Consider the following 115,343-nt stretch of genomic DNA (forward strand, 5'->3'; position numbering starts at 1 on the left):
TTTAAAGGGAAAGGTACAAACTTTTTGAAATTCAAAACATGGTATAAGCAAAGGGCAAGCCATCTGAACTCCAAAAGGCAAATTAAAATTCTTCATCCTTTTTCACTAAAGGCACTTCATATAATTGTCCATCCTTTTCTACTAAAGCCACTTCATGATAATTACCTCTTTCTTTAACATCATCCCAATCCATCAAATAATCACACGGTTCACACCAAAACTCTCTAATTGGAGGTGGCTGCCATGACATTCTCCGACCACAATCAGGACAATTCACAATAATACTCATCGTCTTTTCCCCACTTGGGCTAGATGTACCAACCTAAAATACTCCGTCACGATTCCATTGACATTCTTGTCGATACTATCAATGGAATCATTTTTATTTACACTTGTAGAATCACGTTCAATACTTTTTGTTAAACCGAGTGATTCGTTTATTTCATCAGGATTCACATTTTCGAATGTATCAATAATTTCATTCCCCTTTACAGTATAAGTATACTGGATTTTTTGCCTTATCTTACAGGACATTCTTGTTATCCGATTTTATTTAGAAGAGGGCGATAAACACCCTCTTCTAAATTCAACTAAATTCCTGAAGTTAATGTAAAGGTGAATACAGATCGATAAGTACCAGCCATCAAACCTGTTTCCTCTCCTGGTACATACTTACTTCCAGTTCCTGACGATTCAATATTTACTTTATCCGGTATACTAAGGGTGAAGTCTAGAGGTATTTCATAATATCCCATGCCTTCAAATTCCTTGGCTGATGCCAAAACTTCGGATTGAGTTCCTGTAAATATTTTCTTTCCAACATTGGACAGCTGGGCTTCAGGTCCTGACAACGTATTACTGCCTTTAACATCTACAGATAGTGAGCTAGCTGGAATACTCACTACTAAATCCATTGTATTTAATGAGTTATCTGTTATTGGATCGGAGACAAAATCCTTTACATCGAGACTGTACTGCCATCCCTTCGCATTACCTCTGTAATCCTCGATAAGTGCCCTACTCACAGAATTAATCTGTTGGTAAGGTCTCGTGCTATCGATGATAATGGTTGAAAGATCTGCTCCTTCAAATCGAGAGTTTAATCCCCCACCATGAACCGTGAAGTCTACATCTTCGGTAGTAATGGTTTCCAGTGGTCCCCCAGGATTCGGTGTTGGATCAGGATTCGGGTCAGTCCCTTCACCGGGAACTACGATGGTAAATGGGCCTCCAGAGTAAACCACATTACCTGAATTCACTTCTCGTATTTCCACATAAATTTGATACGTACCAGGGGCATAAGCTACCGGACCTGCATACTCAGTCCACATTTCATCTTGGCCGTCTTTGTAATATACCTCAAGATCCGGAGAAGAGATACCTGGATCAACGGTAAGTTGTCCATCTTCTACCATAACTTTAGGGTCTACCTTTGTAGTAACAAAACTTACGATCTCACTTTCTATTCCATCAGTAGCCACCACTTTTGCTCTTACAGTGTGTACGTCATTAGATACTGTAATAACGCCTGTGGTTTTATTCCACTCACCACCCCCTACAGAATAGTAAGCGTCTCCTTCCGTTGGATCAAACTGAACCTCAAGATCTAATCCATACTGAGTGTTTAATCCTTTCTGTACGACTACCGGTTTGTTAACTATTACAGGTTCACTTGGGCTTTCTGCTGTGAGATTAAACGATTTACTAATCAATACTTCATCTCTTGAATTCAACATTCTTACTTCAACCGTATGATCTCCCGGTTGCAGTAACAGGTTGTTATCTACATTGAATTCTTGCCAATCTCCACCATCTACCTTCACCTGTACTTTGGTACTTCCTGTAGCCGAAGCACGTACTTTGAATTCATCCTTCGAGAGTTTTTCCACCGTAGGATGACCTTCTGTGATTACGATTGGATTACTCGTGATTGTGAGCTCTCCAACTTCGCTGATATTGCCGTTACTGTCTGCAGATCTTGCTTCGATGGTTACATTACCAGAGTCAGTAATGACGATCTCACCATTGTAATCCAGCCATCCCCCACCATTGATTTGATATTGTTTTGTTGCAATATCTCCTGTAGTACCAAAATTGATTGACACTACGGACTGATCAAACTTGTCTTGCGAAGCAATCGATAGTATAGGTTTATCAGGAGCAGTTTCTGGTACAACATAATCGGCTGGGTAAACCACCGGAGCATTACTCACCACTTGCCAGTTACCCCATTGGTCAAAAAAGCCTAAGATACCATCTTCGTCTATAGCATACACATGAGTCTGCATGGATATTTCAGGTCTCAAACTAAAGAGCGAAAGATACTTTTTTGGTAGGACGGTTATAACACCGTCACCTTCCCACTTGAGAACTGTGTTGTCATCCTTCAAGGCGAACATACGTGGAATTGTCAGCATTCCATTTGTTCCATTTCCTTGTATTGCAAAGTCTTTAATATTTTCAATTTCATTGCCAGGACCAGTTAGACGAACAGGAGAAGTAATGTTCCGATCCTTTGTACCAAACATTCCATCACTGTTAGTGCCCCAACCGTACAAATAACCGTTAGGCTTCGCGAATATTACGGTACCAGCGCGAGTTCCCCACACCTTTGATACTCCTGTAGCTATTTGTGTTCTTGTTGAAGAGAAACTGGCTTCTGAAGCATTCCAACTATTGATAGGAGTACCCCAGTATTCAAGGTTACCATTATCAAGATTAAGGTACCCGGTTGAGATGTTCTTACTAGTTGAGTTAGTCTTCTCCCCCGCAGACGCCATCTTTCTAAGGTTCTCTACTTTCACATCTGCTGGGAAAGGATACAGTGTGTTACTGTATTTTGATTCGCCCACACCATATAAGCTTTCTCTAGAATCATATGCCAAGAAATTAGTCAGTGAGAAAGACTGACCTTTCACTGTAAACACACGTCTAGATGCTTCAAGACTGGTTGTTGTACCAGGGTTGTTATAATCATGAATATAATTGAAGCCTTCTACAGCTTTCATCTCAAACTCAGAAGCGTCAGTGAAAGCAGGGAAGCGATCGGTTATGTCTACGGGTTTTGCATTGGTACGAGAGTTTTGATTAAATCCTGCACCTACAAGATAGACTTTATTATTCGTAACGAGCAAAACACTATCTACTGCTAAGCTATAGATCTTCTGCACTCCTTGTAAAGGGTCGCCAGTAACTGGATCAACAACTTCTGTAGGCACAGTTTTGTCTACTTTACTACCAATACCCAACTGCCCCTCTGTTCCTCTACCCCAGGCCATAACTGTCGTGTCTTCCATCACAGCAAAGTAGCTCAAAAATTTACTCCATTTTCCAGCCTGGTTAATAACCTCGAAATCCTTCACTCCATCCAGCATTTTAACTGCTGGGGTTCCTTGGTAGAGTTCTCCGGATTGTGTAATATAAACACTATTACCTCCGGTATAACTTCTCACTTTCTTCATGCCACTATCAAACCCAGTAACTTCATACGGTGAATTCATATTTAGGTGAAGACTTTTACCATCATCTAGCTTAAATTCATAACCCACAGTAGGCCTGCTAGAGTAATCTGAAACGTAGGGCTCTACACTAAGAATCTTTGAGTATTCCGCAGCCTGAGCTTTAGGTTCCAGTTCTGCAAACGAGTAGGTACCAACCAATAGTGCAACCACCAACGTTCCGATAAGACTCCTCTTCCATCCAATCCGGATCTTATTCTTTTTCTGATTAATTTCCAAGTCACTCACCACCCCTTAAATACCTGAAGTCGCTGTATATGTAAATACAGACTTATATGTTCCAGCGATAACCCCGATTTCTGCACCTTCACTATTTGTCATAGTCTTTGGCAAGCTCAGAATGTAATTCACCTCAAAATCATACGCTCCTTGACCTTTACCTACATCTGCGGAAACGATGGTGCTAGGAACTGAGGAGAGTACTTTGTTCTGTGCAAGCTCTCCACCTTGCGTAAAATCAATCGGTACACCGGAAATGGTATTTTTCAGAGTGGTAGTAAATTGTACGATACTAGCAGGAAGCTTAAATTCCTGGCCGTCCATAGTAGTTACAAAATCTGTAGCTGCGACACTATATGCCCAGCCAGCCCCATTGCCTCTATCATCAATTGCTCTAAGGAACGAATCCGCTTGTGATTTTAGATTATCCCTTGATGAGAGAGTAATGTCGTTAAAGCTTAGACGGGTTTGGGCGAACTGCAGACTTCCGCCTGTGACTGCAATCTCTTTCTCAATTTCTTGTGCAGAAGCTGCTAGAGGGAAAGCTATTACCATTACTAGCATACTTGCCAAGACTTTCTTCATCTCCTGTTCACTCCTTCAGATGTATTAGTTCTAATAGATCCTAAACTTACACCTTGCTCACCTCCTTTCAGGTCAGTTTTTTCTAGTGAGTCCCCTTAAACTGATGTGAGGCAAGCTTAGATTTAAGAGACTTCTCATCTCTTTCTTTCTTTTTCTTCTTAAGCAGGAGGAAAAGCAAGAGGAAGAAACCAATAATAAATACAAGAATTAAGATCCCTATTACAATTACTAAGGCCAGATTATTTTTTACCCAATCCCAGATATCTGTTTTTTGTAATATTCCTGCATAGTTCAATGCGTCTTGAGACTTCTGTGCTTCCGCTTCGGTTATCGTAAAGTTAAATGTTCTACTTACTTTGTCATCGCTATAATTAGCTTCAAAAATTGCGGAGTATTCTCCAGGAAGCAAAACTTTATCTTGTACCGTATAGACCATATCTGCTGTCGTACCCGCATAGATAGACTTTTCTGACGGTTGATTATTAAAACTTTCACTAAAAATACCATTACCCTTAGAGTCTCTTACTTGGAGGACACCGTGAGGCCTTTCTAAAATAGTACCTTTGTTAGTAAGCTTTACAGTAAATTGAGAAAAACCGTTAGCTATGTACTCATGTTTGAAATTGTCGATGCTCATTTCGTGCTTAGACTGTTCAACTTGATTTTCAAGAACGATCTGTACTCCTATTCTTTGAGCCTTCTCAATCAACATGACAGCATGAGTCGAATTCACCTCAGGTGTTCTCCTTTCAGAATTATCTAAAGACTCCTCTGCGGCCACTACTCCTACATGCTGTCCAGGGACGATATTCTTTGGAACATTCACTTTGAAACTTAACTTCTTCTTCTCTTTCGCTTTTAGAGATACTTTAAAGGGTTCTGCAGGTTGTATCCACGAACCAACTGATGCTAATTCCTCATCTTTACCTGAGAACAATTTGCCGCCATTAACACCTGGTTTAGCATCTGCTGGATAAACCCAGACTTCTAACGGTTCTTCTTTTAAGTTCTGTAGATAGAAATCATAGGTCTTTGATTCTCCTCCACTTACAGTATCTCTGTAAAAACCCGTAGATTGTTCTATCTCTTTAACTGGAGACAAAAGGAACTTAACATCCTCTTGTGCTTCGACATGAGTATTTCCTATAACCATAAAGAAAAAAAAGCATAAGATTCCTAACATCCAGCTAGATTTTTTCACTTCGTCATCTCCTCTACTCTTCTGCTACCTTTTGATGGAGTAAGCCCCTAACTACCTGTATTTAACAGCGTCTCATCTTCTTTTGTAGTTAGCATGTTGAGCCAATTTGTTACTTTATCTAATTGTTCAATATTAATAGTGTTTCTAGGTTGATAATCGCGAATGAAACTATCCAGTTCCTCAGTGGTTAGCACAGCTGTATTTGAATTTCTTTTTAAACTTACCTCTAATTCAACTTGGGGATGAGTAAATACAACGATCCCTTGTACCCACATTGGCAAACCGATGCTTTCAAGGTTCTTGGCAAGCACAAAAGTATGTATTCTGGTCATTGCCATAGGATTTCTAAGCGTCTTGGGTTCCGTGGTGTTATTTCCTGTCTGCTTGTACTGACACCAAACCTTATCTTCCTCAGATCCCACAATGCGGCCTGAACGATTCTTTCTGACGATGATAAAAACACCTTGATCTTGGACACGAATTTCCTCGATCTTCACTTTAATATCCTCATGAAACAGCTCAATATTTTTGTATATCTGGTTAGGGCTATCATGACTAAGAGTATTTACTGGTTTTTTTCCTGTGGATTTTATTTCATGTCGAAATTTATTCTCCCTTAAAGTTTTGAATAGCAAGAAACATACAATTGCTAGGGACAATACAATTAAAATGGTTGTTATTAAATTTTGTAACTCCAATTAATCCACCTACATATTTTGTATTTAGTTAAATATGACTTTCGTTGAAAGTATTAAGAGTAATATGAGATTCATGATAATAAGTAACGGGATACCTAACTTAAAAAGAAGGTGCTTTGTTTTATGTCTAAAAAGGTACATCCCCATCCATACGCCTGTTGCCCCACCCAAGGCCGCGATTGCGAATAATCGCTTTTCTGGAACTCTCCGTGCTCTTATAATTGCCTGACTCTTGTCGTACCACATGATGAACAAGCCAGCAGTGTTAATAAGTGCAAAATAGCCGAATATTAGCATGCTTTTTCCCCTTAAAAATTTTAAAGAAATCTAATTAATCTAAATTACAAGACAAATAATATTACTCTCGATCAAAGCTGATACTTCACCCCTTTTAATTGTATGTATGTTAGTTAATATACTAATATACATATATACTAGTATCAATTATTTTCTTCTGAAAAGTACTATTTAATTCTTAGGATTTATGGAAAGTTGACTCCAGGGAATTTTTACTGTAGAAACAGATTGATTATACTCGGTTTCCTGTTCTACTAGTTCGATGAGAGATCGGAGGATGGCAGCATCAAAAAGAAAAGATTCTTCCTCCATTATTTTAATTGCACTAACAGCACTTAATGGAGATTGGTATGGCCTGCCTCCAATGATCGTGGAAAATGTATCGCTTATAGCAGCTATCCGTCCACTTAAGGGGATCTGTTTACCCTTTAATCCTTTTAAGTATCCACTTCCATCAAAGCGTTCATGGTGGTACTCAACTATATTATTAATCACTGATGGGAGTTCAAAGCTTTCTATTAGCTTAATTCCCTTTTGTACGTGTTCAGATAAACATGCCTTATCCTTGGTCGAAAGGACTCCGTTTCCTTTTAAAATATCGTCCCCCATGGCGATCTTCCCTAAATCATGAATTAAAGAACCGGCATAGTATAGCATTGATTGTTTAGGGTCATGGATCTGAGCGAGTTTATATGAATAATGAGCCATCAAGACAGAATGGTTAGCGGTTTGTTCATCTCTCAATTTTATACAGTAGAAAAGTGCATCAATGATCATCAAGTAGCTCTTTAAAGCCTGTTCATTCATCTTAGGCGATGGGTTCACTACGTTAACCATTAACTTACACCTACTTTTGGATTAATTTCACTGACATCTCTTGATGCCAAGGCTTCATGATCTCCGTATTCGACTACTCTGTTTTTCCCTGTCTTTTTTGCAACATACATAGCGTCATCAGCTCGTTTGATTAATTCGTCTGCAGATAGACCTTCAACAAATGTACTAAACCCTATACTTACAGTGATTGAGTAGATCCCCTCTTTCGTATCAAACGATGCCTCATTTTCCACCCTAGAACGGATGGTTTCTGTTAGCTCGGAAATATTCAGATTCGACTCTATAATTAAAGCGACGAATTCTTCTCCCCCGTATCTTCCTCCAACACCTACTCCTTCTAATTCCTCAATAAGGATTGATGAAACTTTCTTTAAAACAACATCACCTTTTTTATGTCCGAACGTATCATTTAACAGTTTGAAATTATCAATATCTAGAAAAATTAAATGTGCATCAACTTTTTTGTCTACGCTTCTAGTGACAAATGTCGTGAACTGTTTACGATTGTATAGTCCGGTTAAGGGATCCTGTATAGATGATTCATATGTATCACGAATTAATTGAATCAAGTAATCGACGATATACGAAATGATTACTGTGTAAGAAGAAATATATAGAAGAATGATAATTATCTCTAAAGGTGGACTATTTCCTATAAACAAACCAAGGATTACGACTATCTTAGAGAGTATAAATAAGATAATTGAAGACTTTGCTTTGTTATGCATAGCTGCAGCTAGGTAATACCATGCAGCTGTCGCTAACACAATTGATAACATAGGCTGAATCGCAGGAAACGGAATCAGTAGACCAGTTAGTCCAATTGACCCACATCCTAGATAAACCACCGACCGCTCCCATCGCAGTACCGTGTTAGATAACTGGTAAAAGCTAAACAAGGTACAAATGAATAGTACGTCACCTAAGATTTGTGCTCTCAATGTCTGGTCATCAAATGCACCAAAAAGGGATAAAATATGATACACACTAGTTACAACTACAATAATGGTCAATTGAATATTGGTACTTGAGTTCTTACGTTTAGGCATTCTTCTAGTTAGATTCCACATTATATACAAAAGCGGAAGCATTATAACTGATTGTGAGAGTGACACTTAATCCCTCCTAAATGAAAGAGTTTTAGGGAAGGGGGCTACCCTTCCCTGTATAACCATTTTTGAAATGTTAGAATGGAACCTGCGGACTAAAGTCATCTCGACTTGATAAATCGGCATGATAGAATACAACGTCTCCATCCTGTAAAGTAAATCTGTTACCAAAGGAGTCAAACTTAATTCGCTGAGATCCTTCTAATTGCCATTGATTCATTAACGGCGCATTGATGTATTGCAAATGTGGTTTGTTTAGATCACCGTTACGAATGGTTTCGATATCAAAGTTCACGATGATATAGCCATTCTTAAAGAAAATTGGAGAATTATCATCGAGCCCTCCGTGTGTACGTCCATACTCAGCAATATCTGTCCCAACTTCTACCACATAAGGCTCTGCAGGTAAACTGTATTCCCCATACCAATTCTGAACAGCTGCATTCGCACGTTGGACATTCACAGAAGCTGGCAAGTTTGTTTTAGGACCTATAAAGGTACGTAGTTGCTCTGGAAGCAGCAGGAGATTATAGCCACCAACTGGAGTTTTTTGCTTGGTATCTTTACTTATAAACTGTTCCGTGTACTCCTGCTTCGTCATCGATCCGAGTTGCCCCGTTGTATAGTAATTATCGAACTTAAAACTGGCCGTATCGATCATTTCTTCTGTAGGCACATTCCGAAGTCGATCATTCATAATGACATAGCGCTGTACCTTATCTTCTTCTGATCCAATCTTCACAAAATTACTCTCATTGGTTTTGTAATAAAGATCTACTGGAAAGCGATACTGACCATCTTTTGATACAAAGTGGAACGTCGGAGTAATTCGTATTCCATCTTCTTTGCCGAACATATTTCCTTTAGTTTTAAAGTCGAATTTGAAGTGATAACCGGTTTTCACAGCTACATTTTTATAACCCTCTGCAGGATGACTACCAGGAAGAATTGGCAAAGTATATTGCTCGGAGTTTCCACGAGGAGCACCATCTATGCCGTTCATTCCAACCCAATATGATAAACCTGTAGGTAGTGTACTACCTATTTGCGTACGGAAAACGGACTCCCAATTGTAATCAGCTATATCAGTTACTTGAAAATCGTACAGCCGGCCAATCACTTCGATGGAAACTTCATCGACAGCTACGTGGTTCACTAAGTCAAGATTTGCATCATACTGATATGGTAACTCTGGAGGAGCGTTCTCAGCTATGTTCCTGAAATACACCTGATAATCACCTTCATCAACCCATACTGGAAGGAAGAACTCTGTATCAAGCTGATTTACAGGAATATCAATCCAGGTATTCTTTGGATAAAATTGTGTTCGGCTACTGTTATAAACATCGAATGGAAACTGGACTTGTTTGGTTCTGAAATACTTTGCGTAATCACGATTACCGTAACCTGGATAATTCGTATGTTGTCCATTCGTCGGTATCCGAACTGTAAATGGTCGATCCAATATGAATGCAGCACGATTATAGTTCGGGTTCGTCTTCTGATTATGTTCGCGGTCATCCGTTACCGAGGAGTAGTTCACAACGGGCGTATGAACGGTTACGGTATTTATCCCGTATATCGGGAAATTCTTATTACTACCACCGTTAATATTACCTTCCATGAGACCATAGTAAATTGTCCCAGAACTTGTTGTATTTGCTCGGTTAGTCTTACTACTACTGATAATGTTCCCAGGCTTATACAACACGTTTTCATTAATTTGAGGCGGCTCAGGAATTGTACTCGGCGTTGGTCCGCTTTCATCAACACGGCTGCCACTCATGATAGTAGCTCCGTTAAATACAAGCGAGTCATTCGTCACTTCTACCTTCTTAACACCTTCTTCAGCAACGCTCTGCAAGTTTTCACTTGGTGGTGATGGTGGACTCGAATAAGAGCTTCCACCGAAAGATCCTGGCGGTGCAATAATTGGATTTGGCGGTGATGGCGGATAGAAGGCGCCCGTTTGATCCACTGTAAATTCTGGTGGCTTATACCCCTGTGGGGTGATGCTTATCTGATCACCTGGTAATGCGTAATTTTTGAGCTGCCCTTCATCAATTTTGTATACTTCTAAGTTATCAATCACCCAATATGAATAAGGCCGTTCAACTGTATACTGTTGCACTACCGTTTCAGGAGTCTGTTGAGGATCCGGAATTGTTGTTGGTTCTCCATTCGGTCCAGGTGGACCTGGTTGACCAGGATCCCAGTGCAATGTCCAAGTCTTTTCTACATTAACTGTAAAAGTACATACCCCAGACATCTGGACGAAAGAATGTTGAGCAAGGTAGTTTCGAGCCAGGATATTTCCATATAAGCTCTCTGATGTTGGAATACCTTGTAACACGTCAAATTGTTCACTGCCTCGTTGATCAGCCAAGATTTTAGCTGTTACGACTGGATCCATGTATCGTCCATCAATAGTAGTTCCAGGAGTTGGTGCTGTACAACTAGCTTCAGGAATTTCCGGATCAGGCGGCGGTGGATTCCCCTCTTTCTTATAGTAAAAGTTCACATAGTAAATAGGGAAGGTAGCATCATACTTAAAGCCACTCGGATCTCCGGGCGTAATTTCTCCACCGCTTGGAGGTGCAACCGTACTTTTTTTATGGCCAACGTATGTATATTCCTCGGTGCCTGGTGTGTGGGTGAATCTATAGTCTACGTTTTTCTCAAGCTTCTCTTCCCGATCCTGAAATCCATCTATGTTATTTAGTCTTTGCCCCGTCGTCGTCCAGTGTTGGACGATGGCTTTTCCTTCTTCTGGTTCAAGTTCAATCGTGAACAGTGTAGGAAAGAAATAACGCCAACCTTCTACATTCTCTCCGAAAACTTGGCCGTTTTCAGTTTCTTCTTCAAGCCTCCTATCGACCTGCTTTACAGCTTCCAAAGTCCCATTCAACACGAAAACTTCCTTCCTGCCCGACATTTGTTCCTTTGCCTACAACAGGCGTGTTTCTATAATTATTGTAATTCCTTGTTGAAGTGGCATCTTGATAGTATTGTTTGCGATTTACAGCCAATTCTCCCGTTCTCGAAGTTTCAAATGTCTCATCTGCAAGCTCCCAGTTAAAATCAAAAGGTTTAATTCTAATGTCTTTAATCTTACGGCTCGAACCAAACGTAAATTCATATGTTCCACCATCTACAACTGCGACTGTATCTCCTGGTTTATGGCCGCCGCCAGTCCATTGCCCCGAATTGTTTTTCCAAACCTCGTAATATACCATCCCTACGAAGTAGTATAGATTCGGATTGTCCTCGTCCTGAAGAAGGCGATTTGAGCTAATTGGAAAAACTGCTGCCTCGGCCTTCCCTGGATGAAGTGTAAACACGACGAGAATAGAAGATAGAATAAGTACCGCACTGAGTAAGGAGCTCATCATCTTTTTCATTCGGCTCGTTGTGCTCCTTACTTGAATGGATTAACAATGACAACTGCATAATTCTCTAAGTCGCCATCTTCCAGCAAAATATAATCCGCCTGATTAATTTTGAAGTTTCTCCAACCCTCATAGCTTTCAATGTATTTTCCAGTTTGGAACTTATCTGACCGACTTACCACAGGATAATGATTCATGGCCGTTTTATCACCGTTATTAATAAAAGCCGCATCTAAAACTTGACGACCTTTCGCATAATCGTTCTTAACAAGGAATGAAACTGGATTTCCTCTTTGACTGCTTCTAATCTGAACCAAATCATCTCCTGTTACTTGGTTCTTAACAATATTTAAACTGTAGACTACTTGACTATTTCCCAACTGAATTGGAAGGTCACTTTCCTTAATGATCTTTACTCCTGAATATGCTTTATCATTCAAGTTTGTAAATGCACTCTTTGTTTTCGTATACGCCTTGAACTCGCTCAATTTCGTAAGCTTGAATTCCTTATCGTCTGTGCTTCGGAAATCTTTCTCCCCGATCCAGACCCAGCGGCTGATTTTGTCCCATTCTACTTTTTGACCGAGTCCTTCACTTACGAGACGAATCGGAACAAACGTCCGGTTCTGCTTCAGGATGATTTTTGTACCATAGTCCTTTTTCTTTCCGTTGACTAAAGCTGTCGTTCGGCCAACTGTCATCTTCACCGTGTGATCCTTACTTGTAATACCTACAGTTTGAACCTTTCCTGTTTTGGAATAGCTAACTTTAGCTCCGAGTGATTCCGAAACGAAACGGATCGGCACCATCACGCTGCCTTGAGCATCTTGAAATGGTTTTGCATCTGGAAAACTCATTTTGTTGGTGTTAAGAAGAACTTCTACTTGTTGAGAACTAGCTAAAGCGGACCCGGAAGTGAATCCTAACATTCCAAACGCTAGCACACCCGTCATGATAGTTAAAACTGTCTTTTTCATATCTTTTACTCCTTATCTAAATTATTTAATTTCTTGTCCTTAATGAGCCTATAAAGGGTATGAGGAAACAATTGTTAGCGATGAGCTATCAATGGAGACAAAGATATAATAAATTTCAAATGCTCACTTCCCTTCAAGAAATGTCTTCATTATTATTGTATTAAATATTGTGTTATAACACAACACAATACAGACTTTTTATTATTATTTATTGTTTTGATTTGTACACACCTTCGGGAAATATCCTTTCATTGCAGCTTCTTTTTCACTCGAAAACGCTTGTTCTATTCGATATCGAAAGCTACAAGATTCTCTGTAGTAATATTTCAATCCGGTTGAAGGATCCACTGCTGCATAAATTACCGGCGCTTTAACCAACCTCCCTCCTCCAAACGCATAATTGTTGTAAAATTGATCACCTATTGGAATCCCCTGGATAAAGGCCATAATTCCGATATCATCCACGGTATTGACCCAATCCTCTTGGGATATTGTAGGAAGTGTAAAAGTGTAGCTGATACCACTACGGGTCATAACTTCATTGTGTTTATTGATGAAATAAGCTAGGTCTTTTTGAACATTGCTGACAATCCAACTTTTTCTTGCTTCTTCAAACTGAACCGTACTGTTCAGGATCTGAATATCTGTTTTGTTTTGTAATTCCCATTGGTACCCCTCTATCCATTTTCGGTCAGAAGCGTCAAATGCATAAACGTAACTATCCAGAGTAAAATTCAAACTGTTGCCCTGTGAATCTGTGTAAGCATATGGTTTTTTAGGACGCCACATATGTTTCATTTCAGTTGTTCCATCAGCATTTTTGTACTCGCTAAGGGTATACAACCAGTACCCATCATAATCTAGCACGACTACAGCTGGTATGTAGGAAGCAAGGGTACTTTGTCCAACTGGATCATTCTGTACTTCAAAATTCAAATATAGTGTTTTAAAAAAAGTATCGATTGCCTGTTCTTTGTTTGCTTTAAAGTATTTTGAAGACTGATAACCAGCTTCGTATTCTTGCATTTCATTGATGTTTAGCATAAATCCAGCATCTTGCGCTGCTGTCTTAAGAGCTGCATCATATTTGTCTTCTAGCTGCGCTACGAGCATAAGGTCATTTGTACGCAGATCCAAAACATAGTAGAAAGGGAAAAAGAAAAGGACAAAGACGATGGCCAGGTTAGTAATCCTCATTGAGTACCATCCCTCCATAATTCATATAGATCTTTGGCACATCCCCGCTGTTACCTACCAATATAAAATCTTGCATTATAGTTGACATCGTTCGATTTTTATTTTTGACAGAAACGGTAATAAAATCATTTAGTGCGAGCTTATATTTTCTTGAATCGTTGTCTGCAGGAATATTAGTTTCTGGAAAAAGAACCTTCATGATTTCTTCGGTATAATGACCTTCATAATATGTATCAAAAGAGTTTTGGAATGTTGCTGGATTTGCTGGGTCTGAATAGACAGGATTATACTTTTTGTGCATGTGCTCTAACGTTACGTCGTACACATTCCCTGTCTCCCCAAGTTTCTTATTAAACTGCAGATACATCTCAGGTGAGATATATCCTTTCGTTCTTACTGCGTCTACAAATTCGGTAACTGTCTGATGGACTACAGTTTGAATCTGGTTATCATGACGTACCGTGGACTGATACAATGGATACAACATCATTAATATCAGAGCAATAAATCCAGCTACAAGTTTAGAAAATATGTCCATCAATTCATCCCCTAGTTAAAAATGATCTTTGTTAATTCGCCTTTAGTATTTCTCTCATACACAACGCTATATGATTTATTGGGATCGATGTGAGAAACATCGGTATTATCAATAGTCAAATTTTTAGTAAAAAGTATGTCTTCAACTTCAATGTCTGCGTTGATTTCTTGAATTCGAAAGATACTGTAAATGACTTGTGCTCCAGAATATAATTCCTCGCCAACCTCTTGAATTGTACTGAATACGCGATGATCTTCATTGGCTCGGACCTGAGGCAAATTGTTTGTACTTTGTTCTTGCGAAACTAGTCCCCAGAGTGCAAAAGATGCTGCAGATATAAAGATTAATATTGCAGTTGCTAAAGAAATGGAAGTTTCGGTATTCTCATTCATGAACAAGATCTCCCTTAATTTTATGGGAGGGATTCCCTTCAAGAGCCTAGGAATCCCATGTAATATCTTTTAATCATCCTTGAGTAAAAATGATTCCGCGTACGACATTGTTCTTATCGTAAACAACTTTAGAGTAGAACTTTCCGGATGGGTTGATATAGTTGCTGCTTGTTTGATCTTGTGCAGTGGTAATACTAATATTTTTTGTATCTCCTACGATTTCACCAGCAGCATTAAATGCATTTCCGTAAGTCATACTTCCACCTTTACCTGTAACTACTGTTAATCCAAATTGATCTTGGTTCATATACTGACGCACAGCATTCAATACTTGGCTACCAGTCATGGACGAATTATCGTAGTTGTTGTACTCCGATTGTGATAATGTTTGTTGAATTCCTGTCATTTTTTCTTGGCCAGTTTTCGCTCCTGCTTGGAAGACACCGAAAAGTAAAACTACCAATGTAATTAGTGCGATTGTCAGCATTATACCTCCGGATAATCGCAATCCGGTATTTGTTGATTCTTCCATTTTCTCTCTTCCCTTCGGCTAAATATTCATTATTTGTTGCATCGTCTGATCCATTTGTCCAATGGATACATAAATCATAGGAAACAATAGGTATAAAAAGATCAGCAGATATGCAGGTGCCCAACCACAAATTCTTCCCCACACAACTTTTTTACTAATGAGTCGATTCATGCGATCAATCTTTTGTTCCCTATGAAACTCTTGCTCCATTTCCAAATCATCAAAAGCCTCAATAAGTGGTATCTTTTCAAGTGCCAGCTGCAGTCGATTAACGATTCTCACAAATGAGATAAACGGTGCATCATCTTTAAGTTCTTCAAGTGCCCTTTCTGGACCACTGTCAAAGTTAGCGATGCACTTCCGTAGTGTGGGCTTAAATATTATGCTATATCTCTCCATCCATTCGAGGATTGACTGCACATTCATTCGTTCAAATTGACTAAGAATAGAAATCACCACATGGAATTGATCTACTTCATTTTGAATTTCCATGATTCTCATCTTTCTCTGGAATTGAGTCAACCATAGTGGAATGAAGAATCCGATACAGGCACCACCGATAGCAATGAGCAGCTCCCACCACCTAAAGTACTGATTGTTGAGAACTTCTATTTTCTCAATGATCCTGGTCACGGTATTATTTAAAGCAGCGCTTTCTGATGGAGCATCTGGCATTAATATTACCCTTTCTAAAACTGCTTCCCTGGTAAGAGTATCAGCCCCTTTCAAGTCACGAATTAGTGCATTATCAAAGTCTGTAAGTTCTTTTCCTCTTAATTTTTCTTCATCCGTCATGTAGCCCATCAAGTGTGATGCCTCTGTTGTTAGATTGGTATAAATTTGATGACTTGTATTCCAATGAAGAAAAAAGGAAAGCACGATGACCCCGATAAAGCAGGTCAAACTCACAACTATTCGTTGTATATAGAACCACTCAATCGTAAGTGGTGAGTTTGATTCTTTTAATAAAAGCGTTACTTCATAATGTTTTCTTGTTCTTTTAGAAGGTACAACACGGTCAATAATCCAACTTACACCAGGCCATTCATATACATGCTTCTCCCAATTTCGTCTAGATGTGGTCGTCATGTATCTTGATTCCTCAATCTCACTAATCTTGCGGACAAGCAAATAGAAAATAATGCACGCTGAATAAATGATTATCCGCAAAATATAGCCAATATTTCCGGAGTAAAATTGATTCATAATCGGGAAGTAAGTTGTTGCCCAGGTTTCAATCGGAAAAGTGAGGAGAATCGGTAATAATGCGAACAAAGACAAGTTACTAAGCTTATAACTTAGACGTCTTCTTCTTAGGACATCATCCCTGATCTCTCGAACCAGCTTGCTTAGAGCATTAAGAAACATAGATCCCTTAGAAACCAAACGGTCACCGTACTCCATTACTAAAAATGAGACACCAGCGAACATTTTTAAGTACCTATTAGGAACTACTGTATAGAAAGCTTCAAGGTCTTTCTTAGGATCTTTTGCAGTGAGTATCTCATGAATACGCTCCGCCTGAAGTTTCATATCATGAGGGGAACGTTGTGCCCCTTGGTAAATCGCTTCATCAACCAATTTCAATTCTTGATAGTCATGACGAACTTCTTCAAGATAATTTACTAACTGTACAAGGAGCCGATCTTCAACACGCTTGACAAAAACATTAATGAGTAAAGTATTAAGAACGATAACACCCATGATTGAAAAGAGGACCATTACAAGGTTTTTACTGAAGATAGCCATAAGCGCAATTACAAGAAAGGAAATGGCAAGAACCTTCAGTGTAATCCGCATTGTCTCTCTTCTCAGTGTAAGCTCGTCATAAGGATTAATGGTTGCGAGACGAAACCGAACCTGTCTGATGAGTTTACCTAGAACAGGTAATTTCGATAACTCAACGTAAGACTTCTGATAGAACACGAGAAGTCTCTTATTGCTCTCCTTCTTAGACCCAAATGTCGATGTCTTATTTTTTCGAACTGAGACATAGTGGTAAACGCTTGATAAGACTAAAGCTATCAAACAAATAATCAACAATATTTGGATGTTAATCATAACTTACATGCCCCCAATGTTTGTTTAGGAAGGCTTTGAAATCACTTGCATCCTTAGGAGGCATAATCGCAAGCATTTGCTGTACTTTTTCCTTGGATAGAGGCTCACCAGCTACATATTTACCGTCCAGGTACTCTACAATGTTACGATCTTTCCATACGCGTCCTGTTTTCCGCAGGAGTTCCTCTTTTTTAATTGCTATAAGTGCATCCATCTTGGACTCGAGAGTATCTCCGGACTTGATCTCTAGAAGTTCTGAGTCATCATGCTCTTGATAAATACATTCAGTTATACGTTCAATATAACGGTGACCAGTGTTGCTTCTTTCAACATGGACATCCAACTCAATGACTTTAGCCACCTGCTCTTCAGCAGTTTTTTGATCCGTAGCTGCTTGAGTGTTAATTAATGAATTTCGCAATGACCACATAAGGTCTCTAAAAGTTTTGGCATGGTGAGTAAAAACCGTAAATAAACTTGCGACTTGTCCCATCTTAATCATCCATGCAGCCACCTCATCAGTAGCGACTTCTCCTAATAGATTGACGGTTCCATCTGTTTTCTTCTGCAAATCAAGGCCTTGTTGACCAGTTATATAGTCCGTTTCACGAAATGCGATTGTATTCCGCTGTGGATACAGTTTCCGCAGGTTAAGTTCAAAAGCCATTTCTTGAATGCGTAAGTTATATACTGCTGGGATATACTTGACTGCTGCCATCATAAGAGACGTTTTACCAGAACCTTGTGGTCCAGTAATAGCAGTAATGCGAGCACCTTTCATTAGAAACTTCATCAACTCTCTAGGGAGCTCTGCATTTTCTGCTGTTTCATCTGATATCAGATTTTCTAAAGACATGTTTGGAAGGTCAAATTTTCGAACCCAGAATGCCCAGCTTTCTGAAAAAGGCGGTCGGACTACAACAACCCGCGAACCATCTTTCAACTCATTTACTTTGAAACCTGTCTGTTCTGTCATTTGACTCGGATTGTCATATTTATAGATGTTGTTGACGATTCTCTTTAGCTCCAACTCAGAATTAAAACTGAGAAAAGATAAATGAATTGATTTTCCTTTATAGAAAATCCATACACTTTCGTATCCGTGGTGTTTAATTTTTTTCATAGAGTTCATCAAATCCACTTCATCATCAAGCAGCTGCATTGAGCTAGGCACACCGGAAACCCCACCAGAAACGCCATCAACTCTCATGTTAAGGATGTCATCAATAACACCATATCCTTTGTACTGTGAGTACACTCTCTGAACCACAACACTCAATCTATCCTGGAAATCCAGTTTAGTGTTCGCAAGTTCTGTCTTAAAGACCTTATTGATTTCTTCACTTGTGATAATGTAAGATTCTGTCGTTCCGTCTTCAATTTCTGATTTTAATTCATCGAGTTGATACTGACTTATCAGCTGCTCCAGTCCCTTAAATCCGAACTTCTTTTTATATAAATGAAGAAGGATATCAAACTTATCTTGATCACTTAATTTTTTGGGATCATTAAATGGGATGATCCAGTTAATATTCTCTTCATTGATCCCATACTTCCGTTCAAGTAGATCGTATATGTATTGCTTGAGATATACTTTCTCTTGAATATCACCGGTATTCGCGTTTTTAAGGGCTTTTTCCAGTTCCACTACTATTGCTTTTCGTCGTTCATACTCTTCATCAGATAAACCTAAATCCAGTAAATTCGTATTGATAAAATCACTTATCGTCCTTTTTACAAAGCCGAGTATCTGATCGATTTCATATCGTTTCCTGTCCATTTCATCTTTTTTAGATACTTGCTGGACGGGTTTGCGTCGTAATTTTAAAGTCAAAAACAATATAAGACCGATCAAAATGAGGACGATAATCAGATAGTTTAAAGTCGTCCCCATTAAGACACTCCTTTCTCAATACTTTTAATCTTTGTGTTGACTCCTACTTCCGTAAGAATGAATTCCGCTGCTCTACGTACTTCCTGCATGAAGTAATAATTATCATGATTTCTTGTGATGTATCGATTTTTCATGAAGAATCCCTTTATATCTCCATCATTGTAGTGATCTCTGAAATTAGTATTGTAAGGAATTGAGAGAATTGGACCTTTGTAACGGTATTTATTGGCTATGTTTTTAATTTTGTATTTTGATTCAACGTCATACTGACCAACCATCAAAACGTGAGGCTTGTTATGCAGTTCCTCAGGCCAGTAGGTTTTACTTTCAAAGTACTTTTCTAAAACATTTATGTTCTGGTTAACACATACAACTATTAGATCCGAACTCTGAAGCATGGCTTTTCCTACTTCGCTATTCGTTCCACTATGAAGATCTAGCAGCATGGCATCATAATAAGTGCTTGCCTTCTCATATATAATTTTCAATACATCCGTCGATTCTTCAAATTGTGTTTGGTTAGGTTTTCCACTATTCTTCAAGAAATCAAGGCGATCCCTTTCAATGAATAACGAGTTGTTCCTGATGGAATCATTTTGTAACTTGCCTGAACGGACAGCTCGCTCTAAAGCATCAATACCAATTCCTGTGAAATCAAAAAATTCTGGATTAGATTGTTGCAAAGCCTTTCGGAAAGCCTGTTCTAAGGTGACGTCGGACCATTGAGGCTGCGAACAAAGAGTTCGGATCTGATATTCCATTCCAACCAGTGCTGCTATCGCAGCGGTATTACTTGTAACTCCTAAGCCATGCTGGTATCCCCAAAATACAATTTGCCCCATCCTTAACCTCTCCTTTCAGTTTGCTTCCATAGATTTAAAGTTTCTTTTGGGCTCTGCTCAAGAATTCGTGATACGATTGACCTGATCACATCTTTGTATGGTCCTGAAATCCCCTTAAGTTTTACCGTACTGGAGAATTGATTATTGGTTTTTCTTGTTAAGTCACGCTCGTCCGGATAGTAAGTCAAAGTATCCTCCCAATGGATAGGGTGTCTTTCTAAGAGATCATTAAGATAGGACTCGTTATGAGTACCATTGACCTCAAATAATACTTTAGTAAAAGGGTAGAGCTCAGAAATCATCTTTTCTTGGAAGTATGATTGAAGGAGCTTTGCATTACTCTGCATAACCGGATTCTCAAATGAAGAGACCAAGTAGTACATGTCGGCTAACGGCCAATTTCTCAGGGCCTCTTCATTTTCTGCATCTATTAGTACGATATCGTACTCACCTTTTTTTAGATGCACTTCCAAATCACTGTAGCTTTTTAATCCTTCAGCAACATCAAAGTGATCATACTCCTGAAGAGTAGTATTCATCTCCACTTTCGGATAGGCATGCATATATCTACTAGTTAATGTGCAGTCAGCTATCAAAACTCTCTTCACTTGTGATACTAGCTTGGCAATGTAAAACAACAGATCAGTTTTATCGTAATTTCCTACAAAGAGAATATGCTTCATAACTGCCTCCTACTCTGTTACCGTAGCATCAACTGGGACACTCACATTGTTATCTGTGAAAACAGCTTCTGAGTTTTGGGGAGTTTGCTGCTGATCGAGCAATGAATTCCCCGTAACTGTTGAGGTCTCAGCTACCTCTTCAGTTTCCTTCTTGGTTCCGTTCTTGCCGTTACTATAATCCTGTCTTTGCTTCTCAGTCATAGATTGCAAATCACTTTCAAGCTTCTGACGATATCTTCGTTCTAGCTCCGTTGTTGCAACATCTATAATATTGGGATCAGAATCGATCAAATCTAAGACCTTTTCATTAGCAGGGTACGTAATAGCAGCCTCATTTTGCATGTGTGGATCCACATAGGTTAATGCGTAAATTGTGGCATCATTGATATAAGCGTCCACAATGGCACTAGACATTGTTAAGATTTCTTGCTCGTCCATCTCATACCAAATGGTTCCATTGGCTAAGTCTTTAACTTTTTTCTTGGATAGTACTATGTAGTCTTGGCCTGTTGGAAACTTAACGCGGACATCGACAAATTCATCCTTCTCCAGTTTGCTTGGAAGCTCGATAAGGCGAAACTCTTGGTTTCTCAAATCATCAGGTGTTATTCCATCTTCATAAAGCATCGAGTCGGTGATAGGTGTATTCTTTTTCAAATTAATCTTTGTGTACTTTCCTACAATATCATTAGCATGCATAACGTTTTCTGGTACTGCTCTTTTCGGAACATTTATGGTTACAAGGTCCGATTCATGTAGAATATCACCAGCCTCGTAATCGTCTGCAGCTACCTGAACGGCTATTGTTTCTTCTTCTAACTGCATTTGTGCAAAGTCACGTTGCTCCTCAAGAATGTTTCTTTCAGTTTCGTTTTTACCCTCGATGTGTTTGAAATAGAAGTAGCCGATTGTAACACAAATCAGTAGTACAACAATTCCGCCGATGGAGCCGGCTAAAATCAATTGTTTTTGGCGAAATCTTATTTTTGACATGAATTTTCTCCCTTCATCTCATAACTGCCGTTCAAAATTAGTCCTGAAAGAATGTCTGCATCTTCTTTTTAAGTAGTGAGAGTCGTTGATGTTGGTGCAGCTTCAATATTTCCTCTAATGTTGAGTTAACTACCTTATCCTTCTGATATGGATCTGTTTGAAACGGCAAAGAATGTATTTTCCTCTTTGGTAATTTTTTTCTTATATCATCAACCGTCTGTTTTGAAGCCATAGGAACGCACAATTTCCACCTGCTTTGATCAAGGTCAATTTGTTCCTCAAAGAAGTTCATAATGTCTTTCTGTTTCCATTCACTTCCTGACCCAACGACGATGGATATATTTGCTCGTAAAAATTCTTCATAGCAATAACTTTCTTGATAGGCTCCCATATCAATAATGATGAAAGCGTAATTTCCTGAGTGATAATGATAAAGTTTAAGATCCTTGACGGACTTAGCATATCTAACTCCGTCAATTGTAAATGTTGGATTTTTGAGTATTGTTGGATTATCTATACCTTCATAGGCAGCTTCAATTTCTACAAAATCGTTTGAATCGTTTGCTTCTATTAAAAGAACAGGATAATTTTCACTCGCTAGATAGTTAGCTAGCATAATGGCAGTATGAGTACAACCGACACCACTTTTTACACCAGTTACTGCAATTACAGCTGTTCCAACAAACCTTTCTTTTTTACGCTTAACATTTTTTTGTAGTACAGGAGCAAAATCAAGTTCCTCTGTACGAATAACATCTAGATTTTTTTGCTTTTTTCCTTCGATAATCGCCTTTTTCTTCTCATCTATCTTTTCAAATAACTTGGCACTTGTTTCAGAGATTTGACGACTAAATTCTTTTGCAGATTCACTAAATCGGGAAACTGGTTGATTGTCTAAAGAAGCATTCTCAAGAGATCCATCTTCCTTCTCAGTTGTTTCATCAGAGATTATTTCAACTTCAGTAGTGAATGTCTCTTCCTGGTATTCTTCCTTGCCTTCATCAAGTTTCTCACCAAAGCAATTCTCCTGAGGGTTCTTTAGTACAGGAACTCGAACGCTATGTCCTAAGGCTTCAAGGATTCTTACTTCAACAATTCCGGGTTCAAGATCCATATAATTAAGGCAAGTAATACCTTCATCCATTAAGCTTGAAATCAATTCATCATCTTCTCGATGGTAAATCAGCATAATTGTTGAACCAGGACGCTCAATTCGTATCTTCGCTACGAGTCGCTTAAATGCATCGTCAGACCGTATAACATTCTCCATGAAGACAACAATATTTGATTCAATTGACTCCCACTGAGGAACAAAGAAATCTAAAGAATCAATTGTTCTGACTATTCTCCCAATATCACTAAGCTCATCAGCAAACCATTCTGCTTCATCCCTATCCGGGGTAGCTAAGAATATTCGATTCATTTACAACCCCCTGTATTCCTGTATATATATCAATTTATTAATATACAAACATGAAATGAAAGCTTGTTAGCTAAGATTATAGTATTGCTTCTCCTCATTCTGAAATATGAAAAAGCTTGTTTTGAGATTTTTCTGATGGTTGTACAGATCATTATCAGTTAGAAACCAAACATAATCTGAAATACCTTCTTGCATGATAAGCTTTTGTGCTAAAGTGGCCTTCTCTTCAGTAGAGAGAAGTAAGATGAGTATGCCACCACCTTCAGTACTTTTAAGAAAGTTTTTGTAGAACTGAGCTTGATATCTTAAGGTTTTCAACCATTTCTCGTCTTCGCGATGAACAACCAAGTAGAATGAAAGCATTTTCCCCTTTGGAGTTCGAAGTATATAACGAGCCATGGGTATTTGTTGTTCTTCTTCAATTTTTAAAATAGGATGAAATTCAAAGTGTGTCATTTTGAAATTCTCTCGAAGTTGAATATACAACTCGTTAGTCACTGAATATTTCATTCGATATAGCATGGTCATAGGCCGTGTAGCCCTCGGATCTCTATTACCTAACACTAAGCCGTATCGATATTTCAATACATCAGCACCGCTAGCACCTAACTCATAAAAACTCTGACGATTCTCACTCGGACTTGAATAAGTTTTCCATTGAATGCGCCGAATCATTCCATATTTCAACAGCTTACGAACTCTCTTTTTAACTGTTTCCTCTCTCTCTGCTTCAGGAAAGAAAATTCTTTGTAATTGAGATAGCGTAATCCAGCGGTGTACAAAAAGAAATCTTACAATTTCAATATCCCTGTCTGTGATCCAACCATTTTTTATTTTTTCTTCGATGTAATAAAACTCATGTCTTGTTAGCTGATCCATCCCTGTAACGTACGCATATGGATCATCCCAAATCGGTTTTGGTTGGAGTGTCGGTTCTTCCGCTGAATCTAACAACGGAGACACTTGAAATTCCATATTACACTCCCCTTAATAAATTTCATGAGGAAATTTGCAAATTCTTGATTTAATACGCCTTCTCTCCACATCAATGTTTCTTATTTTCACACTCACTCGTTTTCCAATAAGTGAACCATGAGAGGGAAGCTTTGGTGGAAACCAAGCAAGAGTCTCAACGCCAGGTGTCAGCTTAACGAAAATCCCAACATTTTCAACGACACGTGTTATTTCCCCGGGATAAAAATTGCCCACGCCAAAATTCTCTCGGACACGATTCCATGGGTCTTCTAACAACTCTTTACGGGATACTCGTACTTGCTGTTTCTCCCTATCAATTTTCTTGATTTTAACAGTAAGCGTAGTGCCGAGTGGTACAAGGTTCTTAGCTGAATGCGTCCAATCATATTCATAATCTTGAATGGCTAGCACACATGAAACCCCTTTTACTAAAACATACAAACGTTCCTCTTCCCATCCGGAAACTGTTCCTGTAACAACATGTCCTTCTTCAGCAGTCTCCCAAAATTCCTCCTGAAGTTCATCAATTGCTTGCACACGAGAAAGCAAGACAATTCCCTTTTCTTCATCAAAGACCTGAAATTGTTCAGGGTCTAGCCCCATTTTCTGTACATCCAAAACCATAAAATCAATTCGATGATCAATAAAACCTACAAGAGAACGGAATTTATGTTTATCAAATTGATCCTCATAAATTAACCCTTTAAGACCATTATTTAAATGAACAAGCACGCACTCCATTTTCTTGCCATGAGGTTCGTGTACCTCTACACCGCTCACTAAACCTTGGTGAATTTGTTTTCGACGTAAAGACGTCCTGTATTCCTGCATTGGATTTGATGAAAGTGATTGAAAACTCACGCTGATTCCTCCTTAACTTTTATGTAAAGTGCGTATTTACGATCTGTCACGAAACGAAAACCAACCAGATCCAAATCCCTACGTTTTCGATCAATTACTCTAATCGCTTTTCTTTTGAACATCTTATTAATAAATTCCTCTCCAAGCTCCGAGGACCATATTACTTTGTAATACCCTTTTGTTGGTAAATGTCCGGCTAAGTCAATGCTTATCTGAAGAGCTGAGTCACTAGCATTAATGTCATTATCTTTTTCGTTTAATTCTAAATCTTGTGTAGCTGTTAAAATCATTTTGTTTTTACTAGACCATTCAATGAGTAAACTTGGATTTATTCTCTTTATAGCTGTAACGAATGCGTATATAGGCACATACTCGTTCATGAGGAGACAGTTGTTATAAAAGTTCTCAAGCCTATCCACATTACAATCAGGATGGGTTAGCACAAACTCCAGTTCTTCAAGTAGATGTTTATCAATCAAACTATTGCTCCTCTCTAAATTTTCTCCTTTCCATGTATTATAATCAATTAGTTAGTTTATATATATATTAATATACAACTATATTTGAAAAAAATGAAGGGTTATTATTTAACCCTTTTAAGTTGACCTCTTTTTATTGTTTTTGGCAGCAGCTCTGTTGTATCCAACTGCCTTATTTCTAAGTAAGCATTACCAAACCGATCGGTAGTTCTCTCGATATAATATTCTTGATCCTCAAACAGTATATACGACTCATCATCGTAGTACTCTCCCTTTCGAATCTCATCTATAGCAAATTTAAGTATCTCCTTCGAATGTAGAATACTTGCTGATATCTTAATTTCAGGATGATTGTATACACTTTCAGTTCCAGTCGTCATCAATTTGTATGGTTGTTGAGTCAAAGGATTGTTCATAGTAACAATATTAACTTCATCATCATGAGATATTTTTATTTTTGCAAGATTATCTTGTGGAATCATTTCAAAACTTAACAACGAACCATTAAAATACCAAGCATGGTTTATGTCAAAATCGAGGGTGTAAATCTTATCCAAGATACCATGAAACAATTCCTCATAATTATTTATTGATTCTTCTATATATAGATCTGGGTAACCATAATGTTGGAGTCCGTATGTTCTAACATACTTGATGTTGCCATCTAAGTCAGTCGTCACAACTGGTTTTATTGAAGGATCAAAAAATTGATGCATATACATCGCATCCCTTCTCAAAAGTTTCCGATATAGATTATTATATTACTCTTTTTCAATTCAACAAAATTTTTTAACCTCCCCCTGTAATTTTTCCTGCAAGTTGGGTAAAATGTACTAGAAAGTAATTAATGAAAACATATTTTAATGCTTTTAAATATGAGTTTTTATGATATATATACGCTAATCGATATATGTTATTTACTTATATTGTGTGTTAATATATATGATAGTAACCTGAAAGGCTCGGTGAAATAATATGACCTTTTCTTTTGATTTATCGTCAGAGTTAAGAGATTACTTAGAAAAAATGATTACAAATCTGCCAAACGCTCCAAAACTCGTTATGCAATCCCTATCAAAAAAGGATTATAACAAGGAAGATTTATCCCTAGAAAGCAGAGTACGTCGTGGTGAACTTAATTACGCAGTTATTTGGATTGAAGCTCTCGGCTTTGTACAATATAATACGAGTGGTCGCCAAAAACTCTACAGTCTCACACCACTTGGTATCAAAGTTTATGAAGAATTTAATGAATTGTTCCATACTTTGAATGAAGAATAAAAAGAGTAGCATGACGGATTACTCCGTCGCGCTACTCTTTTTTTCCTTTCTGGAGATTTGTGCATCGTTCTTGATTTGCTGTGCTAACTTAAGTGCCTTATCATCTATACTTGCCGGTTTGAAGGTTACCCCACTAGGAGATACAACACTCTCATTTACCTTCAGCTTCGATTTATCATCATCAATACTTCGAGCCAATGGTTCTGGGTCATCCCAAATCGAATTTCGGATTATCTCTGGCTCAGTGTCTTCAGTATGGAGTTCAGCCTCAACTTTAGTGGAATGAAGTTCTTTACTAAGTTGTGCGTTCCTTTTTATTCTTTCCAGTTGATCAATACTATTATCTTTTCTTTTCCCTCCTACATCCCCCCTATTTGGAGATTCCGTATTTAATATCTCCTGGTCTTCAATAATCTCATCATCTTTTAAAACTTCTTTAAGGGGAGTGAACAGGATCTTCGGCAGCGGATAGATAAGCCCTATTACCGGATCCAGTCTAACATTATTATGTACTCCTCTGAATAGACATTCCGCGGGATCCCCAGTTTCAGGATTGTATCCTTTCAGACTAAGTATTTCTTTTGGCATCACAGTATACCTTTTTTCTTCTTTTATCTGAGTTTTGAAACCAGTAGCAGACATTTCATCAGTCCCACTACTTTGTCCAATTTTGTATTCTTCACCTATCATTTCTGAATAGTACTTAGCATCATTAGGATCCAAACCAGCCATTATGAATTTCTGAACAGCATTTTGTTTTACCATAGCTCCTAATCTTTTACTCACATCGTCTAATTGTTCATTCCCTTGATGAATCACATTAACAAACACTTCGAATTCTCTGGCCATTTCCATAAATGTTGAGAATTCTTCATCCGCAAACATTTCCACTTCATCGATAGTTAATTGATGTGGGCGTACATTCCCATCCATATTTCTCCGGAATGTGCTCGCCCTTGCAAGGTTCAAAAATAAACGACCAGCAGTGTACGTTAAAGTTTGTAATGTACCGTAAGCTCCATTAAAAAGAATAATTTCGCCATTCTTCATAGCTTCATCAATGCTAAATGTTGATTTACCACAAAACATCTTTTGAATATATTTGTTAGACGTCAATTCAGAAAGGTAATCATACAAGTTAGAGTAAGTTTGCATCGCATGCTCCTGCATTTTAGGTGAACCCGCCATATTTCGTGTATATTCAATCAGCAACGGTACCTGACTTTCTTTTCCAAGAAGTGTAATTTGGTGCAACACTTCAACTCTAAATTCATCATTAATTGGTTGAATCAACTTATCTAACTCATTGTAAGTGGCTTCGTTTCCGTAAACTAGTTTTAACGCTTTAACACCTACTCGAAAAAGCTGTGTAGATCGACTTTTAAAGTAAATTTGTGCATCTGGTCCAAGATAAGCATGAAACGCTGCTACATTCCTCTCGATCATTGGTTCAATATCTTCACTTTCAGGAACATAAAAAGGATTTAAACAATCAGAGTTCTCAACCAAAGGATCAAGTCTGTAATACTTCCTCCCAATTCGATCCAAAAAATTAGCCATTCGTTTTATCAAACTTCCCTTAGGATCAATAATCGTACTTCCAATGTAGTCATTCAACAAATCCTGAGTAATCAAGTTAGTTGCGAAAAGAGTTTTACCAGCTCCTGTTCCTGCAATGATTTGACCATGCTGTGCTCTATCTGATCGATTAAGCTTCATGAGCTGACTTTGTCTTTCTCTAGTTGGATTCGTGTAAAACAGTTCCAATTCACATAACTCAGAGTAGTATCTTAAATGGCTTAAACAACCTGGTGTATTTATATCTATATCCTCTAATTTAACTAGTCCATCTCTAATAAAAGTAGTATTCTCCTCCCCCTCTCCCTCTCCCTCGCTCTCACTAAAAGTCATTATTGTATTTTTTGACTTACTTTTGTTAGAAGTATTTATTCCCTCAGCTGCCACAGAGAGTTTATTAAAAATTGTAGAATTCGCCCGTATACGCAATGTGTAATATAAAGTCAAGATGATTGTAGATACGAATAAAAGAATTGTAATTACAAATCCAATTTTATTGTCTGTAAAATAAATTATCAGTTGGCCTACTGCTAGCACACTAAGTGCATTCAAAAAAGTCTGAATTACAGGCTTTGCATAATGATTTCTATGTAATGCAGGACATGAATATATCGAGTGTCCTAAAAAGCAGACTAAAATAATAGGAACTGCTCTAAATACAATCGGATCATCTATTCCGAGTATTACGTCTTGATATTTTGTGACCAACCATAGAAAAATGATAATTAATAAAACTAACAATAAAAAAGCTTGAGAATTCCAGATGGTATTCTTATTTACTGGATCAAGAGAAAATCTTCGAACAGCAATATACACATTCTTAAATATAAATGCTATCATATGACCGATGGCTGAAATTATTCCTCCGATAACCATTCCAATATATTTCAAAAAGCTGCACCTCTCATATTAGTATATTAGTTAATTAATATATTACAATAAAATCCTCTAAAATCTACTACCTATTGAATATTTCTTACTGAACGAAACGGCAATTGAACAGACTTAGATTACAAATATACATTTCTCCCATGCACATGGAGCCCCCTCCATCTAACTTAAACGTCTCCCACACTCATGTAGACCCCCTCCCACACCGAAAATACCCCCTCCAATTATGTAGGAGATCGTCTCCCAGTCCAAAATTATACTCTTACACTTTAACTTGCAACAGTATTTATGGTATATGTATACATCTCTCATAGTATTAGTATCTATCTATCTTATTTGATATATATATCTCTCTTAGTATGTATATATATCTCTCTCAATGAATTGGAGATATATACATGTGCCTTGTTTGCTCTTCCCGATTCAATGGGAGTCGTATATAATTCTATTAAGAGAACCGTATTACATCGGGTAGATACATCTCTCAATCATTTTGGAGAGGGTCTCCAATACGAAGGGAGGGTTATCATGAACGAAACTATGTTTGAAAAGGCCTATACAATTAAGGAATTTAGTGATGCTACAGGAGTTCCGCAAAATACTCTCCGTAACTGGGAGGAAAAATTGGGGGAAGCTTTTGTAGTCCCAAGGGATCCACACGAGAATCGTTACTATACTGAGAGGCATTTAGAATTAATCCGGCTAATTCAGAAATGGCGCGATTCCGAGTATGAGTTGAGCTTTACCCAGATAAAGCAGATGCTTCTCCATATGAATATGGCAGGGCCTAAAAATGAGATGTATTCAGCTCCAAGTGGGGAAGAAGGGGGCTCCAACTCACTTGTATCCCTCTCCCAACAGAATTCACAATCCTTACAGCTACAAGAGGTTCAACAACTTGTAGTTAATATGGAAGAGCGTATGCAGCAGTTTTTTGGTCACCTTGATCAAGTGCTGCAAACACACGCTGAAACTACCCACGCGTTCGTTAGGCAAGAAATTGAGACTCTAAAATCATCTCAATCTAGTAGAGACGAGAACTTAATTCAGAAAATAGAATCAAAATTCCATGACAAAATTCAAGAAGAACACAGAGAGTTTCTATCTAGCATCAATTCAATGAAAGATGAGTTTAGATCTCAGGTTGAGACAACTACAGAAACAAACAAAAGACACTTAGATGACCTTATGGCAAACACTAAGAGCGAGTTCCAACAACAGTTAGAGGACAATATGAAGAACTGGGCAGTTATCTCCCGAGAAGATTTAGAAAGAGAAGAGAATGCACGTAAGAAAAAGAAAAAAGGATTCTTCGGGTTATTCGGTGGGGGAGAGTAACAAAAAAAGCGCTGCTTTACGCGGCGCTTTTTTTGTTACTCTTTTCAGTAATAAGAAGGGAAGTACACTCAGATTAAATTAACGACGCGTAATGTTACGTAACGCATCGTTATTATTGGATAACAACCCACCCCTATAAAGGGGGGGAGGGGAGCCTACAGTAAAAAGTCATCATCATCAGATGATTTAGTCTTTTTGCTTGTATCTCCAAATAAATCAAACTCACTATTTACCGGTTCCTTTGATGCTGCCACTTCATTTTTTGTGATTGTTTTGAATGCAGACAAATCCAATGTTGTCTTGTTCTTTCTCTCATTCTTTTTAATTTCTAACTCTTGCTCTTCGCGGTCAATTTCCTCCAACATTTTAACGATTCTATCAGGTAATTGGGAGCATACTACACCAGTATAGAGAATTGCTTTATTGGTTTCATTTTCGCTGTGTTTTCCTCGACTAGTAGTTGTTCCCCAGATATTGTTTTCAATCAATCCGGAATGAGGTTTCTCAGCATTAGCAATAAAGCGGCCAAATCTTTCTTCCAGTGTTCTAAACTCTGAATCAGTTATAATCGGGTTCTTATGCTTAGGATGAATTACTGCAACAAATCCATTTACTGCATCCAGTTCGTAGTCATAGTCATTGGCAGTAGGAGATTCTCTGAAGCTCTTTTCAATGATAGAAGTGAGGCTATTTACTTCAAGAGAGTCATTCTCATGAATATAGCATTTTCCCGACGAATAGTAGCCAGGAGTACTCAGTACATCAAGTAATTCATCTTCGTCAAAAGTCTTGCTAGAAGGGAGTGAAGTCATAAAAGATATCTCTGTGAGCAATGAAGCGAGAGTACTGTTACCATAGTCAGTCCATTCTAGTTTAGTTTCTGTGTTACTAAAAATCCCTTCTGTCATCGTGTATAGCTTTTCATTATCAATGATTGTAACTGATCCACAAGCGTTTTTCTTAATCAATTCATCAATATGTGATAAACCCCATCGAGCGTTCTTTTTGATACCACGTTTTTCCCATGATCCTGGTACTGAGACGATTGCGCCAAATGACGGTTTTCCGTTGAATGGCTTTCTTACTCTGCTTAAGTTACTTAAGATGATAGGAGCAGCTGCATTACCTGTGCCTCCACCCATACCTGCGATAACAAAAACAAAGTCAGCATCTACAACATCGGGATTGCTTAAAAGAGAGAGGACCATTTCACGGTTATCTTTAATAGCAGCTTGGCCACGCTCTATATCCTTGACTGCTCCATTGTAACCCTCTAATTTGATAATATTCTGGACAACTTTGAGGTCCGAAAGGTCTGATTCAGAGGTGTTTAGAGCGTAAACTGTATGTCCTAACCGGGCTAGTTCGTCACCTTGACGTCCACCGAATTGTCCGCAAGCTATAAAACAAAACTTAAGTTTTTTCTGGTTACCATCAGTCCGACGCATAAAGCCCTCAAGTGTGATAAATCCAAGATTCATTTCCATTAGTTTTACCTCCTATTATTGTTTAAGCCTTACTATCACGTAAGTAAAGAGCTAATTGTTTTCCTCTTATTTCGTCTGGAATATACTTCTTCTGTCTCCGATCGAGTGGGGAGGGGTCTACATTAACAAAACCATTGGTCTCTAATAGAAGAAGAGCCTTCTCTACTAAATAACGATCCCCAATTTTACTAACCAGAAGTGTCCAGGTAACTCCTCCTTCAGAACGGTGATTCCAAATCTCAGCAAATACGCTGATCATTTCTTGTGGAATTCTACGAGCTATAAAGTCTAATACTTCTGGAGGGTATTCAACGTGACCATTCAATTCTCAATCACTCCCTTTCACATAAGATATTACGATTTGAAATAAACTAAAACACACGACGCCTTACGACGCACTAAATATGATTTAACAAAAATAATTAACGTTACTTAACGCAGCGTCATTTTATGTAATTTGACACTTTAGCCTTAGAATCCTGCATATTATCTACAATTTTAATAATTTAAAATCCAGAATTTCACGTTGCGTAACGTGTCGTTATTATTATTCCGCAGGATATTGTTTCCTGTCAAGTTCTTGGAGCCTTAATTTCATTTTTTTTAGTGCTTCTATGATTAGTTGGAACTAAATCCAGTTCAAAATTTTGGTCTTATTAAGTTCAAACGAAGCTTTTTGAGTAGAGTAATATATTTAGAAAGTTTGCAATTACGCTGTTGCTTCCCATTAATAAATTTGGTTACCGTTTATCTTTATAGGAATTTGTTCATCCATTGACTCCTTATTTGTCCATTCATTGATCTTTTTATCTATCTGCCTAATTGTTTTTTAATTTCATGATACAAAGCCAATGATTTTGTTATACTTCCTTGTATGGCGTGGGTTCTTAATCATAAAGAATTCCCGACTAATACCCTAAAAGAGGGTGTATCAACCTAAGCCCACTCATGGGTAGCAAAGGAGATGAATGAATTGGCTGACCAAGTGAAGTTTGAACGGATTGATCCAAGTGAAGAGGGAGGCAAAAAACGAAAGAAGGGAGTTAGCGACTACTCCATAGGCGAAGCGATAGATCTCCTAACAGAGAGGGAGTGGCGTCTATTGATAGACCTCTACAAGTGTAGATGTATCCCACAAACAGAAGTCGTAGACACGTACTTTATTGATTCACCAGAAATGCATTATGAGGAATATGTAACTGCAGGTAAGGTAGAAAAAAACAAACTGGAAGAAAAAAATAGGAACAGAGCAGTCTTGAAAGCACGCCGGACATTTAAGCGGTTAAAGGATCGCGGTCTAGTAGAAAGTACTTCCATCATTCCAGATGCTATTGATTTACCAAGCAAACGAAGGGGGAGAGTTACAGGAGAAACATGGTATTACCTATCTAACAGAGGACTGAGGATAGTTGAGAAACGATTAGAAATACCTGATGATTCTAAGTTGTCTAAAGTTGAAGTAGACATGGAACGAGCGAAAAAAGACCATTATTGGGAACTCGGAAAGATATATCTCGATTTAAGATATCAGTGGATGGCGAGATTTAATGATTTAAGACAATTCATTGATTGGGATTGGTATCCCTCTGAAATAGTGTGGGGAGACAATAGGGTAAAAGAGGTACGCCCCGATGCAATATTGCGAATTGGAGAACAGCTCTTTTGTATTGAGTTAGATCGATCTACTGAACCAATTCAGAGATCCCCTTTCTACACGGAACAGGTTTCCATACAAAAGAAGCTGGAACGGTATAGAGATGTTATAAAAGCTTCTACGAATCCAATAATTCGAAATTCAATCATTGCTTTTGTAATTCCAGATGCTGTTTATCGGACAAGGCTTCAAAATATAGGTAATGCTGCCGATAAAGTTTTTGGCAAAAAACATCGAGTGCTGATTGGTCGGAAAATAGAAGATATTCTTATTGCTTATTCCGATCTTGCAGGCACATCCCACTACAATTAGAGCGGGAGACCTTTACAATTTGTGCTGAAACCCACTCTAATTGTTGTATATTAATATATATACTTGTGTGTTATTATGTTAGTTAGTTAATTGATATATATGTATATATGAAATTGGGGGTGAGTATTTGAGCAAGAACAAAAAAGTTGTTTTGGTAAGTGTAGGAGCATTACTGCTTCTAATTGCTTCGGTTATTTTTTTTCGGAGCCCCACAAAAGAATTGCAGCCTGAGCCAAGCCCATCACTTGTACATACAGAAGAAAGCCAAGAATCTCATGGTATCTCTTCAGAGGAATACAGCGATTCTCACGACAGAGTGGCTAAGGTAATCGATGACGCAACAAACGCAATAGCGGAACGAGCTCCTGGTTGGTGGGACAAAATCGAATCATGGTGGGATTGGTTCCTCGGGTTTAAAACGCATCATGCCATTATTTTAGCTATAGTTGCATTGTTCATTATTGGTGTCGTCTTCAATCCGAAAAACCGTGATCAGTCTCGAAATCGATAGGGGGTGATAATCTTTGGGACTATTCAGAAAAAGCAAAATAATAGATACAGATGAACCAGTAGCAACTACGGATTCTGTAAAGAAGACAGCTGAGAGGTTGAAGTCTGACAAGGCAATAAAGGAACGAGCTCCAAAATCAAGGACTGGAATGAAATTACTTAGAACGTGCGTTTGGATATTCGTCGGTTTTATCCTCATCAAAGGGTGCATGTCATTTGTTCAAGGTACACGTGTGGTAAACCAGACCATCATTAATGGAGAAACCGCTCCTGTAATTGAAGAAAGAGTTAAAGGATTCGCCGCGGATTATGCTTCAGAATACTTCACCTGGAATATGAATAACTTCTCTGAGCGTTCAACACGATTGGCTGCTTTTGTGTCGGGCATTGATTCAGATGCAGGAATAAAATCTCTAGACGTTAAAGGATCAAGTCGTGTCCTGACAACAGAAGTATTTGATGCAAAACAACTAAACGAAAATCAAGTGGAAGTAACAGTGATGGTAAGAAGAGAAGTTGAAATTCCTACTGAACCATCAAGCACAACACCTACGAATAATATTGAGAGTACTGAAAGAGCAGTATCAATAAACAAAGTCTACATGGTTGTACCAGTGACTGTAGCAGAAGAGGGGTTGGTAATCCGGTCGTATCCTCGGTTTGTTACCGAATTACCAAAAGGGGAAGCAACAACTACCTCGATAGGCCCATCAGTCTCCGACACAAATACGCTTGCTTTAGCGAAAGAATTAACCGGCAGCTTCCTTAGTGCTTGGTACGAAGGAAATGCTAGTCAGTTGCGTTATTTCTACTCAATTGCGGATGATGCTCCAAAATCTCTGATCAAATCTTCATTCGTATTTGACCGAGTTGAAAGCCTCAATATGTACCGTATCGAAGATCAAAGTGAAACAATGAGAATTCAAGCGACAGTCATCTTAAAAAGCGACATTGGCGAGTCATTTACTAACGCATGGTCACTCGACGTAACTGAGAAAGATGGCCGATTATATGTTCTTAAATCCTCCCAGGAAACCGAAAAAAATGATTCTGCCGTAGAGGAACAATTGACTGAAGAGCCACAACCGAATGTAGAAGAAACAACTCAGGTGCTGCCTGAGCCCAATAATGCAAATTAATGAAAGGATGTTAACTAAATGAAGATGTTTAAAAAGGATTTAATGATCCGTACTACATTAATGTCAAGTGCTCTTATGCTGATAGCTACTCCTGCTTTTGCAAGTGGTCCAGGAGTAAAGTTAGGTGATTGGCTTGAAACTAATATTGGTGGAGTTGTACCAGGAATCCTGATTGCTATCGGTGTTTATCATCTAATCAAACGCGATTGGATGAAACTAATCAGTTTTGTTGCAATTGCACTTGTAGTAGCTATCCTGATGAACTGGTCTGATGTACAAAAGCTAGCTAAGTACTTCTTTGACCAAATCTTCGGAGGCATCTAAATGAGTGATAGACAATCAGAATCCCCACGAGTAACCGTATCTAATTACTCAAAGATATGGACCTGGGATTGGGTTATTTACGCTTTTGAAGGCAAGAAGTTACCGGTGCCTGCGAATGTTCGAGCTATCGGCACATTCTTCGCTTGTCTAGTATTTTGGTCGATTTTCGGTAAAATATTATTTTTCCTGCCAGATGCTTATATTTATGTAGTCCTCCCATTTGTCTCTGCCTGGTTAATCATGAAACAAAAACTTGATGGGAAAGCGCCACATAAATGGCTACTTTCAATGATATTTCACTGGATAAGACCAAAACATCTTCGAAGATATCGACCGATTCAACACAATAAGCGATATACCTACGGCAGCAAAGTGGTTTATCGTACTCACCGGGAGCGTGCTTAATACGCGCTCCTCTTTTTTAATAAGGAGGGTAGAACTATGGGTGTGGAAGTGACTAAGCGACCAAATAAAATAAACGTTGAGTTCCCTATTGCTTACTTTGAAGGAAACTTAATATTTAATCATAACAAGCAGGTGTGGGCCGTATATGAGCTAGATCCTTTCATATATGACCATCAGAGTGACCAACAAAAAATAGATCGTCTGATTGCCCAAACCTCTTTCCTAAGCATGTTAACGGACCAATTCCAAATCCTATGGTTACCTAAAGCCCATGACATTGCTAAGCACCATGAAAAGCTTAGACAACGAAATACTGGACCGCTTAAAAGTTGGGGGAACAGGTATATCTCCGGAATGGAAGATTATCTAGGCGAAGCATACAACACATCGGATGGATCCAATAATGCGGAATATCGTCCCTATGTTGTTGTATACATCCCCAAGAGTGATGATAAGGATCTGGTAGAACAAATAGAGAACGTATATACCGAAATGAAGAAAATGATTCTTCATCCTAAACGTTTTATTGAACATATTTCAGGTCTTAATGAACCAGAAATTTTCGAACATGAATACCAGGCTTATATGGTAAAGGAGCGGCAAATATACGATCGTATTTCCCGCAGAATCAAAGTAAAACGAGGAACTCCTGCAACAACAGAGTGGCTAATCAAGCGTAACTTCTGGTGGGGGATATCGGATCCAGTTCTCCGTTCGACGAAAGACAAACCATGGACTCCAAAGAAAAGAAAAGGAAACCGCGGCGGTCTTGATACATTCTTATATGACTCAAGACAAATTATCACTTTGACTGAGGCTGAAATTGATGGATCGCATCCTCGTAGATTGCAGATTAATCAGCCCCATGAAGGCCAGGACGATTACATCTACCATACGTATCTTACCGTTTCTGAACTTCCAGATAATATGGATATGCCGGGAAGTGAGTGGCTTTACAGTGCAGCTACATTGCCATTTCCAGTTCAAATGAGCATTAAAGTGGAAGTGATAGAAGCACCTGAAGCAATTAAGAAACTAGCAAAGAAAAAAACTGACATCGACAACCAGGTAAAGAACGTGCATGAAGCTGGTGCAACCGTACCTCTTGAACTTGCTGAAAAGCAAGAAAGGGCATTACTGCTCGAAGACGAGTATAAGAAAAGAAAGAACCAAACCTTCATTACACATATTACCTTTGGGCTGTACCATACGGATATTAATCTCTTAAAAAGTAATGCCAAGATATTGCAGGATCATTTCAGAGATTTCGGAAACATACATGTTGAATTACCTGCAGGTGATCAATGGTTACTCTTTAATGATTTTATCCCTGGATCCCCCCGCTATGTTTCAGACTATATTCAAAGAATCCCTCCTGAAACATTGGCTTCCGGAATGTTTGGGGCAACTCAACAGTTAGGAGATAACATTGGGGTCTATATAGGCACAACGGGGTCATTACAACAACCTGTATTTGTTGATCTTAGGCACGCTAGCCAAATCAATAGATCACCGTCTTTTACCATAAGCGGAACACTCGGAGGCGGTAAATCCGTCCTGCTAAACTTGTTAGGATATATTAACGCAGTATGCGGAGGAAAAACTCTAATATTCGACCCTAAGGGTGAACGTTCTCATTGGCCGGATATGCTGCCTGAGCTAAAAGGACAAATTCAAGTGGCTACCTTATCTGCTTCTCATGAGGATCAAGGGAAGCTGGATCCTTTTGTGATGCTACAAAATATTGAAGATGCTAAAGAAGCAGCGATGGACATTTTATCATACTTAGCATCTGTACAGAGTGATCGGGTAGAGTACAGTTACATATCTCAAGCGGTCACAAGAGTAGCTTCCGAACCGAAACCTTACTTAAAAAAATGTATTGATGTCCTGCGACAAATGGGTGAGACTAGACAACCGGCTGCTGTGGTAGCTGAAGTACTCGACAGTTTCAGTAACTTATCATTTGCCAAGTTACTTTTTGGTAACGGGGAACAAAAAACAATTGACTTAAACTATGCGATGAACATTTTACAGGTTCAGAATCTTAAAATGCCTCCTGTAGAAAAGCCTCCCGGGAACTACTCCTTGGTTGAGAAAATGTCTGTAGCCACGATGTATTCAATTGGTCGATTCATGGATACCTTCATTTATTTTGATCGCTCGGTCTTTACACTTGCCGAAATGGATGAGGCATGGGCGATCCTGCGAACTCAAATCGGGAAGGAAATGGCCGATCGTGTAATTCGTACGGGGCGCTCTCTAAATGGCGGACTTGGAATTGCGACTCAAAACCCTACAGATGTAGCTGGTGACCTTGCTGGTAACATTGGAATGAAGTTTGCGTTTAGGGACTCAGACACAGCCAAGATCAAAAGTACGCTTTCCTACTTTGGATTGGAGCACACTCAAGAAAATATTGATCTAATTAAGAATCTTGATAATGGGCAATGTCTCATGCAGGATATTTACGGCCGAAATGGTGTACTTACAGTAGATGTTGTATTTCAACGTCTCTTTGATTGTTTTGATACTAGACCACCTGAAGAGGATAGTTCAGAAACAAGAGAGGAAACAGAGTATACAATACTTGAGAAATTCCAAGAACACTATGAGCAGTATGCTGCTGCAGGTGATGTAGGAGGGGAGCTTGATGGAGAAGACCCCGACCATGATTAAGCGAGGAGTGAAAATAAGGAAGTCTCTTGTATTGCTAGGTGTAATAGTATCATTTCTCCTAGTCTTGATACTTCCTACAGTAGTAGAAGCATCCTCCATCGATGAAATGATTCCTTCTGACAACAACAAAGAAGGGATATATAACAAGTATGGAGCAACCAACTATTCATTTCAAACACTGATCCCAGAGCGATCATTCTGGCAAATAGGTCAGAAAGCTTCGGACGGTATAATCAGGGTTTATGATCATGTACTAAGTTTCTTTTTTCTTGTCCTAGTTCAAATCACTCGTTTATTCACCTTTTTATCTCATCAAGCATTTACATTTTCCTTTATGGATCAATTAATCGATGCTGCTGAGGATATTATTCAAAGTGTCGCAGGGGTGAATAACGGTCTCTTAGGTAACGGTCTATGGGGGAGTCTCTTGGGGATTTTTGCTTCCATTACCGTTCTTTATATCTTGTTTAATATGCTTCGAGGAAGATACATGGATGGATATCAATCCGCATTAGGCTTCGTAATGGCTCTTGTCATATGTCTCGGTTTTATTTCAAACGCAGGCACCATTATTAAGTCTTTTAATGGGATCGGCAACGAGGTGGGGGGGATGATGTACTCCATGCTCGCCAAAACAACTGGTCTTAATACTGATCCTAACAATGGTGTAGGAACGATCTCAGAACAAGTATGGAATGAGCTAGTAGTTCGACCCTACACCATGCTCCAGTTTGATGATCCAGACGTTCAAAAAAAAGACCCTCAACTTTTTAACGAAGTTCTTTCAACAGCACCATTTTCAGATGAACGAGAAGCAGTTTTACAGAAGGCACTAAGTAAGTACCCCGACATTGGGCGAGAAAGACCATATGAACAGATGCTAATACTTGTGTGTTACTATGCATTCTCCATTTTTACACTTGGGTTATTTATCTTCTGGGCTGTCCTTTCTATATTCTATCGTTTGAAACTGCTAATTCATGCAGCTGTTATGGCCGTAACGTTACTTGCAACGCTTCTTCCAGGTAAAGAAGCTGGGTTCAACTCTATGAAGCAACAATTCATCAAATTAATAGGTCTTTGTGTAATGACCGCCTTTGTCATGTTTTTCTTAAGTCTATCCCTAGTATTTGGACATCTATCCTTTGATGTTGTCTATTCAGCAGGAGCAGGCTGGTTTACCGCAATGATAGTAGAGGCAATTGTAGTTGTTGTTATATTCAAATATCGTAACGAGATTGGACAAGTTTTCAGCAAAGCAGCCGGTCATATTCCAATGCCGGAACGTGCCAAATCCACTGTTGTAGATACATTACAGCGTGGTGCAACGAGAACCTTGTATCACAGTACTGCTGGTAAAATCAGTAGCATGTTTAACCGAAAAGAGCATGAAGGAGTTCCTAGTACATTTACTCCGTCTTCTCTCAGTACTGCCGGCACCAACATTAACGATGCTACTACAGCAAGTATGGTCCTGCGTTACCAGCGAGAGAAACAAGCTGCCGAACAAATTTCTAATGAATCTGGAGCAGAGGCACAATATTCTCCTTTTGTTCAGAAAGTAAATGAGAATCTTCGGAATGGCAGTAAAAATCCTTTCCGTGGGTTGGACAAAGAATGGAAAGAAGAGAAGAACAGATTGTCGTCTGTCAAAACTGATGGTGGAGATATGCGTAACGCGATTCTTATGCAGGGCGTAAATGAGAACATGAATGATCAAGAGGTTGCATCAACATTGTATTCAAATGAGAATGCAATCCGAGAAGCAAGTTCCTTCATGGTGAATCGACCAAAACAGGCTATAAACCAACTCGACAGGGCCAAAACACTCAATCGGAATCGTAAACTCGAAACTGCAGTGGATGATTTTGTTATGGTCCAATTGTTCCAAAGGTACAAAACGGAATATAAGCAAGCTGTTGATACCTCCATCGAGACGGGTGAACCAATCAGACACTCTGACTTTGTAAAGAAAATGGATGGTCGATTTAAGGAAGCAGGGCTCAGCAACACCAACAAAGTAAACACTACGATGCTATCAAGAAAAAGTAGGATTGCCGTTGCTACTCATTTCCAATCGATGCCTGAGTATGGAGCACAGAAGGAGCGGCTACTAAAAGCTAATGACTCATTCCGAAGGGTAGCCGTACAAAATGGTGGAATATCTGAAGTACCTAAAATTCAGCTAAATCCTTTACAGAATCCTGCTACTATTATGAAAAATATGCCTCCTCTACCAACGGCTCAGTTCGGATCTAGAGGAAATAAGTATAGTGCAGGAAGCTTTAATACTACTAAATCTGTACCATCATCAATATTGTCGGCTCCTGCAGTACCTGCAGCTCTTGCAGCTCCTGTAACTTTACCATCCGTTCCTGATCCTAAGAAGACTATGAACAATGTTAAGGGTAAGAATATCGCAACTCAATTTAACGTTCCTATGTCTGTTACAGCAACTCCTGTGACCGATCCTAAACTAACCATTAACAATGTTAAATTTAGTAATCCGGATCTTAAGAACAAGATTGAAGCTTCACGTGCCAATCTCAAAAACAGCATCACTACGGATGACCTTCAAGACATGCGGCTTGAAATTGATACTAATGCAAAAACCGAAGTGGTCATGAATTTGAGGAATAAGGTAACTGGTGAAGTAACAGGTGGACTAGATGATATGAAAGCGTCCCTTGAAATCATGAAAAAGGCCCGCGGTCAGCTGCATCGCGCTGAAGTTTCTTCTGCCAATCGTAACATTGAGAAAACAGTGGCAAATAAAGCGCAAAGCGGTAGAAAACAAACCAGGGTCCTAAAACAGCTTGAGTAGTAAGGGGGCGTACTATTTTGCTAGACAAGAAAGCTATTATTGGTGAAGCATTGCAAGGTGGTTTGAATAAGGAAAACCTTAAGCAACGAATCAAAAATGAAGCGATAAAGCGACTGCTCAATAAAGTATCAACATCGTTATTGAAAAACCCTGTGTTTTGGATCGTAACTGCAGTGCTGGCTGGAATCTTCATGTTCTTCTTTCTGATCGCAGCGCTAGTTTCATCTACAACCGTCGTTGCTTCTTCTGCATTTGTATCTGAAAGGGTGTTACCTCCTCAAATTTACTATCGTGATCTGGATAAGATCATAACCAGTGAGTTTGGGGAGCGAACTGACCCTGTTTTTGGAACGAAAGCTTTCCATAAAGGAATTGATTTCGGTATACCCGTGGGCACTCCAATCATCAGCTCATTCGATGGCGTTGTAACAACCGTGAGTTATCCGTCTACAAACTCAACGGAAAGTAATTCAAATGCCGGTATATATGTCTCGGTTAAAAGTTCTGATCCTGAGCTTTCATCCACCACAAGATACCTTCATTTGAGTGAAGCATTCGTCGAGCCAGGTCAATTGGTTCGTCGAGGGGAAATCATTGGACTATCGGGGAACACTGGTAAGTCTACAGGTCCTCATCTTCATTATGAGTGGATTCCTGAAGGGGAAGAGCCAGTTGACCCTACTCCTTTCATAATGCTCATGTCTAAGGCAACGGATACTGCTAGTAAAGAAGCTTTTAAGTATTTCGATAAGGTGAAATTTTCTAAAGAAGATGGAGATTATGATTATTTTTCAAATAAGATGCTCTATTTAAGCGGAGTCTATATGGAATCTGCTGCACCTCCATTTAGCAATATGGGAACTGTAACGACACGAAATGTTCAGACTGGCGCGTCCAGCTCAACAACTGGGGAGGGAACTGAAACTTCAGAAGACGTACCTGAAGTTTCAGTTCCACCAAATCTAGGTTCACTAACTCATCCCTTCTTTATTGAGTATGCTGCCGCTGCCATGGAAGAAGAACGCAGAAGCGGGGTACCTGCAAGTGTCACTCTTGCACAAGCTGCGCTCGAATCAGGGTATGGTCAACGAAGCGTATGTAATAACGTTTTTGGTATCAAAGCATCCAAAGGGTGGAAAGGTCCTACTTGTTCATCTCCAACTAAAGAAGAATATGGTGGTAACATTGTCACGATCGTTGGTACGTTCCGTGCCTACTCTAGTGTAGAGCAATCATTTGCAGATCATTCAGCTTTTCTTTTAGAAAACCCTCGCTATCGTTTTGCTTTAGCCCAGGATAATCCCTATGCCTTCGCAAATGAATTACAACGGGCAGGATATGCTACAGATAGCCAATATGCAAATAAGCTTAAGAGTATTATGAGAAGTCAGAATCTCGTCTCCCTCGATGCCAACGGAGGAATTGATCCTGCAACTGGACAGCCTTTCAATGATGTACCATTCGGTAGTGGGGGAGGAAGTGTAGGAAGCGGTGGAAGCGGTGGAAGCAGCAGAGGGAGTGTAAATACTGATGGTACTGTAACTCTCGTATTCGGCATCCAGCAATTTTATGGTAACTATGCAAAGCAGGTATACCGATCAACGTCAACTGTTACAGACTCCAAAACCGGTAAAACACAAACTAGTCAAACGGTTACTAAATCCGATCTAATCGATCCGACTTTTAATAAACCAATCATTAATTCAGTTAATTATAATAACGTGGTGAACAATGGAGGTTACGGGGAGACTGAAGGACCTAATCTATTTGTTAAGGACCTTCCTGCAGCTATTGCAGTAACTCCTTCCAGTGGTACCGATGAGGAACTTTATATCTCTAACGTTCAGTACGTAAGGGGGACATACTAATGAATGTACAATTAGTTGAACAGTTACAGACCGAAACATACTTTATGCTTAATTTAGAAATCACTTTCACCGGCTTAAAAGAATGGTTTCATATGGCTGGAATGCAATGCGATGATGTATCCCTTTTTCAAAGTATCCTGATGCCAGAAAAGATATCACCGGAGAAGCAAGTTGAATTTGCACAGTTGATACTGTATCGACATGAGGATGTCTTCTTCCAGATGCATCGAGGATTATCTGCCGAAGAGCCGCTTCATCAGTTACTCATACAATTGCTGAACGTTAGAACTCTTCATGGTGAGGAGACTGCTATCCTTGATCTATGGGAAAAATTGAACCTTGATCGCAAAGAAACGGATCCAAAGTACCGTTCTATTTACGAGTTGTTTAGCAATTAGTATTCTATTTTCCTGCAAAAAGTTTATTTAACCGCTTGGGGAAGCATAACAATTAATACTGGGGTAATAGATGGGTCGATTGAAGGCCTTTCTATTGCCCCTTTTCCATAATTAGACTATAATCATTGTATTACTATTAAATGAATTATTTTTCTTTGCTGCTATATTTCAGCGAAGAGAGGAGCATGTTGTTCATATTCGACAACGATAAATAATTGCCTTGATGCAAAAGGATGGAGCAGGCCCTATTCAGGTGTGCTTTTATTTTTGCGTTCAGGGCTTATTTATTTTCATCTATCTCAGAGAAAAGGGGGTAATAAAGACGTGGATTACCGTAAGGAAAATTGGTCCTACGAGTTAGAGTGTTTCCGGAAAGCGGTGAATGGGGGCGTTGACGGCTTCATCATTGAAATTGCCGATCATTACTTAAATGATCGCCTTGACAATGAAGAGTACGAGGATCGTACATATACTCAAATCGATATCGCCGTAGCCATTTTTAACGGAAAAATAATTGAAGGATATTCAAGTGAAGATAATCGGATAAGGGAATCTCGCTCCATGGGACTAGTTACCCCTAGCCGTTTAGTTCTCGGCAAAGATCTTCAGGGAAATTGGTTCATTATTGTAGTTGGATTGCTCACAAGCAAGCATTTCAAGGTGGTTACTTGTTACCCTCCTGGAAAACGCCATCTTCCGTATATCGAGAATTTTTAATGAGCTGAAATTTTTTGGAGAAACGGAGTTCCGTGATACAATAAGGTTAGAAGGAGGCGTTGTGCATGACGACTCATTGTGACCGTTGCAAAGGGGAGTACGTAAATATGATAACCACCAAAACCCAAGTATTTGAAGGTGGCACTTTAATTGTTTCCGATGTTCCTGCAAGAAAATGCGAATGTGAGGTACTAACGCAAATTCCTGATGGAGTTATTATGGAAGGTTATAAGATGCTGCTCGAAAAGAATGGAATTGTTGGTGATGTGACGGTATCGTTGGCTAAGCTCAAAGAGCATTTCACGCCAATGGATTTTATTAGACCGCATATCAGTACTTAACCAGGAGTTATAAAAAGAGAAGTCCCAAGTAGAGTTTTACGTTAAAAAACGTGATTCTTGTTGGGGCTTTTTTTATTTTCTATGGACTATAAAAAACTATTGGAAGGACTGATCCTTTTGCCACATAAAAACACGGATAAGACGAAAGTTCTGCTACTCATGAGTTATATTATCGGTCTTTGTCTGATAATTGATCACTTAGTTTTCGGGTAACGATCCAAAAAAATGGGGGGAATAGATATGAATAATTGCGAGCGCAGGTTTGATGGAGGACTGTTAGTCGTGACAAACATTGGAGATGAGGATGTTCAATTCATGAAGAAGATTGAGCAATACACCCAACTCCTCAATCAACTTAAGGTATACGGCACCGTAGAAGTGACTTTGGCTGATCTGACACGAAGACTCAACGCAAAGTTAACTTCGATTGCGTAACGCAAAATAAGGATGGCCATAAAGAGAGCGACATGAGCGCTCTTTTTTTTGTGCCCTAAGGAGGCAATAAAAATGATAAAAAAGGTTTCGATTCAGCTTAACCGGAGCCTAATTTGTGGTGGGGTAGCGATCGTTGATAAGAATGGTAGCGACGCTTGCATCTTCTTTGATGTTGTGAAATCCAATCCCATGAAAGTGATTGTTGGCAATCGTGGGAAGGAAGTACCTGAAAACGAGGCAGATGTCTATGAGCACACACTTCTAGAGCTCTTTGCAAAGCATAATGTGCCCCTGCAGCTAGGTACTTACCTTGTTCAAACCCATGCGCTATAGAGAGGAGTAATATATATGCGAAAATTCAGTCGTAAACCCATCTGCCTGCTTATGAATCTTGGTGGCTTTGAAACACGTATCGATGAGCTCATAAATAAGGCATCCCGCATTGGAGAGATTGTTTATTCTCTCACAGGTGAAGGTATTGTTCCTTTTTCCACTCGAGGAATAGTTCCTGTGAATGTGATGACCTTATCTCCTGGTGAACTTCATGTATGGTCTTCACTGATCAATGAGCAGCTGCAAGAGCAGGGTATGAGTGTTGAGAACGTCGTCATCCTAGCTGCAGGACGTAAATATTGTGGAGTACTTCCATTAGGCACTATCGTCTATGAAGGCTTCAGGATAGGAGCGTGAGTTATGCAGCTGCTAAGTATTGCATTTAAGTGGCATGCTGAAGCACCTATCGATGCTGTTCTCCCCATTTTAAAGCTTGCAGGATTCACGCCAAGTAAGAAAAATATTTGGTACCGTTCCGTCGGTTTACACAAGCTTGAAATTGAGGCGCGTGTGCGAATGAATAATCCAGAGAGGTCTTATTTCTGGATTCGGTGGGTAAGCGCTAAGGGAGTCGTAGATAAGGGTCCATTGGAACGTCTGTTGAATGATTGGTTTTTTACACTCAACAGCCACGTCAACATAACGGTCAACTGGCTTCAGGTCAAAGTAGATACCAATGACTTTAAGCCTCCGTTATTTGGCTACAAGGAAAATGTCCCTACAATTTGGGTCAAGGCGGAAAAGCAGATCCGATTATCTTTCTATCCAATCCTAGGTCACTATCATTTTGAGGCTAGGAACAGCGATATTCGGCTACCCATTCCACATAATCGTTTTTCACTATGGATCGATGAGCTTAAGCATAATTTGCTTGGACATCAGCGTCCAGATGATCAAATCACTTTTGACCTGAACGTAGGATAAAGAGAAGCATTTTGGGAACGCTTAGCTGCGTTACCCGCCGGAGGCAATAAATAAAAACTCAATTAATGTGAGGAGGGAGCCCCTCTGCCGCAACAATGGTGAGGGCTCTTGTCCTCAGTTGCGGTAAGGGCAGATATATATATGAATAACAAAGTAAACCTTATGAGACTTCAACGGATTTATAACCGCAGGAAGCAGCTAAAAAAGTATACCGTCATTGGAAAACTTTTGTCACGCTAATAAGGGAGGAGTAATAGAAATGTCGTATTCGGTCTTAAACCAATCCGCTGTTAAAGAAGCCAGAAGCGTCTATTTTCATAGTTGTGACGTAAGTCGGCTCTCAGTTAAGGATTTACTGATAGTTATCCTTGAGCCGATCGTGAAAAGCCGATCCATCTCTGCTGTAGTAGATGATATCCTGCAGAATGGGCTGCCATATCTCGGAACCTTATCCGAGTTTGAATTATCGGTTCTTTTCGATCTGAACGAGAAACAGAGTTTCCAGTTGATGTCGATCTTTGAGTTGGCAAAGCGCATGAATACTTCTGTTGCTACTGAAGAGGTCATCATTCGATCTCCTGTAGACGCGAGATATGCCGTTCAAGATCTTAAATATTTGGATCGTGAACATTTCGTTACCCTTTATCTTAACACTAAGAACCGAGTGATTGGTCGTGAGACGGTATCTATCGGATCTTTGAATGCAACTTTAGTACATCCAAGAGAAGTATTTAAAGGGGCAATTCGAAAAGGTGCAGCGAGTGTTATTTTCGCTCATAACCATCCAAGTGGTAATCCTGAACCTAGCATAGAGGACATCAGCCTTACTGAAAGAATGGTGGAAGCCGGCGTAATCATAGGTATTGATGTACTGGACCATATAATCATTGGTGGAGATAAATATTACAGCATGAAGGAGAAAGGCAGACTTCCTATTCTTAAAGAAGCAAGTAATAAAGGAAGTATTGTTTGATGGAAGAGTCTTAAGAGATCCCGATTTAAGGCGGATTAGCTCATTGCTTACATAAAAAGGGCAGAGCGATGAAGCTCCTCCCTTTTTTCCATCATAAATAAATTAAATACACTAATTGGAGGATATAAAAAATGAGTATACTCGAAAATGCAAAAGTGATTGATACGTATTCCCGTGCCAATGCGTTAGCTGATGGATTTCTAGTTGATGTAAGCCATCTTGCTAAAGAGGTCGGTATAAAGTATCCAGTTCATATGAAACGAAATGTGTGGGATTCAATGATTGTTCCTGATCAAACCGCTATTATTAACGGCGAGAGCGAAAAAGGGAGACTTTGGGATTGCTTGTGGATGTTTCGCATAGCAATCTCGAGCCAAAGTGGATCGATCGTACATTTTAAATTCATAGCCACTTTTGATGGAGCTGATAGATATGTATCAGTTAAAGCAATTTGTGGTCCCGGGGATAACCTCGAACCGGTGATTACTATTCTTTTTCCTGATGAGGATTAAGTGATACCACACTAAAGAGGCATAACGATGAATTCGAGGCAGATAATTCATGTCATTGGTGAGACCCTGCCTCCCCTTTAATCTATAAGGTGATTTATCATCTGAAATATTAATCACTTGATATAGATAGATTTATAGTGGAACCTGGGGAAGAACTACCTTTGCTATGTAAAGACGAGGGGTACATTAAATTACGACCCCGTAACACTGGCAGATTCTAATAAAAATCAACCGATAAATGGTATACTACCTATGAAAGGATGGTTGTTGTGGATAATAGAGAGAATGAAAATCTTGATGATTTGATAGGAGATTCTAGATACATTCCCTTTTTACATCGTACGAGGGAATCTAACACGTCTCTGACTGTGAAATGGATAGTTAACTTCTTGGCAAGTGTAGTTCAAATGGTTAACATCCCTTTTTTCTTTTTCCTTCTTTTAATTGCAGTTGAACAAGTCGGCCAACAATTAAACTCTTCATTCACTATACCTTACAAGATTTTTTTTGCTCTTGGTCTTTTAATATTATTAGTTCTTGGTGAATATTTAGTACAGAGGACTCGAAAGAACATGGTTAGTCCCAGTGTTAACCTAATATGGTTTATGAACTTTAAGGGGCCTCTAAACAACCACTTTTATTCAGCAGAAAAGTCCCAAGAGTATAGTGCAAGTTTAGGTGACTTTGTGAAATATCAAGCTGACGAGTACATAAGCCAAGGGATTAAAGAGACAGAGCACAAGCTGATTCGTATGACTGAAGTCGTGCAGCAACTGAGCAATTTAGGATCCTTCCCTAATGAGACATTTGAATCCTTGAAACGTGTTATTGATATGATTGGGGACATGATGCTGAACCCAGCGAGCCCGAGAAATTCTTACTATGTTGTTTTAGACCGTATTCTAGCTGAAATAGCAAGTACGAAACCGATACAGCCTTATATCAAGCAGGGATCGATTATGTTGCTAGACGATACTAGGCACTTATCAATAGCTGGTGGTTTCCATCTGCATAATAATTCTATTCAAAACCGTAAGATCCCGTATGGTGAAAAGTTTGCTGGTAAGGTTGTAGCCGGTGGCGATGTAATTTGGGTGGATGATGTAAATAATATAGAAGCTCAAGCGCTTTACGGTTTTAAGAGTGATCAAAATCGACCATACACAGGAATTATGGGATACCCTATGCGAGAGACTGGTTTAGATAGCTATCAGCCAGTTGGTGTAATTGTGCTGCATCTTTCAGAGGATATAAGCAAACTCTTAGAAGAGGAGAGAAAAGTAGTTTCCAAAACGCTTGAAGTCTATTCCCAAGCAATAATAACTACTATAAAACTTAATAAGTATTATATACAGAGAATGATTCAATATGGTATAGTTGGTTTAGAAGAGATTACCACTAGTTTAGAAGGAGGCGACACGAATGATGACAATTAAATGGCCTGTTCAGGAGGAGAAAAAGAAAGATTCTGTAATTACTCGATATCCTGCAGATGCACGTGTCGAACCTAGTAGGGATATAAACAAACTTGTTAAAGAAATTCTCTCCGGTGATAAACCTAAGAGAAAACAAATTTGGAAATTTTAAAAAAATATCAGAACGGTTGTCGATTATCGGCAGCCGTTTTTTTGATAGATTAATAGTATAAAACCCTTCAGGCCGGACATGCTGATAGATAACGCATTTCGGCTGGAGGTATTGGATATGGGTAAATGGTTTAAAAAACAAAAAAGCGTTATTACAAAGATACCTGTTGGAGAAAGAGTTGGCCCGACTAAAGAGCTACAAGAGATCATGAAGAAGGCTGAGAAAATCTTAGGTAAAAAGATTAATGGAGATAAGAATAGGCGGTGATTGGAACATGCAAAATGGAAGAGTTATACCCTTCACTAAGGAGCCTAAAAGGGTGAGGTTCTTAACCCAGCAAGAGATCACGAGAGCAAATCAGACGAAGAGAGAAGATGTTTTGAGAAAGTTAGATGAGAAAGACAACAACGTAAAATATAATGAAAAAAAACACTAAAGGTGTACGGGAACGTACACTTTTTTTGTGTCTCCTTTTCGGCCTAAATGTGTAATAAGTCGACGATTTGAACTGTTAGTAACGAGAGGAATTTCCATTGGAACTTTAGTAACTTATTGGAATTCATCTAAAAAAGTATTAAAATAAATCTATTGTCCTAAGTGGCGAGATTAGAGATAACATTTTTTTAAAAAAACTACTTCATTTTACTCCATTTGAACTCCAGCTAATTTGAAAGTGCTACTTTTGTCCTTAAATAAAGAACGCTATATTCTCGAAATATGAATCCGGAAAGTGCTAAATTACCATTACCAACTGATGATGTTACCGAAAATAAAAAAACATAAACTAAGATAGTATTAAAATATCAAACTAGATATTACAAGCAGTCTACTCTACTAGGAGGTATTGTTTTGAAACTTATAAGTCTAGAGATAGAGAATTTTCGAAACTTTGGTGAAGTGAAAATAAGTTTAACAAATCAAAATGTTATTTTTGGGATGAATGATGTAGGAAAAACCAATTTCATGTTCGCATTAAGATTCTTGCTAGATAAAGAAATTAGAAAGAATGGCTTTATGATTTCCGATTACTATAAGAATAACATTGAGGAAATTATTAGGATTACATTAGGAGTAGACTTGTCAGATCGAGAAAATAATGATGATTCAAAACATATTATATCAAAAGTTGGCGGAGCTCGGTCTAGCGATGAATTAGATAAGTTTTATTTTCAAATTGAGGGTGTTTATGATAAGAGTGAAGAGATTGGAATACCGAAAATGTACTGGGGAAACAATCTAGAAAAACTCATAGAGATTGGTCATAATGGATATTTTAGTATCATCGACAATTTATTCAAAGTTGTATATGTCGATCCTGTCATTGATTTAGAAAAAACTTTTTCGAAAAATCGAACTAGATTGTTTAATCAAGCAAAACTGGATGATTCGGATATAGAAATTTCAAATCAAATTAAGGAATTAGCTAATTTACTGAACACCAAAATAAGTAGTATGAGCTTAATTCAATCTTTTCAAACGACTATTACTGAAGAATATAAAAAGTTGAAGAACGAGCATATAAACATTGAAATGAAGTCAGAATTATCTATAAGCGGGTATTTTAGCAATCTAATACCATATATTAAAAGAGACAATGATGATAATATTTATCCAACTTCAGGTGATGGTAGAAAAAAAATATTAGCATATTCTATATTAAATCACTTAATACAGTTACAAGAAGGAAATAAAATAATAATTTATTTAATTGAAGAACCAGAAAATAGCCTACATAGATCTATGCAAATAGCACTCTCTAAGCAATTATTCAATTCAAAAGTATATAATTATTTTTTCTTATCAACACATTCATCGGAATTACTGTATGAAATGGATAATGCCTCTTTGATAAGGGTGTATTCGCAAAGTGGTACTCTTTGTGAATCTTATATTTATCATGTTGACGAGGAATATAAAAACGTAAAAAAGGAACTAAATCGTTCTTTGGCAACAGCTTTATTTGCAGATAAAGTATTACTTGTAGAAGGACCCTCGGAGAAAGTGTTATTTGAAAAAATATTAGAGGAAGTACATCCTACTTATGAGTTAGATGGGGGATTTTTATTAGATGTTAGTGGAATTAAGTTTAAGCCATACGTAGAGGTATTGCGTGGATTAAATATTACCGTTTTTGTTAAAACGGATAATGATCTAAAGTCTAAAAGAAATCAACCCAAGATATTTGATTTAATAGGTATCCAGAGGTGCTTGAACCTTCTGGAGGCTACTGAAGAAGAGAAAGACCCCATAGAACCGATTGAAATTGATTACTACACAGAAAACGAGGATGGAAAAAAAGTTTTTAAACAAAAAGGAAAAGACCAACTGATTAAAACGAAGAAACTCGAACTTTTCAAACAATATAAATCTGAAATTCAGTTAATGAAAGATAACGGTATATACCTATCAAAAATTGATTTAGAACATGACCTGTATGAAGCCATCGGTGGGACAATGGAGACAGCATTAGGTTCTGATCCGATAAAATATCTACAGGATCATAAACTAATTAATATGATAGAACTAACAAATCATCTATCGAAAGATGATTGTATCAATATTATCAAACACCCCTTATTTGAAGCCTTAAGAAAGTTGGTGTCAGATGAGATCGAGATTGGTTGATCAGGAAGCTAGAGATAAAATACTAGAAGATGATAACAGTATTCTAGTATCGGCAAGCGCTGGTTCTGGTAAAACTACAATTATGGTACAGAAAATGGGCATAGAATTAAGTAAAATAACTGACCATAAAACAATTGCTGCTATTACTTTTACCGTTAAGGCAACAGAGGAAATAAAAAGGAAAGCTCAACAATCTATAAAGAAACCATTTGTAGTTATGACAAACGATTCATTTATCGAAAATGAAATAACAAGACCATTTCTTAAAGATGCATTTGGATCTGAATACTCAGAGGATTATTCTGTTGAATATGGAAACAGATATAAGTTTACTGTTGCTTCAGAAGGTCTTATGCAAATCAAACAGAGAAAGATTTTGGGAACTTTTTTTGACAACAAAAAAAATTTTAAATTTAAACTTGCCCTTGCAATAATAAGTAAATCTGTAGCTGCACAGGAATATATTAAATCAAAATATGCAACTATTTTTATAGACGAATATCAAGATTCAGATCAAGATATGCATCGGTTTTTCATGTACTTAAAAAACGAGCTGAAAATAAAAATCTTTATAGTCGGAGATGCGAAACAGGCCATCTATATGTGGCGTGGAGCAATGAGTAATATCTTTGAACTCCTTAGCAAAGAAAGATTTAGTTGTTATGAGCTCGTGACAAACTTCAGATGTCATAAAGACATTGAAAACTACGCTAATATCTTTCATAACCCACAATACTTTAACATACAAAAAGATACCGTTCATAATGTTATTCTGAAAAATTATCAATCTAGATATATTAATGAGTTCCCAGAGTCATTTACACAATTGATTGATGATGATTTTATTGATCTAAATAAAGAAATAGCCATAATCTCAAATATTAATAGAGACGCAAAAAAAATCGCAGAGTTGTTAAATGAAAAAGGGTTCGATTTCGTTTTTGTTCCTAAAACTCCAATTGATGAAGGATTACCTAATGGATTTCTATTGAAAGAGTTGGCTATGTTTACTAAAAACACTGCTTATACAATTTATGATTTCATGGAAAAAGTAGGGGGTGAAGAACGAAGCCAGAGAAGAGTAGAGATAAATAAAATCATTGGTGACTTAAAGAACAAAGATAATTTAATTAAAAGTAAAATAGGAGAAATAATAAACAACCTAGGTGTTTTTTTAGGACTTTCGATTGGTATTGATGAGGTAACAAAGTTTTATGAAAGTGTAAGCGACCCACAGTTTGACATGGCCTTTCAAATGAGGGATAAGAAACACAAAGTTATGACAGTATTTGGGTCAAAAGGGCTTGAATTTGATCAAGTAATTAGTTTCACTCGTTATTATGAAATCTATAACAATACAAATATGCAAAATCATTATGTCTGTGTAACAAGAGCAAAGGAGAAATTTGTAATGTTTGTAGATGATGTAAATTATCATAAACATGTATTAAGCTCAGCAACGAAACACGGACTGACCAATGCAGAGAAGTTGTTTAAATACATCGAATAACACTTTAGTGAAACCACTTCTAATTTTATGACTCAAAAAAGAAAAATCGTACAATGTGTTCCGATCAAGTCAAACCATAGAATTAACAGTCTGCATATATGTCCTGGATTATTTAATACAATGAATAGTTTTGATATTTAAGGAGTAGAGGTATCTTTACTCCACTTCTGCCTCTCGAACAAACAATATAGTAATGATCAGCATAGGAAAAGAGGATTGACGTATGGACTTAGGTATGTACGAAAAAGATTTAATAAATATACGTTTGATTCTAGAACAAACTGAACAGATTGATCACCAAACTATAATTGAGAAATATAGAAATTACTCCCGTAAAGGTGCAATTACATGTCCTTTTTGTGGAGAAAAATTAAAATTAAGGGCAGGAGAGATTAGAGATATACACTTCAGTCACCCAGTCGGCAAAACATGTATGAAAGCAAAAGCATACGATACATACCAAAGACAAACTTTTAGAGAAAATGAAAAACACTCCGTTATGAAGGAAATCATTTATACAGAACTTAAGGGACAAGAGCGATTTAAAAATGACCTTAAAGTTGAGTATGGTTACTTGGAAAAGGCAGAAGAAAAATGGAACATATATCCAGATATATATTTAAAGAAGGGAGATCGGGAGTTTGCGCTAAATATTATAACTAACATACAACAAATAGGAGATGAAAAAGTAGTAAATAATATTCACCGTAGAAATAGTTATTTTAAAAATAAAGGGTTAGAGATTATATGGTTTATTGAAGAAAGAGAACTAGCAGATGATTTTGTTAATCGGGTGCTTCATCTATGGGAAGCAGAATATAATCTAGCTATGAAAACACGAGAGGACCATATTTGGGATGAACATATTAGAGAACTTTCACTAAAATATCCCGAATATAAACTACCTGAAGTTTTCGGTTATAAATCTCAGAATGAAGCATTGCCGTTAGAGGTGCATAGTCTTTATTATATACGCTCCTTACAAGAGGGAATGGAGTTTACTGTACATCGCCTTATATTAGATAACAAAATAGCTCCTTTTCGAGCTTTTGCCTTAACAAAAAGCTACCCTTTGAAACTATCTTATGCCTTGAGCATCGACACAGAGATTTCTCTTAGTGATAAAGAACAAGAAAACTTAAATAGAAAGGAATTTGAAGAAGAGTTTATAGATAAAATCAATAATCAGATCACCAATGATAATTATGTCGGATATTCAGATTTATCAGAGTTTTCTTTCTCTTCTGTAAATTTTAATCCGTATGAACGTACAGTTATATCAGACGAAGCAACTCGTAAAATAATTCAAGAAGATGAATTAGAAAACAAAAGAGAATCACATAATCCGGATTACTACCTTAAACAAATTATAAATTTTACTATAACTGATGAAGAAGCAAGACATTTTTACGAAGGATTAGCAAGCCGACATGTAGATTTAGCTACTCATAATTTACGATTAGATAATATTTGTAATGCTATAGAGTCTTTTAGTTCTTTTTGTAATAATGAAGCGAGAGTGTGGTTGGATAAGATCCTACGTTTGTAGCCTCGAACTTTTTGTGAGGCTACATTTACATCACTGTATTTTTTGGGCTAGGATCCATGCAAAAAGACGGAAAAGTATCAATATGTAATCGTTTCTATTGCATCTTTACTTTCAGCTTTTCGTTACTATATAATTAGCATATTGTTTAGTAACATTCTTATTTTTCTTGCCGTCAATTTCGGCGAGAATAGGTCATGCAGCTTCTGCTGTTCTATAAACATTTGTACTTTTTAAGGAGACGCTAAAGTGTACGGGAGACGTACGCTTTTTTTGCGTCTCTTTTTTTGTGCAAAAAAGGAGGAATGAAGATTATGATCTGTGCTGCTCCCACAACTGATCAGTTCTACTGGGTGTTTCGCGAATAATGAGTTAGAGCGATACATCGTGCTATCAGATGAGGAATTGGGAAGCTCTCATTCACTGCGCTGGGAGATGATAAACGAAGGATTCCATGTATTATGGGACTCTTCCCGTAGTCGTAAACAAGCAATCCGGTATATGGAGCTTTACTATCCTATCCCGATTATAAAAAGTTTGAAGCCGTTCCTGTGCCAGTGACTTTTAGGGAAGCATGCGACTTTGTAAACAAGCATCATCCTGCCCCGCAGGGTATGAAGTTTGCACTCGGTCTCAGTAATGGAAGGGAATTAATTGGAGTCTTGATAGCCGGTCGGCCTGTGTCTCGCTTAAGAGATAACGGAAAGACAATTGAAGTTACCCGCTTATGCGTCCACAGTGCTTATAAAAATGCATGCAGTAAGTTATATGCATCGGCTGCACGTATAGCAAAAAAGATGGGCTATCAAATGCTCATTACCTATACGTTGGAGGAGGAAGATGGAGGCTCACTTCGAGGGGTAGGATTTCAATTTATTGGAGTGACTCCAGGAGGAAGCTGGCATAGCAAATCCCGCAGCCGGCAAGACCGACATCCAATGGGACCAAAAAGGGCTTGGAGCCTGAATCTATCGTCGAGCCAGGAGGAATAAAGAAACAAGGAGTGTTTGTTGTGAATCGTATTGCATTGATTACAGAGTCATCTACCCGGCAAGATAGTCCAATGCCTGCTTATCGATTCTACCAAGGATCCCGCAGCCGTTGGGTAAACAACATCATTCGTTACATGGAGGTACGTAATTTTTCGGAGGACAACATCTTCTTTCTTAGTGTATTTGGGCAGCGGATCATTGGGTACCAGGAGATTATTGACCCGTACCCTGTTCGAAAATGGCACCCACGAAAGGATGAATGTACTGCTTTTGCAGAAAAGGTATTGGCTTTTATTCAACAAATTCACCCGCTTCCCTTCGTAGAAATCCATACCGGTAAGACCATATCAGACCCCTTAAAACGTCTGTTTGACGAAAAGGGAATCGAATACCGAGTATACGGTGACGGAGTTCCTCTTGGAGCAAAGCCTACATGGTACGCGGAGTTAATTGAGAACGAGCTTACCCAAATCCGACTGAAAGAGATTGAAAGAGAAAAGATGGTCGTATCTTCGTTAATTCAATTCCAGTCGCCACAAGAGGCAAGCCATTTAATCGATCAATTCGAAAATAAGGCACACCTATACGGAGTTGAAGCCAACATAGAAGAGCTTAAAAAATTACTTGGCAGCTACCGCCAAAAGAAAAAGGACGCGAAAAAGGCATATGAAGCATTCAACAACGTAATGGAGAAAGAAGATATTGCAGGGGAATTTAATAAGTTCCTGCTGAATGTTCAATCCCTTGCTGAACTTCATGGACATGCTCATTTTGAAGAAATAAAGAGCAGATTCGGTCAGAGTGTAGCAAAGCTTAGGTTGTACTTGATCAAGCATAACTACGCTTTAATGGCCGAATACAGCATCTTTGCTGCACTGCAGCGTATGCAAATAGCGCTTCTTAAATGATGAGTAAATAAAAAAGACATAGGAACGAGAGTGATAGATGTGATCAAGTGTACTTCTGATATTTCTCTAACAGAGCTGAACTGCGAGTGTGAGGGGGCAAAAGACTGCCCAATATGTAACGAAAAAGGTTCTGTTACGGTTTTGGACTTTTCAGAAGCCTCTCTGTATTGGCATGAAATGCTCGAGAATTTCGTTTATCGCCTAGAAGCTGATTATCAGTATTCTAACTTTGTCACGGATATTTATCGCATCCAGGATAAGTTGTTTGTAACTTATTTAGGCGGGGAATTTAAAGAATCGCAATCTTTCTGGTTTGATATTCAATTTCTCAATACATTAGAGCTGAATCTGAATGATCCATTACAGCTTGAGACGGTTACTCTTGATGGAATTCATGATTGGTCCACTGAGGTTTACAACACCATTATGTCTGCCGATTACAAGGGAACACTTGCTGGATCTGGGATACTAGATTGTAACGAGAAAGAGGAGAAAAACACAGAGATATATATAGATTTAAGTACTCAAGTCATAATTTCAGTAAAGATGTTTCAGGATCTTATTCAGGAGGTCACTCCTTATATGGGTCCTACTGCAGTTGAACGAGCTGCTGCAGACTTTCAACTTTGGACGAATACTCCCTATTCTGAATATGTTAGGCGTTCTGAAGCAGGAGAAGATGCTCATGAAATTCTTGGAGAAGATTTTGCTGGTTCAACCTTGTATTTCGAGACAGCTGTTATTGAGCCGTCACCGAATACAGATGAAAAAGAGTACTTAGTAATTAAGGAGTAAAAGAAATGACAAATAAAAGTAGGCTACTCCATACTCTCTAAACTCAGGTGTGAATGAAGGAACGGATTTATTTCCGTTATGCGGTTCATTGTAACCCCCTTCTGCGAGCTCCCTATTGGGATAAGTAGCACTTACGTTTCTCTAATCGAGGATCCGTAAGAGGACAGATAGAGTCCTGCCTATTTCCGAATCGATAAAACCGATTTCGGATAATAGGAGAGATGGAAGATGGCACTGAAAAACAATGTTGTACAGACGGGTCTACGATACTTCGGAGGTAAGGCAAAACTTGCGCATTCAATTATTCCTTACCTACCTGACCATCATTGCTGGGTTGATTTATTCGGCGGGGCTGCCAATATGACGATTGCCCGTGAGCCCAGTAAAGTTGAGGTGTTTAATGATAAAGACGGAGATCTTATCAATTTTTATATGATGCTGCGGCAGCAAAAGGAGCAACTGATAGAAGACCTAGCCTCTTTGCCAACGAGCCGTTTTTTATATGAGACCTGGCTTCGTGAAGAAATGCCGGAGGACCCATATGAACGCGCTGTTCGATACTTCTATCTACTCAGACAAAGCATCATTCCTATGCCTAATCAACCGAGCGGCTGGCGTGCTGGAAGAGTAAAGAACTGCGCTTCAGATTACCAGTCATCGATACTCAAGTTGGACTCTTTTGAGAAACGCTTCCGCAATGTCATGATTGAATGCTTAGACTACCGAGAAATCATAAAACGTTATGATGGACCAGAGGTGTTCTTTTTTATTGATCCTCCTTATGTTGGCCGTGAGAATTGCTACAAAGGTGGTTTCCGGCAAGAGGATCATGTGGAACTAGCTGAGATGCTTAAGCATATAGAGGGGAAGTGCCTTGTTACCTATTATGGTGACCCGCTTGTGCTTGAGCTTTATAAAGATTGGAATTACGTGACCTTAGAAGCGAAGGTTGGTTCTGTTGTGAAAGCATCAGAAGGCCAAAAACGTAGGACAGAAACCGAGTATCTGTTTATGAACTATTCACCTACTATGTCAGGACAGATTTCATTCTTCTAATAAAGAGCAGCATTATAGCAGTATATTCTAAATGCTTTACACCCTCTGCACAGGGAAACATTAATCCTCCCTGTGCAGAAGGGAGGAGCAGGAGGAATAACATAGTGGTATTTGCAATCAAACCTGAAGTTAAGACGGAACATACGGTAGCTCATCTATTTGGCGGAGCAGGCGGCGGCTCTCTTGGTTTCGCTCAGGCACGAGCAGAATATATGGGATACGTCGGACGTTTTCGAACACTCTGCAGCATTGATGCTGACCCGGTTGTTTGTCAAAACTATGAGCTAATTACAGGTGGTAAGGCCGTATGTATGGATTTGTTTTCAAGAGAACAGTACATAGATTTTCACGGAGATGAACCGCCGAATCATTGGCATGAGGCCACGCCTGGTGATCTATGGGACGCATTTGGTTGGGAAGTACCTGATGTAATTTTTACATCTCCTCCATGCAAGGGTTTTTCGGGTCTGCTGCCTGAAAAATCAGCAAAAACAAAGAAGTACCAGGCTCTCAACATGCTAACAATCCTTGGTCTAGAAATAGCGCTTAAAGCTTGTCTCGAGTACGGTGGACATCTTCCAGCGCTCATCTTGCTTGAGAATGTGCCTCGCATTATGACCAGAGGAAAGCAGATTCTTGATCGAATCAAAAAGCTATTGCAGTCATTTGGCTATATTACCAGCGATAATACTCACGATTGTGGGGAGTTAGGTGGTCTGGCGGAACGGAGAAAGAGATATCTCTTAATCTCCAGACAAGAAAAGCGTGTGAAAAATTTTGTCTATCAGCCTCCACGCAGGCCATTAAAAACAATTGGAGATGTTATCAAAGATTTACCATTTCCAGGTGATACAGTCGCAGCAGGACCGCTTCACCGGCTTCCTAAACTTGAGTGGAAGACATGGATGCGTCTTGCGCTGATTCCTGCCGGCGGAGATTGGAGAGATTTAAATAAGCTCGATTGGTGGAACTATCGAGTTCAACACGAGCCTAGACGAGGGGCTTGGGCAGTTGAAGATTGGAACAGTGTTTCTAGAACAATCACAGGAGGAGCTGGGCCTGGCAGGAGCAATGGAGCTTCAGCCGTATCTGATCCTCGAATGGGTTTAAACGAAGGAAGTACGCATCGTTCCATTTACCGTATGTCTCAATGGGATGAGGCTTCCCAAACGGTGACAGGCGCTGTAGGGCCGAATAATGGAGCTATTTGCGTAAATGATCCTCGTCTTAAAGAACGGAAGGGGAGACACCCTGGGGTGTATCAAGTTGTTAGACATGATGAGCCTTCCCCATGTGTGACCGGAACCCGGTTCGGCAGCGGTGCCTTGGCTTTCTCTGACCCAAGGAATGCTGCACCTTCCAATGTTCTAAACGGTACAGAGGATGGAACATTTCCTGCAGATCAGGATCGAGGCGTGTACCTCATCATTGCTGAAGACGGTACTTGGCATCGTCCACTTACGACTTACGAATTAGCGATGTTGCAATCTTTCCCTGCTCATTTGCCTAATGGTATGCCTTTCCAGCTTGTTGGCTGCAGTGATGCAAAGGCTCGGGAGTATATAGGAAATGCGGTACCTCCGGAAGCAGCTAAAGCAATGGGGACAACCTTCCTTGTTGCTTTGATGGCGGCTTCTGTAGATGCCGGCTTTACGCTGAGCTATGAGGCTGTTTGGGTTCGTAATGAATCAGAACAGCAGTCAGAAGCAATCTTACATTAAAGAAATCTGTACTTGAGTTTATATAAATAGCAGGAGCTGCCAAAAAGGCAGCTTTTTTGCTCTATAAAGAAACTCTCCTATCAGATGCTTCAATAGAAAGTCAAAATATGAAGGTGTCTATCTTCCGAGATAGTTTCCTTTCAAGATATGTTAAGTATAATGTTTAATATACATAGATGATGGAGGCTTTTCATGAAATTTCTTATAAGACTAGGGATATGGGTTTTGTTTTATTCCTTTTGGAATAATAGACTTTTTTTATGGGCTCGAAAACATAAATGGTTTAAGGAGGATCATGGCACCTTCGATAAGTTGGCTGTTTTATTAACAATGTTTGGCGTTGGTTTTGCTGTTTATCAATACATCTTCTCAGTGAAACCGATCTTTGATAAAGAAAATGAATTAGCAACTGCAAAGGTAGAAATTAACGAGCTATCAAACGAAATTAAAGAAAAGAATTCTGAAGCACTCAGACTCCAAAATGATATAAAAAACAGCACGACGCTTTCTGAGGAATTAAAAAGTGACGTAACTAACCTTCAGAAGGAAAAAGAACAGTTATCTGCTCAAGTGGAACGGTCCAAACTAGAGATAAGTGAGTTACAGAGCAATATAGCAGATACCCGTGATAATGCATTAGAAGCTTACTTATATAAACATGTGAGCGAAATTATGAATGATTTATTGTTAGAGAATCTATATGACAAAAATACTTTATCAAAAAGTCATTCATTGCTTTATGTAGAAGAAGCACTCGATAAGGCTTCTATTGAAAATGTGGAGAAGGAGGCATTAAATATAATTAAAGAATATGCGGAAACCACTATGCCAGAGGATTCATACGAAACAACAGATATTTACGGAGCCCTAATTTACTATGCTGAAAAAAATACGAATATGCCTTAGTATCATACGGTCGAGTGTTTCTTGTACTCAGCACATGGGACTTTGGTCAAAGGAACAATTACGAGCCTTCATTAAAGAGAATAATGAGGTCACGGCCAAAATGACGCCAAACACCCGCAACAGCAAAAGCAAAAAGATAGTCGTCAGTGAGTATGGCGAGCAAGAGATTACCATGCCTAGGGATCGGATGAGCGAATTCGAGCCCATTGTCGTGCAGAACTGGGCCAGATGCTACTCCAACTGTCTGTCTTTTTTCCAGAACGGGTGGGCAATCATTTACGTTAAGTCGCCAAATCCCCCTCGGGGGATTTCCTTGTCATTCTTGACAGACCCATACTTTAAACTATCTGCATACCCAATAAAACATATTTAAAAAATAGAAAGAAGCAGCCAGTTACGACAGCTTCTTTCTATTTTTAGCTACTGCTTAATATTTTTTAACTGCTTTTGTAAATCAAAATCCTCTGGCTTAGGAAGGTAAGCCCACTTCTCTCCATTTTGAATCCATTCTTTTAGATAACCCTCGTAGGTATATCCTTGATCATCATCGTGAAAACCAAACTCAAATCCACAACATGGGCAAACGATAAATGTTTTATATCCATATTCATCGATAGGGGGTTCTTCCAATTCGTTGTATCCACATACAAGACAAATAAAAGTTTTCATATTAATCTCCTGATTTTATTATTGATTTCTCCAATACTTCATCCCAGCTTTAGGTTTGTAATATGTTCTTATGTGACCTTTTCTATCTAATACTCCGAATTCATTTGTTTTTGGATTGTAATAGAGTCGATCTCCATTTGCTCTTGATTTCTTTAATACGTTCCGGCCATTTTTTGCTTTGAAGAATTTGTTAGCTTTTGTTGAGTATGCCCCTAAACTAAGTTTTTTAGCACCAAATTCATTCAAGTGGTGTTTATGAGCATTAGCAAATTTCATATTTCTAAAATTATAGTTCTTAGATTTAGATTTAGAAACTCTTCGAGCTGTGTAAGTAGCCTGTTTCGCTAATTTTTTTGGAGCTTGTTTCTTTAAATAATACTTCACTCCAATTTTAACTAATATAAATGTTACTTGAATTATAGAAAAGGGATTATCGCCATCATGGTCAACCAAATTCACTGGATTATTATCACTATATGAATATTTATTCTGGTTAATTGGTGAAGCACTATCTCCAGAATGTGAATCCATAGTTAGGAACACAGCTAGATCTGGATCATAATATCTCGCTGATAACAGATATAAACCAGTTTCATCATCATAGCGATATCCTGCGTAACGATAAGGGTTAACATCAGCAAGTTCACCACTTTGGGATATTATATTTCCCCAAGCATCGTAATCATAAGAAGCAACTATGTTTCCTGAATTATCAGTTAAACTGACTACGTCCCCGTGACCATTTAAGTGATAGTAATATGTTTGTCCTTCAAATATAAATGCAACTGGTACGTCACTTTCATCCCATATATATTCAATTACTATATTCCCGGATTCATCAGTTTCGTAGATAACTTTATCATCTTGGTAGAAATAGTTGCGTTTTTTATTTTTCGTCTCAGTACTGATACGTTTTCCATTATTATCATATCTAGCACTAAATATAGTAACATTATCAGTGTCCTTAATTTCCGTTAACTGATCAAAAACGTTATAAACATATACGTTTTGATTATCTTTAACTAAGTTACCATTCCGATCATACTCAAAAGCGGTACCATTAAATGTACTAATTTGATTAACTTTATTAAAAGTTAACTCATTGGTGGTAACATCGGAACCCTTTGTTACTTTTTTAGTATCTCGATTACCCGTGAAATCATACGAATACTCAATTTTAGTACCATCAGTCAACGTTTCTGAAATCAACTGACTAAGGTTGTTATACTCGTATTCAACAGTTCCAGTGGAAGCAGTTACTGACTTAATCAGATTATTTTGGTCATAGGTATAATTGTATTCGTTGATGGCTGTTCCATCAGAACGATAATTTGCATAACCAGTTAAATTTTTAGCTTTATCATATTCAGTTTTTGTTGTTGCCCCATTACCTAGAGTAATATTTTTGAGGTCATCAGCGGTGTCATAACCATAGCTAATAATTTTAGTATTATTGAAATACAGATCTGTGAGTCTATCAAACTCATCGTAATTATAGTTAATTACGGAGTCAATAGCATTAACAGAGTACGTTAGAGACTTAACTTCCCCATTTTCAAAATATAGATATTTTTTTGAACTTCCTCTATCTATTTCTGAATCAATAGAACCACTATCCGTGTACTTAATAACTTTTTCGTCATCGTTAATGGTTTCCAAATTTCCATTCGGATCATATGTGTATGAGTAGAGAACATTGTCATTTTCTTTGGTGGCAACCAATTGATTCAATTCGTTATAAACATAGGTAAAAATCCTGCCATTCGGAGTCTTAGTTTCAATAAGATTACCATTAGAATCATATTTATTATTTGTAGTGTTGCCCAAGGCATCTGTAGACGATAAGATCTGCCCAGTTCCATTGTAAGTATTTACCTCAACACTACCATTTGGATATGTTGTTCTTAAAAGGTTACGATTATTATCGTAGTCATACGTAGTAACCTGTTTGTTTGCATCAGTAACTTTTACAAGTTCATTTTGTTGATTATATTCATAATAACTCGTATTTCCCTTACCATCAGTTTTGCTTAATTCATTCCCTTGTTTATCTGTTACCGATATTGTAATATTTCCATTCCCATCGGTTGTAGTTAATACTTCATTCCCAACTGCATTGTAAGAGTATGAATCCATAGATCCATCGGGTTTATCAACAGTTTTTAAGTTTCCATATTGATCATAGGTATGCTTTGTTACCTGACCTTTTGAATCAGTAATGGTATCAACTTTACCCTTATCATTATAAGCATAGGTTATAACATTCCCACTTGGATCTGTTTCTGTAGAAACAAAATTTAAAGAATTATACGTGTATTTTGTTGTTCGATTTTCTTCATCAGTCTTCTCAAGAACATTACCGTATGAATCATATTTTTGAATATATTTCTTGCCGGTAGAATCAATAAATATCTCTGGATTATAGTTTGTATCATATTCAACCTGTTCTTCTGTTCCGTCTGCATAAACAATTGATGTAGGGGTATAATTGCTATCCATGTGATACTCAGTTACATTACCTAGAGCATCCGCAACATAAGAGGTTCTTCCAGCAAATTGATAGCTTTTTCCCGGTCGTTCTAAACCATCTACACCAGAAACGTCTGTCGATGGCTCCTGAACTTTAGCAACATATTCATTCTCATAAGTAAAGTCTGTCCTGCGGTTATTAGGATCAATAACTGTAGTAAGGTAACCTTCTGGGCTGTAACCATATTTTGTTCGGTTATAAGTTCCGTCAGTAGAATACTGATCCACCGAAACAAGTCTTTTATTAATATCGTAATTGTAATCTGTTTTTTGTCCTTCTAACATCGCATAGTCAACTAAACCACTCGTTGTATAAGTGAATACTAGTTCTCTACCCGTAGCATCGACTATACCAGTTAACTTTCCATCTGTTGAATATTTGTATTCAAGTTTATTTCCATATAGATCCTGTTCATAGCTTATTCTTGCAGTCACTACACTAAGTTCGTTATCTATATTTACAGTATCAAAATGAGTAATATATCCATTTTTATCAGTAATGGTATATCCTGTTGTTCCTTTGTTTTGATCCGTTACTTTTGTTAACGTTAGGTATTTACCTGGTGGAGAAATATACTTCTTTGTAGATTGGTCATATTTGAAATAATGAGATGTTCCATCAGGTTCTGTATAAAGAACATTCCCTGTTTTATAAGCATCATAGATGCTTTCGTACCCGTTATAAACCCATCCATATCCAAAAGGTGTTAATTCTACTGATTTAGAATTATATGTTCTACCAAATACTAGAGCAGTATCCCCCCGTGAATCTAGATTATAATCTGTATACTGAATAACGTTATTACCAGTGCCCAAGTTGACGTTGCTAGTTCCTTCTCCCAAACTAATGCCATCAAAAGTCCAATAATCTTCCAATCCTAGACGACTTGCTGAAGTGTAGGTCACACTAAGAAGAGGAGTATTTTTTGTGTTAGCGGTATCATCACCGGAAATAAATTTTTTATAGGTATTTGTGGTTTCAGATGAACTTTTGAGTAAAAAACCTAAATTCGAATCGGGATTATTAATCCACTTTTCCATCATGTACGGTGTGAGAGACCACTTATAATTGAAATCCAAAGATGTAAGAGTATCTACATATGCAGTAGAAACTTGGGAGGCATTAAAATCTCCGCCTTGAGAATTCCACTGTGTCCCGGCATCAGAGTACATCCATGAAGCTGAATATTCTGTCCATGGTGTGCTTATTGAATGCAAGGTTACATTCATACCAGTGTCATTAGATACTGAAGCCAACCATAAATTTAAATCAGCTGTTAAAACATTTGCTCCTTGAGGAATTGAACTAGTATCAAATCTAATTAATGAACGAATAATATTATCTTGGGTAGCGTCTTTGTATAAACCTACCCCTAAGGTTGTTTCTGTTGGTGCTGTCTGTTTTGGGAATGCACTTCGAATGTTTGTATCAGAAAGTGCATATTGGGGCTGATATTTAACTATTGTAGGATCTAAAGTTACTGGATAGACCCTCTTGTCACTGAGCAACCATTCCTGATTGGGGATCAGGTCTATATACAACTGATTATTTTCAGATCTCAAATCGTACTTAATATCATATGATATAGCTTCTTCTGGTATAGTAGATATTTCTTCGTTCTCTTTGTATCCATTAGGTTTAAACGAATCATACATAATAGGTGCTTCAATATAATACTTTATATCACCTGACTCTTTATCTAATAAAAGGATTGAGCCATTCTCTCGTTGCTTGTATGTTAAATTACCTAAATCTAATGAGAAGGTATAGATAACCGGTGTTTCCAGGTTAGCAGGTTTATCTTTTAAAATTATCTCCTCTTTAATACGATCGTTACCCAAGGAATATTTTAGATCCGCATTCTCAAAAACTTCTGGATAGATTATAGTATTGTTGGAAACTTCCGCATCTATGGCAGTTTCTATTTCGGAGTAAGTAGTATTAGTAACCGATTCCTCCTTCATTGGAGTTAAATTTATCTCATAGTTATTTTCTGAAATTTCAAGTAGGTTGTCTTCGGAAGTGTGTTGTTTATCTAGCTTTACATGAAAAGAGTGGGCGTTATTGTAAATAGATGTATTATTCTCTTTAAGAACGTTATTAATTGGTTTCCATTTCTCTATGTTTTCATCAAAGTAATGGATCGGTGTTGGAGAGATATCCGTTGTTAATGTACCATTGCTGTTTATGTATGTTTTTGAATATTCACTTCGTTTTCCTATTAATTCCTGCCTTTCATTTTTGATATTTACGACATCAGATGTCTTGTTATCTTTAACTTCTGCTATCGCTTTTGGATTAATTGCTGTTGAGGTCAATAATGAACCTGCCATTACAAGAATAATGGACTTTTGAAATAACCTATTCATTTTTCATCTCCTAATTAAAATTATCTCTTCTTCAGAAATATACCAATGAAAGTTATAACTATCTGAGAAGAAATTGGTAAGCAAAAATCATTATTACAAAAACAAATTTCGATAGCAATGAACAAAAAATACCAAGTGGAAGCTTAACAAAAATCAACCGAATTACCACCGCTATTATCTTGCTATTCAAATAGTAATGCACCAATTGCATAGTGTAGGTCATCGTGAGAAACCCAGTAAATATATCCCAAATTATGAAGAGTCGTGTTTACAACACTTTTGTCCCACTTTATAATAATGTTATTAAGATTTTTGTATTTTTCTTTGCCGCTAATTTTCGGTAAAGACGGTGAACGCTTCTTTTAAGCTAATAAATATTGGATTGAAATAGGAAGGCTATAAAGCATACGCACTATACGTATGTCTTTGTACGCCTTCTTTTTTTATGTCCAAATAGGAGGAGATAGAGATGAGCAATTTGCAAACCGTCATTGAAGACGACGGAATGAAGATGCTTAGAGTATACAGAGCTGGGCAATTGATACTCTGTTTACCTGAAGTAAATCGAATTGCGACATTAGAAAATCAGATTAATACGGAAACTTTCGATACGATCGAGGAAGTAGTGGCGTTTATCGGAAGTAGAGAGCAGTGTTGTAGCAGATCTTACTCACTGCATCTGATCTTGAGAGCATATGAGTTCGTTAACGAACACTACATCAAGCTTTATTACTACATTCATTCTTCGGGATGTTAGCAGAGGGGGATATAAACATGGAAACTTATGAATTAGTCGAAAACACAACAAAGATTGGGATTCAAAATCGGCTGAAGGACTATAACTCTGTGATCTTAGATACCTGGGATTACCTTGAAGCTGTTGGTTTTTCATTTCATGGGGTCGTTCGAGACTGGACTGCAATTTTTGAGAAGGGTGTATACTTTGCAATCCATCATTTCGTTAAAGATCGACCCGATTTGGATTGTTTAGCACCGGATAGCGGCTTTTCATGGAAGGATTTATTTCAAGGCGATTCTGTCTCAGGAGCGCTTTTTTTGTTTCTGGAAAAATCAGGATTTAATTTATGGATGCCTGAACAGGCAGCTATAGACGCTTTGGTTGCTACTACAGTGACGGATGACTCTTACATGTTTGGCAGAAACAATTATCCTTCCATGAGTGATTGGAGCTACACGAGTCCAAAGCACAAATTCCAGGTCTACGGATTCCATCGATCCTGCGCTGTACTTATTGAAATTTACGCGCTCAATATTCCTCCTTATGGTGCGAGTAAAGACCAGCTACCGTTTCCAGAGGATCGCTGCCAGCCATCTTTCGATATATTTGATCTGGCAACCGGCGCTTCGCAAAAGCGTACACAGCGAGCGATCGCGGGGGAAACTTTGGATTTCCTTGAGAAAGTAGATGATGAACTATTAGCTGTAACAAGAGCCAAGATCAAGAAGATCTATGATGAGCACTCTATCATCGGATTATTAAATTCCGGTGGTGTTGATTCAAGGCTTACGCTGCAGCTGATGATAGAGCATGCAATAAAGAACCCCGATCCGTCTAAAGGAATCATGGTCATATCAGCTGATACGTTAGTGGAGAACCCAGGCGTTAAACAAATTATTCATGAGCTTCGAGATGCTTTAGGCAGGGCTTTTCCATGGATTGAGTATCACATCGTTGAACCACGAGAGGATAATACCCTGCTCGTATGCATCATCGGTAAGGGATACCAAGCCCCTTCCGTCTCCTTCAAATACTGTGTTCGTCGTCTTAAGATTGAGCCGGCGAGAGAGTTCCTTGAGGCAATGTTTTTGGCTGAAGGAGCTGAAGACACGGTGCTGGTGCTTGGTTCGAGAGACAATGAGAGTGTAATGAGAAAACGCAGCCTTTCGAAGCATTTTGGTGAAGACTTTTATGGGCATCATCCTGTAGGCAATATTCGTACAGCCTCACCTATTCGAGATTGGACGAAGCAGGAAGTCGTCACGTATTTAGCGTTCAACCGGGGACCATGGAAGAAGGGAGCTCGTAATACAGAGCTTCTAGCCTTTTATGGCAATGCAGCCGGCAGTGAGTGTCCTCTTGGTGCTGCCGTTGTTAATGACAATGAAGCCATGATGCAGTGCGGTAAGTCGGCAAGAATGGGCTGTTACCTGTGCACCATATCTCAAGACAAGAGTATGGGAAATCTGATCTCCACTCATCCGGAGTACGAAAAATATTACAAATTCCGTAGAATCCTTAAAGCGATCGGTCAGGATATTCGATATGGAGGTATCACTGGGGTTCAAAGGATAGGTAAGTCTAAAATCGGAAGTGGTATCGGAGATCTAACGATAGATTGTCGAACACATCTCCTGCAGACGATGGCCAGACTCGATATTGAGTGGCGCAAGAGTGAGATTATCACCGCGTACCAAATGGTATTAGAACGAGAAATGGTTGAGGGATTCCCAGTAACGGAGAGGTTCCGTGATGCAATATTTCAGTTGATCGCTGTATCTGGTTCTATGAAGAATTTCTTTGGTCACTCTGTATTCGATCCATACGGAACAGGAGTTGACCAAGTTACAGAGGAAGACAACGAAGCTATAAAGAGAATACTTGAAAAGAGAAGAAATATGATCTGATGGGTACATGTATGTGTCTATCGCTTGTTCAGCGTCCTGGCGGACGGTAATAAAAACACCTCCGCCTTGCGCGGAGGAGCATGGAGGTAAAAATATGTCCCAACAATCAGTTATGTCACTGTTTGATTACTTTATGTTTGAGCAGGATTATCAGGTGGTTGACCAACACGAGATTTTCTTTAATCCACCGGCAGCGGTAGTTGCGTCTAGTAGTTCCGGCAATAGCAAACAATTTGCTTACGACTGTGGTGAGGAATTACGGGGTGCACGAAAGCATCTTGCATCTGGCCTGGTAAAGTTCTCATCGGAGTGGCAGACAGCTATGGAAGTCGATCCTAGCCAGGCATATGATTTAGTCTGTAAAGATGGGTTAATCGGCTCACTGAATGCTGAGAATTTACAAGAAGAGGGTTATACTTCTGAGGCTGCTCTAGTTGTGAAACTAATCTGGGACCGTGTAAGTCAACGACCAGCCGATGATTCAGTTCAAAGAAGATATTTCATACAAGCTGTGAATGAACTGAGATCCTTATTTAGAGACGCGAAAACAGTGGATTCTGTTAAATCTGCAGTCTCAGAGCTGCGGATTAATGTTCGTAATGCCCATTACTCGCAATCCGAGTACCAGGTGAAAAAGAATCCGGAACTGTTGTCCTACTCGCATTGGCTGTCACTAGGAGATCGATTCAAATCTCTTTTTGTTACCAAGTCACGGGCAGTGGCAGGATACCGCTAGATATATAAGAGAGCTTTTGAATCAGAGGAAGGACAGGATTGGAATTGGGCAAAGAAACGAAGGAATCAAAGTAACCGACGACAGTCAAATAAAGCCTACTGGGAGCGTAAAGTACCTGATGAGGTAATCCGCTTATCAGAGAAAGCATCCGGAGTTACGAAGCCTGAGGACTTTATTACTCAATACGGTTTTCGTGGAATTCAGTTCGGTAATTGGGTGGATGATGCTGCAGGAAGATACCACGTACTTTGTTCTGGGAATGCTTGGGCAGATCTAGCTTCTATTTTGAAGCTTCCTCCAAAAGCGATCTCATTCTATGGTGCTCTTGGGCTTGCCTTTGGAGCAAGAGGGAGTGGTAAAGCAGCAGCACATTTTGAGGTTTCTACCAACGTAATGAATTTGACCAAGCATCGCGGAGGAGGATCCCAGTGCCATGAATGGGCTCATGCGCTTGATCAAAATCTGTATTCATACTCCCATCAATTCTCGAACGGTAAGCGTGCCTTATTGTCCGGTTCTGAGGCAGGACCTCATCTTCCTGCAGAGTTAAAAGAAGCCTTCGCTGATCTAATGAAGGTGATTAAAGAAGGTAATGGCAAGCGACTAGTGAAAGTTCCTGATCCGCTCCCGCTTCCCCAGAGTCGTTATTACGACAGAATTAAAGGGGCATTGGCGTTAAATAATTACGATATAAGTACTGCATTACAGTCCTTGATTGGCCGATATCGTATAAAGAATAATCAATGGATGGATATTGCCATTTTATATTGTAATCTGCTAAAGGAAGCAGGGAAGGAAGTACCAAAGAGCTTCTACATTCCCTCTGATGAAAGCCTATTTTATTCCGATGCTAAAAACATGGGGGCATACTGGCGTCGTGACCATGAGCTCTTTGCAAGAGCATTTGAATCATGGATTGAAGATGAATTGTCAGCGGCTGGTATGACTAACTCGTATTTAGTATATGGAACACAGTTTGGTAGTCCTTACCCGTATGGTGAGGAGAGGCAATTCATTAATGCTTCTTTCCGCAAATGGTGGGAAATCATGCTGCAGCTAGAACTCTTCACAAATGAACGTTTCTGGCAGAATGCGAATTGATAACTCACAAAATGGGGGGATCCGGAATGGCTAAAACCTTGAAAGAGTTACTGAGGGATATAGAGAGGAAACGCGAGTGTTTAAATAGAGCTGAGAAGCGACTAGGGATTAAGTCAAAATATGTTCTTAAAAAATCCCAGGAGCTTGATGCTTTACTGAATGAATATGCAGCTAGAACCATAGCTTGTATGGAGAAATAAATCACACTGGTATTTAATATGTAAACATGAATTTATTAGTAATATTCACTTAATAAAAACAGTTAAATCCTTGAATTCGAAGGTTTTAACTGTTTTTATTTGGAAAATTCTATTAATTGTAAACTCCATATTTTTCATATATTATTCTAATATATTACCTGAATTTTCATCTAAAGTTATTCCTTTCTTTGGTCAAATTTAACTTAGATGTGATTCAAAAAACACCGAGGAGCTGACACATGAAAAAGAATTTCAAAAGTATGATATCGCTTACAATTGCCAGCGCATTGTTAACGACCACAATCTTGAGTCCCGATGTCATCGCATTATCCAATGAAAACAAAAGTACTGATACTGGAGGGTCTTTAATCGCACCAGACGAACCAAAAAGAATTGAGGTTGCTACAGAGAGAGATGAATACTCGAAAACATACTTAAACAGTGATGGATCGTATACAACAGATATTTCACCGATTCCTATTCATTACTACGATGAGACCATAAAGAAATGGATGCCTATTAAGAATGAGCTTAAAAAAGAAGCGAACAAGATTGTTTCAGATGAACACCCATTAAGTGTTGACTTACAGAGCACTTTCTCCGCGACCAATCAACTACTACAGATCTCCGAAGATGAGTACGAAATCAACTTAAGCCCAGTCGAAGAAGAGTTATCTGCTACCGCCGAGGAAACACCTGCAGAGGTAGATCAAAATGAAGTGGTGTATCCGGAAATATTTGAAAACGCAGATCTAAAGTACACCCTTGGCAATGACCGTATTAAAGAAGAAATCATTTTGAAAGAGCGTCCAGCAAACTTAGATAATCCAGTAATCTACAGTTTCTCACTAGATCTCGGTAATCTGACCTATAAAGAGCAAGAGAACGGTTCCATTCTGCTGGTAGATAAAGAGTCAGGGGAAACTCAATATTATATTGAAGCTCCTATGATGTTTGATTCATTCCGGCCTGATGGATATAAAGAAGTATCGGGAGTAAACAGCATTCCAGAGGAAGCAATATCCTATGATATTCATTATGATGTCCGCTCCGAAAATAATCAGCTTTACTTGGATCTTGTTCCAAATCAAGAATGGTTGCTTGATCAGGAGCGTGAATATCCTGTAACTCTGGACCCAACAATCGTAAAGTTCCAGCCTCAATATGCTGTAACTGATACGAACATTAGAAGCGAGTTCCCTAAACAAACCGCTCCAACGGAAACTACCCTTGGTGTAGGTCTTTATAAAAGTTCAACTCAAAACAATGTCATTCGATCCTTGTTGAAATTTAATGTAAGTTCTATACCTCAGGGCGTGGATATCATAACCGCAGATTTAAACTTATGGTTAGCTGCTGTGTCCAATGATACTAATATGAATGTTTCATTACATGCCATAAATACTCCTTGGACGGAGTACTCTGCATCTTGGATGTATGCCGATGCAGGCAAGCTTTGGTCGACACAAGGAGGAGATTTTAACGCTTCTCAAGTTACTACCGTTCCTGTGGGGGCGTTAACACCGCTTGACGTCAATTACAAATGGTCGTTAACACCTTACATGGTTGAGAAATGGATCAATCAGCCTGACTCCAATATCGGTTTTCTATTAAAGAGTACGTCAGAAACAACGAATACGTATAAAAAATTCATATCTGGTGATGACACGGTTAACACAGAATATACTCCACTTTTAAGTGTTACCTATACTTCGGCTAGTCGACTGGGTTTAGAAGACTACTGGACCTTCGATAGCGTAGCTTTAAATTCCGGAGTAAATTATACAAATTTAGGGACAGGAAATAATATTCTTGAATACAACGACTTTTCTCTAACTGGAAGAGGAGATGTTAAGCTCGAATTTACAAGGACGTATAATTCCAAATCGAAAGAAGCATCTCCATTTGGATATGGATGGTCAAACAGCGGGTCAGAGACCCTGATTGATGCTCATAAAACAGGTAGGGTCTTTTATACAGAAGCCGATGGCACTACACATTATTTTGAGTACGATTCTAGCAAAGGAACATATAGTTCACCGCCTGGGAAGTATTTGAATCTTAGTCAACAAAGAAATGATCAAGGTGCTGTCACGGGATATGTTATAACAGATAAATATGGCTATCGAACCTACTTTGAGGCACTAGAGAGTGATTCGGAAGTAAGTATCATAAAAGCTCGAATCAGTTATGAAGAAGATTTAAATGATAACCGATTAACTTATAATTATGATGATCAAGGAAGATTAAGAAGTATTGTTGATCCTTCAGGAAGGATTTTGGAATTTACTTATAATGCTCAGGGTATGGTGGATTCTGCTATTGTCGAAGGAGAAATTACAAAATATTCATACGATTCAAACAAGCGTTTGGAGAACGTGGATTATTATGAAACTATCGATACATTTGAAAGAACCAATTTCCAGTACAATGACAAAGGACTAATTTGGAAAGTTACTGATCCAAATGGCGGAATTTCAGAATTCACCTATGTTGGTGAGGATGTAATTGAAACGGTTAAGGAACCTTACAAGGATTCAACAAGTGTAACAACCTATGCTATTGATACAAAAAATCACAAAGCAATTGTTACAGATTCTAAAGGGAATATAGAAAATTATTTTCTTAATGCAGAGTATGCAGTGAAATCAATAACTGATGCTAAAGGACAAACAACTTCTACTACGTATGATGAGAATCTTAATCCTCTTTTGAAAACGGATGCCAAAGGGAATGTACATGAACTGCAGTATGATGAGAAAGGCAATGTCCTAAAAGAAATTGATGGAGCAGGAAATGTAAAATCCTATACCTACAATAATCTTGGACGTGTTCTCACAGAGACCGATGAGAGAGGAAACAGAATAACTAACATCTATTACCCCAATGGAAGAGATTTAAAATCGGTAACTGATGCTAAGAATCAAGTTACTTCTTATAACTATGACGATTATGGAAATTTAATTGAATCTATACTACCTGATGGTACCAAAGAAACTTATGAATATGATGCAGCAAATAATTACATTGAAAAATCTATCGATCCAAAGGGAAATACGACAGTTGAAATAACAGATTCAGTAGGAAACATCATAAACAAAACTGATGGCGAAGGAAATGCCACACAATTTAAATACAATAAACTCAACCAATTGACGAAAGTAATAGAGCCTGACGGAAGCACCACTTCCTACGATTATGATGATCTAGGGAATATAAACAAAGCAACGTATCCCAATGGAGAAACAAGGGACTATAAATACAACAAATCTGGAAACTTAGAAAATACAACTGATTCACTTGGTAACCAATATCAATATGATTACGATACAAACGGAAACCTTACTAAAATAATTACACCAAACAGAGATACAATCGTTCACGAGTATAATGAATTGAATTTACTTGTTCATACAAGAGTGAATAACGAACTCCTCTTCTCCTACCATTATGATGTAAATCTTAATCTCGAGACTGTGAATGGAAATAAGGTCTACAACTATGATCAAAATAATGCAATCTCAAATATTAAGGATAGAGGTTCTGATATTCAAATTGGATATTACGAGAATGGCCTTCTTAAATCACTGGAGTATTCAAACGGAGCTGCTGAAACAAAAATTGAATACGGTTTAGACAATGTTGATCAGTTAACCGAGTTGAAAGTTAATGGACAAGTAATTGCTACTTATGAATATAACAAAGCTGGTTATGAGGTAGCGGGAACAAGAGGTAACAAGACTACAGCAAAAATCGATTATGATTTGTCAAAAAATGTTACTTTGCATCGTAATTTAAAGTCAGATGACTCCATCATCAGTGAGTACCAATACAGCTATGATAAAAACAACCGAATTGTAGGAATTAATTCTCCTAGAGGGGAGATTGTTTATACTTATGATAATAAGGACCAGCTTATTCAGGAAGAGCTTGCAGATGGGACATTTATCAAGTATGACTACGATAAAGTTGGTAATCGTACTTTAAAAGAAATTCATAAAGGAACAGAAATTGAAAGTATAGTATCTTTGTTTAACAGCGCAAACCAATTAAATACTGTGAATAATAAGAAATATAATTATGATAGTAATGGTAATCTTATTGAGAATGAAGAATATCAATATGTTTATAATAAGTTAGACCAACTTATTGAAGTAAAAAGTAAGGAAAGCAATACCACCATCTTTAAGGCTAGTTACAATGAAGATGGTAAACGAATTCGTACAGAGAACAGTCAAGGTGTCCGCAATTATTATTATAATGGTGACGATCTTGTTCAATACGAGACAGACGATCAAGGAAATGTCATTATTGAATATTTCTATGATTCAAATAAAAAGTTAGTTGGGTTTAATTTTGATGAGGCAAGATACTATTACCATTCAGATGGGCAAGGAAATATTGTAAATATTACGGATTCAAATGAGAACATTGTTGCTAGCTACGAATACGATGCTTGGGGGAATGTACTTAGTTCAGAAGGAGATTTAGCGAATATTAATCCTTACCGTTACAAAGAGTATCGATATGATTCAGAACTAAAATTATATTATTTAAATGCTAGATATTATGACGCAAATACAGCTACATTTCTTGCAAAAGATCCTATGCCAGGCTCAGCTTTTGAACCAACTACACAAAATGGATACAACTACGTAGGTAATAACCCGGTCAAATTTGTTGATCCTTCCGGAGAACTTAGGTGGATATTTAAATTAGGCCAGTGGATATATAAAGCAATTAAATCATCTGGCAAAAAAACTCCCAAAGCTGTTAAGGGGTGTAACTGTTTTGTAGCAGGTACCAAGGTTCTTACAGAAAACGGAGAGAAGAATATTGAAGACATTGAAGTCGGTGATAAGGTCCTCGCTAAAGACGAATACAATGCAGAAGGAGATTTGGCCTACAAGGAAGTAACAGGTCTATACCAAAACCAGCGTGACGATATCATTAAATTGCACGTTGGAAAACAAATCATAGAAACAACAGACAACCATCCATTTTGGGTTGAAGACAAAGGCTGGATTTTTGCAGATGAACTTCAAGTAGGAGACAAACTACAAAAAGCAGATGGAAGCAACCTTGTAATAGATAAAGTAGAATTTTTGAAACTTGGAAAACCAGTTACCGTATACAACTTTACGGTTGCTGATTACCATACGTATTATGTAACGGATCTTGGAATCTGGGTCCATAACACTAAATGTGGGCTTGATATTAAAAAATTGGATGATAAATATTTAAAAAAACAAAAAATTGATGCACATGACCTGAAGCGGGAATTTTTAGGTAGAAAAGCTAAGATAGCAGAATATGATCTCTATTCAAATAAGAAAACTGGTGAAATAATGATCTTTAGAAAAGGAGGAAAAGGAGAAGGTATACGAACAGGACACTATATCGACTAACTATTTATATATGGAGCTGAAGTGTTAAAATGAACGATATAACAACTGTTATGGCTGAGTTCGCAATTATAGGTGAAAATTTTACTAAGCAGAATATAACTAACCAACTGCAAATTGAACCAACAGAATTTTACTCCAAAGGTGACAAAATAAAAAACAGAGACCTTTATAGAAAAGAAACTGCATGGAGTCTAGCTACGGAATATGAGGAGTCCTTGGATATCAATTTACAATTAAATAAGCTAATATCTATTCTGAATGACAAAAAGGAAGAATTACTCAAGTTAAAAAGGACTTATAACTTGTTTTATAAATTTTTTATTGTTATTAAAATTGAAGAAAACGAGACTCCAGCAATATATCTAGATACGACCACAATTTCTTTCGCCAATGATTTAGGAATTGAATTTGACTTTGACCTTTATATCTTTTAAATCCGATAATTTGTCAAAAGCTACCCTTAAATGGGTAGCTTTTTTCAATTCAAGTTTATTTTTATATGTTAGAAGGGAACCCCCTATATTTTACATTGATAAAAGAACTAATGTTCGCATATAATACAAACAAACGTTCTTAATGTGGGGTGGATAGTAATGTTGAGTATTGGGCTGAATTCAGACGATATCAAAATTGTTAAGGATTATGCTTTATTGCCGATACTACTCGATGTACTGGAGAAGGACTGGGAGCTCCTTTGTCGGTCCGATATCAAAACCTTGGAATTGACTCGAGTGATGATTGAACGGTTACAAAATGCGGCAATGAGTGATTTGACCTCAGCTCGAAAGCTAATGCGAGAAAAGAATTTAAAGGTGTATGAGTATCGTAAGACCAATCATGGCGTTGAATTGCAGTATGTAAGCAAGGGATACCATAGAAAGTTGTCTATGCTTTGGGGGCTGATTGAAGCAGAAATTGAGCAACGTTCATACAACTACCTTGGGTTTGAGAGAGAGCAATTATGAAGACGAAAGAGCGAGTCATTATGTTAGCTGACTGTCAGTCGTTCTATGCCAGTGTTGAAAAGGCAGAGCATCCGGAGTACAAAAATCGGCCGCTCGTTGTAGCCGGTGATCCTGAAAGACGTTCAGGAATCGTATTGGCTGCTTGTCCCATTGCCAAATCTAAAGGAATAACTACTGCTGAAAGACTAGGGGAGGCACTGGCTAAGTGTCCGGACCTTGTGGTCGTTAAACCACGCATGCAGCAATATATTGATGTCTCAATGAAAATCACCGAAATCTACAAGTCTTATACTGATTTGGTGGAGCCGTACAGTATCGATGAACAGTTCTTAGATGTCAGCGGGAGCCTGCACCTATTTGATTGCACACCTGAAGAATTGGCCCGTTTAATACAAAATCATGTCCAAGAAGCAACAGGAGTGTACACCCGATTTGGAATATCCAATACTAAAATACTTGCAAAGACCGCGTGTGATAATTATGCGAAAAAGAATGCTGCAGGAGTCTACACTTTAACCAAAGAGATGCTACCAGAGACGTTATGGAAGCGACCTGTCAGCGACATGTTTATGGTAGGGAGCCGAATGAAACGGCATCTTACAGTAATGGGACTTACTACGATCGGAAGTGTCGCTCAAACGCCATTATCCAGGCTTAAGGATATGATGCGTCGTAAGTTCGGAAAAAATTCTGACATTCAGGCAGAGATGTACTGGAGAATAGCCAACGGGATCGATGATAGTCCAGTGCGCCCTGGCACTCACCAAGATGCACCTAAATCAGTCGGCCATATGATGACCCTGCCCAGAGACTACGGAACCATTGATGAAATTAAGGTTGTTCTGCTGGAGTTGACGGAGCTAGTCTGCCAACGCTGCCGTACACTTGGGTTAATGGGGAACGTAGTGTCAGTAGGATGCTTAGGCGCTGATTTTGACCGGCCTACAGGCTTTTCTAGGCAACTTAAAATGGAAGACCCGACGAATATAACCAATCAAGTTTACCAATGGGCCTGCAAGCTGTTAGATCAATTTTGGGATGGCTTCCCGATTCGTAGGGTGGGTATCAGTTTGTCTCAGCTTTCACCTGATAATGAATACCAAGTATCCATGTTTGACTCCGGTCGTGAGAAATCTATGGCTCTTGAACGAGTTACTGATGCTCTAAAGCAGAAGTACGGGGATACAGTTGTCATGCGCGCTGTTTCCAAAACGGCAGCGGGCCAAGCGGTCGACCGATCTGATAAAATAGGAGGTCACTTCAAATGACAACTCGAAAAAAACTCGAAGGTAACGGATTATGGGAGTCAAGTCGAATGATGCTCCCGGAGCATAAAGAGGTAATAATACGGCAGCAGGTTGAAGAAAACAAAAAAACAAAACCAATTCTAGATTCCCAAGAGGTAGAGCTCATCCAACTCGCACTTGCAGAGTCTCTTCATCAACATCGGCGTATAAATTTGCAATTATATGATGAATATAAAGACATACATCTGAGCGGGTTCGTTGTTTTGATAAATGCTTACAAAAGGGAATTTAAATTTGTCACTAATCGAGATGAATGGCATTGGGTAAGTGTTCAGGACATCGTTTCAGTTAGCTCATAATCTAATGAGAATTTTTTTAAAGATTGCTAAATAACTAACTAGCAATCTTTTTTATTTTTTATGCATATCTTTTTCATCCACTCAATAATGTTGTAGGAGTATAATATCGTTTTTCTTACTTGTAGTGCTTCTTTCGTTTTTTTAATTGTATTTATTTGTTCTCAAAATATGAGATAGGGTCTCTCAACATCTGATCCAAACTCTCTCAAATCTTCAGAGAGGGCCTCTCAGTTATTGACTAGCGAATAGGCCTTTCAAAATTTGAAAGGCAGCTTCTCGAAAATTGAGAGGCGAGATTTATTAGTTAAACCGCCTCTCAAAAATTGAGAGACGACGCTTTTCAAATTTTTATACCCCGCTACTCAAATTTTGAGAGGCGGCTTCTAAAAATTTGATAGTCGGCATTTCAGATTTTGAGAAGCGGACAATTACATAAAAAAACAGACCATGAGGTCTGTTTTACTAATCTAACTGTACACAATCAAAGTGTATCTCGCTGATATCGCAGGCAAAAGGCAAGACAATTTGTAAAATCGTATCTTTATACCGTTCTCTTAGCCAATCCCTTGTAAAGGGGACTGGAGAGTATACTGTAAGCACTTGTCCTCGCTTAATAGCAAAAGTATTTTTAAACCAAGTATCGAAAGAAGGACGGGAAAGAGTTGTACTTATTCCACTTAATACTTGATCCCATAACTTTGTGTCTTCATCGGTACGCTCTTGTTCGAGTAAGCTTATCTTGTTGAGTGTTTCCTTTTCCAATTGCAGCACTGATTTTTCTTTACGTACTACAGTGCCATGTTTAACAACATCATCATAAATCTCTAAGTAGTCAACGGCTGGGTTCAGGTTGAGAAATTGATCAAAATTCGCAACAATCCCCTGCATGTACTTATCGTGATCAAGTTTTAATTCAGTCGGAAGCTGCTCATAGAGCTCCTGGGGCAGGAAAGGGACCTGCTTACGAACCTTATAGAGGGGACTTTCCTCCATATTATTCATGTCTGCATTCTGAACATTGAAGACAAGTACGAAACCATATCGCTCAAGAGTGCCTAAAAACTTTTTAATCGTATTCCGACTCTTGTTCATTTTCAAGCTAATTAGTTTGAGATCTGGCCAGCAGTAATCTTTATCCCCATAGCAGTAGCGTTTCAAATGAGCGTATAGAGCCACACCCTCAGCACCGAGAAAATGACTCCAATAGTCAAAGATATAATTGCTCAGAATAGTAACGTGACCATCTACATAGGGAATAGGCTGCCCGTGCTTGTCTAAGCTGAACTTACGCACATTATCTTCTGTAATATAGATTTTCTCTAATTCTTTTTCGGTGTAGATTTGTTCAACACCGTCGACTTTTCTCACTTTAGGTGTCTCTGTACCCGTTGGCCTATACCGATAATACATTAACTTATGTTGTGTACCTTTTAGATTCTTGTTGATCATAAGAATACTCCTCTAACGCCCTATGAACAAAGCAGGTGACCTTCACAGAGTTTTGAGACTATGCTAAAATAGCCATAATCTAATTAATGTGAATGAAGTCCTTACTTCCTCACATTTACTGTCTTATGCTTGGCGGCCGCGGACAGCAAATGTTGACTAGAATGAGGGCTTTATTTTTTATGTAACAGTTATTGAATTCATTCTAATATATATATTAATATATTACCTTCAAAGTTCTACATATTTCCACTCCTTATTTTGTGACAGAAAAAGAAATTAAGAAGAATTGAAAAAAGCTATGTCGCATACTGTTTGTTTATTAATATTGTTTTGTTATTTAAAATGATTAACAAATTGATTGCTTGTTTACAGGTCTATGAATCTATTGAATTGACGGGCTTTCTAGCACTTTGCTGTCACAAGATAAGGAGTTAACAGTCACAACTTGGGGAGTATAGATGTCACAGTTAGAGGAGTAAAGTATCACATTTGTAGGAGTGAGCCGTCACAATAAAAGGAGTAGAGGTGTCACAATTAGAGGAGTAGATATAGTAAAACTTCACCCAATTCGTTACCGATTATATATATACGAATGATTTCTTCTCTGATCTTGGTCTAGGTTGTTTCAAAGTGATACTGATATAAAATTTACTCCTTTTATTGTGACAGTAAGGGTTGATTACTCCTAATTTTGTGACACTTGTGATTGGATACTCCCTACACTGTGACAGCTAGGAAATGATAATTATGAAAACAACTCCTTTATTTGTGACAGACAAAGGCCGATTCCTGCAAATTTGATGGCATACGTAAAGAAAGTCACCAGGTAATGTGTTTTACTCCTAAGTTTGTGACAGAAAGTAAATACTACTCCTTAAAATGTGATAGTTTGCTTTATTTACTCCTTTATTTGTGACAGCTAAGCGTATATGATTCAAAAAACTCCTCGTTATGTGACAGAAAACTAGAAAGAGACTCCTCATTATGTGATAATTACGTTCTAGAAAGCATAAAAGCACTCTATTATAAGAAAGAAAATTCAACTCTTTAGCAATGTTCGGTTAAAAAACTCCTCTTTTTGTGACAGAAGTTCAGTTACTGAAGGAAGTTATTTACTTTTATCTGTCACATATAAAGGAGTGGAAAATCAGTAACCGGTTATTTATAGTAATTTTAAAGGGAGGGTTAAGAGAAATGAAAGCAGAGCAGTTAGAATTCGACCTAGAACCAACATCTATTTCACCCGAGTACATCGTTACGAAATCAAATGCATTGATCGAAATGCCTCTTAACCTGGACCTGCAGGAATCACGAGTAATCTATACACTTATATCCTTGATTCAACCAGACGATGAGGATTTTAAAACTCATTTTGTTAAAGTGAAAGAATTTGCTGATATTCTAGATCTGCAGGAAAAGAACTTCTATAAGAAAATAAGAGAAGTTGTAACTGGGCTGCAGCGAAAAACACTCGTTATCCGTGAAAATAATGGGGAATCAGAGCTAGTGGTAAACTGGCTTTCCGCGTCTCGTTATCACCATCGGAAAGGTGTAGTTGAATTAGAGTTCTCGCCTCAGTTGAAGCCTTACCTACTGAAGCTTAAGAAGGACTTTACCCGATATAAATTAGCTAACGTTCTGGTCCTTAGAAGTAAATACTCGATTCGGATGTATGAACTGCTGAAACGTTATCTCAATTTTGGAAAGAGAAGGTTCACACTTGAGCAGCTTCGTAACTTACTCGAGATTGAACCAGGCAAATTAACGCATTATGGACACCTAAAGCAGCGGGTACTTTTAAAAACACAAGAGGAGCTGGCTGAGAAGACCGATATTTCTTTTGATTTTGAGGAGACAAAAGTCGGACATAAGGTAGTCGCAATTACTTGTTACATAAAACAAAATCACCGTAAAAAGTTGCTGCAAAAGGATCCTGATTTATTTGAAGAAGGTGTCACAGCGATATCTTTATTGACTCGCTTCGGTGTAAGAAAGTCTGTTGCTGAAGACTTACTTAAAACATTTGGCGAAAAGAGAGTCAAAGCCAATATTCAGTATGTTTATGAGACTAAACAAGAGGCGAGCATTGACAATATAAGCGGTTATATGGTTAAAGCAATCCGGGAGGATTTTGTGAATAACGGAGCAGGATATGAGGAGGAAGATCTTTATGATTTTGAGACATCGATTCCTCATTTGAATGCCCGCTTGCGCCGGCTGATTGAAAATCATCAGGAAAAGATGGATCAGGCGAAAAAGTCTGAAGAGAAAAAAATGCGTAGTGACATGACTCAAGCGGTTGTTGATGAAATTCACAGAACACTTGAAATACGCAGGAGCCGAAATCTTCGGCCACTTGATCCGGAGGATTTTGAGCAGAAGTATGTACGAGAGCTGTATGAATACTTATTGGAGCACCCCTATGTATGATTGGGGTGCTTTTTCTTTCGATTATTGCTTACAAAACCATGGATATCATTGATAATCTTGTCCTTAGCCTTGAGCCAAAGCTGAAGAGTGTTCCTTTCGTATCCATTGTCTTCGCAGTACTGTCTAAATTCCTTTTCTATCACAAATTGAGGAGTCACACTGGTAATATTCCTGAAGGGATCCAGGAAGCCACGAATCAGCAGGTATTCTTCAGGTCTCAGTCCGTTTATTACTTGTCCAAAGTTTTCAGTCTCAATAAGTTTTGATAAATACGGCACCGGCTGCCGGATTGATCCAATTCGAGTTTGAACATAATCAAGTGCAACAATAAAAGCATATTCTCCTTTTTGCAGCCACTTGGAATAGAGGTCCGGAGTAAGCTTGGCATCAATGAACTTTGTGAAAAGCTTGGCTTGATCCAAAAAGTAGTCCTGGTTGATATCCAGGTGAGCATGCGAGATGGAACGGGATAGTTGGATTTGCAAACTATTTATTCGATTTCCTGATTTTTGCTCGATGAAATTTATCGACAAGCCAAGGAGAGATTTAATTTCTTCAGAAGCTGGCACCAGTATCCTTGCTTTAAAGTTAGCATAGCGTGGGTATTGATCATGTACATCTAACATCTCTCTTAATTCTTCGATAGTAACAATATCACCGTTCCACACGCTGTCACGAACAAGAGTATACAATTTGATAGTAAAAGTACTTTTGGCTTTCAGCAGTAAGTTTATTTCATCGGTATTAAACATTTTGGCGAGTCTAAGAAACAGAATTTCTATGGCAGCATGCATCTTGAAGCTAATTACTTGGGATCTGCTAGGAATCTCGATATTTTCAATCAACCTTTTCTCGAATTCTAGAGACCGCTCTTGCACTAAGATTTCGGTTTCGGCCAGTTGGATAAAAGTCGATTTTAACTCTGTATATTTAATATTTTTATGGTTCATTCTCTCAGATAAATCGGAAAGTCTGATGACATATTGATGCAATGGAGAAATGTTCCAACGAATCAAGTCTGTAAGCCAAAGTAGAATCTTGATTTCAGTGAGGGTAAGTTTCTTTAATCGATTATTTGAGAACTTTTCAAAAAACATATACATATTCACCACCTCACTGGCTATTATATCTAAACCTCAAACATTTTGATACTCGACCAGTAACTACATATTTGCGTCTTCCTGCCATAAATCTATGTAATATCCAGAAACTAATAAATGGTATATTTTATGTATTGATAAATGTTATGTATATGTATTAATATTCTACTGCTTGCCATATATTACTCACTGAGTAATATGTTTCATAGTAAATTATATTTAATAAAGGTTATGAATTAGCACAACATAAACACGATAAATATGGTAGGAAAAGATAAGTTTGGAGGTTTTTAAGAATGAATAAAAAAGAGTTTGAGGCTGTAATTAATTTACCATCAAATGTTCGATACGAATATTTTATAAAAAAAGTAGCTGATTATGAAGAAGTATGGGGGCTGTATGATAACGGATGGGCTGTAACATCAGACCCAAACGGGAATTTATTACTTCCTTTCTGGCCTAAGAAAGAATTTGCAGAGGCATGTGCAATTGAGGATTGGAAGAATTATAAAGCTGAATCTATTGATCTAAGTGGATTTATTGAAGAATTCTTGCCACAATTAAAAGAAGATGGTATCAAACCTTCTATTTTCTTTAATAATGATGATTCAGCCGTGCTGGAAGTTAACACTTTGATCGAGGATATTGAGACTGAATTAGAAAAATATTAATCTAGATGAGTAACACAAGTCACCGATCAAATAATGATCGGTGACTTTTTATAATTACAAACATATAAATATCTTTTTTCTATTGATATTAAATGCTATAATCTAACCAACAGATATGTATTACATTAATTTTCTCTGCTGTCTTACATTTCGGTGGAGTGGGAGTAGCTGTATTAATGGCAAATAGATAGTTGGATTGCTGGTGCATGCGGTATAAGTATGTACTTTTTTTGCGTCCATTTTTGTGAGCTCATCGATAGATGAGCTCTTTTTTTATGCCCATAGGAGATTAAAAACAACAGGTTTCATAAAGAAAGGGGTTAATTCATGAGATTACGTAGAACTAGACATGCTGATTGGTTTGAGATTATGTCGCTGTGCCCGATCTGTGGAAAGAAAGGGTGGTGTGCGATCAATAAGGATCAGACCATTGTTCATTGCATGCGAGTACCATCGGATAAATACAAAGATTCAGATATTGGTCGGCAATATACACATTATTTAACGGAGAGTGCACCGCGGGAGCGAATTGAAATTGAGCTATCCAATGCGGTAGAGAAGCGATCAAATGACCATCTGAATCATGTATACCGTACCTTTACTAAAGAAGTCCCTCTGTCTACAAAGCACGCAAGTCACTTACGTAGCGACCGAATGATGGACGAGGACTCAATACGAATGAGAGAATATCGGACAATGCCAGAAAGGGACCGTTATAAAGTCGCTAAAGGGATGATAGGGCGATTAAGCAGCGAAAATGACTTACTAGGTGTTCCAGGATTTTTTGCAGCTGAGGGTCGCTATGGAGCATACTGGACGATAGCTGGGAATACGGGTCTAATGGTTCCGTATCGATCAATCCGTAATGAAATCACTGGCTGGCAAATTCGTGTAGATAAACCACCGCTCGAGTTGTCGATGCAGGGTTCTATAAAAGGTGAAATTATGGAGGAGGTTGAGCCACTTCCTAATGGCTTGAGACGAGCTAAATGCTCACTCCAAGTCCAGGATAAAACACTTGAAGTAATTCTTACTGAAAAGGATAAGAAGATATGTCATTCCAAGTCCGGTCAGTTTGTCTTCAGTGTAAAACTTGAGCAGGGTACCAAGTACTGGTGGTGGAGCAGCGGATCTAAAATGAATGGTGCTTCTATAGGGGGGCCACTGCCGGTTCATTTGGCTCTTCCTTATCCATGTCTCCCATATTGGAAAACAGGGGAGGATCCCAGCGATATTATCGACTGTTCAGAGGTATGGGTGACAGAGGGAGCACTAAAAGCAGATCTTGCAGCTGATCTAATGGTAAAGCCGTTCTTCGCCGTTCCTGGAACGGGAGCTTTTAGATTAGCCCTTGAACCATTAAAGGAGCTCGGCTGCAAACATGTCGTTTTAGCCTTTGACGCCGACGCAGTTACAACTCCTGAAGTACAACGTTCTCTAGAGCTATGCGCAGAGTTTTTTGCAAAAGAAAACGATATGGCACTAAGCCTTGCAATGTGGGACGTTTCATTAGGAAAGGGAATTGATGATCTACTGCGGGCAAATTATGTTCCTCAGGTGTCTTCTTTATTGAGTTAAGGCTTTGTGTGGCAGGGAGTTCAAAATTAACTATAGAAAGAACAACATTAATATGAAAAAAATAGAATCTGTGGATGACGTAACAAAAATAAATCAGGGAGTGGTTAAAGCAGAGGGGATGCAGTTTAGCAATGTTGAGCTACTCTTAATCGAAAGTGCTCTATAGAGGAATCTGGATTTTTTATCGGTCCGGGTCAACGTTTATATGACAAAGTACGTAGTCATCTAGAGCCACAATGTTACAGATTTAACGAGACTGGTTCGTACTATCGGGTTATGTAGGATCGGTACAAATAAAAGAAGCATAAAAGGGTGATAAAAACATGCCAACTTGTATAAAATGTGGCTTTTACGATGATATAGATGCTGATTTTTTAACAAAGAAAAAAGATATCTGTATAAGTTGCGGACCACATATTTTAGTAGAATTCATCGTTAGTGATAAGCTCGGTAAATATGTGAATGTACATATCAAGAACCTCCTGGATTATAGTGGAGATGACGATGCAACTTTCTATAGTGAAAGTAAACACTCTTACAAAAAAGATGCAATTGATTACGCTAAGCAAGCTGCTGATAAAAACCAGAGGAATTTAATCATTTTGTACAGGGGAATCAGCCCTTGGTTGGCAGATAAAGAGTTGAGCATTTAGGTCAGGAGAAGATAGCATGCAATTTCAAATAAAACAAGTAGGTCGGCGCTGGTTTAAAGTCGAGGTTTTAGAGCCCATAGATGGCAGCAGGTCCTATTATGATAGAGGAAAAGCGGAAGCCAGTTTTAGTGTTAATCTTGAGTCATCGAATAGGAAATGGACGATCACAGGCACTGGATCAAGAGCTTACCGGAAAGAAATGATACAAGAATTAGAAAATTATGTTGAGCTGCACGAACCATGGATTGAAGAGTAGCAGCGGTGTTATATGTCCAGGTTTCATTCCGGGACAATTCTAATGTACTCATTAAACAAAATATCGGGTTATAAAAGAATGAAAGCGAGGACAAGACGTCCTCGCTTTTTTGACTTTTTGAGATGACTATTTTCGACAACAATTCTAACCTTTATACCATAAATAGAGTCGTAATATATGCTAGGATATTTGTAAAGTTCGTAATGGAACTGAAGTACTTATAACTACTTGAGCTGTGGAAACACGCTCAATACATACAAATTCTTCTGGCGTTGCTGTATTGTTATTTTTTCTGTACGTTACTTCATTTTGTAGAACGATTCTTGCTTTCCTTTTGACATCTTCAAGAGATGGACTTTGGACTCGAATACGGAATCCTGGAATATAAGCTGTATAGTGATTTTTATCTCTATTGGATTCATACAAAACAGGGAACTTGGTTCCACCCATAAGAAGAGTTTCGGTACTAGCGTTATCGTCTGGAATTAGGCTGCCAGCATCGATAAGCGATGAAATTTCATGATTTAGAATTTCTTGAGTAATTTCACGTGCTTCTTCGTAAGTATCACCGATGATGTCCATGTTTAGAGCAGGTATGTAAGCTACAACATTCGACGTAGCTCGATCTCCTTCGTAAATTACTATATAAGACACAGAATAATGCCCCCCTTTTGCCTGATTGCGAACGTTCTACTTGAAGTTTATAACAAATTTGTTAACAGTGGAATATTAATGGCCTAAAATGGAGATTAAACGACCTGAAATGTAAATTATGTAGGTAAAAGGAGGCAGGACTTAGGAAGGATATGTTTTTATGCCTGAAAGAAAATTTGCGTTTTTATCCGCAATAACTATATTTATTTTCCTATTAACAAATCTATTTATCTTCTATAACATAAGTAAAAAGACCTTTTTAAATCATATGTCAAGTGACACGATGGTCATTTCAGAATATATTTCTTCTGATATAGACAAATTTAGCAGCACTATTAAGATCTCCGATGCGCTATTATCGGATTCTTTACGAAATGCAGCTATAGCAATACGCAATAGTCTACCGATAAAGTATAAAGATGTTACAAATGATCAGTTGAAGGATTTAGCGAGTCGTTTAGAGGTCAGTGTGATTTCATTAATTGCACTAGTAAAGGGGGATTATACTGTTGTACTCTCTTCAGATGCATCCCGGATAGGTAAGAAGTTAAGTGATTGTGATACATGTGATACTGCGATGTCCGATCCCTATTGGTCTGTTAAGCCACCTGTGCAGTCTATTAATTCTGAGACTCATCATAAACATGGTTATTACTATGACGGAGAAGCGGATTATATTATCAATCCTTATGTAGATAATGGATATTATTTTTTAGTTAATCAAGAGATGGACGTAGATACATACGTAAATAACATTCTCCAAGACCATAAGGGGGAATTACTTGATATAACCGCGTTGTTTTGGATTGATGTTATCGAACCTTCTGTAAATAGAGAGCTAACTATGACTTCCCCTCTTAGAGGAACTAATCCTACAGAGGAGGATATATTTTTAGGATCAAACTCATTTGCGAGTTCTAGGGATATAGATCACATGCAAAGAGCTGCATTAACGGGGGATTATACAACTTATGAAGACGTAATAAACGGCCAACGTGTCATAAAAACTTTCTACCCAGGTGTCGTTGATGGATATACGTTTATTATTAGCATCACAGGCAACATGGAAATATCGAATCCGGTATTGAACAGTCTTATTTCTAAGTACGGGATTCTTTTAACAAAAGTAACGATCATAAGTCTATTATTCGGGTGGGCTGTACTGAAGTTGTCTAAATATCCAGGTCGTTCTGTTACGAATGAGCATGAAAAAGCTGAGGGTAATATCGATCATTTGTGGGTCGAGGTGAAAGGTCAACGGCATGACTTAAACAATCATTTGGATACCCTGCATGGTCTTATTGAACTTGGATTTTATAATGAGGCAAAAGAATATATCAATGAGATAGTTGAAGAGACATCAACTATCAACGAGATAATTGATATTGGGCAGCCGGAAATTGCAGTGTTAATTCTATCTAAGATGTCTCAGGCAACTGCTAAGAATATCGATTTTCAGTTTGAAATTCTAAATAAAACTGAATCAAAATTAGTTCTTTTAGGAAGTAGGAAAATGGACGTAGTAAAAATCCTCGGAAACCTATTGGATAACGCATTTGAGGAGGTGATGAAGTTAAGTCCAGATCAAAGACTGGTTGTGCTTAATGGAGAAATACGTAACGATGTATTCCGATTTTTTATAAAAAACAAATTGAGCCAACACCTATCTCCTGCCATGATTAAGCAAATGTTCCTTCCAAGAAAGACTACAAAAAACAGCACTGGAATTGGGCTAAGCATTGTTAATGAGAGGGTAAAACGTAACGAAGGAAGCATTATTTGTCAGCTTACGGAAGAAGGTTTTATCCAGTTTAATGTGTTGCTACCGACGGAACAGAGTAAACTAAGGGAATAGAGTAAGAGGTGCAAAAATGGAAACAAATTTTACAATTATTATAGCTGAAGATGGAGTTGTCCAACGAGGAAAATTAAAATTATATGTCGAGAAGATGGGACATACCGTCGTAGACATGGTAAGTTCGGGTTCACGTTTGATTGAAAGCTGCGCAATATACCGACCGGACATTGTTCTCCTTGATATCGGACTCGAGAAGCTGGATGGATTATCCGCATTTCGTATACTTCGAGAAAGCGGGAATAACTCAAAAATGATCTTTGTGACGGGTTCTGGGAATCCTACACATCTTTTAGCGAGCTATGATTTGGATAGCATTGATTACATCCTGAAACCCGTAACCTTTGAACGCCTAAAAAAGGCGATAGATAAAGCTGTTATACAGTTGAGTGCAGAGAACATCTTAAGTACAAGACAGAATGAGGATGTAAACATGATCACTGTTATGTCTAACAGACGTGATCTACTAGTAAACGAGAAAAAGATACTTTTCGTCGAGAAGATTAACGATACAAAATGGATAAAGATTCATCTCAAAGATGGAGAAATCATTGAAACAAGAACACCTTTAAAAAAAATATTGGATCAGACATCGAGGATTATTTTTTGTCCACATCGGAGTTTTCTCGTAAACATGTTGTGTGTGGAGGAGGTAAGGGCAGATCCAGTCACTAAAGGAAACTATCTGATCTCATTGCAGAATTCTGTTGCCGTTATCTTACTTTCTAGAAACCACTATGAAGAATTCTTACAACGACAATCTGAACTGAAGAATAGGATGAACATTGATGGCTGGTTAAGCTTGCAGGGAACCAATTGAATTAATATAATGATGGTATTACGATTTACCATTATTTTTCATCACCGCTATCATTTCGGTAGGTGAGCGAGTAACCCAATTTAGGGAACATAAATATGAGGCATGAATTGCCGTGGAGAACAAAGACACGCCAGAGGTGTGTTTTTTTGTTTCTTCACGGCTTTTTTTGTGCTTAAAAACTGGGAGGAATTTAGAAATGGCAAAAGCAGTGGAAGAACGTGTTACTACGGCAGTTAAGGCAGAGGGAGTATCGTTTACCGTTGATCATGAAGCGATTATGAACGTATTAACGACTTGTTCTAAGGTAGTGCCGAGAAGCAGCGTTGTTCCAATACTGAAATGTATTAAGTTTGATTTAAACAAAGATGTTCTTTTCGTTACGGCAATGTCCGATTCCCAATCGGTTATTGTGAAACTGCAGGTAGAGAATACAGGAAATCAGGATGGGAGCTATCTATTTCCTTCAAGAGAAGGAATAGAACTTGTAAAACGTTTGCCAAGCGGTTCGCTATCGTTCAGTGTAAATGAGGCCTCTGTACGTATCTCGTACGGGAACAATGGTTCTGCATCGCTTAAGGTCTTGGATCCGGACGAGTATCCTCAGCTGCCGTCAGTGGCCGGAGTAAAGTTTGTGCCGGTTCCAATGGATGCCCTGCGAAAGGGTGCTGCAGCCCAGCGTTTTGCCTCAACTGATTCCAGTACTGCTATTCTCTGCGGTATTAATATCCGCAAAGTAGAGGATAAGCTTGGATTTACCGCGACGAATAGGCATCGGATATATGATTTCGTTTCTGACGTAAAGATACCAAATCCAGACGAGTTTCGTGGTGGAGTTATCGATGCTATAAATTTCAAAAGTATCGTAGATACTTTTAGAACCTCTGAAAGAATTGATTTTGCAGTGACGGATCATCATTTAATTTTAAGAGACCGTAGCAGCAATTCAGTGTACTTTGGTAGGCTAGTTGAGGGAAGTTATCCTGATATTGCGAAACTCTGTGAGATGCCTGAGCAGTCCTGTCTTGCAAGGATTCCGCTTGGGCGCCTCGACGAGACGTTGAACCGGATGTTATCGCTAGAATCCGAAAATCATCGTGTATATTTTTTACATGGAGATAACGGAGAGCTGGTTGTTAAATCGGAAAGCCACACAGGTGAGATTGTAGAGTCAATTGAAGGCTCCGTTGTAGATAAAAGTATGGGAATGATCAGGTTCAATGCTCGATATCTGAGGGATGCCCTTTCAGCCAGTGACCGGGATGTGAACGATGTTTTATTTAACATTACAGGTCAGAGTACTCCATCATATATTACGTATGATGGAGATCCATCGGTATTGAACGTTGTATTACCCGTGAGGTAATAAATATCAAGATAAAAGAGAGCTGCGCATGCGCGGCTCTTCTAATTTCTATTGGGGGTTAATAAATATGTCCGATAACATGAAGCGCATGTTTGATCGAATTATTAGAAACAAAATTCGTATGGGTAACTTTGAGACAACTGATCGAGATATGGACTGCGTACGAAAACTATTACAATTTCCTGATCGGCCGTTCTCAGCTGCGGATTTTTGTGCAGGAAGTGGCCGTGCAATGGAGATTCTTACACAAGGTTCAAAGGCTGTAACGTTTGGTGTGGAACCTAATGAAGAGAAGTACCTGGAGCTCCGAGAGCGCGTACACCAAGCATGTTTTGGAGGCTATGAACAGTGCCGTATCTCTAAGGACTACTTCAGGCTCATATACTTAAATCCTCCCTATGATGATGATTCGGAATCAGAGGAGAGCAAGCGAGAGCGTAAAGAAAAGGTGTTCCTTCGGCACATCATTCAGTACTTGGCGGTTGACGGAATACTTATCTATAACATTCCGAGGCGACGTATGACTAAGGATATTGTCAATTTGCTAGTCACTAATCTGGATGAGATTAATGTTTATCAATCTCATGACGATACATACGGTCAAGTATATGTTTTCGGTCGTAAACGATCTGTAAAGTTCATTGATCGACCGGAAGTACAAAGAATACTTGGATTAGTTGCTGAAGGAATTGTACTTAGTCGGTTACCTGAAGCAATAGATCCTATTTATAAAGTGCCGGCAGGGAACGTCACTCCAAAATACTTCAGATCGATAATCATGGACGTAGACCAGCTCAGGGTCGTTTCTTGCCATTCATCTTTGTCACGAAGAGGCATGGAATGGACGACACCTAAAGCACCTGCTTTGAAGCTGCAGCCGCTCCTTCCGGATAAAGAAATGCATAGGGTCCTAAGAATGGCCTCAGGCCGATTAAACGGAAAAGTTGGCAGCGGAGAACTTCTTCACGTTCTAAAAGGCATTGTGAAGAAGGATGCTACTACGGAAATTGAAAAAGTCGGGGATGAGACCATAGAGACGACAAGGGAAACCTTTAAGATTACCTTTCGTATCGTGGACCGGTTTGGAAATATTCGAACGGTTCAGAGCTAACATCTTAGAAAGCAAATGAGGGGGAATAGAGACCATGAAATTTATGGAGTTTACTCATAAGGACATATATGTGAAGGTTCATTGCTCACTATTAGTGACAAAGTATGATTCAACTACTAAAAATAATTATCTCATTTATACGAATGTTATAGATATTGATTCGCGTGTGCAGGCAGTTTTTGCTCAATTTCATCATGCCAAGAAAGCAGAAGATGTAACTTTTCGTTTCTATCATGCACCGCGTATTGGAGAGAAAGGGTATGATCGATCCTCTTTTTATATTAAACCCTATGGAAAATACAAGCATCTCTCACAGCGCGAAGATGAGACGCTGGTTACCGGAATTGTTGCCAGTGAAAGAGTTTTATCGCGCCAGGACCAAGGTTATTGTATTTTTGCATGGGATGGCAATATACACGAAAGACTTTTCTGGGCAATCGATGCTTACTATGAGACGCCAATGCTAGAAGAGTGGATCCCTTACTTATATCTTCGGCTATTCCAGGATGGTTATCTCGTTCAACTTGATGTATATGATTACACGGGAGACTATCAAAACCTGGTTGCTTTTGAGCTGCTCGCTGGAGAGGAAATATTGGATGAGTATATATCTTATGGACTCAGAACAGGGGCAATTCAACTGGTTGAGGATATAAATGGGGAGGCCGTTTCATGAGTGAATCTTCAGAAATAAGCAATGTGGTGATTGAGGCAATTGACCCTGCTCTGGAAGAGAAAAAGGTTTCCTCTCTTTCCGATGTGGAATCTATTGGGGATTATTTAGGGTTATTTGGAGCAGACCTGATTAGACGTCTTAACGATGAATATGTACCAGTTCATCATCCAGGTCAAAATAAACCACTCCAGTTGTTAGAGAACCTTAAGCGTCCATTATTTCAAGCACAAGCTCACGTCGTAACTGCATTAATTAAGGGGTTTCAGCGTCATCGTAATCTCTTAGTTATTGGTGAGCCTGGAACAGGGAAAACATCCGTCTCTATCTCAGTTTTTTATTCCCTAATCACAGAATTACTCCAGAAAAAATCTGGACGGGTTCTTTATATGGTCCCAAATCATCTGATAAAGAAGACGAAGCGGGAATGGGGTATTCTGCTAGATAAGGATCTGTTTGAGGTTCACTTTCTATCAGACTATATTGACGTTATCAAGCTCCGAGATAGCAGAAGATTGGAGACGAAACCTAAAAAAATTGAGGTTTACATCATTGCAAGGGATACTGCTAAACTAGGTTATATTTACGAACCGGTTGCACATTGGTCGGACCGTACATATCAGCAGCAGTTTCAAAACAATGATGGGACAGTTCGAACTGTTGAAAAGGTTGCTTTTCGCGGATGGAGATGCCCCGATTGTGGTGGACAATTAATGAAAGAGAAAGAGGACAGTCTTGTACCGATGGAGTATGAGGACTTTTTTAATAAGCATGGAAAGCCTACGCGTAGAAAAACGAACTTGTACTGTTCTAATCAAGTACGCCTCTATAAAAATGTAGATCCCGACAAGGACGAGACCCGTATTTGTGGGTCAAGACTTTGGCAGGCGAAGAATTCGAAAAAATCATATATATCTGGTAAGCCGAAACCGGTTGCTGGGGTGGCGCCACGAAAAGTATCTCCTGCGGATTTGTTTAAGCGTTGGTTTAAAGGCAAATTTGACCTGGCCATCGGTGACGAATGCCATGAGTTAGCAGGAGGGAGCGCTCAAGCTCATGCTTTTCATGTATTTTTGAATTGTGCCAAACGAGGGATCGCAATGACCGGAACTTTGTCCAATGGTTATGCTTCTTCCTTATTCGAATTGTTTTTCCGGATGTTTCCCTCTCGTCTGAAGCAGATGGGCTTTAATTGGGGAGACGTAGGAAAGTGGGTCGATTTGTACGGTGTACGGGAAAGGGTCACTAAAATACGTGATGACGGAGATTTGAACAGCTCTAGTAACGGGAAGTCGAAAAGGACAAGTGTTAAGGAGTTGCCGGCTGCCGCACCGCAGCTCTTCACGGACATACTCAGTGACGTTGCAGTTTTTATACAGATGGCTGATATGTTCGAAGTCCTGCCGGAACTCAAAGAAGGACCGATGAGTGTTCCTCTTGAGGGTGAAAGAAGACTTATAAGCTGCAAAACCCAAATTGTTCGACGACCAGGTAGAAAGAGAAAGATTGAAAAGAAAATGAGGTTACTTGCGCCGGATTGGTATCTCAGAAAAAATCTGACTGAAGTCGAAAATCGTCTGCGAGAAGCTGTGCAAAAAGAGCTCGCTGCAGGTGGCCAGTCGGTACTTCTAGGGAGCCTTGTGAATACACTTTTGAGTTATTCAGATGTCCCTTTCAATTTCGAAGGTGTCCTTCATCCGGATACAGGAGAATGCATAGTGTCGGATAGTTACCGGCTTAGTGAGCGCCTATTATATCCTAAGGAGCTTCAGATGATCAAGTTTGTCCGATCGCAGCTAAAGCTCGGGCGAAGGGTAGGCATTTATGCGACTTATACGGGGAAAATGGGTACTCTGCAGCGACTCTCTCAGTTACTTGAAGAAAGAGGGATAAAGACAGCCCTACTTGGAACAGAGGTAAAGGGACCAGATCGAGAAGAGTGGATTGCCGAAAGGGTAAGGGAAGGTGCTCAGGTAATACTGACGAATCCAATCCTGGTCAGCACTGGCCTTGATTTATTGATGTTTCCTTCACTTTATTTCTATCAGACTGGGCACCGTCTGAATATTGTGCGGCAGGCATCAAGACGGCATTGGCGGATAGGTCAGCCGAATAAATGTCTTACTGTTTACAACTCATATCAGGGGACAATGCAGGAGCTGGCCATTAATCTTATGGCAGCCAAAATGAGCGCTGCCCAAGCCTTAGAAGGTCAGTTTTCCCAGGAAGGCTTATCAGCTCTTACTGAAGGTTCTGGAGGGAGCCTTGCTACGGAATTGGCGAAACGCTTTGTTGGTAATAATATCGAAGGTGTGGAAAGTGCTGAGTCCATTTGGGGCAAGATGACTATATATGCGACTCAGTTTATTCCGGAATCTTCGGTACAAGCTTTGGTACAGGAAGATACTATTAACGACAATTCCAGTGATTTTGTTGAGGTGGAAGTTCCTTCAGTAGATGTTATTGAAGCGGGATCCCTGCAAGAAGTACTCCTTAAATGGGCAGATGAGTCTATACCAGCTGATCTTCATTCACGATTTGAGCAACAAATAAAATATGTTGTGGAGCGAGTAAAGCAAGGTGTAGAGGGCTTAGAGTTCTCCTGCAGTGCTGAGTCTACGGTTCTAAGCTGGGATTGTTCAAAAGCACCAAGAGATGCGATTGATTTTCGTCGATGGGTTTTCAACTTGACGAATAAGATTGTTCATGAGCAGTCTACATCGAAACAGGAGAAAATTAGACTTGTGGTCGAAGGTAATAAACCAGCTGCCAAAACGAAGAAGAAATACAACGTGGGAGCTGGCCAGATAGCTTTCAAATTTTGAAACTCGAATCAGTGATCTGAAAATGAGTTTGATAATACAGAAAATCGTTATAAAAAAAAGGTGCCGGCTTGCCGGCATCTTTTTCTGTTTTTATTTATGAAAAAATTTTGTGAAAATCAACTTCCGTTATATGATAAATACAAAATATACGGAAAAAGGGAGATTTTTATCTATGGGAACACAGAAAATTAATCCAACATGCAGAATTTGTGAGAAGCTCAATGATGAAATGACGCATTGTGCTGTCTTTGGGGCAATAACACCAGAAAACACTAATAATACAGCGCTAGGGGCGGCTTGTGCTAAATTAGGTGATTATGTGAGATTGTTACATGCACGTCCTAATGAGTACAATTATGGCTATAGACAAGTAGATAGTGTTGTTGCTGAGAGAGAAGATGAGGAGCTTTTAGTATTTGACGCAGCTGATGAGGCAGAGGGTTTTCAAATTCAGAATGGCATTACATTAGAGGAATGGGCAAGAATGACCTTCGGCAATGGAAATAATCAGGTCTAGAAATAAGATAGAGGGGGATCCAGGGTGGCTAAGCTATCAAATCAGAAAAAGGAACGTCAGACGGTAAATGCAATTGAATATCTGGCAAATTTACCAGACTCCTATTTGATACCTGATATACCAGTGGGAGATAAGGGGATTTCGTTTGATGGGCATATCTCGGTAATGGAAGATGATTCAGAGACTAAAGAATCCCTAATTGGAAGAGTACCGGTACAAGTAAAGGGGACTGAAGTAGAGCATTTTACTGAAGGAGTTAGGAGTTTCAGCTTCGAGTTAGCTGATTATCGAAATTTTTTTAATTCCGATGGTGTTTTATTACTTGTTGGTGAGGTCAAACCTAACGGAGAAACTAAGCTTTTTTACAAAGCTTTGCTTGCTCTCGAGATAAATGAATTACTACAACGTTTTAACAAACAGAAACAGAGGGTTATAGAATTACGACCACTGGATGAAACAAGATTGTATGATGTTTGTTATAAATTTTTGGCAGAACAAACACTGCAGTCAAGAGAACTAGTGACGCATAAGCCATTTCAAATTGATGACTTTAGAGAGTTAAGGTTGACCAGTATGACATACTCTCCTTCACTTGATGAATCACTGGAGAAAATTTTTGACCATGACTTTACGATGTATGGTGTTAAAAATCAAGCTCATTTTCCCTTAAAGAGAATAAGAATTGGGTCAATCAATGTTCGAAAAGATAACGTCATTTTTAGTGATATGAAGAATGAATATAGAATTCTTACTGACATAGAAGTAAAACAGAATGTTACAGCCTACACCTTGGAAAAATCATTTATCTTAGAGATAAGCAATAATGATGGTGTATTCAAACTTAATTATGAAATTTTGGACTTTAATACACTTGCTGCTCAACTAAAAGTTGTTCCTATGTTAATAAGTTTATTTTCAGGTAATAAAATAAGTTTCCGAGGTAATTATATTCAGCTCGATTCTCAAAAAGAAACTTTAGAAGGGTTTCGAGAGCGATATGAATGTTTGCTCGAGTTGGAGAGAACTTTTGAGCTTCTTGGCATCGACAAAACAACACTTATTGAACAAGAATGTGATGATCAACTAGGTGAAGAATTAGAGTGGTTAATTCTTAGAGTACTAAAGAATGATGTTAGAGGATTTTCGTTTGGTGAAACAAAGAGAGGAATATTCAACTTTAAAGTCGGAAAGCACTTAGTATTGTTGTTCTATAATTCCACCGCAAAGCAAAGAATAGTAAGTGTTTTTTCTGATGAGGTTGCTGCTTCTGAATTATACATGGTTGACGAGGGTGATGGCGAGGAATATCGTCACAGTATTTATATTTCTCTTTCTGAAGAGTCTTTAGCTAAGGGAATCAACATAAATAGTCAAGCAATCTGTAATTCTTTTGATCAAATTGATCCATTTTCGAGTAATACAGTTTCTGATTTTACTAACAACTTCTGTTTAAAATGTATTAACGCATTTATTAAGTCTGGTAAGAGAGAACTCTTAGATATAGCTGAGAATATCTATGCAAAATCTAATGGACAGGCAAATGTAAATAATGAATATATTTTGATAAATAAACTACAGATTAAATTATGGAGAGATGGGAGTCTAACTGATGAAGAGAATCAGTTACTATATCAAAAAAAAATGCAGGCTATAAAAGAAGAAAACGCAGAGCTATCATTTTGTGTCAGCGTACTGCTCAAAAATTTAGACGAGAGTCGATTTTTCTTTAACTTGATGGACAAAGAACTACAAGACTTCTATATGATGCTACCAATCTATAAATTGTATGAGTCTGTGAATCCTGTAACTGAATGATTAGTCCTTCGGTAAAAAAGCACAAGCCCGCTTTTTGTATGGTAAAGAAAGGTGGGTTTGATTGCATACCCGTGTTTACACTAAGCGTGTTTACACGAATAAACTCGACTCATACAGCTTCACCGTCGTTCTTCCTGCCACCGACCACCGTATCCATCCATTGTGTGTCCGGCTGGCTGCTCCCCAGATAATTCTCTCACTAGATATACAGCTTCGTTACCTTACTTACATCCGCGATTATGTACCTTGAACACAACCCCTTTTTCCTTCTTCTTTTTTCATTTCTTCTACAATTCTTTGGATTCTTTTGATACCTTTTTAACCAGGTTTTCGCGCAGCGCGCGGCCCCCCCGACGGTCGTAATCTGTTACTGGATTCGGATTAAGTTACAGTGTTATTATTTGCAGCTAGATACGTACTTAGCAAAAGAATAGATCCGGATTGAGTTGTAGATATAGAGTTCTGCAGCTAGGTTCGAATCTAGATACAGAAGAAGTAGAAATTGGTATAAAGGGGATAAACAAAAGAGATTGCTCGTATGATGGAGAGTGGGAAGGAAAAGGCGTGTAAACACGGATAGTAATACCACGCTTTGGTTGAGAAATATGTTATAATTAGTACATTATATTGGGGGCCCTGCCCTATTCAATTTAACGGTTAACCCTGATACTTTGCAAGAGGAGGCTGGTTATGCCTAGAAATGATAATCCCGTCGAAAAAGAGGGGACCTTGGGTTATGTTGTTAAAGTGCAGCAAGTAATCGATTTTGTTGTTTTATCCGAGTTGCAGGGTGGCAAGCAACTCTATGTAAGTGAGCTGGATAAGAAGATTGCGTCCGTTTTAGGCGGAATTGGCGTGAACGATTCATATCTTAGTGCTAGGCTCAGAAAGTTGGCCGAGAATGGGCACGTCATTCGTGAGTGGAAAGGTGATGATCGATACAACCGGTATTATAGCATCACTGATTCTGGCCACGAATACTTCATTCAAATGTTACGTGATCTACCTGAACGAGTCACAATGGCAAAGAAGGTCTATTCTAACTTTGAAAAATACATGAAGAAGTTTGATGTATAAGAGGTGTACTAAAAACTGAAATCAGTTTCCCTCCAGATCGGATGTGACTGATGTATTAATGTCGGGAGTGAAAAATATGGACGAGCTGAATTACCCAGATGTTGTTCGGAGGCTAAAGGAGTCATTTCCAGAAGGAACAGTCAAGCTGCGATCCGACACACAAAAAGCGTATATTCCGAATCAGATATATACTGACAGGCTGGAAGCTGCAACGGAGGGGCAGTGGAGCAAAACCATTAAAGATATCGAAATCAATTTAGAGCAGCAGTACGTCAAGGTTATAGTTTCGATTTCTATAAGTGATTACACCAGAGATGGATTCGGATTTGCTTATATTGATAAGGATGGCCAGGGACGTCCGAGAGTCTCCAACGCACTTGATCAGGCTGCCGCCAGCGCTTTTGTTGAAGCGGTAGATAGTTGGCAAATGGGATGGAAGGATCTTGCTCCATATAAGGATTGGGGAGATAATCCAGCTTTGCGTCATCTTATAGGCAGTGATCCTGCTCCAGAAGGACAGAAACGAGTTGTCCAATCCAAATCAAGGGTTGAACGAAATTGTATAATGACAGGCTGCGGAAAATCATTATCAGCTGATGAATGGGAGCTGCTCAAACAAGTTCCGAATCTCAACCGCGATAAAATGGTTTATTGCTTTGATCATCTCCCAGATCATTTAAAGCGGAAAATCCCTGATAAAAAACTAGAAGCATTCTTACAACATCGAGAATCAGAATAAGAAGCAATATAAATACTGTCAACGGATAATTGAGTAATATTTCATGGTTTTATCTAGCACCAAGAGATCCTATGTTATGTCACATTAGCTACAATTCATTTTATAAAGAAATGGATCAATTAATTAAAATTAAAAGAGCAGATCTTTATCGATTATAGCCAACTTATTTTACCCGACGGCAACGAGGTACTTACAGCGATTGGTAGGATCATGGAGGAATTCGTTTGAAGAATTTAAATGTTATACTGCTGCGTACTTTTCTTGGACGTTTACTAGCCTTGCTAGTATGCGTTATCTTGTTAATATCATTGTTTTATTATCCGCTTGCTTCCATTAAAGGTTTATTTTTGTTTTTCTTTTTGTTTTTTTTATACTTGATCTTCTTCTCTGCAGCTATTCGTGAATGTGATGAAGAAGATGAAAAAAAGTTTGAAAACAGATATGCCATTCACTTTGTGAGCAAAGTACATAATGCTGATCAACAAGGAAGGATTCCTCTTTACCCCAGTGCGGGAGATAGCAAGGGCAAACCTAGGGTTTGGTTCCATCTGTCAACTTCGGTCGATTCAACTGATCCTTCTGAAAAATCTTTTTTTAGAAATCATGTACAGTGGAAGGAATTGCGTAGCTATAAAGTAATTATCCCTTGGAAAGAACTTAGGCAATCAGTAAAGGAACAATCAAGAAATATTAAGGTGAGACCTAGTGATGGCTCTATTGCTATAGAAGGTACAGATCCTATTTGGGTAAAGAATGCTAAGATTGAAACTGAGTTCTACTGGTATCAAGATCGCATTGGATTTAAATATATCCTGCAGTATTTAGTCGGTATTAACATATTAAGTTATATTTTTTACATCATCTATTTCTCAGATCAATATTTTTATAAACTAAGAAAGATATTAGCAAAGAGATGAAGTACGATATCTTGAACAAGAACATTCAACAGTCGCATTAATATGCGGCTTTTTCTCGTGGTTCAATCAATATATTATCTTGTAAGTAAGTAGGTAGGTACTTAATTTTCATTTAACAAAAAGTTTTGCAATTAGATAGTCTTATTGTACTATATATGTATATTAGTATATTAACTAACATACAATAATTGTTGAGGGGCGGTTCTGTGGAAGAGTTTATTCAAAGAGCACTCGGGGCTGGGGGACATCTGTCGAAGCTAGTAAAAGGTTATTCTCCACGTTCACCGCAGATGCTCATATCAAACAAAGTGGGGGCAGCGTTAGAGGGAGAAAAGCATCTATTGGCTGAAGCAGGTACAGGTACAGGGAAGTCGCTTGGCTATTTGATACCTGCAGCCAAGTGGGCTGTTGAAAACAACAAGACTGTTATTGTTTGTACCCACACGATCCCGCTAATGACTCAGATAGTAAATGTAGAACTGCCTCGTGTACAACAGATTTTAAAAATGGAGCATCAAAATCTTAAGTATCAACTTGTTAAGGGAAAGTCACATTACGTTTGCTACTCGAAGCTTGAGAATTTGTGGCAAGAAACGCTACGGAGCATAAATGAAGAAGCTAAAACAGTGCAGAAGATCTTCAAAAAAGTGACCCGAGAGTATGTAAATGATCGTACAGGGCTTGGATTCGATGTAGAAGATAGCTTATGGAAGAAAATATCTGCGAGCAATTGTCCAGCGATTAATAAGCCTGAGTCATGCGTAATTGAAGAGCTGAAAGAAAAAATGATTCAATCCCATATCATTGTTACAAATCATGCATATTTCTTCTCAGATCTTGCCATTCGGCGGAAGACAGGAAATGGTTCTCTTCCAAATTACGATGCCGTCATTTTCGATGAGGCTCATGAAATGGAAGATGTCTGCTGCCAAATCTTTGAGAAGTCTGCTGACATAAACCAGTTTGAGTCTTTATTCGATCAATTGTTCCAACGTGACATCTTTAAAGAATTAGATCATGGTGCGCAGCTTAAGCTATCTCAACTTCGCCAGGACATCCACCGTAACCTTGACCAAGTATTTGCTGAGATTGGAAATGAAATGGGGAACAAAGCATATCAGCTCTTAGACAAACAGATTGATGTATCAGAGGCTTGCTCTTTAATCAAGGATTTCTTGGAGACATTAAAAAGTATGAATGTCCGTGGTGCTTCCGATATTCTTGATCAGCTCTTTGAGTATAATGATGACCTTGATTTCATTAGTAACAATGCTAAACGATCCTGGGCATACTGGGCTACTGTTCGTGGCCGTGATCAGATCACCCTGCATGCTGCTCCACTGTTTCCAAAAGTTGTACTGGCTTCTAGCTTATTCGATAAAGTGCCTGTTATTCTAACAAGCGCTACGATGTCCAACAGCGGGAACTTTTCTTTCTTTGCTGGACGGGTTGGAGTCAAAGAGTATGATTCAGTCGTTGTCGGTAGTCCGTTTGATTACATAAACAAGACGATGATTATCGTACCGGATGATGCACCTGAACCAAACAGTCCTGGTTTCAACGGATATACTGCAGAAAAGCTAGAGGAGATAACGATGTATACTGGCGGTCGTATGCTTGTCCTTTTTACAAGTTTTGATGCGATGAACCAGGTCGCTCGTTCTTTCCAAAAGTATTGTAGTGAAGTGGGTTATCATCTATTGGTTCAATATCCTGGATGTAATCGTGAAGAACTCATCCAACAACTAAAAAATGAGCCAAGAACAATCGTATTTGGGTCATCTAGTTTCTGGACCGGTGTTGATGTCGCAGGAGAAGCTCTTACTACAGTAGTGATCCCTAGATTACCTTTTCCACATCCCGACGATCCTTTAATAAAAGCACAAATTGAGCTTCTTGAGAAAGCCAATCGAAGCAGCTTTTTCGACTATATGTTTCCCAAGATGATATTTAAACTTAAACAGGGTTTTGGCCGTTTAAATCGCTCAGTTCATTGCCAAGGAGCTGTTATCATCTTGGATAACCGAATGAGAACGAAGCGATATAAAGGACTTATTATTAAATCACTACCGAAGTGTCAATATTCATCTACAGTATCGGATTTAGTACATATCCTGCCGGTATAGTGGAAAGGAGCTGGCGTCTATGATGGGAAGAGCACATTTAGTTATCAGTACGGGGCTATCCTTATCTGCACTCCAACTAGCTGATCAAGAAATTACAATACCCGTAATAGTAGTTGCTGTTTTAAGTTCACTACTTCCTGATATCGATGAACCAAATTCTCTTTTAGTTTCAAGAGCAATTCCAAAAACAGTAATTCGCACATTCCAGCTGCTTCTCTTATTGGCTGCAGCTGCTGTCATCTTTCTTGGAGAAGCGTATTCTCCGTGGAATTATATGTTGGCCATAGCTGCAGCAATCATTACCTTTCTCCCGAATCGAACATTGAAGAATGTCATTATGATTTTAACGGGAATCATACTGATTGCTTTCGGCAGCCAAATCTCGCCTTGGAACTATATTGGAGGTTCCTTACTTATACTTGTGTCGTTCCTGCCGCACCGAGGATTAACTCATACAATCTATGGATTGGTTGGTTGGACCTTGATCTTATATTTGACTACAGGTGATATATCTATCTGGCTAGCTGGAGGGTTATCCTACATGCTTCATCTACTTGCAGATGCATTAACGAACCGTGGTATACGAATTCTCCCACCATTTAAGTACGTACTGAGATTTCGGATTATGAGTACAGGAAGTTTCAGAGGTTCCCTAGTTGAATATCTTTGCATGGGAGTGACACTTGGTGTGGTCTGGCTCACATTTTTCTTAGATAAAAATTTATTTACTGGAGGCTAAATTATGAGTCTTGATCTTCAAATTATTAGAATCAATTTATATCCCGTTTTTAAGGAATTAAAGGCTAAATACGGACTAACAAAGAGAGAAACACAAGTGATTGAAGCTTTAACTATCTACGGTGAAAACAACCATAATCTAGGGAGCAGATTAAAAGTTAGTGAGAACACAATAAAAAATCATATGTCCCGAACATTGGTTAAGACCAAACTTAGCTCTGCCCGTGAACTTCAAGCTCTTATTCTAAGATCCTTAATGAGTTTTGAATAAAGTAACTGCTACAGTAATCACATCCTTAAACCAGCTAAATACATAATTAGTAGATGTTAAGAACACATTCAGGGAAGGAGACCTCTTAAAATGTCATATATTCATTTATCCGTACAAGAGCTACAGCGATTACTTTCTTTGTTTCCTGCTTCATTAAAAACAGAAGATACATCTCTTTATAACAAGTTGCATGATTGCCTCGAAAAAAATAAAGAAAGAAGTAAATATGATTTTCTCATTGAGCAATTTTCAGAGTTCCGATTATCTCAAATATTCGAAATTCCTGAACACTTGATGGATCTAGAAGTAGGGTACTATTTTGGTCAGTTTGAAGGGAAAACTTATCGCAGCGTGGCAAAGTATTTAAAGCGTAATGACTATACCATTATGCGAGACTTAATGGAGATTACCGTATATAAGCTAGGTAATATTCGTTATATTGGACCCATCGGAAGATCTGCTATCTTTGATGCCTTAGATCCCTATTTAATACCTAAATATTTTCCAACAGATGTTACTACACGGTCTGAACACACCACACACAAGAGTGTTATCTGATATATTTGTTTATGAGAGAAGGGTTCTCGAGTCTCATCGGTCTTAGTTATAAGTAACATACATACATTTAGGAGGAAATTCAAATGAAACCTAATGAGATTACAGAAGAAAAGCCCAAAACAACTAAAAATCTTGATAAAAATGACTTCTTAAAGAGAATAAAGAGCATTAAATCTGAGGATTTGATAGGCATTATCGGTATGACCATCGCGTTAGCTACTGCTTTTATTCTGATTATCGGAGTTTTTATGTAGAGGCTTGGAAGAAATGTTTTTGAGCATTACGTTATATACAGTAGTAGCGAACATCAAATAAAGCAAAGTCGGTAAGTAGATAAAGAAGGGGGAATTTTGGAAACAATCTCGAAGGATTACTTAAGGTCAGCATAAATAAGGTTCAGCCGTTTGGGGAAGGGTGAGACACACCTTTCTCCATCCTTAAAACTAACTGCTCATTTATAAGGCGTATAGTTTACACCGTAGAGCTTCACTCAGGTTGAATCATATGCTATACTTACTTCATTATTAGTACTTAATGTTTTTCTTTGCCGCTATAGTTCGGTAAAGATAGGGGAAACGGTATTATACCGTCAAAATATGAGGCTACCTATTAGCCGTTGGAAACAGGAGACAACCTTTGGTGTGTCTTTTTTTGTTTTCAACGGCTATTTTTGTGCCTAATTGAGGAGGAATAAAAATGCGTATTAACATGAACACTCTTAAGCAAATCCTGCCCTGTCTACCAGATGGACAAACCACCTCAAAAACACTATCAGTTGGAATCTTCCGTGCTATTGAGGCTGCCCATGAATTGGTTGATAGCAGTGAAGTTGACTGGAATTCGTTTACGCTTGCGGAAGCTGAAGAAGCTTTAGATCATGCTATGGCGTACGAGTGCGATGAACACATCGAGCATGGGGATTATGCCAACATCAACAGTGGTAATGCAATTCACGAATACCTGCATAGTCATAATCTCATATTTCAGTTGAAGCGGTCTGCTCCTGAAAAACAGACAGCCGCAATTCAATTCTTTTGAGAGGTGTGAGGAGAATATGGAGAAGTCCTACTACTGTTCAGAACAGGTTGGACAAATGCAGGCTACCTACGACTCTTTAGTCATGCTGAAGATGATCGAGGTTGCTGGATGTGATATCGTGAACAACCCAGTCAATTACTACTGTTATGATTGGGGGGATCAATATCCCGTATTTGTTACATGCATTAAAAGAGTATTTGGAGACGCACAACACATCGAAGAGCATATAAACCACCATGGAGAGGAAGAGAACACTTTTAAACTCCCATTACCGGAACTCATTCAATTTGCAGAACTCCTTGGCAAAGAAGAAAGTGACCGGTACGTAGCCAATTTCAATAGGATGTTGAATCGTAGTTGCGATTATCTAGATTTCAGTATGGAAGGGATAGTTGTAAACGCTAGTATTCAAATTACCTTGACTGGCTTCTATGGTATTTTATCTCCCTTTCTTAAAGTGTTGTTAGAAATTAAACAAATGGTGCAGCAAGTTTTTCGTGATAGCAAGTCACAGATAACTAACAGCTCTCAGAATGTAGTTTTACTGAAGGAGCTTAATCAAAGGGTTGGATCCGTTCCTGAAGTATCCATCACTGACAGCACAACTGTTGTGTTTGCCCAGATCATGAAGTTCCTCGGTGGGAACTCATCTGAGAGCAGTGATAACTTAACCTTCAGTGATATGAGAAACATTTTAACCCATGTACTTGACCAGGTGACTATAAATAGGAAGGATGATGTGGCATGAGCCAGCAGCATTTAGTAGAGAAAAACAATACAGGAAATGAAATGGTTATTCGGATCCGCGACCATTATGCACTTCCCATTGTTGAGGAGTATATTGACGGTGTTAAAGTCGGTGAAGGTATTTATACACATGAAGCGGTTGCCAGTGCTATTCTTCAGTCTCTAGAAACTGGATTAGTACGAACACCTGTCATGCCAAGAGGTGCTCTCCATTTCGTTGAAATAACGAAGTCCCGTCAGTTTATCTTTATGGAGGTGTCTCCTCAAAACAGGAAGGCTTATTATCACGAAGCCGTAATTGAGGAAGTTCCTTTTCCAAGATTGGTATTCGGCTTTGAAATTCATGAGCGTGATAAAAATTGGGCAATCAGTCAAGTATACCTTGCAGCTTTGGAGGACCAAATCATTCCCAGTGAGGAATCGATGGTCTTTTTTTATCCCTACACCAACGTTAAGGAGAATTTTCAAGTTTGCTGGGGTAGTCAGCAGTTACCGGATATTGAACGGTTATCGCAGCTATCCACTTTTCCAGAACTGTTCTTTAACTCTCCAAATTCGGACTGTTACTACTATAGTTCTAATAACAGCGACATGAATTATCGCGAGCTGGTGACCAAGATTAAGGGAGAAAGATTTCCGCAAGAGTATCTTAAGGCGACTAATCTTACACTGCAGGCATGGTTCAATCGGATCGTTGGTTTTGAAGTGTAGAACGAGATAAATATTAGTTAAATTAGGAGGAATAAAAATGTCTAACAACAATTATGGTCAAGGTGATCTATTCTCTTATTTTGGTGATGATTTCGCTGAAGCATTAGAATATGAGGAGAAGAATAAACTACAGCATACTTCTGACCAATCTATTGAAGAAGATCATAAAGATAACCCTCCATCAGAGAGTCTTACTTCTGATCCAGCAGCTGAAAAAAGTCAAGGTGAAAGCCGTCCGACGAAGCTAATCTCACTGGAATCGCGCAGAAGAGTATCAGATTCTTTCTCTAATGATGGTTGTCCTGATGCATGTTCTGATAAAGAATTAGATGACGATGAAAAAGATGCTTTAGAGGATAAGGCAAGCGATGAACAAGAAGCGGACAAGCGTGAGCTCAGTGGGGAAAGCGGAAACACTTCTGTGATCAAATCAGATGAAAAAACACCAGTTACCGCTAAGAAGGAAATAGAAAAACCAGAACTGAATCATGCTACCTTTATTTGCTACTCAGGGCTAAGCATTTCTATAACAAAATTCTTCTCTGAGGATAAGCTAGCTGGTCTTGAGCTTGAGGATGTTCGGAAACGCCTGGAAAAAGATTACCCAGAGCTTTCAAAACAGCGGACAAAAATGGATTGGGACAAGAAGAAAAATATAATTGTGCCTATGGTCACCGGTGGAAAAAAAGGGGCCCGTTTTACAAATGGCACTCGTGGTTTTTATTCATCTTCTCAAGAACTCATTGAGCATCAGGAGCCAATATCCTACCTTGCTGCACAAGATGGGTACTATGAAATACGAGAGAACCTGATAGGAGTATTTATAGGGAGAACGGCTGCTGAAGAGCTGATTGAATGGGAAGGATTCTCTGTATTTAATTCAGTCTTACCCAAACATCTAGATCGTGAGCCTTGCAGACCTGGATTTAAATACAAATTACCTAAGATACCCAAGCAACTCTTTGCTCAACTGGTCTCCTTTTTTATGGACTATACAGATTACGATGTGGAGGTTATGGGTGTTTTCTACTACGATATTGATCGCCAGCAGTTTATTTTGGATGTTCCTTATCAATCTGTCACCAAATATTCAGTTAACCCTTGGTACTCTGTTTATCCCGGACATGTAGTTAAGGTCGCTGAAATCCATTCACATAACACGATGCGTGCAGATTTTAGTTCGATTGATGATGAAGATGAAGTAGGGACCATGTTATACGGAGTAGTTGGTAAGATCAAAAAAGGACATGCAACAGACGTGTTTTTTGATGTCAGGACTCGTGCAGGAATGGCAGGAAAGTTCATACCTATCGATCCCAAGGTATTTATCGAAGGAGAATTAACGAGTAACCGGCTAAATAATCATATCGATTATGTCGCCTATCCTAAAGACTGGGTTAAAAAGGTGACAATCATAGGAGGCAATAGAAATGATTAATCTACTTTCACTCACTCCAAACTACACATCACTTTATTATTATATAGTCTTGATTGGTGCAGGAGGGAATGGTGGATATACGGTGCAACGTCTAACTGGGGTACGACCGAGGTACTTGTAAAAAAGGGTCATAGCATGGATTTTTTTTACATTTACAACCCTTTTTACTCTGTAGGGTAGGGTGGGGTCAGAAAAGTGCGGTTGTTGGTAGGATCCTAATAGGGGTAGTGTCATTGTCGCTACTCCTATTAAGGAATACTTAAACTAAATCACAAATTAATAAGAAGAAACACATCTTAAAAAATGAGCATTGAACCTTTGCATAATAAGCAAAAGTCCTTTAAAATTTGTTAGCCGGGTAGAAAATGCTATAATGCTCTTATAAAAAAGAATGGATGCAAAATAGTTTAGGTAAGTTCTAAAACGATTTCTTTTATTCTTCGACAAACAGGCCAGATTCGTAATTTCTCAAGAGAATAATACAAGTCGCTGTAGGGGTTTTTGTGTTTTTTCACTTATGATTACTTTGATATACAAGACCTATTTCATCTCTCACTTTATCCAACACTTGTATCGTGGTGTATGAATTTTTATATGAGTTAGTATCAGACTCTGTTTTTCCTCGGTTGATTAATTCAATAAATTCTTTCACTTCGTAATACATAGCTGGATGAGATTGGTCGACTGTTAATTGTTCAACCGTGCCGTCAGTGTAGTGAATTTCTACTTTTTCAGCCGTATGAATCTTATCAATCATGATACTTCCTTTTTCGCCTTGAATTTCGCTTGGTAAATAAGAGTTCGTTATTTTGGAATACATCACAATCGCATCTTTATCATCATATTTTAAGATGACGCTACCTTCACCATCCACACCCGAATCAAGCATAATGCCAGTTGCCTTCACTTCTTTTGGTTCACCAAATAATGTAATAAGTGGATACAAACAATAGACACCAAGGTCCATTAATGAACCGTTCGCAAACTCTGGATTGAAGGCATTAAGGACAATTCCTTCTTTGTATTTATCATAACGAGATGAATACTGACAATAGCTTGCAAAGTATCTACGGATAGGACCAATTTTATGTAAATTATCTTGAATGACCTTGAAGTTTGGAAGTAAGGTTGATTTCATTGCTTCCATTAATAGGGCGTTATGATCTTTTGCGGCTTGAATCATCCTCGCTACTTCGGTTGCATTAACAGCCAGTGGCTTTTCACATAACACATGTTTGCCATTTTGCAAAAATAAAATAGCTTGTTCTGCGTGATATGAATTGGGAGTAGCCAATGTACACCGCGTCAATTTCTTGACTAACTGCCATTTCTTTTAGGTTTGTAAATATTTTTGTTACTCCATATTTACTTGCAAATTCTTCTGCTCTACTAATCGTGCGAGAATAAACAGCAGTTAGTTTAAAATCTTCTACATCATTTGCTGCTTCAAGTAATCTTTCTGTAATCCAATTAGTACCGATTACGCCGAATCGAACCATTTATTCAACCTCATTCCTTTGTTTTATAAAACGAAGAGTTTTGTTTACTACACTTATGAAGCGTTTTTCATCGCCAATAGGATTTTATTTTCCCATAAAAAAACTTATATAGACATGGGGCCTACCAGTGAAATATTGGTGATAACCCAAATAGGGCTCATACTGTGAGTGATGGCTAAATTCTTGGCTGTGCCCCACCCAATAATGATCTCTGATCCGGCCATAGAAGGGACTGAATCAGAGGCTATTTTTTCTTTCCTGTATGGACTGTGTTATTTGTAATATGCAGTAAAGACCGCAATTCATAAAAGAAATAAATGCGGTCTTTACGATGTTTCCATATTTTTTAAAGTGTACTCTATTCGAGATTGGCATGTTTGCCGTACATTTTAGTAGAGTCTAAGCCTTTTTTTTCCATAAAACGCAAGATCAATGCATCATAAAATAATAACATCGTTTGCTCAAAAAGTGACCCCATTGGTTGTATGGTCTTATATTCACTTTCAGATTGATCTTTCGGTGATCCAGGCAATTTAATGATAATATCAGCTAATTTTCCAATCGTGGAGTCAGGGGAAATCGTTACAGCTGCGACCGTCCCACCTAAACTTTTTGCTTTTTCAGCGATTGAAACCAAGGTTTTCGTTTCACCTGAACCTGAACCGATGATCAACAAATCACCTTTTTCTAAATTTGCTGTTACAGTTTCACCGACTACATAAGCATCGATCCCCATGTGCATCATTCTCATCACGAAAGATTTGCCCATAAATCCAGATCTGCCCGCACCTGCAACAAAGATTTTTTTGGATTCCAGAATCTTATTAACCAACTTCTCTGCTTCTTCGTCAGAGATTAAGTCGACTGTCCGACTTAATTCTTGAACGACTTCAGCTAAATATTGAGTAGTTTTCATAGTTATAATTAACCTTGTTTAATTAATTCTTGCATTTTAGCTGCAACTGCTTTTTTATCGTCTTTGCTTGTGATACCGCCACCTACGATGACAAGATCTGGTTGTACTTTAATCACATCTGGAAGTGTTTCTAATTTGATTCCGCCTGCAATAGCAGTTTTCGCATTTTTTACAACGCTCTTAATGGTTGCAAGGTCTTCGAAAGAATTTTTTCCTACAGCTTGAAGGTCATAACCTGTGTGAACGCAGATATAATCTACTCCTAGTTCATCCAGTTCTTTCGCACGACCTTCAATGTCTTTAACTGCGATCATATCAGCAAGGATTTGTTTACCTTGTTTTTTTGCTTCTTCTACAGCACCTTTAATGGACTCGTCTTCAGCTGTACCAAGAATGGTGATGATGTCAGCGCCTGCTGCAGATGCTTGGCTAACTTCATATCCAGCTGCATCCATGATTTTAAGGTCAGCTAATACAGTTAAGTTAGGGAAGGCAGCTTTCACTTCCTTTACTGCTTTAAGGCCTTCATTAATCACAACCGGCGTGCCGATTTCTACAACATCTATATGATTTTCTACTTCTTTCACCAATTCAATGGCTCCTGGAATATCTACAAGATCTAATGCTAATTGTAATTTCATTTATTACTCGCTCCTTATATAATAGTATAATTGTGCCGTATAGCTTTCTTTTGCACAGTGTTATTGTATCCAATTGATAGCTATTTATACTAACGGTATGATACTCAGTATACTGGGTATGTTACTAAATTAAAAGTATGCACTTTTTTATCATATAGTAACAAAAAGTATACTATGGGACATAATAAGGGTTGGAGGTGAAATGAATGCCGAATCTTGGGGAAAAAGTGTTTAATTGTGAAAAAGAATTGACTCTTTCGATTATTGGTGGAAAATGGAAAATGTTGGTATTGTGGCATCTAGGAAAAGAAGGAACCAAACGTTTTGGTGAACTAAAGGCCCTCATGCCGGGTATCACTCAAAGAATGCTTGTTAATCAATTGCGCGAACTTGAAGACCATTTGATTGTTCATCGTGAAGTCTATCCTGTCGTTCCACCAAAAGTTGAATACTCACTCACTGAGTATGGAAGAAGTCTGATGCCTATTCTGGAAGCTATGTATGACTGGGGTAAAGATTATATTGAGAATGTATTGGAAAAAGAAACAGAAAACAAATCGTCTATTCAGTAGAAAAAAGAGTTTCTCCTAGGGGTTCGAAAAAGTGTAAAAAAGTTCATATACTAACAAACCACGGTTAGCTATCTTAATAAAGATGCTGTCCGTGTTTTTTTATATCTCTACGTATTTAAAAGGTTGAAAAAACACAACATTTAATAAAAGAATCAGTTACTAAAAAGCCAAGGGCAGCGAATCTTGTATAATCGCTGTCCTTGGCTTTTCACTCTTGGTATTGGATTCAAGTTTATAGTATTATTTTTAACACTATGTTATACCAATGTATCTATATGTTAATAAAGTGCGTACTTTCAAAAGTATAACATACGTAATATACTGATTTTGCTCAAGTAATAGCGAGCTTAAAGAATACTACCAAACCTTAAGGGAATACTGCTACAAGCATGGTGAGATGAAGTGAAACTTCATTTAATAATTTATACATGTTGTTGCTTTTTACGAAAGGAGAGATCCGCATGGAAAGGTTCAAAACTAAGCAGCGAAAAGTTTGTGAAAGATGTCTAATCATCACCATAAATAATGAAACCTGTCCAAAATGTGGACATTCTCAATTAAGAGATATCATTATTACCGGACAAGCTGGGAGAAATAAACGAAACTTACATCCAAAAGTGGGATAACGCAATAGCGAAAATCCTTGTTGTTTTGTAGGGGAAACGAAGAAAATCAGACATTTTTCTATTTGAAAATGCTTTGAAAAAGTGGAGGAATGAAAAGTGGATTCTATGACGTTTGTCTTATTTGGGGCAACTGGGGATTTAGCTAAGCGAAAAATCTACCCTGCCTTGTTTAATTTATATTTGAATCAAAAATTACCAGATTCTTTTTTGATCATTGGTGTAGGAATAGACGAAATGTCTGATGTTGATTTTCAAAACCATGTAACAGACTCGCTATACACTTTTTCTAGACACTTGATAAATGATAAATCCGAAAAACAAGAGTTTGTAAAGGCATTTCGTTATTGCCAGTTAGATTTCACGAATGCTGAAGGGTATAAGAAGTTAGTTGAAGTCGTTCAACAAAATGAAAAAGACCAGAGTATTGAAGAGAATCGAATGTTTTATCTTTCTGTTGCTC

Annotated in this window: 104 protein-coding genes and 1 pseudogene (1 of these 105 running past the window's edge); 69 read left to right on the forward strand and 36 right to left on the reverse strand. The window is 38.4% G+C overall.

Annotation, left to right across the window (positions count from 1 at the left end; genetic code table 11):
* Positions 1-82: 82 nt before the first annotated feature.
* The 25 genes from PUW25_RS26475 to PUW25_RS26595 form a co-directional block, all read right to left on the reverse strand.
* Positions 83-289, reverse strand: coding sequence for a hypothetical protein (locus tag PUW25_RS26475; protein ID WP_205054977.1), 207 nt, complete (start codon positions 287-289; stop codon positions 83-85).
* Positions 290-590: 301 nt separating this feature from the next.
* Complete coding sequence (locus PUW25_RS26480) at positions 591-3,737, reverse strand: RCC1 domain-containing protein (RefSeq protein WP_205054978.1); 3,147 nt, start codon at positions 3,735-3,737, stop codon at positions 591-593.
* Positions 3,738-3,752: 15 nt separating this feature from the next.
* Positions 3,753-4,322 carry a WxL domain-containing protein gene (locus PUW25_RS26485; protein WP_211750217.1) on the reverse strand — a complete coding sequence of 190 codons (570 nt, stop codon included), beginning with the start codon at positions 4,320-4,322 and terminating at the stop codon, positions 3,753-3,755.
* A gap of 82 nt (positions 4,323-4,404) precedes the next feature.
* A complete protein-coding gene (locus PUW25_RS26490) occupies positions 4,405-5,523 on the reverse strand; it encodes a COG1470 family protein (protein WP_205054980.1) in 1,119 nt (372 codons plus the stop codon).
* A gap of 47 nt (positions 5,524-5,570) precedes the next feature.
* The gene (locus tag PUW25_RS26495) at positions 5,571-6,221 is read right to left on the reverse strand and encodes a nuclease-related domain-containing protein (RefSeq protein WP_205054981.1); all 651 of its coding nucleotides are present in this window, start codon (positions 6,219-6,221) and stop codon (positions 5,571-5,573) included.
* Between the two features lie 24 nt (positions 6,222-6,245).
* Positions 6,246-6,518 carry a DUF1294 domain-containing protein gene (locus tag PUW25_RS26500; protein WP_205054982.1) on the reverse strand — a complete coding sequence of 91 codons (273 nt, stop codon included), beginning with the start codon at positions 6,516-6,518 and terminating at the stop codon, positions 6,246-6,248.
* 171 nt (positions 6,519-6,689) lie between these two features.
* On the reverse strand, positions 6,690-7,355 hold the full coding sequence (locus PUW25_RS26505) for an HD-GYP domain-containing protein (protein ID WP_205054983.1): 666 nt from the start codon (positions 7,353-7,355) through the stop codon (positions 6,690-6,692).
* A complete protein-coding gene (locus PUW25_RS26510; RefSeq protein ID WP_205054984.1) occupies positions 7,355-8,470 on the reverse strand; it encodes a GGDEF domain-containing protein in 1,116 nt (371 codons plus the stop codon). The genes PUW25_RS26505 and PUW25_RS26510 overlap by 1 nt, the downstream gene beginning before the upstream one ends.
* Positions 8,471-8,540: 70 nt before the next feature.
* A complete protein-coding gene (locus PUW25_RS26515; protein WP_274336772.1) occupies positions 8,541-11,372 on the reverse strand; it encodes a DUF5704 domain-containing protein in 2,832 nt (943 codons plus the stop codon).
* A complete protein-coding gene (locus PUW25_RS26520) occupies positions 11,335-11,865 on the reverse strand; it encodes a hypothetical protein (protein WP_274336771.1) in 531 nt (176 codons plus the stop codon). The genes PUW25_RS26515 and PUW25_RS26520 overlap by 38 nt, the downstream gene beginning before the upstream one ends.
* A 17-nt stretch (positions 11,866-11,882) precedes the next feature.
* Positions 11,883-12,830, reverse strand: coding sequence for a copper amine oxidase N-terminal domain-containing protein (locus PUW25_RS26525; RefSeq protein WP_205054986.1), 948 nt, complete (start codon positions 12,828-12,830; stop codon positions 11,883-11,885).
* A 204-nt stretch (positions 12,831-13,034) separates the two neighbouring features.
* A complete protein-coding gene (locus PUW25_RS26530; protein WP_205054987.1) occupies positions 13,035-14,027 on the reverse strand; it encodes a hypothetical protein in 993 nt (330 codons plus the stop codon).
* On the reverse strand, positions 14,014-14,565 hold the full coding sequence (locus PUW25_RS26535; protein ID WP_249436141.1) for a hypothetical protein: 552 nt from the start codon (positions 14,563-14,565) through the stop codon (positions 14,014-14,016). The genes PUW25_RS26530 and PUW25_RS26535 overlap by 14 nt, the downstream gene beginning before the upstream one ends.
* Before the next feature lie 11 nt (positions 14,566-14,576).
* Entirely contained in the window at positions 14,577-14,957 is a 381-nt protein-coding gene (locus PUW25_RS26540) for a hypothetical protein (RefSeq protein ID WP_205054989.1), read from the reverse strand.
* Positions 14,958-15,030: 73 nt separating this feature from the next.
* The gene (locus PUW25_RS26545) at positions 15,031-15,489 is read right to left on the reverse strand and encodes an ABC transporter permease (protein ID WP_090727246.1); all 459 of its coding nucleotides are present in this window, start codon (positions 15,487-15,489) and stop codon (positions 15,031-15,033) included.
* Positions 15,490-15,507: 18 nt separating this feature from the next.
* Entirely contained in the window at positions 15,508-17,289 is a 1,782-nt protein-coding gene (locus tag PUW25_RS26550; RefSeq protein ID WP_205054990.1) for a hypothetical protein, read from the reverse strand.
* 253 nt (positions 17,290-17,542) lie between these two features.
* Entirely contained in the window at positions 17,543-19,444 is a 1,902-nt protein-coding gene (locus PUW25_RS26555) for an ATPase, T2SS/T4P/T4SS family (RefSeq protein ID WP_205054991.1), read from the reverse strand.
* Entirely contained in the window at positions 19,444-20,286 is an 843-nt protein-coding gene (locus tag PUW25_RS26560) for a hypothetical protein (RefSeq protein WP_205054992.1), read from the reverse strand. Before PUW25_RS26560 ends, PUW25_RS26555 begins: the two co-directional genes overlap by 1 nt.
* A 2-nt stretch (positions 20,287-20,288) precedes the next feature.
* Positions 20,289-20,969: a hypothetical protein gene (locus PUW25_RS26565; protein ID WP_205054993.1), complete on the reverse strand. Its 681-nt coding sequence runs from the start codon at positions 20,967-20,969 to the stop codon at positions 20,289-20,291.
* Positions 20,970-20,978: 9 nt separating this feature from the next.
* Positions 20,979-21,962 carry a flagella basal body P-ring formation protein FlgA gene (locus tag PUW25_RS26570; RefSeq protein WP_205054994.1) on the reverse strand — a complete coding sequence of 328 codons (984 nt, stop codon included), beginning with the start codon at positions 21,960-21,962 and terminating at the stop codon, positions 20,979-20,981.
* Positions 21,963-21,999: 37 nt separating this feature from the next.
* Complete coding sequence (locus PUW25_RS26575; protein WP_205054995.1) at positions 22,000-23,385, reverse strand: hypothetical protein; 1,386 nt, start codon at positions 23,383-23,385, stop codon at positions 22,000-22,002.
* A gap of 66 nt (positions 23,386-23,451) precedes the next feature.
* Positions 23,452-24,360 carry a replication-relaxation family protein gene (locus tag PUW25_RS26580; protein ID WP_205054996.1) on the reverse strand — a complete coding sequence of 303 codons (909 nt, stop codon included), beginning with the start codon at positions 24,358-24,360 and terminating at the stop codon, positions 23,452-23,454.
* Between the two features lie 12 nt (positions 24,361-24,372).
* Positions 24,373-25,221 carry a 30S ribosomal protein S1 gene (locus tag PUW25_RS26585; protein WP_274336769.1) on the reverse strand — a complete coding sequence of 283 codons (849 nt, stop codon included), beginning with the start codon at positions 25,219-25,221 and terminating at the stop codon, positions 24,373-24,375.
* Entirely contained in the window at positions 25,218-25,700 is a 483-nt protein-coding gene (locus tag PUW25_RS26590; RefSeq protein WP_205054997.1) for a hypothetical protein, read from the reverse strand. The genes PUW25_RS26585 and PUW25_RS26590 overlap by 4 nt, the downstream gene beginning before the upstream one ends.
* A 104-nt stretch (positions 25,701-25,804) precedes the next feature.
* Positions 25,805-26,422, reverse strand: coding sequence for a hypothetical protein (locus tag PUW25_RS26595; RefSeq protein WP_205054998.1), 618 nt, complete (start codon positions 26,420-26,422; stop codon positions 25,805-25,807).
* Between the two features lie 253 nt (positions 26,423-26,675).
* On the opposite strand from PUW25_RS26595, the gene PUW25_RS26600 reads away from it, so the two are divergent.
* Positions 26,676-26,981, forward strand: coding sequence for a hypothetical protein (locus PUW25_RS26600; protein WP_090727262.1), 306 nt, complete (start codon positions 26,676-26,678; stop codon positions 26,979-26,981).
* A gap of 18 nt (positions 26,982-26,999) precedes the next feature.
* Here PUW25_RS26600 and PUW25_RS26605 read toward each other — a convergent pair whose 3' ends face one another.
* Positions 27,000-29,450, reverse strand: a complete 2,451-nt coding sequence (locus tag PUW25_RS26605; RefSeq protein ID WP_249436142.1) for a type IV secretory system conjugative DNA transfer family protein — start codon at positions 29,448-29,450, stop codon at positions 27,000-27,002.
* 528 nt (positions 29,451-29,978) lie between these two features.
* Between PUW25_RS26605 and PUW25_RS26610 the strand changes: the two genes are divergently transcribed.
* Positions 29,979-30,788, forward strand: coding sequence for a helix-turn-helix domain-containing protein (locus PUW25_RS26610; protein ID WP_205054999.1), 810 nt, complete (start codon positions 29,979-29,981; stop codon positions 30,786-30,788).
* A gap of 155 nt (positions 30,789-30,943) precedes the next feature.
* Here the strand turns inward: PUW25_RS26610 and PUW25_RS26615 are convergent, their stop codons facing one another.
* Complete coding sequence (locus tag PUW25_RS26615) at positions 30,944-32,275, reverse strand: FtsZ/tubulin family protein (RefSeq protein WP_090727265.1); 1,332 nt, start codon at positions 32,273-32,275, stop codon at positions 30,944-30,946.
* A 22-nt stretch (positions 32,276-32,297) separates the two neighbouring features.
* On the reverse strand, positions 32,298-32,600 hold the full coding sequence (locus tag PUW25_RS26620) for a hypothetical protein (protein WP_090727267.1): 303 nt from the start codon (positions 32,598-32,600) through the stop codon (positions 32,298-32,300).
* A 648-nt stretch (positions 32,601-33,248) separates the two neighbouring features.
* Between PUW25_RS26620 and PUW25_RS26625 the strand changes: the two genes are divergently transcribed.
* The 30 genes from PUW25_RS26625 to PUW25_RS26770 all read left to right on the forward strand — a co-directional run bounded on the left by PUW25_RS26625 (position 33,249) and on the right by PUW25_RS26770 (position 62,642).
* The gene (locus PUW25_RS26625) at positions 33,249-34,241 is read left to right on the forward strand and encodes a replication-relaxation family protein (RefSeq protein ID WP_205055000.1); all 993 of its coding nucleotides are present in this window, start codon (positions 33,249-33,251) and stop codon (positions 34,239-34,241) included.
* 127 nt (positions 34,242-34,368) lie between these two features.
* Positions 34,369-34,752, forward strand: coding sequence for a hypothetical protein (locus PUW25_RS26630; RefSeq protein WP_205055001.1), 384 nt, complete (start codon positions 34,369-34,371; stop codon positions 34,750-34,752).
* A gap of 13 nt (positions 34,753-34,765) precedes the next feature.
* The gene (locus tag PUW25_RS26635; RefSeq protein WP_205055002.1) at positions 34,766-35,890 is read left to right on the forward strand and encodes a conjugal transfer protein; all 1,125 of its coding nucleotides are present in this window, start codon (positions 34,766-34,768) and stop codon (positions 35,888-35,890) included.
* A gap of 18 nt (positions 35,891-35,908) precedes the next feature.
* Complete coding sequence (locus PUW25_RS26640) at positions 35,909-36,214, forward strand: hypothetical protein (protein WP_251584631.1); 306 nt, start codon at positions 35,909-35,911, stop codon at positions 36,212-36,214.
* Positions 36,215-36,619, forward strand: a complete 405-nt coding sequence (locus PUW25_RS26645; protein WP_090727272.1) for a TcpE family conjugal transfer membrane protein — start codon at positions 36,215-36,217, stop codon at positions 36,617-36,619.
* Positions 36,620-36,655: 36 nt separating this feature from the next.
* The gene (locus PUW25_RS26650) at positions 36,656-39,298 is read left to right on the forward strand and encodes an ATP-binding protein (protein WP_205055003.1); all 2,643 of its coding nucleotides are present in this window, start codon (positions 36,656-36,658) and stop codon (positions 39,296-39,298) included.
* The gene (locus PUW25_RS26655; protein WP_205055004.1) at positions 39,273-42,122 is read left to right on the forward strand and encodes a CD3337/EF1877 family mobilome membrane protein; all 2,850 of its coding nucleotides are present in this window, start codon (positions 39,273-39,275) and stop codon (positions 42,120-42,122) included. Before PUW25_RS26650 ends, PUW25_RS26655 begins: the two co-directional genes overlap by 26 nt.
* A gap of 17 nt (positions 42,123-42,139) precedes the next feature.
* Complete coding sequence (locus tag PUW25_RS26660; protein WP_274336768.1) at positions 42,140-43,990, forward strand: glucosaminidase domain-containing protein; 1,851 nt, start codon at positions 42,140-42,142, stop codon at positions 43,988-43,990.
* The gene (locus PUW25_RS26665; protein ID WP_205055005.1) at positions 43,990-44,388 is read left to right on the forward strand and encodes a hypothetical protein; all 399 of its coding nucleotides are present in this window, start codon (positions 43,990-43,992) and stop codon (positions 44,386-44,388) included. The genes PUW25_RS26660 and PUW25_RS26665 overlap by 1 nt, the downstream gene beginning before the upstream one ends.
* A 324-nt stretch (positions 44,389-44,712) precedes the next feature.
* Positions 44,713-45,105 carry a DUF4258 domain-containing protein gene (locus PUW25_RS26670; RefSeq protein WP_090727277.1) on the forward strand — a complete coding sequence of 131 codons (393 nt, stop codon included), beginning with the start codon at positions 44,713-44,715 and terminating at the stop codon, positions 45,103-45,105.
* 107 nt (positions 45,106-45,212) lie between these two features.
* Positions 45,213-45,446 carry a hypothetical protein gene (locus PUW25_RS26675; RefSeq protein WP_249436061.1) on the forward strand — a complete coding sequence of 78 codons (234 nt, stop codon included), beginning with the start codon at positions 45,213-45,215 and terminating at the stop codon, positions 45,444-45,446.
* A 240-nt stretch (positions 45,447-45,686) separates the two neighbouring features.
* Entirely contained in the window at positions 45,687-45,881 is a 195-nt protein-coding gene (locus PUW25_RS26680; RefSeq protein WP_090727280.1) for a hypothetical protein, read from the forward strand.
* Between the two features lie 72 nt (positions 45,882-45,953).
* Positions 45,954-46,214: a hypothetical protein gene (locus PUW25_RS26685; protein WP_249436060.1), complete on the forward strand. Its 261-nt coding sequence runs from the start codon at positions 45,954-45,956 to the stop codon at positions 46,212-46,214.
* Positions 46,215-46,229: 15 nt separating this feature from the next.
* On the forward strand, positions 46,230-46,571 hold the full coding sequence (locus PUW25_RS26690; protein WP_090727282.1) for a hypothetical protein: 342 nt from the start codon (positions 46,230-46,232) through the stop codon (positions 46,569-46,571).
* Between the two features lie 3 nt (positions 46,572-46,574).
* Positions 46,575-47,138, forward strand: coding sequence for a hypothetical protein (locus PUW25_RS26695; protein WP_205055006.1), 564 nt, complete (start codon positions 46,575-46,577; stop codon positions 47,136-47,138).
* 259 nt (positions 47,139-47,397) lie between these two features.
* Entirely contained in the window at positions 47,398-48,111 is a 714-nt protein-coding gene (gene radC, locus PUW25_RS26700) for a RadC family protein (RefSeq protein ID WP_205055007.1), read from the forward strand.
* A gap of 131 nt (positions 48,112-48,242) precedes the next feature.
* Positions 48,243-48,623, forward strand: coding sequence for a DUF6573 family protein (locus tag PUW25_RS26705; protein ID WP_205055008.1), 381 nt, complete (start codon positions 48,243-48,245; stop codon positions 48,621-48,623).
* Between the two features lie 269 nt (positions 48,624-48,892).
* A complete protein-coding gene (locus PUW25_RS26710) occupies positions 48,893-50,059 on the forward strand; it encodes a GAF domain-containing protein (protein ID WP_205055009.1) in 1,167 nt (388 codons plus the stop codon).
* A complete protein-coding gene (locus tag PUW25_RS26715) occupies positions 50,046-50,210 on the forward strand; it encodes a hypothetical protein (protein WP_205055010.1) in 165 nt (54 codons plus the stop codon). The genes PUW25_RS26710 and PUW25_RS26715 overlap by 14 nt, the downstream gene beginning before the upstream one ends.
* 117 nt (positions 50,211-50,327) lie before the next feature.
* Positions 50,328-50,477, forward strand: coding sequence for a hypothetical protein (locus tag PUW25_RS26720; RefSeq protein WP_205055011.1), 150 nt, complete (start codon positions 50,328-50,330; stop codon positions 50,475-50,477).
* A gap of 582 nt (positions 50,478-51,059) precedes the next feature.
* Entirely contained in the window at positions 51,060-52,835 is a 1,776-nt protein-coding gene (locus tag PUW25_RS26725) for an ATP-dependent nuclease (protein ID WP_205055012.1), read from the forward strand.
* The gene (locus PUW25_RS26730) at positions 52,828-54,345 is read left to right on the forward strand and encodes a UvrD-helicase domain-containing protein (protein ID WP_249436059.1); all 1,518 of its coding nucleotides are present in this window, start codon (positions 52,828-52,830) and stop codon (positions 54,343-54,345) included. Before PUW25_RS26725 ends, PUW25_RS26730 begins: the two co-directional genes overlap by 8 nt.
* A gap of 223 nt (positions 54,346-54,568) precedes the next feature.
* Entirely contained in the window at positions 54,569-55,894 is a 1,326-nt protein-coding gene (locus PUW25_RS26735; protein WP_205055014.1) for a competence protein CoiA family protein, read from the forward strand.
* A 548-nt stretch (positions 55,895-56,442) separates the two neighbouring features.
* Positions 56,443-56,883, forward strand: a complete 441-nt coding sequence (locus PUW25_RS26740) for an XF1762 family protein (RefSeq protein ID WP_205055015.1) — start codon at positions 56,443-56,445, stop codon at positions 56,881-56,883.
* A 20-nt stretch (positions 56,884-56,903) separates the two neighbouring features.
* Complete coding sequence (locus PUW25_RS26745) at positions 56,904-57,791, forward strand: DUF6884 domain-containing protein (protein WP_205055016.1); 888 nt, start codon at positions 56,904-56,906, stop codon at positions 57,789-57,791.
* 39 nt (positions 57,792-57,830) lie between these two features.
* Complete coding sequence (locus tag PUW25_RS26750; protein WP_205055017.1) at positions 57,831-58,586, forward strand: hypothetical protein; 756 nt, start codon at positions 57,831-57,833, stop codon at positions 58,584-58,586.
* Between the two features lie 228 nt (positions 58,587-58,814).
* A complete protein-coding gene (locus tag PUW25_RS26755) occupies positions 58,815-59,642 on the forward strand; it encodes a DNA adenine methylase (RefSeq protein WP_205055018.1) in 828 nt (275 codons plus the stop codon).
* A 104-nt stretch (positions 59,643-59,746) separates the two neighbouring features.
* On the forward strand, positions 59,747-61,363 hold the full coding sequence (locus PUW25_RS26760; RefSeq protein WP_274338794.1) for a DNA cytosine methyltransferase: 1,617 nt from the start codon (positions 59,747-59,749) through the stop codon (positions 61,361-61,363).
* A 192-nt stretch (positions 61,364-61,555) separates the two neighbouring features.
* The gene (locus tag PUW25_RS26765) at positions 61,556-62,269 is read left to right on the forward strand and encodes a coiled-coil domain-containing protein (RefSeq protein ID WP_205055019.1); all 714 of its coding nucleotides are present in this window, start codon (positions 61,556-61,558) and stop codon (positions 62,267-62,269) included.
* Positions 62,270-62,303: 34 nt separating this feature from the next.
* On the forward strand, positions 62,304-62,642 hold the full coding sequence (locus tag PUW25_RS26770) for a transposase (protein WP_274338795.1): 339 nt from the start codon (positions 62,304-62,306) through the stop codon (positions 62,640-62,642).
* 47 nt (positions 62,643-62,689) lie between these two features.
* Here PUW25_RS26770 and PUW25_RS26775 read toward each other — a convergent pair whose 3' ends face one another.
* On the reverse strand, positions 62,690-62,938 hold the full coding sequence (locus PUW25_RS26775) for a hypothetical protein (RefSeq protein WP_205055020.1): 249 nt from the start codon (positions 62,936-62,938) through the stop codon (positions 62,690-62,692).
* An 18-nt stretch (positions 62,939-62,956) separates the two neighbouring features.
* Positions 62,957-67,837: a DNRLRE domain-containing protein gene (locus PUW25_RS26780; RefSeq protein ID WP_274336765.1), complete on the reverse strand. Its 4,881-nt coding sequence runs from the start codon at positions 67,835-67,837 to the stop codon at positions 62,957-62,959.
* 469 nt (positions 67,838-68,306) lie between these two features.
* Between PUW25_RS26780 and PUW25_RS26785 the strand changes: the two genes are divergently transcribed.
* From PUW25_RS26785 to PUW25_RS26830, 10 genes are all read left to right on the forward strand, one after another.
* A complete protein-coding gene (locus tag PUW25_RS26785; RefSeq protein WP_205055022.1) occupies positions 68,307-68,594 on the forward strand; it encodes a hypothetical protein in 288 nt (95 codons plus the stop codon).
* Between the two features lie 17 nt (positions 68,595-68,611).
* The gene (locus PUW25_RS26790; RefSeq protein ID WP_205055023.1) at positions 68,612-70,483 is read left to right on the forward strand and encodes a phosphoadenosine phosphosulfate reductase domain-containing protein; all 1,872 of its coding nucleotides are present in this window, start codon (positions 68,612-68,614) and stop codon (positions 70,481-70,483) included.
* 94 nt (positions 70,484-70,577) lie between these two features.
* On the forward strand, positions 70,578-71,219 hold the full coding sequence (locus PUW25_RS26795; RefSeq protein WP_274336762.1) for a hypothetical protein: 642 nt from the start codon (positions 70,578-70,580) through the stop codon (positions 71,217-71,219).
* Between the two features lie 285 nt (positions 71,220-71,504).
* Positions 71,505-72,320 carry an LPD1 domain-containing protein gene (locus PUW25_RS26800; protein ID WP_274336761.1) on the forward strand — a complete coding sequence of 272 codons (816 nt, stop codon included), beginning with the start codon at positions 71,505-71,507 and terminating at the stop codon, positions 72,318-72,320.
* 26 nt (positions 72,321-72,346) lie between these two features.
* Positions 72,347-72,520 (forward strand): aspartyl-phosphate phosphatase Spo0E family protein, encoded by a 174-nt coding sequence (locus tag PUW25_RS26805; RefSeq protein ID WP_205055024.1) that lies wholly within the window; start codon positions 72,347-72,349, stop codon positions 72,518-72,520.
* Positions 72,521-72,759: 239 nt separating this feature from the next.
* Positions 72,760-77,928, forward strand: a complete 5,169-nt coding sequence (locus PUW25_RS26810; RefSeq protein ID WP_205055025.1) for a polymorphic toxin-type HINT domain-containing protein — start codon at positions 72,760-72,762, stop codon at positions 77,926-77,928.
* A 29-nt stretch (positions 77,929-77,957) separates the two neighbouring features.
* A complete protein-coding gene (locus tag PUW25_RS26815) occupies positions 77,958-78,362 on the forward strand; it encodes a DUF4279 domain-containing protein (RefSeq protein ID WP_205055026.1) in 405 nt (134 codons plus the stop codon).
* A gap of 159 nt (positions 78,363-78,521) precedes the next feature.
* Positions 78,522-78,893, forward strand: a complete 372-nt coding sequence (locus tag PUW25_RS26820; RefSeq protein ID WP_205055027.1) for a YhjD family protein — start codon at positions 78,522-78,524, stop codon at positions 78,891-78,893.
* Positions 78,890-80,161 (forward strand): DNA polymerase IV, encoded by a 1,272-nt coding sequence (locus tag PUW25_RS26825; protein ID WP_205055028.1) that lies wholly within the window; start codon positions 78,890-78,892, stop codon positions 80,159-80,161. Before PUW25_RS26820 ends, PUW25_RS26825 begins: the two co-directional genes overlap by 4 nt.
* The gene (locus tag PUW25_RS26830; protein ID WP_090727313.1) at positions 80,158-80,499 is read left to right on the forward strand and encodes a YolD-like family protein; all 342 of its coding nucleotides are present in this window, start codon (positions 80,158-80,160) and stop codon (positions 80,497-80,499) included. Before PUW25_RS26825 ends, PUW25_RS26830 begins: the two co-directional genes overlap by 4 nt.
* 462 nt (positions 80,500-80,961) lie before the next feature.
* Here PUW25_RS26830 and PUW25_RS26835 read toward each other — a convergent pair whose 3' ends face one another.
* Positions 80,962-81,948, reverse strand: a complete 987-nt coding sequence (locus tag PUW25_RS26835) for a DnaA N-terminal domain-containing protein (RefSeq protein ID WP_274338796.1) — start codon at positions 81,946-81,948, stop codon at positions 80,962-80,964.
* A 1,194-nt stretch (positions 81,949-83,142) separates the two neighbouring features.
* On the opposite strand from PUW25_RS26835, the gene PUW25_RS26840 reads away from it, so the two are divergent.
* Positions 83,143-84,378 carry a replication initiation protein gene (locus PUW25_RS26840; protein ID WP_205055072.1) on the forward strand — a complete coding sequence of 412 codons (1,236 nt, stop codon included), beginning with the start codon at positions 83,143-83,145 and terminating at the stop codon, positions 84,376-84,378.
* On the opposite strand, the gene PUW25_RS26845 is transcribed toward PUW25_RS26840, so the two are convergent.
* Complete coding sequence (locus tag PUW25_RS26845; protein WP_205055030.1) at positions 84,369-85,475, reverse strand: replication initiation protein; 1,107 nt, start codon at positions 85,473-85,475, stop codon at positions 84,369-84,371. The two genes, PUW25_RS26840 and PUW25_RS26845, sit on opposite strands and share 10 nt — an antisense overlap.
* Positions 85,476-85,774: 299 nt before the next feature.
* Here PUW25_RS26845 and PUW25_RS26850 point away from each other — a divergent pair, with 299 nt between their 5' ends.
* The 4 genes from PUW25_RS26850 (at position 85,775) to PUW25_RS26865 (ending at position 88,636) form a co-directional block, all read left to right on the forward strand.
* Positions 85,775-86,149, forward strand: coding sequence for a DUF2750 domain-containing protein (locus PUW25_RS26850; RefSeq protein ID WP_205055031.1), 375 nt, complete (start codon positions 85,775-85,777; stop codon positions 86,147-86,149).
* Between the two features lie 327 nt (positions 86,150-86,476).
* On the forward strand, positions 86,477-87,727 hold the full coding sequence (locus tag PUW25_RS26855) for a toprim domain-containing protein (RefSeq protein WP_274338797.1): 1,251 nt from the start codon (positions 86,477-86,479) through the stop codon (positions 87,725-87,727).
* 323 nt (positions 87,728-88,050) lie between these two features.
* Positions 88,051-88,380 (forward strand): hypothetical protein, encoded by a 330-nt coding sequence (locus PUW25_RS26860; protein ID WP_205055033.1) that lies wholly within the window; start codon positions 88,051-88,053, stop codon positions 88,378-88,380.
* A gap of 16 nt (positions 88,381-88,396) precedes the next feature.
* On the forward strand, positions 88,397-88,636 hold the full coding sequence (locus PUW25_RS26865; RefSeq protein WP_205055034.1) for a hypothetical protein: 240 nt from the start codon (positions 88,397-88,399) through the stop codon (positions 88,634-88,636).
* 180 nt (positions 88,637-88,816) lie between these two features.
* On the opposite strand, the gene PUW25_RS26870 is transcribed toward PUW25_RS26865, so the two are convergent.
* A complete protein-coding gene (locus tag PUW25_RS26870) occupies positions 88,817-89,290 on the reverse strand; it encodes a hypothetical protein (protein ID WP_205055035.1) in 474 nt (157 codons plus the stop codon).
* Positions 89,291-89,450: 160 nt separating this feature from the next.
* Here PUW25_RS26870 and PUW25_RS26875 point away from each other — a divergent pair, with 160 nt between their 5' ends.
* The 20 genes from PUW25_RS26875 (at position 89,451) to PUW25_RS26970 (ending at position 110,629) form a co-directional block, all read left to right on the forward strand.
* Entirely contained in the window at positions 89,451-91,145 is a 1,695-nt protein-coding gene (locus tag PUW25_RS26875; RefSeq protein WP_205055036.1) for a sensor histidine kinase, read from the forward strand.
* Positions 91,146-91,161: 16 nt separating this feature from the next.
* Entirely contained in the window at positions 91,162-91,965 is an 804-nt protein-coding gene (locus tag PUW25_RS26880; RefSeq protein WP_205055037.1) for a LytR/AlgR family response regulator transcription factor, read from the forward strand.
* A 196-nt stretch (positions 91,966-92,161) separates the two neighbouring features.
* Positions 92,162-93,328, forward strand: a complete 1,167-nt coding sequence (locus tag PUW25_RS26885; protein ID WP_205055038.1) for a DNA polymerase III subunit beta — start codon at positions 92,162-92,164, stop codon at positions 93,326-93,328.
* A 67-nt stretch (positions 93,329-93,395) separates the two neighbouring features.
* Positions 93,396-94,439: a DUF6094 domain-containing protein gene (locus PUW25_RS26890; RefSeq protein WP_090727336.1), complete on the forward strand. Its 1,044-nt coding sequence runs from the start codon at positions 93,396-93,398 to the stop codon at positions 94,437-94,439.
* 34 nt (positions 94,440-94,473) lie between these two features.
* Positions 94,474-95,115 (forward strand): hypothetical protein, encoded by a 642-nt coding sequence (locus tag PUW25_RS26895; protein WP_090727338.1) that lies wholly within the window; start codon positions 94,474-94,476, stop codon positions 95,113-95,115.
* A complete protein-coding gene (locus PUW25_RS26900; protein ID WP_205055039.1) occupies positions 95,112-97,937 on the forward strand; it encodes a DEAD/DEAH box helicase family protein in 2,826 nt (941 codons plus the stop codon). The genes PUW25_RS26895 and PUW25_RS26900 overlap by 4 nt, the downstream gene beginning before the upstream one ends.
* 172 nt (positions 97,938-98,109) lie before the next feature.
* A complete protein-coding gene (locus PUW25_RS26905; protein WP_205055040.1) occupies positions 98,110-98,454 on the forward strand; it encodes a hypothetical protein in 345 nt (114 codons plus the stop codon).
* A gap of 24 nt (positions 98,455-98,478) precedes the next feature.
* Complete coding sequence (locus PUW25_RS26910) at positions 98,479-100,269, forward strand: DUF4365 domain-containing protein (protein ID WP_205055041.1); 1,791 nt, start codon at positions 98,479-98,481, stop codon at positions 100,267-100,269.
* 690 nt (positions 100,270-100,959) lie between these two features.
* A complete protein-coding gene (locus tag PUW25_RS26915; RefSeq protein ID WP_205055042.1) occupies positions 100,960-101,346 on the forward strand; it encodes a PadR family transcriptional regulator in 387 nt (128 codons plus the stop codon).
* 76 nt (positions 101,347-101,422) lie between these two features.
* Complete coding sequence (locus PUW25_RS26920; protein ID WP_205055043.1) at positions 101,423-102,085, forward strand: hypothetical protein; 663 nt, start codon at positions 101,423-101,425, stop codon at positions 102,083-102,085.
* Between the two features lie 224 nt (positions 102,086-102,309).
* Positions 102,310-103,002, forward strand: coding sequence for a hypothetical protein (locus tag PUW25_RS26925; RefSeq protein WP_205055044.1), 693 nt, complete (start codon positions 102,310-102,312; stop codon positions 103,000-103,002).
* Between the two features lie 206 nt (positions 103,003-103,208).
* On the forward strand, positions 103,209-105,128 hold the full coding sequence (locus tag PUW25_RS26930; RefSeq protein ID WP_205055045.1) for an ATP-dependent DNA helicase: 1,920 nt from the start codon (positions 103,209-103,211) through the stop codon (positions 105,126-105,128).
* 19 nt (positions 105,129-105,147) lie between these two features.
* Positions 105,148-105,867 carry a metal-dependent hydrolase gene (locus tag PUW25_RS26935; RefSeq protein WP_090728192.1) on the forward strand — a complete coding sequence of 240 codons (720 nt, stop codon included), beginning with the start codon at positions 105,148-105,150 and terminating at the stop codon, positions 105,865-105,867.
* Positions 105,868-105,870: 3 nt separating this feature from the next.
* The gene (locus tag PUW25_RS26940) at positions 105,871-106,137 is read left to right on the forward strand and encodes a helix-turn-helix transcriptional regulator (protein WP_205055046.1); all 267 of its coding nucleotides are present in this window, start codon (positions 105,871-105,873) and stop codon (positions 106,135-106,137) included.
* 90 nt (positions 106,138-106,227) lie between these two features.
* Positions 106,228-106,695, forward strand: a complete 468-nt coding sequence (locus PUW25_RS26945; RefSeq protein ID WP_090728195.1) for a hypothetical protein — start codon at positions 106,228-106,230, stop codon at positions 106,693-106,695.
* An 83-nt stretch (positions 106,696-106,778) separates the two neighbouring features.
* Positions 106,779-106,949: a hypothetical protein gene (locus tag PUW25_RS26950; RefSeq protein WP_205055047.1), complete on the forward strand. Its 171-nt coding sequence runs from the start codon at positions 106,779-106,781 to the stop codon at positions 106,947-106,949.
* A gap of 442 nt (positions 106,950-107,391) precedes the next feature.
* Entirely contained in the window at positions 107,392-107,733 is a 342-nt protein-coding gene (locus PUW25_RS26955; RefSeq protein WP_205055048.1) for a hypothetical protein, read from the forward strand.
* Between the two features lie 16 nt (positions 107,734-107,749).
* Positions 107,750-108,481, forward strand: coding sequence for a hypothetical protein (locus tag PUW25_RS26960; protein ID WP_205055049.1), 732 nt, complete (start codon positions 107,750-107,752; stop codon positions 108,479-108,481).
* Complete coding sequence (locus PUW25_RS26965; RefSeq protein ID WP_205055050.1) at positions 108,478-109,191, forward strand: hypothetical protein; 714 nt, start codon at positions 108,478-108,480, stop codon at positions 109,189-109,191. Before PUW25_RS26960 ends, PUW25_RS26965 begins: the two co-directional genes overlap by 4 nt.
* A gap of 37 nt (positions 109,192-109,228) precedes the next feature.
* Complete coding sequence (locus PUW25_RS26970; protein WP_205055051.1) at positions 109,229-110,629, forward strand: hypothetical protein; 1,401 nt, start codon at positions 109,229-109,231, stop codon at positions 110,627-110,629.
* Between the two features lie 511 nt (positions 110,630-111,140).
* On the opposite strand, the pseudogene PUW25_RS26975 reads toward PUW25_RS26970, so the two are convergent.
* From PUW25_RS26975 to hxlA, 3 genes and pseudogenes are all read right to left on the reverse strand, one after another.
* Positions 111,141-112,128: pseudogene (locus PUW25_RS26975) on the reverse strand (Gfo/Idh/MocA family protein).
* Between the two features lie 358 nt (positions 112,129-112,486).
* The gene (hxlB, locus tag PUW25_RS26980; protein WP_031538337.1) at positions 112,487-113,044 is read right to left on the reverse strand and encodes a 6-phospho-3-hexuloisomerase; all 558 of its coding nucleotides are present in this window, start codon (positions 113,042-113,044) and stop codon (positions 112,487-112,489) included.
* An 8-nt stretch (positions 113,045-113,052) separates the two neighbouring features.
* Positions 113,053-113,685, reverse strand: a complete 633-nt coding sequence (hxlA, locus tag PUW25_RS26985) for a 3-hexulose-6-phosphate synthase (protein WP_031538336.1) — start codon at positions 113,683-113,685, stop codon at positions 113,053-113,055.
* A gap of 206 nt (positions 113,686-113,891) precedes the next feature.
* Between hxlA and PUW25_RS26990 the strand changes: the two genes are divergently transcribed.
* The gene (locus PUW25_RS26990) at positions 113,892-114,257 is read left to right on the forward strand and encodes a winged helix-turn-helix transcriptional regulator (protein WP_066194376.1); all 366 of its coding nucleotides are present in this window, start codon (positions 113,892-113,894) and stop codon (positions 114,255-114,257) included.
* Positions 114,258-114,979: 722 nt separating this feature from the next.
* A protein-coding gene (gene zwf, locus PUW25_RS26995; protein WP_066194379.1) for a glucose-6-phosphate dehydrogenase crosses the window boundary here: on the forward strand, positions 114,980-115,343 show its beginning. 1,109 nt of this gene lie beyond the right edge of the window; only the first 364 of its 1,473 coding nucleotides appear in the window; the start codon lies at positions 114,980-114,982; its stop codon lies off the right edge, out of view.

This window comes from Paenibacillus urinalis, from assembly GCF_028747985.1.
GTDB classification, from domain to species: domain Bacteria; phylum Bacillota; class Bacilli; order Paenibacillales; family Paenibacillaceae; genus Paenibacillus; species Paenibacillus urinalis.

What these genes read in the sequence shown, in the direction of transcription:
- PUW25_RS26865 (WP_205055034.1), top strand. Translation starts at nt 88,397, where the DNA reads ATGCAATTTCAAATAAAACAAGTAGGTCGGCGCTGGTTTAAAGTCGAG.
- PUW25_RS26640 (WP_251584631.1), top strand. Translation starts at nt 35,909, where the DNA reads ATGAAGATGTTTAAAAAGGATTTAATGATCCGTACTACATTAATGTCA.
- PUW25_RS26645 (WP_090727272.1), top strand. Translation starts at nt 36,215, where the DNA reads ATGAGTGATAGACAATCAGAATCCCCACGAGTAACCGTATCTAATTAC.
- PUW25_RS26540 (WP_205054989.1), bottom strand. Translation starts at nt 14,957, where the DNA reads ATGAATGAGAATACCGAAACTTCCATTTCTTTAGCAACTGCAATATTA.
- PUW25_RS26580 (WP_205054996.1), bottom strand. Translation starts at nt 24,360, where the DNA reads ATGGAATTTCAAGTGTCTCCGTTGTTAGATTCAGCGGAAGAACCGACA.
- PUW25_RS26770 (WP_274338795.1), top strand. Translation starts at nt 62,304, where the DNA reads ATGGGACTTTGGTCAAAGGAACAATTACGAGCCTTCATTAAAGAGAAT.
- PUW25_RS26650 (WP_205055003.1), top strand. Translation starts at nt 36,656, where the DNA reads ATGGGTGTGGAAGTGACTAAGCGACCAAATAAAATAAACGTTGAGTTC.
- PUW25_RS26890 (WP_090727336.1), top strand. Translation starts at nt 93,396, where the DNA reads ATGTCCGATAACATGAAGCGCATGTTTGATCGAATTATTAGAAACAAA.
- PUW25_RS26565 (WP_205054993.1), bottom strand. Translation starts at nt 20,969, where the DNA reads ATGAAGCATATTCTCTTTGTAGGAAATTACGATAAAACTGATCTGTTG.
- PUW25_RS26520 (WP_274336771.1), bottom strand. Translation starts at nt 11,865, where the DNA reads ATGAAAAAGATGATGAGCTCCTTACTCAGTGCGGTACTTATTCTATCT.
- PUW25_RS26860 (WP_205055033.1), top strand. Translation starts at nt 88,051, where the DNA reads ATGCCAACTTGTATAAAATGTGGCTTTTACGATGATATAGATGCTGAT.
- PUW25_RS26735 (WP_205055014.1), top strand. Translation starts at nt 54,569, where the DNA reads ATGGACTTAGGTATGTACGAAAAAGATTTAATAAATATACGTTTGATT.
- PUW25_RS26755 (WP_205055018.1), top strand. Translation starts at nt 58,815, where the DNA reads ATGGCACTGAAAAACAATGTTGTACAGACGGGTCTACGATACTTCGGA.
- PUW25_RS26880 (WP_205055037.1), top strand. Translation starts at nt 91,162, where the DNA reads ATGGAAACAAATTTTACAATTATTATAGCTGAAGATGGAGTTGTCCAA.
- PUW25_RS26945 (WP_090728195.1), top strand. Translation starts at nt 106,228, where the DNA reads ATGTCATATATTCATTTATCCGTACAAGAGCTACAGCGATTACTTTCT.
- PUW25_RS26810 (WP_205055025.1), top strand. Translation starts at nt 72,760, where the DNA reads ATGAAAAAGAATTTCAAAAGTATGATATCGCTTACAATTGCCAGCGCA.
- PUW25_RS26555 (WP_205054991.1), bottom strand. Translation starts at nt 19,444, where the DNA reads ATGGGGACGACTTTAAACTATCTGATTATCGTCCTCATTTTGATCGGT.
- PUW25_RS26830 (WP_090727313.1), top strand. Translation starts at nt 80,158, where the DNA reads ATGACAACTCGAAAAAAACTCGAAGGTAACGGATTATGGGAGTCAAGT.
- PUW25_RS26875 (WP_205055036.1), top strand. Translation starts at nt 89,451, where the DNA reads ATGCCTGAAAGAAAATTTGCGTTTTTATCCGCAATAACTATATTTATT.
- PUW25_RS26960 (WP_205055049.1), top strand. Translation starts at nt 107,750, where the DNA reads ATGGAGAAGTCCTACTACTGTTCAGAACAGGTTGGACAAATGCAGGCT.
- PUW25_RS26535 (WP_249436141.1), bottom strand. Translation starts at nt 14,565, where the DNA reads ATGGACATATTTTCTAAACTTGTAGCTGGATTTATTGCTCTGATATTA.
- PUW25_RS26610 (WP_205054999.1), top strand. Translation starts at nt 29,979, where the DNA reads ATGAACGAAACTATGTTTGAAAAGGCCTATACAATTAAGGAATTTAGT.
- PUW25_RS26655 (WP_205055004.1), top strand. Translation starts at nt 39,273, where the DNA reads ATGGAGAAGACCCCGACCATGATTAAGCGAGGAGTGAAAATAAGGAAG.
- PUW25_RS26690 (WP_090727282.1), top strand. Translation starts at nt 46,230, where the DNA reads ATGCGAAAATTCAGTCGTAAACCCATCTGCCTGCTTATGAATCTTGGT.
- PUW25_RS26805 (WP_205055024.1), top strand. Translation starts at nt 72,347, where the DNA reads ATGGCTAAAACCTTGAAAGAGTTACTGAGGGATATAGAGAGGAAACGC.
- PUW25_RS26820 (WP_205055027.1), top strand. Translation starts at nt 78,522, where the DNA reads ATGTTGAGTATTGGGCTGAATTCAGACGATATCAAAATTGTTAAGGAT.
- PUW25_RS26775 (WP_205055020.1), bottom strand. Translation starts at nt 62,938, where the DNA reads ATGAAAACTTTTATTTGTCTTGTATGTGGATACAACGAATTGGAAGAA.
- PUW25_RS26935 (WP_090728192.1), top strand. Translation starts at nt 105,148, where the DNA reads ATGATGGGAAGAGCACATTTAGTTATCAGTACGGGGCTATCCTTATCT.
- PUW25_RS26835 (WP_274338796.1), bottom strand. Translation starts at nt 81,948, where the DNA reads ATGATCAACAAGAATCTAAAAGGTACACAACATAAGTTAATGTATTAT.
- PUW25_RS26705 (WP_205055008.1), top strand. Translation starts at nt 48,243, where the DNA reads ATGAGTATACTCGAAAATGCAAAAGTGATTGATACGTATTCCCGTGCC.
- PUW25_RS26955 (WP_205055048.1), top strand. Translation starts at nt 107,392, where the DNA reads ATGCGTATTAACATGAACACTCTTAAGCAAATCCTGCCCTGTCTACCA.
- PUW25_RS26675 (WP_249436061.1), top strand. Translation starts at nt 45,213, where the DNA reads ATGATAACCACCAAAACCCAAGTATTTGAAGGTGGCACTTTAATTGTT.
- PUW25_RS26715 (WP_205055010.1), top strand. Translation starts at nt 50,046, where the DNA reads ATGATGACAATTAAATGGCCTGTTCAGGAGGAGAAAAAGAAAGATTCT.
- PUW25_RS26900 (WP_205055039.1), top strand. Translation starts at nt 95,112, where the DNA reads ATGAGTGAATCTTCAGAAATAAGCAATGTGGTGATTGAGGCAATTGAC.
- PUW25_RS26950 (WP_205055047.1), top strand. Translation starts at nt 106,779, where the DNA reads ATGAAACCTAATGAGATTACAGAAGAAAAGCCCAAAACAACTAAAAAT.
- PUW25_RS26895 (WP_090727338.1), top strand. Translation starts at nt 94,474, where the DNA reads ATGAAATTTATGGAGTTTACTCATAAGGACATATATGTGAAGGTTCAT.
- PUW25_RS26615 (WP_090727265.1), bottom strand. Translation starts at nt 32,275, where the DNA reads ATGGAAATGAATCTTGGATTTATCACACTTGAGGGCTTTATGCGTCGG.
- PUW25_RS26855 (WP_274338797.1), top strand. Translation starts at nt 86,477, where the DNA reads ATGAGATTACGTAGAACTAGACATGCTGATTGGTTTGAGATTATGTCG.
- PUW25_RS26885 (WP_205055038.1), top strand. Translation starts at nt 92,162, where the DNA reads ATGGCAAAAGCAGTGGAAGAACGTGTTACTACGGCAGTTAAGGCAGAG.
- PUW25_RS26845 (WP_205055030.1), bottom strand. Translation starts at nt 85,475, where the DNA reads ATGTTTTTTGAAAAGTTCTCAAATAATCGATTAAAGAAACTTACCCTC.
- PUW25_RS26665 (WP_205055005.1), top strand. Translation starts at nt 43,990, where the DNA reads ATGAATGTACAATTAGTTGAACAGTTACAGACCGAAACATACTTTATG.
- PUW25_RS26765 (WP_205055019.1), top strand. Translation starts at nt 61,556, where the DNA reads ATGAAATTTCTTATAAGACTAGGGATATGGGTTTTGTTTTATTCCTTT.
- PUW25_RS26990 (WP_066194376.1), top strand. Translation starts at nt 113,892, where the DNA reads ATGCCGAATCTTGGGGAAAAAGTGTTTAATTGTGAAAAAGAATTGACT.
- PUW25_RS26720 (WP_205055011.1), top strand. Translation starts at nt 50,328, where the DNA reads ATGGGTAAATGGTTTAAAAAACAAAAAAGCGTTATTACAAAGATACCT.
- PUW25_RS26685 (WP_249436060.1), top strand. Translation starts at nt 45,954, where the DNA reads ATGATAAAAAAGGTTTCGATTCAGCTTAACCGGAGCCTAATTTGTGGT.
- PUW25_RS26825 (WP_205055028.1), top strand. Translation starts at nt 78,890, where the DNA reads ATGAAGACGAAAGAGCGAGTCATTATGTTAGCTGACTGTCAGTCGTTC.
- PUW25_RS26475 (WP_205054977.1), bottom strand. Translation starts at nt 289, where the DNA reads ATGAGTATTATTGTGAATTGTCCTGATTGTGGTCGGAGAATGTCATGG.
- PUW25_RS26680 (WP_090727280.1), top strand. Translation starts at nt 45,687, where the DNA reads ATGAATAATTGCGAGCGCAGGTTTGATGGAGGACTGTTAGTCGTGACA.
- PUW25_RS26780 (WP_274336765.1), bottom strand. Translation starts at nt 67,837, where the DNA reads ATGAATAGGTTATTTCAAAAGTCCATTATTCTTGTAATGGCAGGTTCA.
- PUW25_RS26530 (WP_205054987.1), bottom strand. Translation starts at nt 14,027, where the DNA reads ATGAGGATTACTAACCTGGCCATCGTCTTTGTCCTTTTCTTTTTCCCT.
- radC (WP_205055007.1), top strand. Translation starts at nt 47,398, where the DNA reads ATGTCGTATTCGGTCTTAAACCAATCCGCTGTTAAAGAAGCCAGAAGC.
- PUW25_RS26790 (WP_205055023.1), top strand. Translation starts at nt 68,612, where the DNA reads ATGGAAACTTATGAATTAGTCGAAAACACAACAAAGATTGGGATTCAA.
- PUW25_RS26840 (WP_205055072.1), top strand. Translation starts at nt 83,143, where the DNA reads ATGAAAGCAGAGCAGTTAGAATTCGACCTAGAACCAACATCTATTTCA.
- PUW25_RS26505 (WP_205054983.1), bottom strand. Translation starts at nt 7,355, where the DNA reads ATGGTTAACGTAGTGAACCCATCGCCTAAGATGAATGAACAGGCTTTA.
- PUW25_RS26940 (WP_205055046.1), top strand. Translation starts at nt 105,871, where the DNA reads ATGAGTCTTGATCTTCAAATTATTAGAATCAATTTATATCCCGTTTTT.
- PUW25_RS26570 (WP_205054994.1), bottom strand. Translation starts at nt 21,962, where the DNA reads ATGTCAAAAATAAGATTTCGCCAAAAACAATTGATTTTAGCCGGCTCC.
- PUW25_RS26915 (WP_205055042.1), top strand. Translation starts at nt 100,960, where the DNA reads ATGCCTAGAAATGATAATCCCGTCGAAAAAGAGGGGACCTTGGGTTAT.
- PUW25_RS26485 (WP_211750217.1), bottom strand. Translation starts at nt 4,322, where the DNA reads ATGAAGAAAGTCTTGGCAAGTATGCTAGTAATGGTAATAGCTTTCCCT.
- PUW25_RS26500 (WP_205054982.1), bottom strand. Translation starts at nt 6,518, where the DNA reads ATGCTAATATTCGGCTATTTTGCACTTATTAACACTGCTGGCTTGTTC.
- PUW25_RS26575 (WP_205054995.1), bottom strand. Translation starts at nt 23,385, where the DNA reads ATGAATCGAATATTCTTAGCTACCCCGGATAGGGATGAAGCAGAATGG.
- PUW25_RS26560 (WP_205054992.1), bottom strand. Translation starts at nt 20,286, where the DNA reads ATGGGGCAAATTGTATTTTGGGGATACCAGCATGGCTTAGGAGTTACA.
- PUW25_RS26795 (WP_274336762.1), top strand. Translation starts at nt 70,578, where the DNA reads ATGTCCCAACAATCAGTTATGTCACTGTTTGATTACTTTATGTTTGAG.
- PUW25_RS26920 (WP_205055043.1), top strand. Translation starts at nt 101,423, where the DNA reads ATGGACGAGCTGAATTACCCAGATGTTGTTCGGAGGCTAAAGGAGTCA.
- PUW25_RS26550 (WP_205054990.1), bottom strand. Translation starts at nt 17,289, where the DNA reads ATGCGGATTACACTGAAGGTTCTTGCCATTTCCTTTCTTGTAATTGCG.
- PUW25_RS26965 (WP_205055050.1), top strand. Translation starts at nt 108,478, where the DNA reads ATGAGCCAGCAGCATTTAGTAGAGAAAAACAATACAGGAAATGAAATG.
- PUW25_RS26525 (WP_205054986.1), bottom strand. Translation starts at nt 12,830, where the DNA reads ATGAAAAAGACAGTTTTAACTATCATGACGGGTGTGCTAGCGTTTGGA.
- PUW25_RS26545 (WP_090727246.1), bottom strand. Translation starts at nt 15,489, where the DNA reads ATGGAAGAATCAACAAATACCGGATTGCGATTATCCGGAGGTATAATG.
- PUW25_RS26600 (WP_090727262.1), top strand. Translation starts at nt 26,676, where the DNA reads ATGACCTTTTCTTTTGATTTATCGTCAGAGTTAAGAGATTACTTAGAA.
- PUW25_RS26785 (WP_205055022.1), top strand. Translation starts at nt 68,307, where the DNA reads ATGAGCAATTTGCAAACCGTCATTGAAGACGACGGAATGAAGATGCTT.
- PUW25_RS26695 (WP_205055006.1), top strand. Translation starts at nt 46,575, where the DNA reads ATGCAGCTGCTAAGTATTGCATTTAAGTGGCATGCTGAAGCACCTATC.
- hxlB (WP_031538337.1), bottom strand. Translation starts at nt 113,044, where the DNA reads ATGAAAACTACTCAATATTTAGCTGAAGTCGTTCAAGAATTAAGTCGG.
- PUW25_RS26970 (WP_205055051.1), top strand. Translation starts at nt 109,229, where the DNA reads ATGTCTAACAACAATTATGGTCAAGGTGATCTATTCTCTTATTTTGGT.
- PUW25_RS26850 (WP_205055031.1), top strand. Translation starts at nt 85,775, where the DNA reads ATGAATAAAAAAGAGTTTGAGGCTGTAATTAATTTACCATCAAATGTT.
- PUW25_RS26905 (WP_205055040.1), top strand. Translation starts at nt 98,110, where the DNA reads ATGGGAACACAGAAAATTAATCCAACATGCAGAATTTGTGAGAAGCTC.
- hxlA (WP_031538336.1), bottom strand. Translation starts at nt 113,685, where the DNA reads ATGAAATTACAATTAGCATTAGATCTTGTAGATATTCCAGGAGCCATT.
- PUW25_RS26815 (WP_205055026.1), top strand. Translation starts at nt 77,958, where the DNA reads ATGAACGATATAACAACTGTTATGGCTGAGTTCGCAATTATAGGTGAA.
- PUW25_RS26595 (WP_205054998.1), bottom strand. Translation starts at nt 26,422, where the DNA reads ATGTATATGCATCAATTTTTTGATCCTTCAATAAAACCAGTTGTGACG.